Origin of the sequence: Pseudoalteromonas sp. APC 3250 (assembly GCF_030407915.1) — a bacterium.
GTDB classification, from domain to species: domain Bacteria; phylum Pseudomonadota; class Gammaproteobacteria; order Enterobacterales; family Alteromonadaceae; genus Pseudoalteromonas; species Pseudoalteromonas tetraodonis.
Map to the genome: position 1 here is coordinate 346,029 of NZ_JASDCM010000001.1, position 115,343 is coordinate 461,371.

At 40.2% G+C, this 115,343-nt stretch carries 96 protein-coding genes and 1 riboswitch (2 of these 97 cut by a window edge); of the genes, 43 read left to right on the plus strand and 53 right to left on the minus strand.

The features are described 5' to 3' along the window. Nucleotides 1–959, minus strand: partial view of an AI-2E family transporter gene (locus QL986_RS01605; protein ID WP_013465095.1) — the 5' portion only. Its footprint begins 85 nt before the window's first position; the window shows 959 of its 1,044 coding nt (coding positions 1–959); it begins with the start codon at nucleotides 957–959; its stop codon lies beyond the left edge, outside the window. Between the two features lie 168 nt (nucleotides 960–1,127). Here QL986_RS01605 and QL986_RS01610 point away from each other — a divergent pair, with 168 nt between their 5' ends. Together QL986_RS01610 and QL986_RS01615 are read left to right on the plus strand one after the other, a co-directional pair. Continuing rightward, nucleotides 1,128–2,018 carry a TIGR01777 family oxidoreductase gene (locus QL986_RS01610; RefSeq protein WP_036954506.1) on the plus strand — a complete coding sequence of 297 codons (891 nt, stop codon included), beginning with the start codon at nucleotides 1,128–1,130 and terminating at the stop codon, nucleotides 2,016–2,018. Nucleotides 2,019–2,153: 135 nt separating this feature from the next. After that, on the plus strand, nucleotides 2,154–3,332 hold the full coding sequence (locus tag QL986_RS01615; RefSeq protein ID WP_290191051.1) for a GGDEF domain-containing protein: 1,179 nt from the start codon (nucleotides 2,154–2,156) through the stop codon (nucleotides 3,330–3,332). A gap of 63 nt (nucleotides 3,333–3,395) precedes the next feature. Here QL986_RS01615 and QL986_RS01620 read toward each other — a convergent pair whose 3' ends face one another. After that, nucleotides 3,396–4,064, minus strand: coding sequence for a DUF2987 domain-containing protein (locus tag QL986_RS01620; protein ID WP_016900395.1), 669 nt, complete (start codon nucleotides 4,062–4,064; stop codon nucleotides 3,396–3,398). After that, the gene (locus tag QL986_RS01625; RefSeq protein ID WP_013465099.1) at nucleotides 4,057–4,866 is read right to left on the minus strand and encodes a glucosaminidase domain-containing protein; all 810 of its coding nucleotides are present in this window, start codon (nucleotides 4,864–4,866) and stop codon (nucleotides 4,057–4,059) included. Before QL986_RS01625 ends, QL986_RS01620 begins: the two co-directional genes overlap by 8 nt. A gap of 181 nt (nucleotides 4,867–5,047) precedes the next feature. Between QL986_RS01625 and QL986_RS01630 the strand changes: the two genes are divergently transcribed. Further along, the gene (locus tag QL986_RS01630; protein ID WP_290191052.1) at nucleotides 5,048–6,340 is read left to right on the plus strand and encodes an anti-phage deoxyguanosine triphosphatase; all 1,293 of its coding nucleotides are present in this window, start codon (nucleotides 5,048–5,050) and stop codon (nucleotides 6,338–6,340) included. A 68-nt stretch (nucleotides 6,341–6,408) separates the two neighbouring features. On the opposite strand, the gene QL986_RS01635 is transcribed toward QL986_RS01630, so the two are convergent. Then, a complete protein-coding gene (locus tag QL986_RS01635; protein ID WP_290191053.1) occupies nucleotides 6,409–8,565 on the minus strand; it encodes a prolyl oligopeptidase family serine peptidase in 2,157 nt (718 codons plus the stop codon). 157 nt (nucleotides 8,566–8,722) lie between these two features. Between QL986_RS01635 and QL986_RS01640 the strand changes: the two genes are divergently transcribed. Next, on the plus strand, nucleotides 8,723–9,034 hold the full coding sequence (locus QL986_RS01640) for a DUF962 domain-containing protein (RefSeq protein WP_013465102.1): 312 nt from the start codon (nucleotides 8,723–8,725) through the stop codon (nucleotides 9,032–9,034). 177 nt (nucleotides 9,035–9,211) lie between these two features. Then, on the plus strand, nucleotides 9,212–11,767 hold the full coding sequence (locus QL986_RS01645; RefSeq protein ID WP_290191054.1) for a TonB-dependent receptor: 2,556 nt from the start codon (nucleotides 9,212–9,214) through the stop codon (nucleotides 11,765–11,767). 62 nt (nucleotides 11,768–11,829) lie between these two features. Here the strand turns inward: QL986_RS01645 and QL986_RS01650 are convergent, their stop codons facing one another. The 3 genes from QL986_RS01650 to QL986_RS01660 form a co-directional block, all read right to left on the minus strand. Further along, nucleotides 11,830–12,831, minus strand: a complete 1,002-nt coding sequence (locus QL986_RS01650) for a branched-chain amino acid aminotransferase (protein WP_288369064.1) — start codon at nucleotides 12,829–12,831, stop codon at nucleotides 11,830–11,832. Nucleotides 12,832–13,056: 225 nt separating this feature from the next. Continuing rightward, on the minus strand, nucleotides 13,057–14,109 hold the full coding sequence (locus QL986_RS01655; protein WP_036954487.1) for an acyl-CoA desaturase: 1,053 nt from the start codon (nucleotides 14,107–14,109) through the stop codon (nucleotides 13,057–13,059). Continuing rightward, nucleotides 14,106–15,149 carry an FAD-binding oxidoreductase gene (locus QL986_RS01660; RefSeq protein WP_290191055.1) on the minus strand — a complete coding sequence of 348 codons (1,044 nt, stop codon included), beginning with the start codon at nucleotides 15,147–15,149 and terminating at the stop codon, nucleotides 14,106–14,108. The genes QL986_RS01655 and QL986_RS01660 overlap by 4 nt, the downstream gene beginning before the upstream one ends. A gap of 366 nt (nucleotides 15,150–15,515) precedes the next feature. On the opposite strand from QL986_RS01660, the gene QL986_RS01665 reads away from it, so the two are divergent. The 3 genes from QL986_RS01665 (at nucleotide 15,516) to QL986_RS01675 (ending at nucleotide 17,791) form a co-directional block, all read left to right on the plus strand. Beyond that, nucleotides 15,516–16,676 (plus strand): PQQ-dependent sugar dehydrogenase, encoded by a 1,161-nt coding sequence (locus QL986_RS01665; RefSeq protein WP_290191056.1) that lies wholly within the window; start codon nucleotides 15,516–15,518, stop codon nucleotides 16,674–16,676. A gap of 92 nt (nucleotides 16,677–16,768) precedes the next feature. Next, a complete protein-coding gene (locus QL986_RS01670; protein ID WP_024603117.1) occupies nucleotides 16,769–16,948 on the plus strand; it encodes a DUF6435 family protein in 180 nt (59 codons plus the stop codon). Between the two features lie 228 nt (nucleotides 16,949–17,176). After that, nucleotides 17,177–17,791 (plus strand): hypothetical protein, encoded by a 615-nt coding sequence (locus QL986_RS01675; RefSeq protein WP_290191057.1) that lies wholly within the window; start codon nucleotides 17,177–17,179, stop codon nucleotides 17,789–17,791. A 155-nt stretch (nucleotides 17,792–17,946) separates the two neighbouring features. On the opposite strand, the gene QL986_RS01680 is transcribed toward QL986_RS01675, so the two are convergent. Both QL986_RS01680 and QL986_RS01685 read right to left on the minus strand, forming a co-directional pair. Further along, nucleotides 17,947–18,738 carry an SDR family oxidoreductase gene (locus QL986_RS01680; protein WP_290191058.1) on the minus strand — a complete coding sequence of 264 codons (792 nt, stop codon included), beginning with the start codon at nucleotides 18,736–18,738 and terminating at the stop codon, nucleotides 17,947–17,949. A gap of 25 nt (nucleotides 18,739–18,763) precedes the next feature. Continuing rightward, nucleotides 18,764–19,267 (minus strand): Mpo1-like protein, encoded by a 504-nt coding sequence (locus QL986_RS01685; protein ID WP_290191059.1) that lies wholly within the window; start codon nucleotides 19,265–19,267, stop codon nucleotides 18,764–18,766. Between the two features lie 181 nt (nucleotides 19,268–19,448). On the opposite strand from QL986_RS01685, the gene QL986_RS01690 reads away from it, so the two are divergent. Further along, the gene (locus tag QL986_RS01690) at nucleotides 19,449–19,847 is read left to right on the plus strand and encodes a hypothetical protein (RefSeq protein ID WP_013465114.1); all 399 of its coding nucleotides are present in this window, start codon (nucleotides 19,449–19,451) and stop codon (nucleotides 19,845–19,847) included. A gap of 338 nt (nucleotides 19,848–20,185) precedes the next feature. Here QL986_RS01690 and QL986_RS01695 read toward each other — a convergent pair whose 3' ends face one another. Both QL986_RS01695 and QL986_RS01700 read right to left on the minus strand, forming a co-directional pair. Continuing rightward, entirely contained in the window at nucleotides 20,186–20,602 is a 417-nt protein-coding gene (locus tag QL986_RS01695) for a hypothetical protein (RefSeq protein ID WP_290191060.1), read from the minus strand. Between the two features lie 125 nt (nucleotides 20,603–20,727). Continuing rightward, a complete protein-coding gene (locus QL986_RS01700; RefSeq protein WP_290191061.1) occupies nucleotides 20,728–21,672 on the minus strand; it encodes a LysR family transcriptional regulator in 945 nt (314 codons plus the stop codon). A gap of 124 nt (nucleotides 21,673–21,796) precedes the next feature. Here QL986_RS01700 and QL986_RS01705 point away from each other — a divergent pair, with 124 nt between their 5' ends. Both QL986_RS01705 and QL986_RS01710 read left to right on the plus strand, forming a co-directional pair. Further along, nucleotides 21,797–22,744: a sodium-dependent bicarbonate transport family permease gene (locus QL986_RS01705; RefSeq protein WP_024603122.1), complete on the plus strand. Its 948-nt coding sequence runs from the start codon at nucleotides 21,797–21,799 to the stop codon at nucleotides 22,742–22,744. A 317-nt stretch (nucleotides 22,745–23,061) separates the two neighbouring features. Further along, nucleotides 23,062–24,231 carry an MFS transporter gene (locus tag QL986_RS01710; protein WP_128583790.1) on the plus strand — a complete coding sequence of 390 codons (1,170 nt, stop codon included), beginning with the start codon at nucleotides 23,062–23,064 and terminating at the stop codon, nucleotides 24,229–24,231. A gap of 46 nt (nucleotides 24,232–24,277) precedes the next feature. Here QL986_RS01710 and helD read toward each other — a convergent pair whose 3' ends face one another. Next, a complete protein-coding gene (helD, locus tag QL986_RS01715; RefSeq protein WP_290190518.1) occupies nucleotides 24,278–26,401 on the minus strand; it encodes a DNA helicase IV in 2,124 nt (707 codons plus the stop codon). A 205-nt stretch (nucleotides 26,402–26,606) separates the two neighbouring features. On the opposite strand from helD, the gene QL986_RS01720 reads away from it, so the two are divergent. Then, a complete protein-coding gene (locus QL986_RS01720; protein ID WP_096038502.1) occupies nucleotides 26,607–28,649 on the plus strand; it encodes a methyl-accepting chemotaxis protein in 2,043 nt (680 codons plus the stop codon). 72 nt (nucleotides 28,650–28,721) lie between these two features. Here the strand turns inward: QL986_RS01720 and QL986_RS01725 are convergent, their stop codons facing one another. The 3 genes from QL986_RS01725 to QL986_RS01735 all read right to left on the minus strand — a co-directional run bounded on the left by QL986_RS01725 (nucleotide 28,722) and on the right by QL986_RS01735 (nucleotide 30,940). Further along, nucleotides 28,722–29,429 carry a pirin-like bicupin family protein gene (locus QL986_RS01725; RefSeq protein WP_290191062.1) on the minus strand — a complete coding sequence of 236 codons (708 nt, stop codon included), beginning with the start codon at nucleotides 29,427–29,429 and terminating at the stop codon, nucleotides 28,722–28,724. 29 nt (nucleotides 29,430–29,458) lie between these two features. Then, nucleotides 29,459–30,409: a glutathione S-transferase family protein gene (locus QL986_RS01730; protein ID WP_024601612.1), complete on the minus strand. Its 951-nt coding sequence runs from the start codon at nucleotides 30,407–30,409 to the stop codon at nucleotides 29,459–29,461. A gap of 78 nt (nucleotides 30,410–30,487) precedes the next feature. Further along, the gene (locus tag QL986_RS01735) at nucleotides 30,488–30,940 is read right to left on the minus strand and encodes a DoxX family protein (protein WP_058154782.1); all 453 of its coding nucleotides are present in this window, start codon (nucleotides 30,938–30,940) and stop codon (nucleotides 30,488–30,490) included. 124 nt (nucleotides 30,941–31,064) lie between these two features. Here QL986_RS01735 and QL986_RS01740 point away from each other — a divergent pair, with 124 nt between their 5' ends. Continuing rightward, nucleotides 31,065–31,964 carry a LysR substrate-binding domain-containing protein gene (locus QL986_RS01740; RefSeq protein ID WP_024601610.1) on the plus strand — a complete coding sequence of 300 codons (900 nt, stop codon included), beginning with the start codon at nucleotides 31,065–31,067 and terminating at the stop codon, nucleotides 31,962–31,964. 74 nt (nucleotides 31,965–32,038) lie between these two features. Here the strand turns inward: QL986_RS01740 and QL986_RS01745 are convergent, their stop codons facing one another. The 3 genes from QL986_RS01745 to QL986_RS01755 all read right to left on the minus strand — a co-directional run bounded on the left by QL986_RS01745 (nucleotide 32,039) and on the right by QL986_RS01755 (nucleotide 34,983). Then, a complete protein-coding gene (locus QL986_RS01745; protein ID WP_013465125.1) occupies nucleotides 32,039–32,449 on the minus strand; it encodes a hypothetical protein in 411 nt (136 codons plus the stop codon). Between the two features lie 207 nt (nucleotides 32,450–32,656). After that, complete coding sequence (locus QL986_RS01750; RefSeq protein ID WP_290191063.1) at nucleotides 32,657–33,502, minus strand: HDOD domain-containing protein; 846 nt, start codon at nucleotides 33,500–33,502, stop codon at nucleotides 32,657–32,659. 182 nt (nucleotides 33,503–33,684) lie between these two features. Continuing rightward, on the minus strand, nucleotides 33,685–34,983 hold the full coding sequence (locus QL986_RS01755; protein ID WP_290191064.1) for a porin: 1,299 nt from the start codon (nucleotides 34,981–34,983) through the stop codon (nucleotides 33,685–33,687). Between the two features lie 346 nt (nucleotides 34,984–35,329). Between QL986_RS01755 and QL986_RS01760 the strand changes: the two genes are divergently transcribed. Further along, a complete protein-coding gene (locus tag QL986_RS01760) occupies nucleotides 35,330–35,575 on the plus strand; it encodes a hypothetical protein (protein ID WP_013465128.1) in 246 nt (81 codons plus the stop codon). Between the two features lie 76 nt (nucleotides 35,576–35,651). Here the strand turns inward: QL986_RS01760 and QL986_RS01765 are convergent, their stop codons facing one another. Next, complete coding sequence (locus tag QL986_RS01765) at nucleotides 35,652–36,995, minus strand: SPFH domain-containing protein (RefSeq protein ID WP_013465129.1); 1,344 nt, start codon at nucleotides 36,993–36,995, stop codon at nucleotides 35,652–35,654. Then, the gene (locus QL986_RS01770) at nucleotides 36,988–37,326 is read right to left on the minus strand and encodes a hypothetical protein (RefSeq protein ID WP_028835109.1); all 339 of its coding nucleotides are present in this window, start codon (nucleotides 37,324–37,326) and stop codon (nucleotides 36,988–36,990) included. The genes QL986_RS01765 and QL986_RS01770 overlap by 8 nt, the downstream gene beginning before the upstream one ends. Nucleotides 37,327–37,838: 512 nt before the next feature. On the opposite strand from QL986_RS01770, the gene QL986_RS01775 reads away from it, so the two are divergent. Continuing rightward, the gene (locus tag QL986_RS01775) at nucleotides 37,839–39,968 is read left to right on the plus strand and encodes a pre-peptidase C-terminal domain-containing protein (RefSeq protein ID WP_290191065.1); all 2,130 of its coding nucleotides are present in this window, start codon (nucleotides 37,839–37,841) and stop codon (nucleotides 39,966–39,968) included. A 284-nt stretch (nucleotides 39,969–40,252) separates the two neighbouring features. On the opposite strand, the gene QL986_RS01780 is transcribed toward QL986_RS01775, so the two are convergent. Together QL986_RS01780 and QL986_RS01785 are read right to left on the minus strand one after the other, a co-directional pair. Continuing rightward, nucleotides 40,253–40,774 carry a cytochrome b/b6 domain-containing protein gene (locus QL986_RS01780; protein ID WP_033103318.1) on the minus strand — a complete coding sequence of 174 codons (522 nt, stop codon included), beginning with the start codon at nucleotides 40,772–40,774 and terminating at the stop codon, nucleotides 40,253–40,255. Between the two features lies 1 nt (nucleotide 40,775). Further along, nucleotides 40,776–41,057, minus strand: coding sequence for a PepSY domain-containing protein (locus tag QL986_RS01785; RefSeq protein ID WP_028835106.1), 282 nt, complete (start codon nucleotides 41,055–41,057; stop codon nucleotides 40,776–40,778). 417 nt (nucleotides 41,058–41,474) lie between these two features. Here QL986_RS01785 and sbcB point away from each other — a divergent pair, with 417 nt between their 5' ends. Then, the gene (sbcB, locus tag QL986_RS01790; RefSeq protein ID WP_290191066.1) at nucleotides 41,475–42,920 is read left to right on the plus strand and encodes an exodeoxyribonuclease I; all 1,446 of its coding nucleotides are present in this window, start codon (nucleotides 41,475–41,477) and stop codon (nucleotides 42,918–42,920) included. Nucleotides 42,921–43,131: 211 nt separating this feature from the next. Here the strand turns inward: sbcB and QL986_RS01795 are convergent, their stop codons facing one another. After that, nucleotides 43,132–44,013 (minus strand): NAD(P)-dependent oxidoreductase, encoded by an 882-nt coding sequence (locus QL986_RS01795; protein WP_028835102.1) that lies wholly within the window; start codon nucleotides 44,011–44,013, stop codon nucleotides 43,132–43,134. A gap of 120 nt (nucleotides 44,014–44,133) precedes the next feature. Between QL986_RS01795 and QL986_RS01800 the strand changes: the two genes are divergently transcribed. Both QL986_RS01800 and QL986_RS01805 read left to right on the plus strand, forming a co-directional pair. Continuing rightward, complete coding sequence (locus tag QL986_RS01800) at nucleotides 44,134–44,676, plus strand: glutathione peroxidase (protein ID WP_036954398.1); 543 nt, start codon at nucleotides 44,134–44,136, stop codon at nucleotides 44,674–44,676. Nucleotides 44,677–44,764: 88 nt separating this feature from the next. Next, nucleotides 44,765–45,745, plus strand: a complete 981-nt coding sequence (locus QL986_RS01805) for a 2-hydroxyacid dehydrogenase (RefSeq protein WP_036954395.1) — start codon at nucleotides 44,765–44,767, stop codon at nucleotides 45,743–45,745. An 84-nt stretch (nucleotides 45,746–45,829) separates the two neighbouring features. On the opposite strand, the gene QL986_RS01810 is transcribed toward QL986_RS01805, so the two are convergent. After that, a complete protein-coding gene (locus tag QL986_RS01810; protein ID WP_036954392.1) occupies nucleotides 45,830–47,152 on the minus strand; it encodes a sodium-dependent transporter in 1,323 nt (440 codons plus the stop codon). Nucleotides 47,153–47,318: 166 nt separating this feature from the next. Between QL986_RS01810 and QL986_RS01815 the strand changes: the two genes are divergently transcribed. Continuing rightward, nucleotides 47,319–48,077: a 4'-phosphopantetheinyl transferase superfamily protein gene (locus tag QL986_RS01815; protein WP_036954390.1), complete on the plus strand. Its 759-nt coding sequence runs from the start codon at nucleotides 47,319–47,321 to the stop codon at nucleotides 48,075–48,077. Here the strand turns inward: QL986_RS01815 and lysC are convergent. Both lysC and nhaD read right to left on the minus strand, forming a co-directional pair. Continuing rightward, nucleotides 48,054–49,445: a lysine-sensitive aspartokinase 3 gene (gene lysC, locus QL986_RS01820; RefSeq protein ID WP_171040135.1), complete on the minus strand. Its 1,392-nt coding sequence runs from the start codon at nucleotides 49,443–49,445 to the stop codon at nucleotides 48,054–48,056. The genes QL986_RS01815 and lysC overlap by 24 nt on opposite strands. 75 nt (nucleotides 49,446–49,520) lie before the next feature. Further along, a riboswitch (Lysine riboswitch) is annotated at nucleotides 49,521–49,693 on the minus strand. A 98-nt stretch (nucleotides 49,694–49,791) separates the two neighbouring features. Continuing rightward, nucleotides 49,792–51,039, minus strand: coding sequence for a sodium:proton antiporter NhaD (gene nhaD / locus QL986_RS01825; RefSeq protein WP_013465139.1), 1,248 nt, complete (start codon nucleotides 51,037–51,039; stop codon nucleotides 49,792–49,794). A gap of 196 nt (nucleotides 51,040–51,235) precedes the next feature. Between nhaD and QL986_RS01830 the strand changes: the two genes are divergently transcribed. The 5 genes from QL986_RS01830 to QL986_RS01850 all read left to right on the plus strand — a co-directional run bounded on the left by QL986_RS01830 (nucleotide 51,236) and on the right by QL986_RS01850 (nucleotide 57,006). Further along, nucleotides 51,236–52,507, plus strand: a complete 1,272-nt coding sequence (locus QL986_RS01830) for a hypothetical protein (protein ID WP_013465140.1) — start codon at nucleotides 51,236–51,238, stop codon at nucleotides 52,505–52,507. A 5-nt stretch (nucleotides 52,508–52,512) separates the two neighbouring features. Further along, nucleotides 52,513–53,061: a hypothetical protein gene (locus QL986_RS01835; protein ID WP_013465141.1), complete on the plus strand. Its 549-nt coding sequence runs from the start codon at nucleotides 52,513–52,515 to the stop codon at nucleotides 53,059–53,061. After that, nucleotides 53,058–55,850, plus strand: a complete 2,793-nt coding sequence (locus QL986_RS01840; RefSeq protein WP_024602960.1) for a hypothetical protein — start codon at nucleotides 53,058–53,060, stop codon at nucleotides 55,848–55,850. The genes QL986_RS01835 and QL986_RS01840 overlap by 4 nt, the downstream gene beginning before the upstream one ends. A 104-nt stretch (nucleotides 55,851–55,954) precedes the next feature. Beyond that, nucleotides 55,955–56,506, plus strand: a complete 552-nt coding sequence (locus QL986_RS01845) for a DUF4136 domain-containing protein (RefSeq protein WP_013465143.1) — start codon at nucleotides 55,955–55,957, stop codon at nucleotides 56,504–56,506. 200 nt (nucleotides 56,507–56,706) lie between these two features. Beyond that, nucleotides 56,707–57,006 (plus strand): hypothetical protein, encoded by a 300-nt coding sequence (locus QL986_RS01850; RefSeq protein WP_029750492.1) that lies wholly within the window; start codon nucleotides 56,707–56,709, stop codon nucleotides 57,004–57,006. 395 nt (nucleotides 57,007–57,401) lie between these two features. Here QL986_RS01850 and QL986_RS01855 read toward each other — a convergent pair whose 3' ends face one another. Beyond that, nucleotides 57,402–57,905, minus strand: coding sequence for a peptide-methionine (S)-S-oxide reductase (locus QL986_RS01855; RefSeq protein ID WP_024602958.1), 504 nt, complete (start codon nucleotides 57,903–57,905; stop codon nucleotides 57,402–57,404). A 202-nt stretch (nucleotides 57,906–58,107) separates the two neighbouring features. Between QL986_RS01855 and QL986_RS01860 the strand changes: the two genes are divergently transcribed. Next, nucleotides 58,108–59,961 carry a TonB-dependent receptor gene (locus QL986_RS01860; RefSeq protein WP_024602957.1) on the plus strand — a complete coding sequence of 618 codons (1,854 nt, stop codon included), beginning with the start codon at nucleotides 58,108–58,110 and terminating at the stop codon, nucleotides 59,959–59,961. 371 nt (nucleotides 59,962–60,332) lie between these two features. On the opposite strand, the gene QL986_RS01865 is transcribed toward QL986_RS01860, so the two are convergent. Continuing rightward, nucleotides 60,333–60,596 carry a YkgJ family cysteine cluster protein gene (locus QL986_RS01865; RefSeq protein WP_290191067.1) on the minus strand — a complete coding sequence of 88 codons (264 nt, stop codon included), beginning with the start codon at nucleotides 60,594–60,596 and terminating at the stop codon, nucleotides 60,333–60,335. Nucleotides 60,597–60,767: 171 nt separating this feature from the next. Here QL986_RS01865 and QL986_RS01870 point away from each other — a divergent pair, with 171 nt between their 5' ends. From QL986_RS01870 to QL986_RS01880, 3 genes are all read left to right on the plus strand, one after another. Beyond that, entirely contained in the window at nucleotides 60,768–61,943 is a 1,176-nt protein-coding gene (locus QL986_RS01870; protein WP_024602956.1) for an efflux RND transporter periplasmic adaptor subunit, read from the plus strand. A gap of 3 nt (nucleotides 61,944–61,946) precedes the next feature. Continuing rightward, nucleotides 61,947–65,120 carry an efflux RND transporter permease subunit gene (locus QL986_RS01875; protein ID WP_024602955.1) on the plus strand — a complete coding sequence of 1,058 codons (3,174 nt, stop codon included), beginning with the start codon at nucleotides 61,947–61,949 and terminating at the stop codon, nucleotides 65,118–65,120. 173 nt (nucleotides 65,121–65,293) lie between these two features. Beyond that, on the plus strand, nucleotides 65,294–66,748 hold the full coding sequence (locus QL986_RS01880; RefSeq protein WP_024602954.1) for a serine hydrolase: 1,455 nt from the start codon (nucleotides 65,294–65,296) through the stop codon (nucleotides 66,746–66,748). A gap of 27 nt (nucleotides 66,749–66,775) precedes the next feature. Here the strand turns inward: QL986_RS01880 and QL986_RS01885 are convergent, their stop codons facing one another. Continuing rightward, nucleotides 66,776–67,711: a LysR family transcriptional regulator gene (locus tag QL986_RS01885; RefSeq protein ID WP_024602953.1), complete on the minus strand. Its 936-nt coding sequence runs from the start codon at nucleotides 67,709–67,711 to the stop codon at nucleotides 66,776–66,778. Between the two features lie 127 nt (nucleotides 67,712–67,838). On the opposite strand from QL986_RS01885, the gene QL986_RS01890 reads away from it, so the two are divergent. Then, nucleotides 67,839–68,495 (plus strand): nitroreductase family protein, encoded by a 657-nt coding sequence (locus QL986_RS01890; RefSeq protein WP_008109298.1) that lies wholly within the window; start codon nucleotides 67,839–67,841, stop codon nucleotides 68,493–68,495. Between the two features lie 44 nt (nucleotides 68,496–68,539). Here the strand turns inward: QL986_RS01890 and QL986_RS01895 are convergent, their stop codons facing one another. From QL986_RS01895 to dapB, 5 genes are all read right to left on the minus strand, one after another. Beyond that, entirely contained in the window at nucleotides 68,540–69,598 is a 1,059-nt protein-coding gene (locus QL986_RS01895) for a S66 peptidase family protein (RefSeq protein ID WP_013465157.1), read from the minus strand. Between the two features lie 170 nt (nucleotides 69,599–69,768). Further along, a complete protein-coding gene (greA, locus tag QL986_RS01900; protein ID WP_010388635.1) occupies nucleotides 69,769–70,245 on the minus strand; it encodes a transcription elongation factor GreA in 477 nt (158 codons plus the stop codon). Between the two features lie 50 nt (nucleotides 70,246–70,295). Further along, nucleotides 70,296–73,514: a carbamoyl-phosphate synthase large subunit gene (gene carB, locus QL986_RS01905; protein WP_016900400.1), complete on the minus strand. Its 3,219-nt coding sequence runs from the start codon at nucleotides 73,512–73,514 to the stop codon at nucleotides 70,296–70,298. A 16-nt stretch (nucleotides 73,515–73,530) separates the two neighbouring features. Further along, nucleotides 73,531–74,667, minus strand: a complete 1,137-nt coding sequence (gene carA, locus QL986_RS01910; protein WP_016900401.1) for a glutamine-hydrolyzing carbamoyl-phosphate synthase small subunit — start codon at nucleotides 74,665–74,667, stop codon at nucleotides 73,531–73,533. Between the two features lie 362 nt (nucleotides 74,668–75,029). Next, complete coding sequence (gene dapB, locus QL986_RS01915; RefSeq protein ID WP_008463955.1) at nucleotides 75,030–75,827, minus strand: 4-hydroxy-tetrahydrodipicolinate reductase; 798 nt, start codon at nucleotides 75,825–75,827, stop codon at nucleotides 75,030–75,032. Nucleotides 75,828–76,398: 571 nt separating this feature from the next. Here dapB and QL986_RS01920 point away from each other — a divergent pair. Next, on the plus strand, nucleotides 76,399–77,712 hold the full coding sequence (locus QL986_RS01920) for a Na+/H+ antiporter NhaC family protein (protein ID WP_013465160.1): 1,314 nt from the start codon (nucleotides 76,399–76,401) through the stop codon (nucleotides 77,710–77,712). Nucleotides 77,713–77,830: 118 nt separating this feature from the next. Continuing rightward, nucleotides 77,831–78,619: a nucleoside-binding outer membrane protein gene (locus QL986_RS01925; RefSeq protein ID WP_024602952.1), complete on the plus strand. Its 789-nt coding sequence runs from the start codon at nucleotides 77,831–77,833 to the stop codon at nucleotides 78,617–78,619. Between the two features lie 66 nt (nucleotides 78,620–78,685). Here the strand turns inward: QL986_RS01925 and QL986_RS01930 are convergent, their stop codons facing one another. Next, nucleotides 78,686–79,483, minus strand: coding sequence for a M48 family metallopeptidase (locus QL986_RS01930; RefSeq protein ID WP_013465162.1), 798 nt, complete (start codon nucleotides 79,481–79,483; stop codon nucleotides 78,686–78,688). Between the two features lie 170 nt (nucleotides 79,484–79,653). Between QL986_RS01930 and QL986_RS01935 the strand changes: the two genes are divergently transcribed. After that, entirely contained in the window at nucleotides 79,654–80,853 is a 1,200-nt protein-coding gene (locus QL986_RS01935; protein WP_013465163.1) for a Bcr/CflA family efflux MFS transporter, read from the plus strand. Nucleotides 80,854–80,880: 27 nt separating this feature from the next. Here the strand turns inward: QL986_RS01935 and grpE are convergent, their stop codons facing one another. Both grpE and QL986_RS01945 read right to left on the minus strand, forming a co-directional pair. Then, nucleotides 80,881–81,492, minus strand: coding sequence for a nucleotide exchange factor GrpE (gene grpE / locus QL986_RS01940; RefSeq protein ID WP_013465165.1), 612 nt, complete (start codon nucleotides 81,490–81,492; stop codon nucleotides 80,881–80,883). Nucleotides 81,493–81,550: 58 nt separating this feature from the next. Then, nucleotides 81,551–82,516: an HrcA family transcriptional regulator gene (locus tag QL986_RS01945; protein ID WP_016900402.1), complete on the minus strand. Its 966-nt coding sequence runs from the start codon at nucleotides 82,514–82,516 to the stop codon at nucleotides 81,551–81,553. 338 nt (nucleotides 82,517–82,854) lie between these two features. Here QL986_RS01945 and nadK point away from each other — a divergent pair, with 338 nt between their 5' ends. The 4 genes from nadK (at nucleotide 82,855) to QL986_RS01965 (ending at nucleotide 86,687) form a co-directional block, all read left to right on the plus strand. Next, entirely contained in the window at nucleotides 82,855–83,739 is an 885-nt protein-coding gene (nadK, locus tag QL986_RS01950; RefSeq protein WP_024602951.1) for an NAD(+) kinase, read from the plus strand. A 275-nt stretch (nucleotides 83,740–84,014) separates the two neighbouring features. Next, complete coding sequence (locus QL986_RS01955) at nucleotides 84,015–84,572, plus strand: hypothetical protein (protein WP_013465168.1); 558 nt, start codon at nucleotides 84,015–84,017, stop codon at nucleotides 84,570–84,572. A 75-nt stretch (nucleotides 84,573–84,647) separates the two neighbouring features. After that, nucleotides 84,648–86,321, plus strand: a complete 1,674-nt coding sequence (recN, locus tag QL986_RS01960; RefSeq protein ID WP_013465169.1) for a DNA repair protein RecN — start codon at nucleotides 84,648–84,650, stop codon at nucleotides 86,319–86,321. A 48-nt stretch (nucleotides 86,322–86,369) separates the two neighbouring features. Beyond that, nucleotides 86,370–86,687 carry a hypothetical protein gene (locus tag QL986_RS01965; protein WP_024602950.1) on the plus strand — a complete coding sequence of 106 codons (318 nt, stop codon included), beginning with the start codon at nucleotides 86,370–86,372 and terminating at the stop codon, nucleotides 86,685–86,687. 222 nt (nucleotides 86,688–86,909) lie between these two features. Here QL986_RS01965 and QL986_RS01970 read toward each other — a convergent pair whose 3' ends face one another. From QL986_RS01970 to QL986_RS01980, 3 genes are all read right to left on the minus strand, one after another. Then, the gene (locus QL986_RS01970; RefSeq protein ID WP_013465171.1) at nucleotides 86,910–88,325 is read right to left on the minus strand and encodes an FAD-dependent oxidoreductase; all 1,416 of its coding nucleotides are present in this window, start codon (nucleotides 88,323–88,325) and stop codon (nucleotides 86,910–86,912) included. A 9-nt stretch (nucleotides 88,326–88,334) separates the two neighbouring features. Further along, nucleotides 88,335–92,792: a glutamate synthase large subunit gene (gltB, locus tag QL986_RS01975; RefSeq protein WP_024602949.1), complete on the minus strand. Its 4,458-nt coding sequence runs from the start codon at nucleotides 92,790–92,792 to the stop codon at nucleotides 88,335–88,337. A 1,236-nt stretch (nucleotides 92,793–94,028) separates the two neighbouring features. Beyond that, on the minus strand, nucleotides 94,029–94,367 hold the full coding sequence (locus tag QL986_RS01980; protein WP_024602947.1) for a Grx4 family monothiol glutaredoxin: 339 nt from the start codon (nucleotides 94,365–94,367) through the stop codon (nucleotides 94,029–94,031). Nucleotides 94,368–94,631: 264 nt separating this feature from the next. Here QL986_RS01980 and QL986_RS01985 point away from each other — a divergent pair, with 264 nt between their 5' ends. From QL986_RS01985 to QL986_RS02005, 5 genes are all read left to right on the plus strand, one after another. Next, entirely contained in the window at nucleotides 94,632–95,213 is a 582-nt protein-coding gene (locus QL986_RS01985; RefSeq protein WP_010388603.1) for a Fe-Mn family superoxide dismutase, read from the plus strand. Between the two features lie 209 nt (nucleotides 95,214–95,422). Beyond that, complete coding sequence (locus tag QL986_RS01990; RefSeq protein WP_036954370.1) at nucleotides 95,423–97,345, plus strand: PrkA family serine protein kinase; 1,923 nt, start codon at nucleotides 95,423–95,425, stop codon at nucleotides 97,343–97,345. 31 nt (nucleotides 97,346–97,376) lie between these two features. Beyond that, a complete protein-coding gene (locus QL986_RS01995; protein WP_036954367.1) occupies nucleotides 97,377–98,660 on the plus strand; it encodes a YeaH/YhbH family protein in 1,284 nt (427 codons plus the stop codon). Between the two features lie 18 nt (nucleotides 98,661–98,678). Beyond that, nucleotides 98,679–100,193: a SpoVR family protein gene (locus QL986_RS02000; RefSeq protein WP_036954365.1), complete on the plus strand. Its 1,515-nt coding sequence runs from the start codon at nucleotides 98,679–98,681 to the stop codon at nucleotides 100,191–100,193. Between the two features lie 5 nt (nucleotides 100,194–100,198). Beyond that, entirely contained in the window at nucleotides 100,199–101,080 is an 882-nt protein-coding gene (locus tag QL986_RS02005) for a universal stress protein (RefSeq protein ID WP_013465183.1), read from the plus strand. A 10-nt stretch (nucleotides 101,081–101,090) separates the two neighbouring features. Here QL986_RS02005 and QL986_RS02010 read toward each other — a convergent pair whose 3' ends face one another. Then, complete coding sequence (locus QL986_RS02010) at nucleotides 101,091–102,062, minus strand: diguanylate cyclase (protein ID WP_013465184.1); 972 nt, start codon at nucleotides 102,060–102,062, stop codon at nucleotides 101,091–101,093. A gap of 6 nt (nucleotides 102,063–102,068) precedes the next feature. Continuing rightward, on the minus strand, nucleotides 102,069–103,073 hold the full coding sequence (locus QL986_RS02015) for a response regulator (protein WP_013465185.1): 1,005 nt from the start codon (nucleotides 103,071–103,073) through the stop codon (nucleotides 102,069–102,071). A gap of 221 nt (nucleotides 103,074–103,294) precedes the next feature. On the opposite strand from QL986_RS02015, the gene tpx reads away from it, so the two are divergent. Continuing rightward, a complete protein-coding gene (tpx, locus tag QL986_RS02020; protein ID WP_036954362.1) occupies nucleotides 103,295–103,876 on the plus strand; it encodes a thiol peroxidase in 582 nt (193 codons plus the stop codon). Between the two features lie 75 nt (nucleotides 103,877–103,951). Here tpx and adk read toward each other — a convergent pair whose 3' ends face one another. The 11 genes from adk to QL986_RS02075 form a co-directional block, all read right to left on the minus strand. After that, the gene (gene adk / locus QL986_RS02025) at nucleotides 103,952–104,596 is read right to left on the minus strand and encodes an adenylate kinase (protein ID WP_013465187.1); all 645 of its coding nucleotides are present in this window, start codon (nucleotides 104,594–104,596) and stop codon (nucleotides 103,952–103,954) included. 362 nt (nucleotides 104,597–104,958) lie between these two features. Beyond that, nucleotides 104,959–106,872 carry a molecular chaperone HtpG gene (gene htpG, locus QL986_RS02030; protein WP_036954359.1) on the minus strand — a complete coding sequence of 638 codons (1,914 nt, stop codon included), beginning with the start codon at nucleotides 106,870–106,872 and terminating at the stop codon, nucleotides 104,959–104,961. A 129-nt stretch (nucleotides 106,873–107,001) separates the two neighbouring features. Further along, the gene (locus tag QL986_RS02035; protein ID WP_036954357.1) at nucleotides 107,002–107,715 is read right to left on the minus strand and encodes an RluA family pseudouridine synthase; all 714 of its coding nucleotides are present in this window, start codon (nucleotides 107,713–107,715) and stop codon (nucleotides 107,002–107,004) included. A 105-nt stretch (nucleotides 107,716–107,820) separates the two neighbouring features. Beyond that, nucleotides 107,821–108,429 carry a recombination mediator RecR gene (gene recR, locus QL986_RS02040; protein ID WP_024602877.1) on the minus strand — a complete coding sequence of 203 codons (609 nt, stop codon included), beginning with the start codon at nucleotides 108,427–108,429 and terminating at the stop codon, nucleotides 107,821–107,823. 6 nt (nucleotides 108,430–108,435) lie between these two features. Beyond that, entirely contained in the window at nucleotides 108,436–108,762 is a 327-nt protein-coding gene (locus QL986_RS02045) for a YbaB/EbfC family nucleoid-associated protein (protein WP_013465191.1), read from the minus strand. 60 nt (nucleotides 108,763–108,822) lie between these two features. Next, nucleotides 108,823–111,156, minus strand: a complete 2,334-nt coding sequence (gene dnaX, locus QL986_RS02050) for a DNA polymerase III subunit gamma/tau (RefSeq protein ID WP_036954352.1) — start codon at nucleotides 111,154–111,156, stop codon at nucleotides 108,823–108,825. Between the two features lie 3 nt (nucleotides 111,157–111,159). Then, the gene (gene apt, locus QL986_RS02055; RefSeq protein ID WP_013465193.1) at nucleotides 111,160–111,705 is read right to left on the minus strand and encodes an adenine phosphoribosyltransferase; all 546 of its coding nucleotides are present in this window, start codon (nucleotides 111,703–111,705) and stop codon (nucleotides 111,160–111,162) included. Nucleotides 111,706–111,866: 161 nt separating this feature from the next. Continuing rightward, nucleotides 111,867–111,989, minus strand: coding sequence for a hypothetical protein (locus QL986_RS02060; protein WP_255314607.1), 123 nt, complete (start codon nucleotides 111,987–111,989; stop codon nucleotides 111,867–111,869). Nucleotides 111,990–112,061: 72 nt separating this feature from the next. Beyond that, the gene (locus tag QL986_RS02065; protein WP_036954349.1) at nucleotides 112,062–112,814 is read right to left on the minus strand and encodes a putative DNA-binding domain-containing protein; all 753 of its coding nucleotides are present in this window, start codon (nucleotides 112,812–112,814) and stop codon (nucleotides 112,062–112,064) included. 54 nt (nucleotides 112,815–112,868) lie between these two features. Next, nucleotides 112,869–113,726 carry a DUF692 domain-containing protein gene (locus QL986_RS02070; protein ID WP_290191068.1) on the minus strand — a complete coding sequence of 286 codons (858 nt, stop codon included), beginning with the start codon at nucleotides 113,724–113,726 and terminating at the stop codon, nucleotides 112,869–112,871. Nucleotides 113,727–113,790: 64 nt separating this feature from the next. Next, nucleotides 113,791–114,213 (minus strand): hypothetical protein, encoded by a 423-nt coding sequence (locus tag QL986_RS02075; RefSeq protein ID WP_290191069.1) that lies wholly within the window; start codon nucleotides 114,211–114,213, stop codon nucleotides 113,791–113,793. 188 nt (nucleotides 114,214–114,401) lie between these two features. Between QL986_RS02075 and QL986_RS02080 the strand changes: the two genes are divergently transcribed. Further along, nucleotides 114,402–115,343: the 5' portion of a tRNA-dihydrouridine synthase gene (locus tag QL986_RS02080; protein ID WP_028835056.1), read on the plus strand. Its footprint extends 39 nt past the window's final position; the window shows 942 of its 981 coding nt (coding positions 1–942); its start codon is at nucleotides 114,402–114,404; the stop codon falls past the right edge of the window.

Consider the following 115,343-nt stretch of genomic DNA (forward strand, 5'->3'; position numbering starts at 1 on the left):
ATTTTTACAATCATAGTTAACGGCACCGATAACAACATTCCCACAGAGCCTAATAGCCAACCCCAAAATATTAACGATAAAAATACCACTAACGTAGAGAGCCCTAACCCTTTACCCATGTATTTAGGCTCTACAATATTACCCATTACGGTATTTATAGTTAAATAACCCGCACCAACGAGGCCTGCCACTAAAGGACCTTGAGTAATAAGCGCCAGTAACAGTGCTGGCACAGCCGCTATGATTGAACCAATGTTAGGAATGTAATTAAGCATAAATGCCAGTACGCCCCAAAGTACAAAGTAATCAACATCGAGTATCCATAAGTAAAAACCAGCAATTACACCGGTGGCTAAACTTACTAGGGTTTTAATAGCCAAATAAGAGTTGATAGAGTCTAAAAAGCGGTCAATTTGCTTAATTTTACTATCGGGGTCGTCTAGTGCTAAATGTATTTTTTTACCAAGTATGGGCCCTTCAAACAGCATAAAAACAACCGTTAAAATAATTAAAAACATATTGGCCATTACGCTACCTAAGCCGGTTAACATATTGGTGGCAACATCAACCATTTTACCGGGGTCGAACATAGACAAAATTTGTTCTTTATTAATTAATATATTGTATTGCGAGGCCATATCAACCAGCCATACAAATTCTTCTTTTAACTGTGCTTTGTATTCAGGTAACTGCTTTGAAAAGTCATTAACCGACTGCCCCACTAAACCGCCTAAGCTAACACCTAAGCCCATAATAATAAGCACCACAAGCACCACCGCTATGCCTTTTGGAATACGGTAGCGAGCAAAAAAATTAATGAGTGGGCTACAAATAATGGCGATGAATGCTGCCAAAATAAACGGAATAACAATAGCACTTGCGGCTTTAATGCCCGCCAATACAATGACCAACGCTGCAAAAATAATTAAGCTTTTATTTACCCCAGTTAAACTTGCCAATACTCTTATCCTATTGCTGTTATTTGGCTTCAGTGTAAGGCAAAACCCAATAGAATGAAATATTTATGGGTGATCATAATAATGATTAGTACGTATAAATTTGCAAATCGTTGAGCTGGGGAGTATAAATTTTAAACATCCCGCTTTATTTATAATTTTGGAGTTGCAATGCATATATTTTTTACAGGCGCCACGGGCTTAATTGGTAGGCACCTTTGCCCTTTCTTGTTGCACCACCACGACATTACGGTACTAAGTAGAAACCCAACCAAAGCTAAAGTTTTGTTAGGCCACAGAGTAAATGCTGTTAGCAGCTTAGACGATGTCGATTTTAATACGGTCGATATTGTCATTAATTTAGCCGGCGAACCTATCGTTAATAAACGCTGGAGTGATAAACAAAAAGCAAAAATACGCGATAGCCGAATTATTATTACCCAAGCCATAAGCGATGCAATTAATCAGTGTCATACACCGCCACATACGTTTATTTCAGGCAGTGCAATAGGCTATTATGGTCGCCAAGGTAAAACCCAAGTTGATGAAAACAACACAGAACCACACGATGAATTTAGTCACCAACTTTGCAGGGATTGGGAACTCGCTGCATTAAAAGCTGAGTCTGACGATACTCGTGTTTGCTTACTTCGCACAGGCATTGTACTGGCTAAAAAAGGCGGCGCACTTGGAAAAATGTTGCCTGCATTTAAGCTTTGTTTAGGCGGGCCAATTGGCAATGGCGAGCAAGGTATGTCGTGGATCCACATTGATGACATGGTGCAGCTCATTTTATTTTTGATTCGTAATCAAGATATCTCTGGTGCTGTAAATGCCACTGCCCCGCATCCGGTAAGCAATAAACAATTTAGCCAATCATTGGGTAAAGCATTGTCACGCCCTGCCTTTATGCCCATGCCTGCAGCTGTGCTCAATGTTTTAATGGGAGAAATGGCAGATCTACTCACAACCGGCCAATTTGTGGTGCCTAAAAAAGCATTAGAAAATAATTACCGTTTTCACTTTTCTGAAATCGATGCCGCATTAAAAAGTTTAGTTTAACGACTGACCTGAAAGGGTTAAGTTTGTAGCAAGGGAGTATAAAGTTAATACTTTTTACTCCCTTGCTATTTTAGTGTTACTACCTAATAATGAGTTAAGCGTTATTTCTTATTCAGCTAAAAGAGCAACTAAAACATGCTTCATTTACCCACATTAATTAGCCTCTGTTTTATTCTTAACTTGTTTATTGCAGTGTTCTTTTTTTCAGTGTATTCATATAAAAAACAACCTAGCTTTTTATTTTTTGCTACTGCCTGCTGCTCGTTTATAACCGCTATTGCCCTGATTGGTTTGAGAGGAGTGATTGACTATCCACTTTTAACTTACTTTTTTGCTTACCTATTTATTATTTTAACCCCACTCCTGCTTATTTTAGGGTTAATACCACAAAGTACGGTGCCTGCAGTGAAGCTAACGCCTTTATATTATGCTTGTGCTATATGTTGCACATTGCTACTTGCTGTGTATCTCATTGATGCGGGACAAATTATTACCAGTATCATTACTGCCGTACTATTTAGCTACGCGGCCTATTTAATGATCAAAACCCCCAGTGTTGCTAAAGTACAGCAACGACTACTAATTGCCTGCTTTTCACTACACAGTGTAGTAATGCTGTTGCAAGTTGTACTCCTTGTTTTACCCTACTTTAGCCAAATTAGTCAGGCGAACTTAGCCGCAGGGTTACAACTATTATTGGTCTCGCATTTATTTTTAACCACAGCCAGTGCGTTAATTCTGCCGTTTATTGCTTTTGCCAATGAAGAATCAAAACTAATAAACTTAGCTAATCACGATCCGCTCACACAATTATTAAACAGGCGAGGCTTTTTCCGCCTGTGTAAAAAAATAACCCACACTGCACCACTTAACAGCAGAGTGTCGTTAATTATGCTCGATATCGATCTTTTTAAACAAGTGAACGACCGATATGGTCATGAAACTGGCGACGAAGCAATAAAGTGGATTGCACAACATATTAACGAATTGTTTTTTGAAGCAGGCATTACCGCTCGAATTGGCGGAGAAGAGTTTGCTATTTTCCTTAATCAAAAAAATCTTACTCAAGCAAGGCAGTTAGCCCAAAAGCTATGCAGAAGTATTGATCAATATCCCTTTTATTTTAACGGTAATAGTATTGCACTGTCTGTTAGTGCTGGAGTAAGTAGCGCACTTATTCGCGATTTAAATATGCAAGAGCTGCTATTGCAAGCTGATAAACGCCTTTACCTTGCTAAAGAAACGGGCCGAAATAAAGTTGTTACTCATGATGAAAAAAGCGCGCTCATGAATAGCCACTCTGCCATTATTTAATTTAGCAATAAAAAAAGCGGGGTCAAACCTGACCCCGCTTTATAATCAAACCAATTAATTTTATTACTTACTGATCCAAGGCGTTACTTTAACTACCTCGTTTATATCAGCCAATACTTTTGTGTCGTTTTGCCAGCTGTCTGTTACTTCAAAATAACATACTGATTCTTCGCATGTTATGCGCTCATCATCAAATTGTTTAGGCGCATTAAAAGTAACAACCACCCCTTTTTGCTCAGGCAGTAAAAACCACATTAGTTTGCTAACAAAAAAGCCCGACAAGTCTGTTAAAAGCGCTTCAAGCTCATTATTAATGGTTAATAATGATTGCTTTGAAAAGGTTAGCCCTTCTAGCTCGTTGGCCTCTATTTGGAGCTTTAACTGACAATCATGAATCGGATTTTTAGGCTGAACCACAATCACCGCTTTGTCAGTATCGAGCTGCTTATCATACGGTAATAACAGTTGCGCTTTGTCAGTGTAATTAAGCGGGTACTCATTTTTTTCAGTTAAAATAGTCCCGCTTTTGATACTACATACTTCGTTAGTACCAATATCGCTAATATAAAAGTTTACGCGGGCGTACTGAAAATCGCCTTTGTTTACTACTTTTAAACGGTCGTAAAAACCGTCATACGACATAACAAACTCTTTAGCATAGGTGTTATTTGCCGCTATTGCTAAAAAGCAGGTCGCTATAGTCGTAACTAATTTTAATACTGGTTTATTCATCAAAGTACGCTCGGTTTTGATTGATCATCGTATTTAGCTCTTCAATATACGCTTCACCACGCTCTGAGTAGGACATCAGCCCAAGGGTTAGCTTAGTCGCCTTAATTGGCTTTTGCTGTGCGCGTAAATCTTCACGTATACTGCGTAATTGTTTATAGGCATTATGCGTATTAATATTTCTAAAATATGACGTTACAGCAGCGCGAACCGATTTAAATGCAGCCACTTCATGCTCGGCTTCATTATTACGTCTTCTTGGCACCATGCCACAGCCTTTTTTGTAGCACCATTGGCCAAAAAAGTTTAAGCCTATTCGGGCAAAGCGTGAGGTACCCCATGCCGACTCATTAGCAGCTTGCATTAGGGCAAGTTCTTTAGGAATAATATCTACACGGCGCAGCGCTTGAGTTAGTGTAAGCGTGTCTAAGGTTTCAGGTAAGCGGTATAATTTAAGTATTTTTTTAATATCGCTCGCTTGTTTTTTACTTAACGGCTCGTCGTGTTCTAGCATCATGCGCGCAATTTCAATGTTTGCACGTTGCTGTAAAATCTTTTTGTTTTCGGCTTCTACATGGGGCTTAATGAAGTTAAAAAACGCATGCTTTTTCTCTTTTACATCGGTGTATTCTGAGAATTTTGGCAACTTAACATTGTGCAATGGTTTTTCTTTCTTCTTTTCTTTTTTAATGTCGTCAGCACGTGTTTGTTCATCTGAAACAAACTCATCAGTTTGTATAAATGGATGAGTAAGTGCCCAAATAACAAGGGCGGCTAACAACAACTGAAAAATAGTTTTTAACATGTATTATCTCAATTAAACTCTAAGTTATGTATGGTGTAGTCACATACATACGAACACTCATTATACCTAAGCCACTTTATAAACGCGAATACCGAACAACTGAATAAAATTCATACGCCTATTGTGAGTTATTTATAATATACTAAGCGTTAAAGTCGTAGATATAGAGATAGGTTGTGACATGGATAAACAGTGGCAAAATAGAATAATTGAACAATATAAGCACCGCCCAAACGATAACCGCTCTCCTTGGCAAATAGACCGCTCTCGAATTATTCATGCTGCAGCATTTAGACGCCTTCAAGCCAAAACTCAAATAATGGGTATTGGTTTAAATGACTTTTATCGCACACGTCTTACCCATTCTTTAGAAGTATCGCAAATAGGCACGGGCATATTACGTCACTTAAAAGCCCAGCACCCTCGTTTTGAACATTTTCCATCAACCGGATTACTCGAAACCTTATGTTTAGCGCACGACATCGGCCATCCCCCCTTTGGGCACGGCGGAGAAATTGCACTTAACTACATGATGCGTGATCATGGCGGGTTTGAAGGTAACGCACAAACGCTACGAATAGTCGCCAAACTAGAGCCTTATAGTAATGGCTATGGCATGAACTTAACAAGGCGCACATTATTAGGGTTTATAAAGTACCCTGGTTTTATCGATCAGTTGTGGTACAACATTCCCAAAGTAGATAAACAACGCGCGTTTATAAAAGCCGACGACTGGCGACCTGCTAAAGGTATTTACAATGACGATGCACCTATATTTAATTGGATCATTGAACCACTGAGTCAAAACGATAAAGCATTATTAACCAGCCAAAATATTGTAGATTCATACCGAGCTAAAACACGCTATAAATCTCTCGATAGTGCCATTATGGAACTGGCTGATGACATTGCCTATGCCGTACACGACCTTGAAGATGCCATAGCCACCGATGTGTTAAGCCTAGACGATTGGTTAGCCCATGCATTGCCGCACTTACAAGCACTCAACTATGATTGGTTAAATACGCTACTTAAATCACTTACAGAGCGATTATTTTCAAAGCACGAACATGAACGCAAAGATGCCATTGGTGAATTAGTAAATACCTTTATTATTCATATTCATTTAGACATACAAAACGATGCCTTTGAATGCCCTATTTTAAAGCACACCGCTAAATTAGATCAGCAATACGAAAACGTATTACAAATACTTAAACATTTTGTATTTCAACGCTTGATACGCGATCCACAAATGCAACAAATAGAATTTAAAGGGCAGAACCTGCTTATTGAACTGTTTACCGCATTTGCCAGCGATCCAATGCGGTTATTACCCGAAACCACGCAAGCACTTTACCTAGAAGCCGAAAAACACCATCAAGGCATGCGAATTATTTGTGACTACTTAAGCGGTATGAGTGACGAATACGCTTATAAAACTTATCAACGGTTGTTCTCTCCCATACAATAAAGTAGTGAGCATAAAAAAAAGCCGAGTCATTTAAGTAACTCGGCTTTTCGTTAGCTTATAAAGTCACATTAAAGTGATTTAATGCCCATGTTGTAAAGCGTAAAACCGTACATGTCGGCATAAAGGTCAATAATTTTACTTGTTGGCGTACCCGCACCGTGGCCTGCATTGGTTTCAATACGAATAAGCGTTGGATTAGTGCCCGCTTGGTTCGCTTGAAGCTCTGCTGCAAATTTAAATGAATGCGACGGTACAACGCGGTCATCATGATCGCCTGTAGTGATCATAGTCGCCGGATATTCAACCCCTGCTTTTACATTATGAATTGGCGAGTAGCCTTTTAAGTAATCAAACATTTCTTTACTTTGGTCGCTAGTACCGTAATCGTATGCCCAGCCAGCGCCCGCTGTAAAAGTATGATAACGCAGCATATCCAGTACACCTACCGCAGGTAGCGCCACTTGAAATAAGTCAGGTCGCTGGGTCATTACGGCACCGACTAATAACCCGCCGTTTGAACCACCTCGCAGTGCTAGGCGCTTTTTAGAGGTGTATTTTTTATCTTGTAAGTATTGTGCGGCGGCAATAAAGTCGTCAAATACGTTTTGCTTTTGCAATTGCGTACCCGCTTTATGCCACTCTTTACCATACTCACCGCCACCACGAATGTTTGCCACTGCGTATACGCCGCCTTGCTCAAGCCAAGCCGCTGTTGTAGAGCTAAAGCGAGGTGTTAAGCTTATATTAAAGCCACCATAGCCATATAAAATAGTTGGGTTGCTACCGTCTAATTTAATATCACTTTTGTAAGTAATAATCATCGGTACTTTAGTGCCATCTTTAGAGGTATAAAATACTTGCTCAGAGGTGTAGTTGTCGCTATTAAAATCAATCCCTGACTTACGATATACTTTAGACTCACCACTTTGTACGTCAAAACTGTAAGTCGTGCCAGGTGTTTTGTAGTTAGTAAATGAGTAATAAAGCGTAGTTTGCTCTTTTTTACCGCCAAAGCCACTCGCTGTACCAACACCTGGTAAGCTAATTTCGCGGATCAATTCGCCTTTTTTGTTGTACTGTTTCACTTTAGAAATAGCATCAACCATGTAGTTGGCAAAAAACGTATTTCCGCCAAGCGTTACATTAAGTACGTTTTCGGTTTCTGGAATAAAGTCTTGCCAGTTTTCAGGTTGCGGGTTGCTTGCATCAACCGTCACTACTTTTTTATTCGGAGCATTTAAGTTAGTAACCAAAAATAGCTTGCTGCCTTCGTTATCAATCACACTGGTATCAGAGTCCGTATTACCCACTACGGTAACAAACTCGCTATCTGGCTTAGTTAAATCTTTAATAAATAACTTATTGCCTGAGGTCGATACGCTAGCACTAATAAACAAATAACGGCCATCTTTGGTCGCGTTGGCGCCTACATAACGGTGTTTTTGCTCAGCGGTATCGCCAAATACTAGCGTATCCTCGCTTTGGGCTTGGCCTAATTTATGGTAGTACACTTTATGTTGATCAGTTTTTGCAGAAAGCTCACTGCCCTCTGGCTTATCGTAGCTTGAATAATAAAAACCATCATTTGCCAACCAACTTACGCCACTAAATTTAACATCAACCAGTGCTTGCTCTACTTGCTCTTTGGTTTCGGTGTCTATAACAATGATTTTACGCCAATCACTGCCACCTTCCGATATTTGGTATGCTAACAATGAGCCATCTTCTGAAAATGATAAGCCCGACATTGAAGTGGTACCATCTTCACTAAAGGTATTAGGATCTAAGAAAATCTCAGCCTCGCCGCCGTCTTTACTGCGGTATAAAACGTACTGATTTTGCAGGCCATCATTTTTGTAAAAATAGGTGTAATCACCTTCGGTGAACGGCGCGCTGATTTTTTCGTAGTTCATTAACTTTTCAAGGCGCTGCTTTAACGTATCTCTGTACGGTATTTGCTCTAAATATGAAAAGGTTAGGTTATTTTGTGTTTTAACCCATTGAGCCGTTTCATCACTCATATCATCTTCTAACCAACGATACGGATCAGCCACATTTTCACCAAAGTAAGTGTCAACCACTGTGCCTTTTTTAGTTTCAGGGTAATCTAGAGAGTTAACTGCTTTCATTGCTGTTTTTACTTCATTTTGAGAGGTGTTTTCTGCAGGTTGTGAACAACCCGCAAGTGCGATTACAACCGCACAGGTAAGTGTTTTTTTTAGCATTGTTATTTTATTTCCTTGTTGATAATCACTCTAAGTTATTAACTTTTCCTGCTTTTGTCTATTAAGATGCGGTAAACGTCATTTATCGCTGTTAACCTGCGCTTAGTTACGCTTAAATACATTAATGAACAACGTTTAAACACCAATAGGCTAAGTAATGACAGAAACCCAATCCTTTAAAAGCTTTAAACGCTTTTACCCTTATTACTTAAAAGAGCATCGTAATCAAACCTGCCGTAGATTGCATTTTATAGGCAGTAGTTTAGTACTGTTACTGGCAGGTTATGCGTTTTTTAGCTCACAACTTATGTTGTTATGGTTATTACCAGTGATTGGTTATGGCTTTGCGTGGGTTGGGCATTTCTTTTTTGAAAAAAACCGCCCTGCTACATTTAAGCACCCGTTATATAGTTTATGGGGCGATTGGGTAATGTTTAAAGATATGCTCACAGGTAAAATTAAATGGTAAATGGCGACTTACGCTACAGGCTACTCAAATAGTCCACCTGCCGCTGTAAATAAATTGTAGATTGAATGTAATTAAATTGACCTTGGTTGTAAAAATGGTCTACCTTGACAACAGAAATTTCAATTAGTTCATTAACAATTGAATTACCTGTAGAGCATTGAATGAGGGAAACTAATCATGCAACTAAAACAGCTATTTACAGCAAAAAAAACCATTACACTCAGTGTTGCCGCTGCACTACTTGGCTCGTGGTCGGTAAATGCCGCACAGCAAGAAACACAAGCAGAAGAAAATATTGAAAAAATTAGTGTAATTGGCTCTCGCCGACTCGGCCGCACAGTTGAAGACAGCCCAGTTCCGATTGATATCATTAGCGGTGATGCCCTAAAAAGTTCAGGGCAAACTGAAACCAATGCACTACTGAGCACTTTATTACCAAGCTTTAATTTCCCTCAGCCATCAATCACCGATGGCAGCGACCATGTGCGCCCCGCTCAACTGCGTGGCTTAGCACCTGATCACACCTTAGTGCTTGTAAATGGTAAACGTCGCCATAGTAATGCACTGCTTAATTTAAATGGTTCAACCGGTCGTGGGTCATCATCGGTTGATTTAAACGCTATTCCAGCCAATGCCATTGAGCGAATAGAAGTATTGCGCGATGGTGCCGCTGCGCAATATGGCTCAGACGCCATTGCCGGTGTGATTAATATTGTCCTTAAAAGTAATAGCAGTGGCGGCAGCCTAGGTGCTGTATATGGAGCAAACATCACCGAAATGCAGGGTGTGCCTCAACTAGAATCCGTTTCTGAAGATGCCAATGGCAACTTAGCCTTTAATGAAGGCAGCGACCGTTCGCTTACCGACGGCCACACCTTAACCCTGCAAGGTAATATGGGGTTTGAATTGGGCGATAACGGCTTTTTAAGTATTTCTACTGAATATCGCGACCGTAGCTCAACGAATCGCTCTGATTATGACCAGCGCGAAAATTACGCCCGCCTACCTGATGGCTCTCTTGATCCGCGTGAGTTCACATGGGATCGTTACAATCATAACTTTGGTAATGGCACCGTTGAAGACTTCGCGCTGTTTTATAATGCCGGTTATCAATTAACTAACGATGCCGAGCTTTACTCGTTTGGCTCTTACAGCAAGCGTGAAGGCGAAGGCGGTGGTTTTTATCGTCGCGCACAAGACAGCCGTAACGTAACAGATATTTATCCTGATGGCTTTTTACCGGTGATCACCTCAGATATTGACGATTTTTCATTAGCACTTGGCGTAAAAGGTTTTGCTAATGAATGGAATTACGACGCTTCTGCTGTATACGGCCAAGATGCCTTTAACTTTGGTGTTATTGATAGCTTAAACACCTCATATGGACCTAGCAGTCAAACCAGTTTTGATGCCGGTACACTTACCTACGATCAGCTGACTATTAATCTTGATTTTAGCCGCGAGATTGATGCAGACTTTTTAGCTAGCGGAATTAACGTCGCAGTGGGCGCTGAGTATCGTCGTGAAGGCTACGAAATTCAGGCAGGCGAAGAAGCCTCATACGCACAAGGCACTTTTGGCCCTGGTGGCGCAGTAACCGACCCAGTTAATGGCCCATTTGGCTCTGCAGGTTCGCAAGTATTCCCAGGTTTCACACCTGAGTCTGCGGGTGATAACAGCCGCCATAATGTTAGCCTTTACATTGATTTAGAAGCCTTTATTACAGATAACTGGAACGTTGCCGTCGCTGCGCGTTACGAAGACTACTCTGATTTTGGCGATACGCTTAATGGTAAAATTGCCACCCGTTATACGCTAACAGAAGATTTAGCATTACGCGGCTCTGTATCAACCGGCTTTAGAGCGCCCTCTCTGCAACAGCAATATTTTACTTCAGTGGCCACCGTGTTTGTTGATGGTATTCCAACACAAACAGGGACGTTTGCCCCAAGTAGTGATGTAGCCGTTGCATTGGGATCACCGGGCTTAGATGCAGAAGAAGCCACCAACTACGGGGTAGGTTTTACCTGGTCAACCGACTTTAATTTCAGCTTATCTGTGGATTATTACCAAATATTAATTGATGACCGTATTGTGTTATCAAATAACCTGTCGGGTGCAGGTGTAGCAAGCTTACTTGAGGGCACTGGAGCTAACCAAGGGCGGTTTTTCTTAAACGCGATTGATAGCAAAACCCGTGGCGTTGATGTGGTTGCCTCTTACAACCTAATGACCGATAACTACGGTGATGTAGCATTTAATTTAGGCTATAACTACGGCAAAAACGAAGTGACTAATATTATTGCCCCACCCGCTGAGCTACAAAGCGTAGGTGTTGAACAAGATAATTTGTTCTCGGGTAATGAACTGCGTCGTTTTGAAGTAAGTACCCCGCGTAACAAATACAACCTAAGCGCTACATGGACACTAAACGAATGGCGTACCACACTTCGCAGCACTCGCTATGGTGAAACACAAGACCCATCAGAAATTCCAGAGCGTAACGAAGTGCTCAAGCCAAAGTGGATCACCGACTTAGATGTTGCTTATGCACTTAATAACAACATTACTCTGAGCTTAGGCGCGAATAATGTGTTTGATGTATACCCAGATCCAACTCGGGATTTAGTGAGCGATGTAACCACTTTCTCTCGTTTGTTCTCTTACTCGGGCTTTTCGCCATTTGGTTTTAATGGCCGCTATGTTTACGGCAAAGTTGAAATGAAATTTTAAGCTGCAGCTAAAAACAAAAAGCCACACTATTTAGTGTGGCTTTTTAATGAATTTGAACCCGATTAGATTTTAGTTAACCAACCGTGTGTATCTTCACTTTTACCCCATTGAATATCGTTCAATGCTTGGCGTAAACGTGCTGTTGTTGGTCCTGGTTCACCATTACCCACTTTGTATTCTTTATCGTTATGGATAAACGTACCTACTGGTGTTAATACTGCTGCAGTGCCTGAAAGTGCTGCTTCAGTGCCTGGTTTTGCTGCACGCTCTAAAAGCTCAGTTACGGTAAAGTTACGCTCGCTTACCGTCATTCCTAAATCTTTCGCAATGGTTAAAATACTATTACGAGTAACACCATGTAAAAAGGTGCTGTCGAGTGCTTTAGTAATGATTTCGTTGCCATCAATTAATATGAAGTTGGCCGCGCCGGTTTCTTGCACATCGCCACCTGGGCAAAATAAAATTTGGTCGGCTTTATATTTAGTGCGCGCTGCTGATATTGGGCCAAGCGCGCTAGCATAGTTACCACCGCTTTTAATCATACCCATATGCGGGGCACAGCGCATGCCGTCTTCTTCTAATAAAACACGTAACGCGGTAGCACCACCTGAAAAGTAGTCACCCACTGGCGATAATAACGTATAAAGCAATGAGCTCATTGAAGGCGCAGCCGCTTTGCCAATGGCAGCTTCAGTACCAATGTGGGTTGGGCGAATATACATAGAACCAGGAGGAAGCGGCGTTTCATCGGCGTATTCACGAACAATATCGATGATCATTGTTTTTAGCATCTCGCCATCAACCGCTGGTAAACTTAATAATTCAGAACTTTGCTGCATACGCGCAATATTTGCATCCATTCTAAAAATATTTACCGAACCATCTTCATGGCGAAAGGCTTTTAAACCTTCAAAACATGTACTTGAATAATGAAGAACGTGTGCACCTGCATGCAACTCAAGCTTATCGCAAGGAACAATTGAGCTTTCGCCCCACTGATTGTCAGAAAACTTAGCTTGAATCATCTGCGGCATAAACACAGTACCAAATGCGGCCATTTTTATTCTCTCTTGTGTGGTCTATTTTTCTCCATTGTATGACAACCCGCTACTATTTAACCATAGCAAAACAGGCTGTTTTTAAATTAATTAGACGAATTTTTTGCATGTACTGATGATTATTTAATCAAAAAAGCACTTGCTAACTCTTTAATGCAATAATCAGCTAACAATTTAAGGCTAGCTGATTATTTAATGCATACATTATAGTAGCGGCTATTTTATTAACCTCTATTTAAATGAATAACGAAATATACGTTTTAACACCGAGGTATATTGGTGAAAAAAACCGCCGGTGTTGTATGCAATGCCCTGCTTTTGTAAAGCAGCTTGCACTTGTGGTGCTATTTCTTGGTAGCGTGACGATGGCATATCAGGAAATAAGTGGTGTTCAATTTGAAAACTTAAATGCCCCGTTAAAATATGAAACCAACGCGCCCCTTTAATGTTTGACGACCCAAGCGCTTGGCGATAATACCACTGACCCTGGCTTTCGTTTTCACAATCTTGCTCGTAAAAGGTATGCGTTTGCTCGGTAAAATGGCCACAAAAAATAATGGTTGATGTCCATAAATTACGAATTAGGTTCGCCAATAAGTTACCGCTTAGCACCCATAAAAACAGAGGCCCCGCTAAAAGTGGAAACAGCACATAGTCTTTAATTAATTGGCGCGCCCCTTTACTAAAAAAGCGTTTTTTTAACGTACTATGCGCTACAGCCCCTTTGCGGTTTGGCTTCTTTTTACCTATAAACACACGCTCACCCGCCAGCTCATGGTACGACACGCCCCACTGAAATAGCACACTTAAATTTAAATAGGTAATAAACTGCCAAGTATTTTTTAAACGCCATTTAAAGTCATTACTTAATCTTAATAAGCCATAACCAAAATCGCGGTCTTTGCCAATAATATTAGTGTAAGTATGGTGCTCAAAATTGTGTACTCGGTTCCAACTTTGGCCGTCGCAGGCTATATCCCACTCGTATGTTTTTGAATTAAGCTGTTTGTCGTTCATCCAATCGTATTGACCATGCATTACATTGTGGCCAATTTCCATGTTGTCGAGAATTTTAGCCAAAGCCAGTAACAACACACCCGCCACCCACAATAAAGGCTGTACAAAACCAAGCATTAATAAAATGCGCCCACCTATTTCGCACAGTCGCTGCTTGCGGACAATAGAGCGTATATAATTAGCATCCTTTTGCCCTACTTTGGCAAACGTCGACATTTTTATGCCATCTAAATCTTCGGCTAATTGTTGATAATTTATGGTTGTCATAGCTGTAACTCCAAATCACTGACCGCTTGGCTAACACACAGTTGAATTAACTGCTCGCCGTTATCTGATAACTCACCGGTTTTTAAATTGCGCACCACGCCCGTTTTTTTAATGCACTGGCATTGATGACAAATACCAATCCCACACCCTCGCTGCACAGGTAGTTTTTTTGCCTCAAACTGAGTTAACAACACCTCATTCGCTGCTACGTCGTGGTGATCATTATTAATTTTTACAGTAAATTGACTGTCATCATTTAAGCTTGGCAATGCAAGGCTAAAGGCTTCTTGGTAATAGGTTAAATGATGCTGGTTTGCAAAATGTGCAATTTTTTGCATAAACGCTGCTGGCCCACAGCAGTAAATATCAGGATTGTCATCGATGTTTATATGCGTAGTTAATTGCGGGCTCATATCGCGAGTGAGTAACAAGTAAGAAAAATGCGCATAACGCTCTGCTAATGCGGCAAGTTCTTCAACGCATTGGTGCTCATTAGCTTTTGCAAAATACAGTAATTTGATGGTGTGCTGAGTATTTGCTAATTGCTGGCTAAGCATTGCCAGCATAGGTGTAATACCTGAGCCACCAGCAACAAAGGTGCTGGCTTTATGCCAGCTTTTAAATACAAAGTCGCCACTTGGCGCAGAAATATTACACCACGACGGCGCCTTTAATGTGCTTTGCAACTGAGCTGTAAAACGTCCTTGCTCATTGGTTTTAATTAAAACTCGCAGCAATCCGGTTGCTTTGTATTGCGCGGGGCTGCAAGCAAGCGTAAATAAACGGGTAAGCAAACGCCCGTTGAGCTCAAGCGTTAAACTAATATGCTGGCCCGCAATGTGGGCGCGCCACTGTTTATTGGGTTTAAGCGTTACACTTAAAAACTGACCACTCAACGCGTGTACATCAACAATTTGCGCACGAAAAAAGCCGGCTCGCCATGCAGGTTTAACGACCTGTATTAAAGGCTCTATGTAAGCGGCAAAGCTTTGATGGTGTAAAAACCATTTTGAAAATTGGTCTAATACCGAAGTTAACATGGTGATTAATTCTCTACTTAAATCGACTACCCATCACTTTGTGTTAAGCGAATTCAAGCAAACACATGTGCTGGGCTTTAAATATTTGAGCCTACACGTGTAAGCTCAACTTTCAGCGCACAAGTGTACGCTCGAATTTTTAAATTTCAACCCTAATAGGGTAATTATTCAATTTTTTTAAAGCGGTCTTTAATTCCTATACCCGTAAAGTTAGTTAAACACCTGAGGGACATAAACAAGCTCATTAAGCTAAAAACCAACATTAAAGCGGTTAAATAGTGTGCAATTTCATTCATCCCAAATACTTAACACTGTGATCAATAGCGTGCTAAGGTAGTTAAAATTTAGTTAATTTTGGAAGCCATTATGAACAAAGTAACAACGCGTAAAAAATTTTCTACACTCGCCACAGCCAGTTGTGCATTGGCATTTTCGGCGCTTACCAGCCTTAGTGCTCATGCAGTTGATTTTAAAGAACTGGATAAATTAGCGCTTAATGTAAAACCGGTCACTGTTGCCCAAGGGATTTCTATTCCCTGGGCTATTGAGGCTCTACCAAACGGTGATTTATTAATAACCGAGCGCAGTGGCACCTTATATTTATTGCGTAAAAATACCACCAGCTTAACTAAAATTTCTGGGCTACCTAAAATTGATGCCAACGGCCAAGGCGGCCTACTTGATTTAGAGCTGCATCCTGATTTTGCTAATAATCAATGGCTGTATATCACTTACTCAAGCAGTGAAGGTGACGGTGCTGGCAGTAACACCGCACTTATGCGCGCAAAATTAAGTAACGATCACAGCCAATTAAGCGAGCCACAACAATTATACAAAGGCGAGCATAATTCTAAAAAAGGCCAGCACTACGGCAGCCGTATTGTGTTTGATAACCAAAATTATGTGTATTTTTCGATTGGCGATCGCGGCTCGCGAGATATTAACCCACAAGATTTAAGCCGCGATGGCGGTAAAATTTATCGTTTACACGACGATGGTAAAATTCCAACCGACAACCCATTTGTAAAACAAAAAGACGCAAAATCAGCGATTTGGTCTTACGGGCATCGTAACCCACAAGGCATGTGGTTCGATGGTGAAAATAATGTATTTTGGGCACACGAACACGGCCCCCGTGGCGGCGATGAGCTTAATATGATTAAGCCTAAAACTAACTACGGCTGGCCAGTGGTAAGCTATGGTATTAACTACAGTGGCACCTCGTTTACCGATTTAACCGAAAAATCAGGCATGCAAGCGCCCACATTACAATGGACACCCTCTATTGCTCCTTCAGACATGCTGCTCGTAAAAGGTGACAAGTATCCTGAGCTTAAAGGAAAATTTTTACTCGCTTCAATGAAATACGCGTTTATTAGCGTACTTGAAATAGCAGATGGCAATGTCGTTAAACAAAGTAAATTACTGGAAGGCATTGGTCGTATTCGCAGTCTAGCACAAAGTGATGATGGCACTATTTACTTAGGATTGGACGGCCAAGGCATTATGCGCCTTGACCCACAATAATCTTTTAATAAGCTAATTACAGTAACAGCAAACTTTTTGCGTCTTCACTGCGTATTGTTTCTGTAATTAGCTAATAAACAACGAGGGTGTTGATGTTTTCATTTTTAAAGCCAGATCCAATCAAAAAATTACGTAAAGAATACGACGCAAAATTAGAACAAGGCATGCAAGCGCAAAGAAAAGGCGATATAAAAAGCTACGCTATGTTAACCGACGAGGCTGAAAAAATTTGGAATGAAATAGAAGCGCTCGAAGCCAAAAAAGCCCAGTAAACATTTAACCAAATGAGTTTAAACCTATACCCCGCATTAACAGTGCGGGGTTTGTATTTCCCAGACTAAATAACTTCGATAAACATTTATCCAACTAAGTAAAATTAGATACACTTCTTATAAGTTCACTTTGCATTTCCCCCATCACGTTATTACAGCCCTATTGGTGCGACACTCAAAAGCCATTTTATTTCTCGCATAATCAGTTGTTTACATTAAAGTTAATTAGTGGAATTATTAACCAATAATTACTTTCCTCTGTTTGAGGGATATCCACTTTTAGGTCACGGGGTATTTATGGAATTTAAGCAAGCACAAAAAGACATGGATCTCGCCTATTTTGGTGGCGCAACAGGTGTTGTTATTTCTGGGTTAGTTTGGTGTTTTGCTGGTTTAATTGCAGTACTGTATTCAACTAAAGCGAGTATGCTTACCCTGTTTATTGGTGGTATGTTTATACACCCGCTGGCTATGTTGCTATCAAAAGTACTTAAGCGCCCTGGACAACATGACTCCACAAACCCATTAGGCAAACTTGCTTTAGAAAGTACCGTTATTTTATTTGTTGGTTTTTTCCTCGCCTTCTATGTTTCTAAGCTGCATCTGCAATGGTTTTATCCAATAATGCTGTTGGCAATGGGTGTGCGTTATTTAATTTTTAATACTTTATATGGTGCAAAAGTTTATTGGCTTTTAGGTGCTGTGCTTATGCTAGCGGGAGTAGTTTGTATATTATTAAATGCTAACTTCGTCATTGGTGCTTTTGTTGGTGGCATAACAGAAGTTATATTTTCTATTGTGATCTTCAATAAATCAAAAGAGTCAGCAGTAAAAGCCTCGTAGCGAATTGTTATCTAAAAGGAAAGTTACAGATAAAGATACTCTTAGCTTAACACTATGCATCATTAACTTTAACGTCTCCATTATTTAAAAAATAGAAGTACACTGTCAGCACAAATGTAACTTAAATTTTTGCTAACAGTCCACTAATTCTCAGGCTATTTATATTCTACCTTGGCGGTTAAGCGATTAAATAAACTAGGGAAAAACCGTTTTATAAACGGTGCCCAACCACTCAACCCTTGGCCTATTACAACTTCGTCTTTTTTATTATAGATTGCGGTGAGCATTTTCGATGCGGCTACATTTACATTCATACCATTTTCTATTGAAGGCTCAGGTTTGTTTTGTGCCTCTCCTTGCTCGTTCAATGAATTATGGGCAATTGCTGTTTTAATTGAGCCAGGGCAAATAGTTAAGCAATGTATATTGTGCTGCGCGACTTCGGCGCGTAAGCAATCCATAAAGCCTACTACAGCGTATTTACTGCCTGAATAACCCGTTCTAAATTTAGAGCCCACTTTGCCTGCCACGCTACTAATAGCCACTACAGAACCACTTTTTCGCGCCACCATTGAGGGTAGCACTGCTTTAGTGAGTGCAATTAAACCAAAGTAATTTACTTCCATGAGTTGGCGGTACACTTTAAAGTCGTTTTCTAAAAATAAACTACGCTGCGAAATTCCGCCGTTATTAATTAAAATATCAATCGGGCCTAAGCTATCTATTTGCGCTGATACATCCTGCAGTACGATTTCGGGCTTTGATAAATCAAGCGGTATTACCCGATGCCCTTGCCCTTTTAACTGTTCTTTTATCTCGTTGAGTTTATCAACGTTACGCGCTGATAAAATAACCTTCGCACCTTGCTCTGCAAATTGTTTTGCAAGCTCTTCACCAATACCTGATGATGCACCGGTGATCCATACTGTTTTATTGTTATAATCCATGGTTTACCTTATAGTCTTTGACTGATTATGCTTTAGTTGGGCCCGCTATTTCATTAACTTGCTGTTCTAAATTTTTATAAAAGCCCATTAAAAATAACAGCTCTGCGGTGACATACAAAGGGCCAATAATTAAACCCACTAAATCATCAACAAAGGCGGGCTTTTTGCCTTCAAAATAATGACCAATAAACTGTAACACCCAGCCAAATACAAACACACCCACACCAATCGTCAGCCATGATGTAAAGGGCATTGCGGCGATAGGCTGCGCTGCCACTAACAATACAGTAAAAATAATGCCCATGATTAAACCTAGCGAAAAGCTCAGCATAAAATAGTAAACCACACTGGCAAGGACAAAAAGCTGCGCCCCATCGACATTAAAACTCCCTATGGGAATTTCAACACGCGCGAGTAAGCACAATGCCGCAAATACAATCAGTGGAATACCAAAAAAGTGAGTTAATACGTTACGCTTTGAACGATGATACAAGCCATACTGGCCAAGTTGTTGTTGTAGAGTTTTCATCGGTTGATCCCGTTGTTATTTTTATAAGCAAAGTTCACCTTATAAAAAAGTGCGCACAATAACAACAAATACCGATGGTTATAAATTAAAAGGCTAACTAATGGCTCTCTAATTGGGTATTGATGTAAGCTATTTAAAATAAATGTTTAACTGTTGGCCCTTGTAATATAAGGAAATCATCATGTTATTAAAAGCTCTAGCCATAGGCTTATTACTTGCTTTAGGCGAGATAATTAATGGCAACATTCGGGTGCGAGTTCTGCATCGATTATATGGGCAACGACGCGCTAAAACGCTTAGTTTACTCTCAGGCATCGCCATTATTTTTGCTATAGCTTGGTTAGCCCTGCCATGGGTTGCCCCTACAAACTACCTAGATTGTTTTAAATTAGGCTTAATGTGGCTAATAATAATGCTTAGTTTAGATATTTTTGTGGGTAGGTATTTATTTAAATATAAGTGGCAGAGAATTTTTGATGACTTTAATCTCTTTAAAGGCAACTTGCTTAGTGTTGGCATGTTGATACTTTTTATATGCCCAAGCTTGGTTTTTTGGTTGCAGATGAAAGTTATGGTTTAGATCACTGCTCTATAAGCGCAGCGTCTCTTCGCTCTCTTTGTGTATTAATCACTTAAAAATAATTTAAACTGATAGAAATGAATGAGGAATAAATGAGTAGAAAAATTTATTTATTTCAGCTACTTACTTTAAAAGCACAGCGTCTCTTCGCCCTCTTTGTAAATTGATCATAAAAAACAGTATGAACTGAGAGAATTGAATGAGGAGAAAATGAGAAGCCATAAAAAGTATGCTTTAGATCACTGCTCTAAAAGCGCAGCGTCTCTTTGCCCTCTTTGTGCATAATTCTTAAAATCTATTTAAAATCAGAAGTAAATGAGCTTGCAACGTGTCGTTATCTAAACTAATGCGGTTACAAACTTGCCTTTTTCATGCGTAGGTTGCATGGCCATTCGATCAGTGCCTTTTTCGTATTCTTGCTCCAGCATTTTTTGTAACTCTGCAAGCTGCTCTTTAATGGTGTCTATATCAGCACCTTGCTCTTGAAGTTTTTCTGCCAATGCTTCGATTGCTGCTTTTAACTCAGCAATTTTTTCTTTATCAACTCCTAATCGTTGATAGATAAGCGCCTCTTGCGCATTTTCTAAAAAGCTTTTGTCTTGTGGCTTAGCGCTTGCGATTTGCGTTTGTTCGCTATCGCTGGTTTTAGCTGTTGCCGCAGGGCCAGAAGTTGCCGCTACTTCGTCAGCTTTTGCCGGTTTATTTATTGTACTAACATAAGTATTGTATTGATTTTTAAAGGTTATTGATGTCATCAGCTCAAATCCATTTTTGCGTTAAAATATCTATCTTTAACTATTTTCATTTAGATACTTGTATGTGAATAACTACAGCAACTTTAATACCAACTTATATTTGTTATTCGCTTCGCTTTAACTCTTTATTTTAAATTAAGCCCATTTAGCTCATTACGCACCCATTGCTTATCGAGATATTGCTCTAAATTCAGCTGGGCAAATTTTAAAAAGCTGCGCGCAGCATGAGAAATATGCCTGTCTGTGCGCACTACAAAATACCAATGGCTGGCTAAGCAGGTGTCGGTTACATTGAGCACTTTAAAACTGTTATCGCCTTTAGGTAATACATGATGAGAAAGCACCGCAATCCCCATTCCCGAGGAAACAGCAACCCGTATGGCTTCGTTACTGGCCATTTGCACACTATCACTAAGGACTAAACCACGGCTTTGTAATTCGCTTTCAAAAAGCATACGCGTAGCAGAGCCTGGCTCTCTTAATAAAAATCGATATGGCATTAAATCAGCTAATGTTAATGCTTTTACATCGGCAAGCGGATGATCAAGCGGCACAATAAAGACCAAGGGGTTATGTAAAAAACGCGCGGCTTGGGCATGTTCAAGTGATGGTGGGTGGCTAAACACATAAATGTCGTCTTCTCCACGCTCAAAACGCGCTAACACTGCAGAGCGGTTGCCAATTTCCAATGGCAGCTCTACATAGGGATGGGCATTACTGTAAGGCCCGAGTAACTTAGGCAAAATATATTGTGCAGTGTTTACCATGGCAATTTTACAGCGCCCGCGCTCCCCGCCTTTAACCTCGGCTAAATAGTCTTGGTAATCATCAAAGTGCCCAAACACTTGCTCACAAGTTCTAAATAATTGTAAGCCAGCCTCGGTAACCTGTAATTTTTGCTGTTGCATAACAATTAAAGGCTCATTAACGGTTTCTTGTAAGCGCTTAATTTGCAAAGAAACGGTAGGCTGGGTTAAATGCAATTGCCGAGCTGTTTCGCTAATGGAGCCGGTTTTAACTACACTCATAAAGACTTCGAGTAGCCTAAATGATAGTTGCCTTATGTTCATTACTCACCTCATAGATTTTTATCTATAAGATACTATCATTCATTTTATTATTTGCTATACAAAGATAGGCTTACAATAGCGCCGCTTAACAAATTGAGTAACTAATAACAAAAAGGAGAACAGTGTGCCTGATATCGTCGTAATGTTTTTTATTTTAGGATTAGTGGCGGGGATTTTACGTTCTGATTTAGCGATACCTAAAGCCACTTATGACACGCTAAGTCTATTGTTAATGCTCACCATAGGGTTAAAAGGTGGCATGGTGCTGCATGGAAATTTAAGCTGGCAGCTTCTTCCTGAAATGGCCTCGGTTATGTTACTCGGTGGCCTTATTCCCCTCACTCTTTACCCTATTTTAAAATATGTTGTTAGACTCAGTGTGGCTAATAGCGCCAGTATTGCCGCGCATTATGGCTCGGTAAGCGCAGGTACCTTTGCAGTTGCATTGGCTTATGCAGAGTCAGCTAAATTAGAGGTAGGTGCTGAGGTTACACTGTATTTAGTGATGCTCGAATTACCTGCCATTATTGTCGGTTTAATGCTTTATCGTAAACTCGATAAACAACATAGCCAAAGTAATACACTGTCACTCAAAGCGCTTTGGCACGAAACACTTACTAACAAAAGCGTGATTTTGTTAGTTGGCGGTGTGATCATCGGAATGATGTATGGCACACAGCAAGGCAGTCAAGTAACCAGTCTTTTAACCAGTAGTTTTAAAGTAGTACTGGCATTGTTTTTACTTGAAATGGGTTTAGTGGCTGCGCAAACTCTGCGCCCATTTCCTTGGCAGCATTGGAGACTCGCTGCATTTGCTATTATCACTCCGCTATTTTTAGGTACTATCGGCGTGGCTGTAGGCACACTATTAAAATTAGAATTAGGCTCGGTGGTGATACTCGGTAGTTTAGTGGCTAGTGCGTCTTATATTGCAGCCCCTGCGGCAATTAAAGCAGCCGTTCCCAAGGCTGATATTGGCCTAGCTATGCTCAGCTCTTTAGGGGTAACGTTTCCGTTTAATGTGATTGTTGGTATTGGTTTGTACCATAAGCTTGCGCTTGCCATGCACTAAAATAAACACCAATAAAAGCCCAACATGGGCTTTTATTTTTTAACTATGCCCCGCCATTACTACGTTATCACCCTCTTTAAAAAATCAACAAATATAAAACAAAAACGCTAACTTATTTCTACAATCAGATTGCAATTAAGCGATTAGTTTACGTAAAAAAACATTTTAAAAATTATTTTGATTGAGCAATTAAAAAACACTTTACTTGGTATAAAAAGCAGCATAAATTCGCAGCCAAATTAACCTGCTTCAAATAATCGCGCCACTATCACACCTAAATCAGCAATTATTTAAACCCTTTTTATCGGAATAATCTAATGGTGGAACTTGCCGCTAATAGTAAATCAAATAATCCTTTAGCCCCTGTTATTGGTTTATCTTTTTTTGCTATTGCTTCGGGCTTTTTAATGAGCCTGATCCCGTTATCACTGAGTGCTTTTAAGTTAAGTATTGATCTTGCGCCTTGGCTTGCCAGCGTCTTTTATTTTGGTTTACTTATTGGCGCGCTGTGTATTGAGCGTGTGGTAGTAAAAATTGGCCACCGTATGGCATTTATCGCATTTTTAATGTTGCTGATCATCAGTGTTATTGCGCAGATCATTTCCCCTACAGCCACAATGTGGTTAATTGCTCGCTTTGTTGCTGGTATTGCTGTTGCGGGAGTATTTGTAGTGGTTGAGTCGTGGTTGTTAATGGCGAATACACCTAAGGCGCGAGCTAAACGCTTAGGTTTATATATGACCTCTTTATATGGTGGCAGCGCTGTGGGGCAATTAGCAATCACACCGCTTGGCACTGAAGGTGCCGTACCGTATTTATTTGTCGTGGCCCTTTTGGCGTTGGCTATTTTAGCTCCATTATTAATTACCACAGGCCAACCTAATGCTCAGCAATTACAAAAGCTGCCACTTAAAGAGTTAAAAACTCTCAGCCGCCCTGCTATTTTAGGCTGTTTAGTATCAGGATTATTACTAGGCCCCATTTACGGGTTATTACCTATTTATATAGCCGCGCAAACTGATCAAGCCCAATATACCGGCTTACTTATGGCGGTGATTATTTTAGGTGGCATGCTGGTGCAACCTTTAGTGAGTTATTTATCAACCCGTATTATAAAAAGCTTACTTATGGCTATTTTTTGTTTTGTTGGTGCTGCCAGCGTAATGGGAATATTAAACGCGCATAGCTTTGGCGGATTAGTTGTAAGTTACTTTGTATTAGGTGCGTGTAGTTTTGCACTTTATCCGATTGCAATTACTTTAGCGTGCGACTCGTTACCTATGGCAAAGATAGTGTCAGCCACTGAAATAATGCTGCTCAGCTACAGTGTTGGCTCTGTATTAGGCCCGTTGTTGGCAACGCATTTTTCTGATGCAAGCCATGGTGTGCTTATTTATTTAGGTGGTTGTTTAATTACCACCTGTATTTATATGCTCATAAAAAGTATGAAAAAAATACCCACAGGTAACACCCCTGTTGCAGGTTAACTAACGCAATAGACCGCTTAAGCTTATTCGTTTGCCACTAAGCGGTTTATACCTGCGCTACCACTTTACTAGCTATGTTTTTTAACTCTTTTAGCTCAATTTGATACTCGTTTATGAGCTCGTCAACAAAACAGCTGCGGTTGTTGTCATCACTTATGATAAACACCTTGTGTTTAGCACGAGTGAGCGCCACATAAAATAAGCGTCGCTCTTCGCTATGGGCATACAAATCTTTAGCGGGTAACAGAGCTTCTAACATTGCCGGCGATGGCTTAGTGCTCGGAAATCCAAATTGCCCGCCATGCATACCTAATATAACTACATAATCGGCTTCTTTACCCTTTGAACCATGAAAGGTATCACACTCAATTTGTAATGAAGAAAAGGTGTGCTCCAAGGCGTTAATGTCAGCTTTAGTAGGTAACTGATAGCGATAGCGTGCCAGTAAATACACAACAGCGGGCTTATTTTTATTGATAGTGTCGAGTAAATGGGCAAGTGCCCCATTATTTAGCTCAGCTATTTTTGTATTTTTGCTTGAGATAACATTCGCTGTTTTTAATACGCTAATAGCGGGCTTTATCACTTGTGATAACGAGTTAATTTGCTTAGCTAACTGGGCAGGGTTTTTCATGATAAAACATGAAGCAACCTCACTAATTTTATTATTAAAACGAAACGTAACATCCAGTATGGTTTGTGTAGTAAAACCAAAATGTGCGGCAAACTCTGTGGTCAGGCGCATATCAGCACCACTAAAACGGTAAATAGCTTGCCAGTCATCGCCTACTACAAACAATGAGCTCCTGGGCTTACTATCGCGCAGCGCTTTAACCAATGCCGCACGCGTGGGCGATATATCTTGAAATTCATCGACCATGATATAACGCCAAGGTGAAGCAAATTTCCCTGCAGTGACGTAATCAAGAGCTTTGAGGATCATATCGTCAAAGTCTATTTCACCTTTAGTATGTAAATAATGGTTATAGTTGGCTAATAATGGCTTTAATAGTTTCCAAGTCTGCTGTAACTGCTTTGAGTCGCTTTCAAAGGTTTTGTTTGCTGTTTTATACACGCTAATTAATTGACTAAATAAAGTTGCTAATTTGGTTAAATGACCGCCAGTTTTTATCTCTTTTAGAAGCGCTATATGGTTAGGCTTTGCAGCACTAAATTCAAACCCACTTTTAACGTCATTAAAATTGTTATTTATATAGTTTACCAATGCTTTAGCATACTGTGGCTTAGCATTAGCAAGCGATTCAAAACACCCTTCAACCCATTTTATTTTAGCTTTTTCGTTTTCAGCAAGTTTAGATATTTTAGGCGTTTTTCTCTCAACCTCACTAATAATTGTTAAACCTAAGCTGTGAAAAGTAGCGGTTTTTATAGCCTGTGTATTCAGCTTAGCTTTAATACGTTCGTCCATTTCACTGGCAGCTTGCTTACCATAGGCGAGTAATAAAATATCATCGTAATTAGCTTGCTCACTGTTAACTAAATAGCCCGCTCGCGCCACCATTACACTGGTTTTACCTGTGCCGGCTCCGGCTAATACGAGGTTATTATCGTCATCGATGATGCATGCCCGTCTTTGCTTTTCAGTAAGTGGGTTTGCTTCAACGTTATCGAAAAAACCAGCATAACGCTGCAACTGTGTCTGTGTGTATTTATGCTGTAAAAAGCGAGTTAATGAATCGCTCCACTGACTATATTGTTCGAGCAGTTTTATTTGTGTGCTAACAACTGCCAATGCCTCACTCTTTTTTATCCAAGGTAACCAGCGGTTGTATTGTTGTTTAACGCGCTGTTTTATATCTGCCACATAGGATTGACGCAAAAATTGATGATGTGCAAATTGGTTAATATTTTCTAGCAGCTCATTTAATGGTTCAATATTATTATTGACCCATAGCTGATCCGTCTTGGCTTTAAGTATTCGGTGACTGCCATAAGCCCTCATCCACACTCGATACTGCCTAGACTGTGTTGAAAAACGTAGTGTTTGTCCAAAAACCCCATATTCATAACAAATAGGCGAGGTTAAATCGCACCAATTCAGTGTATCTGTGTGCTTTTTGTTGTTAATGACTAAACCTTGTTGATTAATATCAACAGCGAGGTGTGGGGTAAACAGGCGGCCAAATACGCTGGGGAAAATAGAATTCATTAACAGCAGAATTCCTTTATAAAAATGAACCAATTAACGCTATTTTAAGGTAATACGCGCTGTAAGGATAATAAATCTGGCGGTAAAATTTCAACGCGTTAAAGTAGAACAAAAAACAACCAATCAATTTATCCATTTCCTTGGCATAACTCCCTATTGTGACTAATATTTACTCTACATACAGTGATTTAACAAGGATTGAAACATGCGAATTAACTCAATTAGAACCAAAGTTATTTTACCTATTGCTTTTTTAGCACTGATCCTTGCAGGTTTACTTGTTTCAATTGCATCAATTACTTACATACAAGACAACGCGATGAAAAGGCAAACCGAAACCTTTTTTGAAGCCGTTACCGTTATTTTAAATGCTGACAGAGACATATACCAAGCACGTATTGCACTGGAAAATCTACTCAGTGCCACAGGCGATAATGAGACCAATAAAGCAGAGTTTTTAGAAAACGCTGAACAAGTCAAAGACCGCTTCAACAAATACTTAACGTACTTAAAAGATGAACGAGCACTATTGTCAAAACATGACTCTTTTTCTCGTTTTGCGCCTTTATACAATCAATGGCTAGACCACAGTAAAACGTTAATGGATTCCAGTCACTCACAAAGTAAAATGCAAAGTGATTTGAATCAAACTGAATCTGAATTTTTACAAATACGAGAAATGATGGATCAAGCAGGTGAAGAGCTTCGCATCCATACCAATAAACAGCAGCAAGATAAAGTCGGCTCAGAGTTATTAAGTCGCTATGTAGAAGCAATGGCCGAGGTGCTCAATGCAGATAGAGATATATACCAAGCTCGACTAGCAAAACAAAAAATTGTAAACCAACATGGCGAATTGGCACAAAACCAAAAACTATTTGAAGAAAATGCAGCTCAGGTTATTCGTCGTTTTAATAGTTACCGCAGCTACTTAATTGATGAGCCACAACTGACACAAAAATACGCTAATTTTGATCAACTTTATCAACAGTGGTACGAGAAAGGAAAAGCGTTAGTTTACTCAAGTTCGGCTAATCAAATAGCCTTAATTGATGATAATTTAGCGCAAGCAGATAAAAGCTTTAATGAATTGAGAGAAATACTTGATATAGCGGGCGAAGAAGCGCGAACCTATGCCCGAAAAGTAAAACATGAAGTGCAAGCTAGCATTCAACTTTTTGAAAAAATTGTGTTTGTTATCATTATTATTGCCTTTATTGTTGCTTTAGCTGTGGGTTATTACATCCCTAAAAAACTCACCGACAATATAAATAATATTACTCTACGAATCCAAGAAATTGCCGCTGGTGATGGTGATTTAACGCAAAGAATTAATACTACATCACATGACGAGCTCGGTGAGCTGAGTAATGAGTTTGATAACTTTTTAGCACACCTGCAGCAAATAATAAAAAACATTCAGCAGCAATCCATTCAACTAGGTACTGTGACCGGCGATCTTAATAATGTCTCTGATACCGCGATGGACGTGACCCAGCAACTTGCTAATGCGTCTGACTCTATTGTAAGCGCTGGTCATGAAATGGATATGGCAAACCAGCAAATGGCTGAGCTGGCTAAAAATACCGCCCACGAAGCTGATATTTCTAGCGAGCAGGTACAGCAAGGAGTTCAAGCCATTGATGTATCAAGTAAAGCAATTGAAGATTTAATCAATGATATTCAATCGGCTTTATCTAATTCTATTGAATTAGAAAGTAGCTCAACCGATATTACGTCTGTACTTGAGGTCATTAGAAATATTGCCGAACAAACTAACTTATTAGCGTTAAATGCCGCGATTGAGGCTGCCAGAGCTGGCGAGCAAGGCCGAGGGTTTGCCGTTGTCGCTGATGAGGTTAGAACGTTGGCTACTCGCACACAACAAAGCACCGATGAAATAGATACGATGATCCAACGCTTAAATAACAATGTAAAAGCGTCATCAGATTCTATTAAAAACAGTCAAACAAATGCTAATGCCACACTCAGTAATTTTGATGCCGTTATTAGTATTTTTAGCAACCTAACTCACGCCTTTGAAAAAGTGCAGCAAATGTCGGCCGAAACCGCACAAGCAACACAAGAACAATCTCATGTAGCAAACGAGATTAATAGAAATTTGGTATCGTTAAAAGAACAGTCAGCACAAATGAAACAAATCTCTGAGCAAACAACATTGCAGTCAAAAAATGTATCAGCGCTTTACAAGCAAATGAAATCGCAAGTAGATAGCTTTAAAGTATAGTGCTGTAAGTTTTTAAAACAATGGCGCAGTGTTTACTGCGCCATTAAGATAAACCCAACTAAGCCGAATAGCCTAGGCTAATGTATCAATAATAATTATTTCACACTCTATTGTTGCAGTTAGCGTGATAAAATCAGCATGAGTGACCTCAGCACCATCCCCTTTGTTCATGGTAATTACACTGTTTTTGTCATCTACAGTAAATACACCATCAGATGCAAGTACATAAGCTTGATGATCAATACGCTGAGTGATGGTGGTACCTTTTCCAAGCTTTCCACCATAAATACGTGCTTGTTGATTGATAAATAAGGTGTTACCCGCATCTTCTGCATAACCCGACACTAAAAGCGTAAGCTCGTTAGCTACGTCGGTCGGAAATTTTTTACTTTCCCAACGCGGCGGCACATCTTGTTTATTACTTTGAATCCAAATTTGATAAAAAGTAAGTGGCTCATTGGTACGATTATACTCAGAATGCACAATACCTGTGCCTGCACTCATTACCTGCACTTCACCTTGCTCGGTTATGCCTTTATTACCCATACTATCTTGATGAGTAATGGCACCACTGCGTATGAAACTAATAATTTCCATATTTTTGTGTGGATGCGCTCCAAATCCCATTTCAGGTGCAACCCAATCATCATTAACAACGCGTAATGTACCAAAGCCCATACGTGCCGGATTATAGTAATGTGCAAAACTAAAATGATGTTTAGATTTAAGCCAACCGTGATCGGCACTGCCTAAACTATTCTTTGGATAATGATTGATCATGGTCTTTCCTCAAAAAGAATAAACATTAATTAATATGGACGTTCACGGTCGTGTGGAGCATCAAAATGATGCTTTGCACCCAGCGGTACTATTTGTGTTGGATTAATCGTTAAGTGGCTTACATAGTAATGCACCTTTGTGTACTCTAAATCGACTGTTTCTTTAACACCCGGTACTTGGTACAGCTCGTTAACGTAATTGCTAATATGGTGAAACTCGCTTAATTTTTGACGGTTACACTTAAAATGCCCGTGATACACCGCATCAAAGCGAATAAGGGTTGTAAATAAACGCCAATCAGCTTCTGTAATAACATCACCAACGAGATAGCGCTGCTTAGCTAAACGCGCTTCTAGCCAGTCTAAACTATCAAATAGTGCGGTGTAAGCCTCATTGTAAGCTTCTTGTGTAGTAGCAAAACCGGCTTTATATACGCCGTTATTAATGGTGTTATAGACACGGTTATTCACGGCTTCGATTTCTTCACGAAGTGGCTCTGGATAATAATCATCAGTATTGCCAGTGAGCTCATTAAACGCACTATTAAGCATACGAATGATCTCTATTGATTCATTATTTACAATAGTTTGCGTTTTTTTATCCCATAAAATCGGCACAGTAACCCGCCCTTCATAACTAGGATCGGCTTTTAAATATAATTGATAGGCGTAATCTAAGTTATAAAGTGGATCGCCCTGCTCGCCAAATTCCCAGCCGTTTTCCATCATGGGAGCTTCAACAATACTCATAGAAATAATATCTTCGAGCTGCTTTAATTTACGAAAAATAATCGTTCTGTGCGCCCAAGGGCACGCTAGCGATACATATAAATGATAACGCCCCGCCTCAGGGGTAAATTTGCTTTGTGGCGCTGATGAAATAGTATCCCTAAAACGGCTGTCTTGACGTACAAATTTACCGTCGCTTTTTTCGGTGTCGTACCATTTATCGACCCATTCACCGTTAACAAGTAATCCCATGTCCGTCTCCTAAGTATGTAGAATGTGCCAACCTTACGCAGATTGGCAGCTTAAAGTTCAATCAGTTATATGATCAGCTTATTGGTTTAATTTGTTATGAATTTTTCCATCAAGGGATAGCTTTCCAGCTCCTTGAATAAATAAGGCCAAGGTAATTGCCAACAACGATAAACCAAACTCGTAACCGTTGTTGCTCATAAATAAGCCGTTATCTATATGTACGGTAAAAATAGCAACCACCATAGTGATAGCCAGTACAAAACTCGCAGGACGCACCAGCAAACCAACGATGAGTAGTAATCCACCAAAAAATTCAGCGCCACCCGCCATTAATGCCATTAAATAGCCCGGTGCTAAGCCAATCGACTCCATCCATTGCCCTGTGCCTTCCAAGCCATAGCCACCAAACCACGCAAACAGTTTTTGTGCCCCATGAGCACTAAACACTAATCCTGCAATAAGCCTTAATGGTAGTGTTGCAAAAGACTGTTCAGTTTTTGTGATGGCAGCTGTGATATTTTTAATCGTCATAATGTTTACCTGTATTGTTTCTGTTGATTATGCAGCTATTGTATAAGTTGAATTAAAATTAAATAACTCCTATTATTTGCTTTATATGTTCAAATATTTTGAACAGTTAATATTTGGTATGATGATGAATACACCCCCTATTAGCATAGAAGCTTTACTGGTATTAGACGCCATTGAGCATCGTGGCAGTTATGCAGCCGCTGCAGAACAACTTAATAAAGTGCCATCAGCCCTGTCGTATATTGTTAATAAACTTGAAGAGCAATTAAATGTAACTTTATTTCAGCGCCAAGGTCGGCGAGCAGTTTTAACCCCCGCAGGTAAACATTTACTGAGCGAGGGGCGTAAAGTGCTCAATGCTATAAATAATTTATCGGAGCAAACACAAACCATAGCTAATGGCTGGGAGCCTAGAATACGGATTGCTTGTGACTCAATTATTGACGTAACTAATGTTTTTGCTGCTTTACAACAATTTTTAATTGAACATAAAAGCATTGAAATTGATGTAAAAGAAGAGGTCATGAGCGGTACATGGGAGGCGTTAATAGAAGACAATGTTGACTTAGTGATTGGTGCACCCGCCCCCGTGCCTGCTCAAAAAGGGATCAGAGCAGTGAAAATAACGGATATTCAAAATGTACTTGTGGTTCACCCAACCCACCCTTTAGCAAAAGAGCAAAAACCCATCAAGCCTAGTGAGCTTGGTCAATACACCACAGTGATAGTTCATGACTCTGCAAAACAAAGTATTCCGTGGTCAGCTAATTTAATCGAAGGTAGTCAACGTTTTTATGTAAGCTCCGTAAAACAAAAAATTACCGCTATTTTATCGGGAATCGGGATTGGTTATTTACCAGTAAACCTTATTGCTGAACATATTAAAGCTAAAAAACTTCATGTTGTGGAGCTCATTGAACCACGTCCTATTCAAGACTTATACCTTGCATGGAAAATAACCAACAAAGGTAAAGGATTAAAAAAATTGACTCAACTTTTAATCGACAATAATTTACAGACATGAAATAAGCCAACTACATAAATGCAAAAGCCCATGCTAACTAAATTAGCATGGGCTTTTTTAATCACTAATAGATTTTATAGAGCAAGATCTTGCTTAGCACGTGTTAAATTGTGCGACACTAACTCGTTACCTGATATTTGCTGTGCTTCGTAAAAGTCAGATAACGCTGCGGTTTCGTTTTTAGCCATTAAACGGCCAACACCGCGGTTACTTAAAGCAAATGAGGTCAGCTCACGTACTTTAAAACGTGGGCCTGTACTTTGCTGTAATAATGTAATTGCTTTTGAGCAAATTTCTTCAGCTTGGCTGTAGTTTTTTGATTTTACATTTAATGCGCAACTGTTAAATGCAACTTCGAATTCTTGTGGGGCTGTTGCAGCCTCTTCAATAACCATTAACTTGTAGTCACTTTGATCAGCCATTACAGCAGCTGAGCAAGTTAATAAAGAGCCAAGAGCGATGGTTTTGATAAGTGAGCGTTTCATGATTAGTTTCCTATTTGGTTAGTCGTGCTTGTTGCCGACAACTAAACTTTAGAGTGTTTACTTAATCTCGACAAACGATTAAAAACAAACCAATAAGTGAAAAAAACTAACCTATAGACTTTAGTCTAATTAAACTGAGCATATTCGTTTTAATAAAAGCGACAAATAACCGCTCGTTTAACTAGGCTGCAAACCCGGCATGATTATTTACTGATTTAAGTAATCAATAACTTCTTCTTGTAAATCAATATATTCATCTTCAGACATATTTAACTTTTTAAGTATAAACGGTTCAAGGCGCTCCCAATCTTTAATTTTTTCATCACGTAAAATACTATTTACTATGCTTTCAGAGAGCTTTAACACACAAAAACAGAGCTGTTGATTAGGATCGGATGTGTCCTCAAGTAAACTTAAATCATGATGGCGTAGAATAAGCTGGCAAATATCTCTTGGTAAATGCCAACTCGATGCTAAGTAATAGCCGATAATGGCATGATTAGCGCCATAAACACGATCTTCAATATCAACTAAACTTTCTTTACTGCTTCTATTTGAACCATGCAGCACATTGACGTAGTCGTCATATTTAATCGCCATCGGAACTATGCCGCAATCATGAAATAAACCGAGAGTGTATAAGTATTCAACTGGAATTTTATTTTTTACTCGCTGCCCAACAATCATGTTTACATTAGCAATTTCAGACGCGTTATCCCAAAAACGCTCTAAACTAATACAACATGTTTTTTGTAAAAACATTTGCTTTAATTTAAGCGCAGGAATAAGTGCTTCTATGCCATTCCAACCTAAAAACATGATGGCTTGTTTTATGTCAGCAATGCTTCGCACTAAGCCGTAAGCGGGTGAATTAACAATTTTTAAAATAGCAGACGATATGGCCACATCTTTAGCAACTATATCTGCAGCAGCTATTAAAGACGGCTCATTTTGATGTGCCAATTTATCAAGATCATCTAAAATTTGCGGTTTTGGGGGAATAATAAAGTTTTTGTTTACATCAGATAATACCTGCTCATTAACGACAAACATCGATGTCTAGCCTCCAGCTAAGCTATATGGATTATTTAATTAATTCCATTTGAACTTTTATACTAGAAGTTGATTAGAGATTTATCAATTTGTAGGTGCTGAAATTGGTAGGGTAAAAATAATTTTTAAAACCAAAGCAGCACACGCCCGGTATATAGACGTGTGCTTTGAATACTAGCTTATTAGAAGTAATAGCCAATATTAATGTTGAAGCGGCGTTCAGTTTCGCTGCTATCGCCCGCTAATGAACCACCAACAAACGGCATGTTTTTACCATGAACTAAGTCAAAGTATGTAAATAAACCACCTGCAGCGACCGAGAAACCGGTTACGTTCATCCAGGTATCTTTGCTGTTGTCTGATTTGTCGTAAATAGCGCTGTAGTCATTATAAAACTGTAAGTTTGTTACTGCGCCCCATTGCACCGGCACACTGTATGCTACGTTTGCACTCGACATAGTTGCTTCCGCTGCCATGCTATCGTAAAACGAGTAAGCGCCTACAGCAATACGGTTTACGTTATCAATATCGTAGTTGTATTCGCCATGTTGTAATTGCAAGTTCCAAGGGCCCATATTACTGTTTAAGTGAAGCGCCCATGCGTTATAGTCACCTGCGCGGTCAACACCATCATGCAAGCCACCAGAAAGCGCTGACACACCAATTTCAGTTTTACCACCCTCATGCTCTATGTGGTAGCCGTAACGACCTGAGAACGTATTATATTCGCCAATTGGATTGGTCGGCTCAGCGTAAACACCATCACCAGCTTCTCTAAAACCAACAATATCGTATGAGTAGCGATCGCTGCGGTTATCTACATAACCATCAACACCACCTAATTCATCATTTTTGAAAAAGCCTAAATCAAGCTGCCAGTTATCGGCAATTTTACGCTTAAATAACACCCCTAAATCGTGGTCGTCTTCAAGGCCTACGTAATAGTTAGTGCTGAAAAAGTAGTTATGTGAATTGTAAGGCCAGTTACCAAAAGGAACCTGAGTAATACCTGCTTGAACTTGCCAATCATCAGCAAAATCGTAAGCAGCATAGGCGTATTTAACAGCTGTCATGTAATCAAAAAAACGAATTTCAGCGTTTAGTTTTACATCACCCACATCGCCTGAGAAATTTAAGCGAAAAATATCAAAGTCAAAATCGCCGCCGCGATTTTTATTGTCGTCATCATACGAGGTGTGGCTATAGTTGGTTCGAACAGCACCGCCAATTTTAATTCCCTGAGGCTTGTGTTCATGTTTAGCTACTTTAACTTCAGCTATATCTTCTTTCTGTTCAATGGTGCGCTCGATTGTCTTTTCACTTTTTTGCTCTGCTTTTGCAAGTTGCTTTTGCAGCATTTCCACTTGTTTTTGTAAGCTGCTTAATTGCTGCTTTACTTTATCAAGATCTGTATCTGCATGTGCCGGATGTGAAAAAACAACCATAGCCACTGCCAGTGCTAAAGGTTTCATAGGTGTCATAATTTGTCCTTGCTTGCCTTGTTGATGTTATTAACTCGAACTTGGTCAGCGTGAGCTAAGTACCTGCTTGATTTTACATATTGTTTTACAATGATAACGTATTTTTACAACTCTTCAATTACACTTTATGATTTTGCGCAACACACCAGCAACACACACTACTTTTTAGCAGGGTAAGCATAACAATTAATCATCATTTTAATAAATGAAAGCAGCAGCTTGCAAAATTAAAGCTTAAAAAAATAGTAGGATGATCATGTACCTATTTTTAATGTGTTATTATTTAAAAATCATATTTAAAACAGCCAGTTTGTTGCTACATATATAAATTAAGGACTCTCCAAAAATGAAAAATAACGATACCTTTAACACAATTGCTACGTTAATTTTTAAGCATCTTTATAATAACTTTCCAAGCCCAAGCCAGTTAGATCCTGAACAATTAATTAGCGATGCCTCAGATCATCAAGGTGAGCAAATAAAAGGAACAATTGCGTTTCTTCTTCATGAGGAATATATATTTTCGACGCCCAGCGCCACTTTTTTGCTAACCGAAAAAGGCTTTAGCCACGCTTTGTGTCCTAAGTTTTAAACTCACCACTTACAAAGCGATACCACAAAAAAAGCCCTAGCAATTAAAGCTAGGGCTTTATAATGATTTTTAACGTTTATTTTTTCTCTTTTTCTAAACGCTTCTTAAGGCTCAATGCCGCGTCGGCCGCCAGTAAGCGCATAAATTCAGAACCATTATTTTGCTCACCCTGCCCTGCACCTATAACAATTTCAGGCACTAAGCGACTGTTACCTAAGCTATTAAATAAAGCCGTTTGAATTTTAACTTCTGCTTTAAGTGTTTCATCAAACACATATTTAGGATCAAGTGCTGCTGACTTTGCACGTAAACGTGCTTCAGCTAATACATCCATGCCTAACGCTTCTAAGCGTTGCTGTTTTAAGATTTCTTCTTGCTCTTTTGCAAGCTCAGCCTTTACTGCAACACGCTGTTGTGCAGAAATAATCGCATTGGCTTTTATTCGCTCTGCATCAATTTGCTCTTTAATTTTTAGCTTTTCAGACTCAGCTCTTTGCTTTGCAATCGCTTGTTCGCCTAATGCCACTTCAGTACGTGCTTGTTGCTCTGCTTTTTTAAGGTTTTGTCTTGCCAGCGCTTCATCAGCAGCCGCTTGTTTTTGCGCCTCTAAACGTGCATTTACTTTATTTTCGTAATCAATATCAATAATACTCGCATCAACGACTGTGATCCCATAAGAGCCTAAAATAGGCGCATTACGTAGCGGATTACCTTCAGCATCCTTCTTTATATTAATGGTAACGCGTTGTTGCTTACTTAAATTACTTAAATCATCTGACTTATCACGCTCACCGGTACTAATAATTTGCTCAGTAACAAAAATACCATTCGTAAGTTGATCAGAAAAATCTTGGCTTAATTGACCATTACCACCTGAATAATGTTGCTCCACCGACATCATACGAGCCGACGCTTTTACATTTTCTGTTGTTGCACGCATTAAAAGGTTAGAAATTAGGGTTTCTTGGGAGCCAAATTCTTCATGAATTTTTAATAAACCACGCAAAGCACCCGATTCACTAGCGGGTACGTTGCCAGGTAATCTAAAGCGGGAAACACCGCGTGCCCCACCGGTCGTGGTATCTAAGAATCGAATAGGAATGAGTGGTACAATGGCACTGGCTGTTGCGCTGCTATCGCCGGTAAAGTTAATTGAAATAACTTTTTTATAGGCTGATGTCGTACCAAATGCTTTTAAGTAAGGGCCCGCTTGATTTATTACCGTTAAATTACCGGTAAAAGCTGACTGATGAACTAGCCGTTCATCGGCTTCATTCCATGAAATAACCTGCGACGTTAATGTTGCAATCACGGCTAACACCACGACAACGGATGTTAGTAAAATCACATTACGACGACCAAAACGTGCCATAAATGAGGTGTTTTTTGCCTCAGCGACTGCTTGTTGTTCGCTATCCATTTTTAGTACTCTCCATATTTAGTTTCTTTTTAACAAAATACGTAATTTCTTGTTCGCTTAAATGCGCACAAAAACTACCCGATCGATGCAAATCTATAAAAGTTGCAAGGATCTCTTGTTTGCCTTTAATTGTTTTTTCCTGGTTTTCTTGGGTTTGGTTTTTCTCGCTAAGTTGAGCAATGAGTTCATCAATAATGGTGTCTTTATCAAATAACACATTATATTCTTTTGACTTTCTTACTCGGCTCTTACGTATATTGCTGTAAATCACATAAAGCGCCACACACAAAATAATAACAAGCGTACTTAACCCAATAATATAAAAAATCATAACGTCTGCTTATATTAATTGAATAATTAACCCCAACGACAAATGTAACGACTAGGTCACAAATGTTAAGCCGATAATTTTACAGAATAACGACCCAAATAACAGAATTAAAACTTGGCTTGTGTATATTTTTGTAAAAATTAAATTAGATAAAAGTTCAATATCAGAAGTCTCAATATCTACAATATTACTTTTAGTGAGTGTTAGTAAAAGTTATTACCTGTATTGGTAACAGCCTATTAGACTCAACAGTGAACATCTTCTGTTCAAACTTTCATATTGAATACTAAGCCATTTATTCTTTTTAAAATGAGCTGATCTCAAAGTGAAAATTGCAATAATTTCCGAGTAAAGTTAAAAAAATTTAAATTTTTTACTGGCGAAGATTAAAATGCGACCTACCCTTAGTATGTAAATTAGGTACTGATTATTTGCTCAAAGTTAAATCATATGGGCATGCAGTTGATCGTTTACGTTACATCAAACCACTTATTAGTGAAAAGGATATAAAGATGAATAAATGTAAATATGCAACATTAATTGCCATTGCCATTTATGGACAACACAGTATTGCTGCTGTGGATGAGCTCACTATTTTACAACACACTCAAGAAGCAAAGAAAACCACAATCGCCAAACACGCTTCTACCCATGTAAAACTTTCTAAGCAATTTGCTATCGAAACTGCGCAAGGACACGTAATTACTCAAACTGTATCGCACCCTAATGCTGATTACATAAAGCTACATTTTAGCCAAGTAGATCTAAATGGTGACGCAAAGTTAGTCGTTAGAAGCGAAGACAACTCAGAGCTATATGAATATAGTAGTAATAATATGGACGCAGCAACAATCGATAGCTTAAACGGGGATGATGGTGTGCATTCATTTTCTTCTATGTCGGTATCAAATGACAGCGTTATCATTGAGTATTACCCTGATCCAAAAAGTAATAAGCAGCAACACCAGTTTGGTGTTATTGATAGCTATTATTACGGAACTGAAAGCGCCAATATAAATATCAATGAACAAAATAAACCAGCCCCTTTGTCTACCTGTGGTATTAATGAGCGCAAAGATGTGCAGTGTTGGGCTAATTCCAACCCAACAGAGTTTGACCGCAGCCGCCCGGTAGCACGCTTAGTAATTGGTGGCCGCAGCTTATGTACCGGTTGGCGCGTTGGCAGCGATAATAAGTTATTTACCAATAACCACTGTATAGAGACTGCATCTGAGCTTGCCTCTACTGAAGTGTGGTTTAACTACCAAAATAAAAGTTGTAATGGAACAACTAAAGAAACCATTGTAAAAGTGACAGGCAAGGAGTTTTTTAAAACTGACTACACGTTAGATTACACCCTATTTAGTGTTAATAACTTTGCCAATATTGAACAGTTTGGCTACTTAGGGCTTGATGTGCGAAACGCAGAGCAAAGTGAACGTATTTATATTCCGCAACATGGTTCAGGTAATCCTAAGGAGCTGTCGATTGAATCGGATCAAGACACCAATGGTTTGTGCCAAGTTAATGCCCCCTCAACGAATGGGCGTGGAAGTAATACTGATATTGGATACTATTGTGACACTATAGGTGGCTCTTCCGGTTCTCCTGTTGTTGCAGCATCAAGTAATCGTGTTATTGCACTTCATCACTTAGGCGGATGCTACAATAAAGGCGCCAAAATAAGTAAGATTTGGCCCCAAGTCGCAACTTACTTTAATAACACAGTGCCTGTTGGCGATAACGACGGTAATACACCACTGCCACCTACCGCGCGTTTTGAATACAGCTGTGAACAATTACAGTGTAATTTTGATGCAACAGGTTCTAGTTCAGCAGGTACAATCAATAACTACAGTTGGAACTTTGGCGATAATCAAACCGATACAGGTGCAACCGTAGTGCATAATTTTATATCTGAAGGTGATTACGACGTCTCTGTTACTGTGCAAGATAGTAACAATAATACAAATACACTAACCCAAACTATTATTGTCTCCGATGGTTCACCAACAGAAATTGAATTAACTAAAGGGCAAGCATTAACAGGCCAAAGTGCAGCATTAAATCAAGAGACTATTTACTATATTGATGTACCTGCAAATAGCACTAACATTTCAATCGGCATAACAGGTGGTTCGGGTGATGCAGACCTCTACGTTAAGAAAAATACAATACCTACCACAAACGATTACGACTGCCGACCATTTAGAAATGGTAACACTGAAAGCTGTAATATAAGTCAAGGAGAAGGTCGCTATTACGTTATGCTTAAAGCCTATAGCAGCTACAGTAATGTCACTATTATGGCTGATTATGAAAACAGCACACCACCGACGGGAGATAGCACCATTATTGCTTCTCGCGCCTATGGATTTCCTGGTTTTTGGCAACGATATAGCTATGTGGTTCCTTCAGGAAAAACATCTGTAACAATAAACACAACAGGTAGCCAAGGAGATATCAGCCTGTACGTAAAAGCAGATGGTGCTGTCACGCAAACACAATATGATTGCCTATCAAAAAACACCGGCAACAACGAAAGCTGCACTCTAGCCGTTAGTGCTGGTCAATCATTACAAATCGGCTTACTAGGTATGCTCAGTTATGACTGGGTTAAGCTTGTCGCTACTGCAAAATAGATAATATCATTACCCTAAACAAAGCACCCCAGTATACCTGCAGTGCTTTTCACTTTTAGCTAGTTTCATTTTACAGCAATCTTTGTTGGTTTTTATTTATTCTTCTGGCTTAACTTAAACGTACCTAAGGAAAGCTATGTGGGCAGCGTATGCCTAGTAAATAAGGTTTCATCATCTATTAACGAGTTATACCCACACATCAAATACTATTTAGCACCTTCAAACCAAACACACTGCCAAAAATTAAAGTTTAAAAAAAGTACACAGATGCTCCAGCTTTGGTACTAGGGTTTTCGCTTGCCGGTAATCATAGGAGTTATCAAAGAAACTCTCCCCCACCAACCAACCAATACAATTGCGGCAATATGTACTATTACAATTGAATACAAACTGTTCGCGAGTATTGAATGAATATTTTCAACAAGTGAACTACCAAAAAAGTAATCTGTCTCTTCTAGTAAAAAACCCGTTGTGGCAAGTGCAATAAATAATAACCATGTTGCCAACACCATTAACCAGCCTAACGGATTATGGCCAGAGTTTTCCGGCACATTTCTGTTTTTTAAGTGTTTAAAGTGCAATTTAAAATCACTAGGTCGCAATTTAATCTGTTTAATACTAGCAAAACCAGAACGAAAAAAAGCCCAAACAAGGCGAATTAGTACGGCCACAAAGGCAACATAACCCACAATTTGATGCTCGTCGCTGCCCGATTCAAGTAAAAAATAATTCAAGCAAAAAGCAATCACTAAAAGCCAATGGATCCCCCTAACAAGGGGATCCCAAATTACTAATGTAGATCGCAAATTAATGGTTTTCCTGTTTAACTACGCTACCATCAACGGGGTTAAAGTAAATTTCTACTTTGCTTCCTTTAACATCGCTACCGTATAGCTCGTAACAATTGCCTTCGGTAACTTTAAACTCTTTAATTTTATAACCTTGCGCGGTTAAGCTATTTTTAAATTCCTGTTGCTCCATCCAATTTTCGTTTGGCTCACTCGTACATTGAGTGGTTTCGTTGGCAACACCGCAACCTGCAAGTAAAAATACACTTACTACTGATGTGATTAAAAGTTTAGCTTTCATTAAAATATCCTTGTTAAAAATGTATTGTCGGTTAATCATACTACGTGCCTTAAATAACAGGATCAATCGCTTTATCGGTACTTAACTTATTCGTCCCCCTTTATTTATGGCAAAGGAATTAACTTATCCCCATTAATAAGTTTAAATTTATTTAACGTGATAGGTTTTTTAAGTATTACTCTTCATACAAAACAATACTTCAAAGCAAGCTTGGCCCATATCATCAAAAAGTAACTTTCTGGCATAAGGCTACCCTTTTATATGTAATGTTAAGTTTTTAGCCACCCATACTCTTAATACCAAAATTTAGTATAAACCTATAAACTCCTGTCACCCTATGCCATAATCTAAATAATTCATAAATTTAGTAACTTGGCGGTATATAAACCGTTTCAAGCTAACTTATAGGGTTTTTTAATGGCTTATCAAGAGCAAAACCAAGCAACAATCTATTGGCACGACTACGAGACCTGGGGGGCAAGCCCACAGAAAGATAAGCCGAGCCAATTTGCCGGTGTACGCACCGATCTTGATTTAAATATTATTGGCGAGCCGCTTATTGAGTACTGTAAGCCGCAAGCGGATTATTTACCCCATCCTGAAGCGTGTTTAATTACTGGTATTACCCCACAAGTGGCGATGCAAAAAGGCTTAGTTGAGGCTGAGTTTATAGCTAAAATTCATGCAGAATTTAGCGTACCCAATACCTGTGTAGCTGGTTATAACAGTATTCGCTTTGATGATGAAGTAAGCCGATATAGCTTTTATCGTAACTTTTACGACCCGTACGAACGTGAATATAAAAACAATAACAGTCGTTGGGATATTATAGATTTAGTGCGTGCCTGCTATGCACTGCGCCCAGAGGGCATTGAGTGGCCATTAAAAGAAGATGGCAGTCCAAGCTTTAAGCTTGAGCATTTAACTGTTGCTAATGGTATTGAACATGCCGCTGCGCACGACGCACTAAGTGATGTAACGGCTACCATTGCCTTGGCTAAATTAATAAAAGAAAAGCAGCCTAAGCTGTATCAGTTCTTTTTTAGTTTGCGTAATAAGAAAGCCCTTGCTGAATTGGTGGACGTGTTTAACATGACCCCATTAGTGCATACCTCGTCGCGTATTCCAGCAACCCAGGGTTGTACCACGTGGGTGGCACCTATGAGCTTTCATCCTGTTAATAAAAACGCGGTTATTTGTTTTGATTTAACCCAAAACCCGCAGGTGTTACTTGATTTAAATGTAGAGCAATTACGCAAGCGTTTATACACCAAACGTATAGATTTAGCAGAGGGTGATTTACCGGTAGGTTTAAAGCTGGTGCATTTAAACAAGTGCCCTATTTTAGCACCGGCTAAAACGCTACTGCCTGAAAACGCTGCTCGCTTGGGTATTGACCGCGAGCAATGCTTGGCTAATTTAGCCATTTTAAAAGCCAATACTGAGCTTCGCGATAAAGTCACTGAAGTATTTAATGAGCAAGGCGATTACAGCGCCACCACGAACGTGGATTACTTATTATATGATGGGTTTACTAGCCATGCTGATAAAGCTAAATTTGCGATTATTCGTGATGCAAAACCAGATGACTTGGCAAGTTTAAAGCTTGAATTTGAAGATCCTAAATTTAATACTTTGTTGTTTAGATACCGCGCCCGTAACTGGCCACAAACGCTAAACCAACAAGAGCTTGATCAATGGCGTCAATATTGTCAAAGCAAGTTAATGCATGGCGAAGATCAGCCATCAATCAGCGCACAAGATTTTATGATCACCCTTGAAAACCTAGCGCACGAGCATGACGACAGTGAAAAAAATCTTACAATTTTAAAAGCACTGTATAACTACGCGCAAAGCATGTAATTTGCTTTAGTGTATATAAACCATGAAAAACGCGACCCTTTAGCAAAAAGTGTCGCGTTTTTTGTTACTAGGTAAAAAACCAAAAAACTATCTCAACAAGAGAGGTAAATGAGAAAACATAAAACCTACAATTATTTTTATGTATATCACTTCCTCTAAAAGCGCAGCACCTCTTACCCTTTTTGTGAAAAGTTTACTTTTACCAATTACATTACTTTTTATGCAGTGCTTCAATACGCGCTAGTAAACTTGATGTGTCGTACCTGCCGCCGCCAAGAGCCTGTACATCGGCGTAGTATTGATCGACCGTTGCAGTCATTGGCAGCGTTGCACCATTATTTTTAGCTTCATCAAGGGCAATGCCTAAATCTTTACGCATCCAATCTACAGCAAAACCAAACTCGTACTCGCCTGCCCACATTGTTTTGTAGCGGTTTTCCATTTGCCACGAACCAGCTGCGCCTTTAGAAATGGTTTCTATTACTTTTTCGCCATCAAGCCCTGCTTGTTTAGCAAAATGTAAGCCCTCAGCTAAGCCTTGTACCACACCAGCAATACAAATTTGATTAACCATTTTACATAATTGCCCTGAGCCCACTTCGCCTAAAAGCTGACTAAAACGGCTAAATGCCGCCATGATAGGTTGTGCTTTAGCAAATACCGCTTCGTTGCCACCGGCCATTACGGTTAATACCCCGTTTTCAGCACCTGCTTGACCGCCCGATACTGGCGCATCAATAAAGTCGATATGCTGTAAAGCCGCTTTTGCCGCAACTTCACGCGCTACCTCAGCAGAAGTAGTTGTGTGATCGATTAAAATCGTGTTTTTGTCCATACCAGCTAAAACGCCATCATCGCCGTATACCACTGACCGTAAGTCGTCGTCATTGCCAACACACATAAATACCATATCGGCACCACTTGCAGCTTCACGCGGGGTAGGTGCAAAACTGCCGTTAAAATCTTCAACCCATTTTTGTGCTTTAGCTGCTGTGCGGTTATAAACACATACGCTGTGCCCCGCTTTTGCTAGATGCCCTGCCATTGGGTAACCCATTACGCCTAAACCTATAAATGCAATTTTTACTGACATAAAAATGACCTATTTAACTGATAACTTAGAAACATAAGCTCGATTATGTCAATCGGCCGCTAAAAAAGCGAATGAAAGTCTTTTAAAATTTCCCTCATACGGAAATTAGGTAGGTAATCTATGGATAGTATTTATCAATTTAACGCACCACTTTGTAATAACGATGATTTTTCTTTGAGTCAGCTAAAAGGAAAAACGGTTCTTATTGTTAATACCGCCAGTAAATGTCATTTTTCTGCGCAATTATGCGCGCTAGAAAAGCTATATCAACAATACAAAAACGATGGGTTTACTATTTTAGCCTTTCCGTGTAATCAATTTGATAAAAATGAGCCATTAGAGGGAATGGCCATTAAAGACTATTATCAAAAACATTTTTCAATTAATTTTGAGGTGTTTAATAAGGTCATGGTAAATGGCCCAGATACGCATCCACTGTTTAGTTATTTAAAGTCTCATACACGAGGTATTGCACAAAACCGAGCAATAAAATGGAACTTCACTAAGTTTTTAGTTAATGCACAAGGGCAGCTGGTTGCTCGCTATGCACCGCGAACTAAACCGGAGTCATTACATAATGTAATAACAAGCTGCTTAGAATCAGTGCCCGTTATAAAACCGACGACCGCTCGTTTAGGAGTCCGTTCGGCTGCATTAAAATAATCCTGTCGTAATTAAAACAACAAGAGTGAAGCATCTATAGTAAGAATAGTTTATGGTAATAAAATAATTGATTACTTGGAGCTAGTTAATGGATATTGCTTTTTTTAGTGCTCAGAAATATGAGCGCCCTTTTTTTGAGCAAAGTTTAAATGGCTTTTCTAACATCACTATTACTTACTTTGAGCAAAGTTTATCGGCGCAGACGGCAATATTAGCTAAAAACTTTAACGCTGTGTGCGTATTTGTAAACGATACAGTAGATAAAGCAGTGATTGAGCAACTTGCCACATTGGGTGTTAGCGCTATTTTATTACGCTGTGCGGGGTTTAATAACGTTGACTTGCCTGTTGCCAAACAGCATAACCTCAGCGTATTACGCGTACCCGCTTACAGCCCTGAGGCAGTAGCTGAACATTGTGTTGCCCTTATGCTCACCCTCAGCCGTAAAACACACAAAGCTTATAACCGCGTGCGCGAAGACAACTTTGATTTAAATGGCTTACTCGGGTTTAACTTACATAACAAGACCATAGGGATTATAGGCTGCGGAAAAATAGGCTTGGCACTGTGTAACATTTTAAATGGTTTTGGCGCTAACGTTTTAGTGTGCGACCCTTTTGCAAAACCAGGCAATTACACTATTACCGATTTAAATACCCTACTTGCCCAAAGCGATATAATTTCACTGCACTGCCCGCTGAGCGAAGATACGCATCATTTAATCGATGACGCTGCATTTAATAAAATGAAAACCGGCGTCATGCTCATTAATACTTCTCGCGGTGCGCTGGTAAACAGCCAAGCGTGTATTAAAGCACTTAAATCACAAAAACTGGGGTACTTAGGACTTGATGTGTACGAACAAGAATCAGAACTGTTTTTTAAAAACCACAGTGACGAAATAAATCAAGACGATATATTCTCTCGTTTAGTGAGTTTTAGAAACGTGTTAATAACAGGGCATCAAGGCTTTTTTACTCAAGAAGCTCTAACCGAAATCGCTAATATAACATTACAAAATGCATTTGAGGTTACTCAAGGAAATAGCTTAACAAACGAAGTGCTATAGCGCGGCTAAACAAAAAGCAAAAAAGCGAACAAAATATAGTGTTCGCTTTTTTGTTATCAATAACACATGAGTTATTAACGCGTTCTAGCCAAACGCAACGTTTGCAAATACTAAGGTCATTAGCACTGGGCAGACAAAACGAATGTACTGAGCAAACCAATAATGTGCACCAGAACTTGCTTGATGAAGCTTATTACCACGTTGCCATAGCCAGCCTACCGTTATAAAGTAAAACAGCCCCATTAACGGCAATTGGTATTGAGTAAATACCATAATCACTAAACCAAATAACCAATCAAAGTTTAAAATAATGGTACTGGCACAAACAAATACAATTGCACTGACTGCCCATGTTGCTTTGGTTCTATCTACACTGTGGTTTTCAACCAAAAATGCCACAGGGATCTCAGTTGATGAAATAGTTGAGGTAACTGAAGCTATCGACATCAATACAAAAAATAATAAGCCAACCAATAAACCAATTTCACCCATAGTGCCAAATAGCTCAGGTAATATGGCAAAAATAAGTTGTCCCTCACCAATTAATTTACCGTTATTAAATACTTCAACGCCATTGTACTGGGCAACATAAATAGCCGGAATTATTAATAAGCCCGCCAAAAACGCCACGCTGGTATCAAGTAGCGCAACACTTGCGGTTAATTTTGGTAAGTTAGCTCCGGGTTTTAAATATGAGCCGTAAATCATCATACAGCCTACCCCAAGCGACAACGAAAAGAACGCTTGCCCCATTGCGGCAATAATTAAATCAGGGTCGAGTATTTTACTAAAGTCAGGCACTAAATAAGCAGCAAACCCTTCGCTTGCGCCATCTAACGTTGCAATATAAATAATAAGCCCAATAAGGAGAACAAGTAAAAGCGGCATTAAACGGCGTGACCAGGTTTCTATTCCCGACTTCACCCCTTTTAAAATAATACTGGCGGTTAAAATAAGCATAAGCGGCGTAAAAATAAAATTACGTAACATAGAGTCGCTATGTAAAAACTCACTCAAGCTATGCAAGCCAAAAAAGCTACTTATAGGCTCTATAGCGTAGGAAAGCATCCAACCGGCCACAATAGAGTAAAAACTTAACATAACGATGGCACCGGCAAGGCCAATATAGCCTGCTGCGGCTCCCACTTTAGGGGCGTGATCTTGCCATGCTTGGCTTAGCGCTTTAACAGGGTTAGCTTGGGCTTTGTAACCTAAATACAGCTCGGTGTATAAAGCAGGTAACGCCAGCAAAAAAATAACGATAAAGTAAACCAGTAAAAATGCGCCGCCACCATGATTAGCAGCCTGCGTAGGAAAACCCCATATATTACCTAAACCTACGGCTGCACCGGCTGCTGCCAATACAAAACCTAGTCGACTTTGAAAACCATCACGCACTTGTGCCATACACCTACAAATCTGTTATTATTTTAACGAATGCGAATTAAACCATATTTAAGAGCCACTGAGTAATAAAAATGTACTTAGCGCTCACAACAACTAACAACCGCTCACAAACTATCCAGCTTTGGGTAATAAATATGTAATCGGTCGTCATTTATAACGAGCAATGATGAGTGTAACTTACTTTGAAAACCAGCTAGAAATCACGCCCGCTTTAGCAAATAACAGCCATTGCATTGCGTTGCTTAACGCGACCACCCTCAATGTGGGTGAATTTGATTTACCCCACTATTTAAGCCCTTTTGAGCTCAATGTTATTAATCGGCGTAAAAATCCACAGGCTAAACAAGAATATTTAGCCACACGTTTAGTGCTTAAATACCTAGTAAAATCCGCTTGTTCTTCTTATGCATCATTAAAGCTGTGTGATATTAGTTCTGAATTTAACCCCGATAACAGTAAATTAGAATTACATATTAAAAATACAACAGGCGTGATCAGTTGCTGTATTTCTCATTCTCATGGTTTTGTAGGTGCAGCGTTAAATGTAGCATCAACTCAATTTGGCTTTGATATTGAAAAAATTAGTTTAAAGCGCCCTTTTAATAAACTCGCTAAACACTTTTACCACCCAGCCGAAGTGAGCTTAATAACCGATACAGATAACATAACAACTCAAGCACATCATTTCTTTAGGATTTGGACATTAAAAGAAGCGCTGGCTAAAGCCACCACCCGCCCTATTGCTCAGCTATTAAGCCCTAATGTGTTTAACGAACTTAATAACGCCCAGCTTACAGCCTGCAGCAATACCGTGGTTGGAGCACATAACGACATGTTTGATATTAGCGTTGTGGCAAAAAAAAGCACCGACTGGCGGTGCTCAATAATGACTATTAACGATTTACGCAGCGCAATCACTTTCTAGTAATCGACTATGAATCGCTTGAACCACTGCATCAGACTCGCTTTGCTCAACTAAAAAGCACAGGTTGTGTTTACTCGCACCATGGCAAATGAGTCTAATATTAAAGTCACTTAATACTTTCATTAAATTCATTTCATGTTGGCGCAAAACAATTTCAGAGCCAATTAACGCTACCAGCGTTAAATTGTTTTCAACCGATACATGGCAAAATTCAGCGAGTTTATCTAAGCACTCTTGATCTAGCTCTGGGCGTGATGCATTAGGCGCATTATCAAGGGTAATTGCTACACTAATTTCAGAGGTGGTAACCAAATCTACCGAAATATTACACTCACTTAAAATAGTAAATATACGCGCTAAAAAGCCACTGGCTAACAGCATTTCTGGGCTTTTAAGGGTTAATAATATTTGATTTTTACGTTGTGTTACCGCACGAATACCAGGTAGCTGCGATTTTTCACGTTCAATCCACGTACCGCCAAGTTCTGGCTCTGTGCTTGAGCCAACAAACACATTAATATGGCTGCGACTGGCAGGTAAAATAGTTGCCGGGTGCAATACTTTAGCGCCAAAGGTCGCCATTTCTGCTGCTTCATCAAAACTTAAACGCGCAATAGGAGTGGCTTTTACACACAAACGAGGATCGGTGCTAAAAATACCCACTACGTCAGTCCAAATATGCACACTTTTAGCGTTAATAGCCTCAGCAAGCAGTGCAGCGCTATAATCTGAGCCGCCTCGACCGAGCGTGGTCGTTAAATTGTTTGCATCGCTACCAATAAACCCTTGGGTCACAATAACGCTATCATCAAGCAGCGGAATTAAATGTGTTTGAGCGGCTTGCGCTGTGGCGGCCACATTTGGTGTTGCTTTACCAAATTGGCTATCGGTTTTAAGCACCTGGCGCACATCAAAACGAGTGGCATTTAAACCCTTTAACCTTAGTACTTGGGTAAATAAGTACGACGATAAACGCTCGCCAAAGCTAAGTAGCTCATCGAACTGCTGCTCAGTATTGAGTGTTTGTGCCGCCAACGTTTGAAATGCATCAAGCGTTTGATTAAACCCAAGGGCTAAATCCTCATCTAACGACAGGTCATTTAAAATAGCCTGCTGAATCGCAAGGACACCATCAATATGCTGTTGGCGTTTAGTGGCTTCAATACCCGCTTTGCAAAGCTCCACTAAATGATTGGTCACTCCGGCACTGGCGCTTACTGCAACAATACGTACATTTTTATCGTTTACGATAATTTCGCTACAACGGCTCATCGCCTCAAAGTTAGCAACGCTGGTGCCACCAAATTTGGCAACAATGTAATCTGATTTTGTGCACTGTGAACTTTGTGGCACTGGTTGGGTAGTCATTTCGTCTCCTTTCGCGGCATCCAAACCGCAATAAAACAAGAAGAACTTGGCAGGAAATAAAGATAAGAAAAATCTACTGCCAGAAGCTCTCCACCTAAATTGGTGACAGTTTTGAGGATTCAGCCCCATAAACCGAAAAACAATGGTAACGACCCATTATTTTCCTCGGCGAGTACTTCCCTCCTTAATGATCGCAGGCTGTCGTTGCCTCACATTAAGTACCTAAGTATCGCACCTCTTCTGAATGTATTATTAACCTGTGGCTAATAAAACAAAACCGCACTAATAGTGCGGCTTTGAAAGTTATCGTTTAGACGTCTAGCTGTCAAGTCGTTTTACTATAAAATCAAATAAAACTACCCATTAAGTAAGAGCCCGCATAACCAAAGGTGTAACACAGTAATAAATACAGCGATAAGCGAAGGTAACTTGCAAACGTCAGCTCTTTTACCTTACTCATGGCTATAATACCGGCCGCCGAGCCAATGATTAGCATAGAGCCACCTACACCGGTTGCATACGTAAACGACAACCAATGCTGTTGACTCATTACAATGTCGGCTTTTAATAACGCTGCCGTTAGTGGCACGTTATCAACACCTGCAGATAAAATACCCATTAAGTAGTTTGCGTACTCTGGCGCCATTACCGTATACAAATTAGTAAATTGGCTCAGTACCCCAACTTCTTTTAACGCACCAACAAGCAGTAACACACCCACGAAAAACAATAAGGTGTCGTACTCTATGTCGCGTATAAAATCGATCATATCTTTGTTGATGTCTTTTTTGCGCATTAAAAATTGCGCGACTAAAAACATAATAGATAAACCCAATAAAAAAGTAAGCAGAGGCGGTACACTGTATAAAACACTCAATGTAAGCGTAGCAATAACCGTAGTGAAGAAAATAACCGCAATGGTTATGTCGGTTTTTTCAATACGTTTAAATTTAGTTTTTTTAAACTCGAGTTGCTTATTCATGCCAATTGATAACAAAGTAGCCAGTAATAATACACTTAGTAACGCAGGCACAATTAACAGTAATAAATTGCTAATTGTTACTTTACCATCAAGGAAAATCATAAGTGTGGTTACATCACCCGTGATAAGTGATACACCACCGGAGTTTACAGCAAATACAATAAGCGTGGCGTACTTAACTAACTTTTTGGCTTCAAGTTTTAATGACATAATCACTGCCAGTGATATTAGCGTGGCCGTAACGTTGTCTGAAATAGATGAAAATAAAAACGCAAAACACCCCACCAAAAACATCAGCTTTCGCTCACTAATGCTGGTTGGCATAATCCGATTCACAACATTTTCGATAAGTCCTTTAGAGTTTAAATAGGCGACAAAGGTCATTGCGGCCATTAAAAACAGCCATAAAGAAGCAATTTCTAAAATATTGTGGTCTAGGAGGGTTTGAATCGTTTCGGGGCTTTGCCCATTAAGAGGAAAAATAAAGGAGATAATCCAGCAAAGTGTACCAAAAAATAACGTCGTTTTGGCTTTGTTAACGTGGATCACATCCTCAATAACGATAAGCAAGAATGCAATCGCTATCAGCGTCAGGATAATCGAGGAAACCATGATATTAAACAACCTTCGGGGTTAAGTAAAAATTGAAACCATGTAAAAAATATACCCACAAACTCTATGTGCCTATATTCGGCGCGGATACTATCACTAAGCGGGTGTAAAAACTATTATTAAATCGTCGCAAAAACGAATACCATATAAGTTCGAGAAATATAAAATAACGAATACTAGGAAGTTGCAACGCCTTATGATCCCAGCTAAAAAGCTACTTAATACCCTAAATGAACACTGGGGTGTATTAGAGCTATTATTTAAGCGCTTTAAAATGGCCGACTTTAGTATTAAAGATCTTCAAAATGCCATTAAGCAAAAGCAACCCACGTGGAATAATGAGCGTATTTATAAAGAAACCAACCGGTTATTAAATCAAGAAATTATTATTCCGCTGGCTAAATCGTCACAACTGGAAATTAACCGCGCCATTGCCGATTTTGCCACCTTTTTACTGCAAGAAGAACATTTAGGCTTAGCACAAGAAATAAGTGTATTGGTTGATGATTTGGCCCGTTTAGGTAATCGGCTATCTAATGCCGGTGAAATGGAAGATTTTGATGATTTACGCCGCTTTAGCCGTATTATGGATGATCGGGTGCGTAAAATAATCAAACTGTTTTTACACAACGAAAACGCCATTTTAAATATTGTTGAGCAAGCCAAATCTAATAATGCAGTGCAGTCGCTACAAAAACGCTATAAAGCCGTGATAGAAGCGTTTGATGAGTATATAGAACCCATGCTGGAAATGGTGGATATTAGAGGCGACTTTCATGCCTGTTTTACTTTAATTGAGCAACAAATTAGCACCCAAATAGAACATATTGAACGTTCAGGCAAAGCGTACAACGATAAACGCATGCTTGAGCAATTGCGTACCCGAATTCTAGAAATGCACTTAGTTGGCCGGATAAGCTTACGTAAAAGTGCCGATATGCTTATGCCACTGCGTGAAGAGTTGCGCCGTAATAACCTTGTTACCCGCCAAGTAGCAAAAGTATTAGGGCTAATACGTAAAAATGGGGTAGATAATATGCTCAGCGCCGTGCAGCCACATTTTGTAAGCGATGCGCAAAAGTATTCATTGGGTCAACAGCGCCATATAGTAGCCTACATGGCAAGCCTGGCTGAATTTGAGCATCATGAATATCAGCTACCAGAGCAAAACGATGTGCCTGCGTTTGTCACGCCAAACATTCCTGACTATCACGATGTAAAAGCGCAGTTTGCAAAACGCTTCAAAAAGCAGCGTAAAAAACCACAGCCTCTGCTGCAATTTTTAGACGAAAGCTACCCAGAGCTTGAAGCCGATGAAATGCTGTTTTTATATCAAAAGCTAGTGAGCGATACCACCCTACACATTAGCCAAAGCGATAAAAAAGCCCGCGTTAACATTGCAGGCCAGCACTTTTCTTTGTACCCCTTTAATTCAGAGCCTCAGGCTGATAAAGCCGAGCACGAGTAATGACCATGACACAGATAAACTTAAATGAGCTTTCTCACTTACAAGCCATTAATAAAAAATTAGTCGCGGGTTACCACATTTGCGAACAAGACACGGTAATGTGGCAAGAGCTTGACCAACAAATTGAAGCCTACAGCGCCTTATTCACAGCATTAGGCCATGATTTAAAGCACGACAGTCGTGGCTTTTATTATTTTGCTAGCGATGAAAGCACCCCCAATATGGGCAAAATATCGCGCGCGATAGCGCTCACTATTTATATTTTAATCGAACACTTTGCCAACACAGGTAAAGACCCAATGCGTGCATTATTTGATGAGCCAAACGATTTAGAGCTAATGCAAACCTTGGTACAACTTAATAAACATTTATTTGATCAGCTTGAAATATTCTCGGGTTCTGATTTACGCAAAGATGTGTATTTACGCATGGTACGTTTAGGCCTTGCCCGCGAAGTGGAAGGCGGCTTTATGCTACAGGCGCCAATTCATCGCTATATTGATGCCTTAATGGAAGTAAATGAAGAAACCTTTTTAGGAGAGGACGAGGAATGAAAAACTTATACGGACTGAGTAAACTCGCCCTACTTAATACTGCAGGCTATGCAAAGTGTGTGATCCCACTTGATAAAAGTAGCTCGATTTGTGCGCCTAACAACACAGGTAAAAGCTCAGTTATTAATGCACTGCAATTTCCGCTAATTAACGATTTACGCCTTACCGAGTGGGATGGCCACGATTTAGATGAAACCCGTAAGTTTTATTTTTCATCAGATCAATCGTACATTTTATTGCAAGCCGATTTACCCCATGGCTCAGTTGTCATTGGCGTAGCAGGCTTAGGTAAAATTGCCGGTTATGCACACCAATACTTTTGCTATCAAGGCAAACTTGATTTAGCCCAGTACACCCAAGGCAATACCATTATTAAGTTTACCAAGCTGTTTAATCACTTAAAGCAGCAAGGTTACAACCCGATAGAGCTTAAAGCGCAAGAGTTAAACGCCCTACTTACTGGCGGTGCAACGCAATTTGATGGTGAGATCAATTTAAAAATGATCCCCCTTAACAACGTTCAAGACTCTGCAATATACAAAGAAATCTTTCGTCGTATTCTTAATTTACATAAATTAGGCGCAAACGACGTTAAGCGCTTTATGTTACGTGTGTTTGAACGCCACATGTCAAATTCAAAGGTCGACTTTTACGAAGTATGGCGCCGGTCGTTTGATAAAGTAAACCGCGCAAAACGTGAATTAAAAGCCCTTGAGTCAATGCAAGAGCCCATAGCCGCCCTCGAATCTATGCTTGAAAACCAAACCGTTCTTAAAGGTAAACTGGCCGCTTATGCACCAAAAATTGACCAAGCACTGATTGATTTTGATACGTATCAGGAAGAGCAACTAAGCGAGCTCAACATCGCTCTTGAAGATATTGAGCACGAAAAACACGAGTTTGAACAAAAACAAAGCCTATACGTTCAACAATCGCGCGATATAGAGCGCAAACAAACCCAAATTGAACAGTGGTTTTTAGATTACAACGCTCTTAAAAGTGAGTTTGAGCTGGTTAATAAAGCCACGCTCAAAACCAGCTTAACGCAGTTAAAAAATGACTACGAGTCGTTGTCACACTCAATAACGAGTGCACAAGGTCAAAGCCTGCACACCCTTGATTACCGCATTGGCGAAACACAAAAACAAATTAAAAGCTTAAAGTTACAACTTAAAAACTTAGAATTTAATTTATTCACTCGTATGCGTGAAGACTTATCACTGAAAGAAGTTGAAGAAATATCGCGACTATTAAACCCCGATCTTCTCTCCTTTGCTACCACCAGCAATGGCGATATCACTATTGATGATGACGATGCTTTCGGCGAATTTTTAGCGCAGCTTAGTGAAAACGTAAAAGGCGGTGTACTCACCCTGCCCGGTGCCAGTATTAAGCTTAAAAAACTCTCGCCTGTGCAAATGCAAAGCGGCGAAAACAAAGAGCAACTGAGTGCTCAATTAACCGCACTTGAGCAATCATTAAAAGAGTTTAAACAACAGCGCGAAGTGGCCGCCAATGTTGCAGATAAGCAAAAAGAAAAAGACGCGCTATACGATGAGCTTATGAGTGCTGAAAGTGCACTTAAACGCTTAGAGCAATTTGAAGTGATGCAACAATCGGTTGACGCCCAAGCAATGCTAAAAGAGCAGCTTTTAGCCGAACGCGAACAAGTTGACGACTACCTACAAGATATTCAAAAAAACAGTGGCTCAATTGCTGATAGACGCTCGTTAATTAAATCAAAACAAGCGCAAATTAATCGTCAAACAGAGCGCCTGCGCCAAGTTAAAACCGAGCGTATTGACCACACGTTAGATTTATACAGTGGTAAAGTGACACCTTACATGATTGATATAAAAATCGATTTTGATAATTTAAGCGATTTAATTCACCACTTTAACAAAGACTGCCAAGAGCTACGTAATTTCGATATAAATGTACGTAATACTTATATGCATATTTACAATGCAGGTATTACCAAATTCGATAACGAAAACGATGAGTTTAGTAAATACCAAAAACTTATTAGCGCGTTTCATAACATTGATAACGAGCGCGATGCCGTTGAGCGCCAAGGTCGCGTTGCCCTCACCGAAGTGGCCGCCACGATTAAAGGCTTACGTGAAGATTTAGACCGCCTACGCCGTGAAATGAATAGCTTTAATAAAGGCATAAGCCAGCACCGCATTTCAAACCTGCAAGCGTTTAAAATTAATATTATCCCGCGAAAAATGTTGGTAGATAGCATTGATACCATTATCAGTACATCTAACCAAATTGAACAAGGCGATACCCTGGATTTACTCAGCCAAGAGCCGTACAGCGAAAGTGCGGTAAACGACGCAAAAGATCATTTAATTAAACTCGCCTCAGACAAAGCAGGCCTGACCCTTACCGATTTATTTGATATTCGTTTTGAAGTGGTTAACCGCGCGGGCGAAACCGAGCACTTTGAAAAAATAGATTCGGCTGGTTCAAATGGTACGCGTATCACCATTAAGCTATTATGTGGCATGTTGTTTATTCGTTACTTATTAAGCGATCAGGAACAAAACTTATACCGTATACCTATTTACATAGATGAAGCGGCTGATATCGATCCGCAAAACCAAAAAGCAATTATAGAAACCGCCCTGAGCTTTGGCTTTGTGCCAATATTTGCTTCGGTTAAACCGCAAATAAGTTGTGATTATATTGTGCCAATTCGTTCAGTAAAAGACGGCGCACAAAACTGGGTAGATGAAAAAGATTGGATTGAGGTTGAACATAAAGCCTCTCTACTGGACTAAGAGTTAATTGGCTATTCATCTTAGCCAGTTACACTTATTTTTAGATTTTAAATTACCCTCGCCCATGGTAGTTTAAACAAACGCACTTTATTGGAGCAAACGGTATGAAACATATATTTATTGTCGCAGCACTGGCGCTACTTACCGCCTGTACACAAACGCCCGATTGGGATTACGATAAATCAGCAAACTTTAGTAACTACAAAACGTTTGCTTGGGTAGAAAACGCGAGCCTAACTAAAGACACGAATAACTACCAAATCAGTGGCCTTATGGAAAAACGCGTTCGCAATGCGGTAAACAACCAACTAAGCCAACAGTTAGGTATGCAATTGGTTGACGTAGCGCAAGCTGATGTACTTGTTAATTACCATGCAAGTGTTGATAAAGAGCTAGAAGTAGATACCTTTAATGTAGGCTACGGTGCACGTTGGGGTTACTGGGGCACAGGCTTTAACCACGATGTAAGCGCACGTGAGTATGAAGTAGGCACGTTAGTTATCGATATTATTGATCGTGAGTCAAACCAATTAATTTGGCGTGGTGCTAAAGATGGTCGTTTAAAGAAAAAACAAACACCATCACAACGTGAAGCCGCTATTAAAGAAACGGTTGCCAATATTTTAAGCAACTTCCCGCCTAAAGCGCAGCAATAAATTTTAATTAATATTTAAAAGCCCGTATGTTCGCGGGCTTTTTTATGGCTTAAAAACTGTTTGCCTATAATGTAATAAGTTGCGCATTAACAAGGTGATAGCTCAATGCTATAGTTACCATGTTACAGGGATAAAGCTTAATCAATAAGATGTTTAGTAAACCTAGTGTTTAAAGTTGTGAGGTAAATTAAAGGATTAAAATGAAAGAAACATGCCCAAATTGTAAAAGTAATTTTGCAGCTAAAGATATAAAAAATATTAACAAAAATAGTATTTTTATTGAAAAACAATGCCCTTCTTGTCAAACATGGTTTTGTTTGAATAAAACACTAACGATTATAAAAATTATTGGTATTTTTTTATTGTTAATAACCAGCCTATTAAATATCTTCAATATTAAGAGTGAATACAGTCTGGTTTTTTCAAGCATTGGCTTAGTAGGCATACTAATGGCAATCATTATTACTTTTTTTGGCCAAAATGAAGCAATCAAAAAATAAAAAGAAACCAAAAGTAAAATATGTAGATATAAGTAATACGAGAATGCTATTGAATCAAATCGCATTCTCTTTAGTCTTTTGGGCTTTAGGCCTTTTATCTATTTTATTTGCGATAAAGTTTATACATGATGGCTATATTCTGACCCCAACAGATTACCGGGTCGAATCTGACGTTTATTTCTTTTCAGCGTCGCCGTTTACTTATCTATTTTACCTTTTTCTTTATTTAGGAACTGGGATCTACTTTTTAGCTGTGCCCTACCTTTTTAGAGATATGTTCCCTCGAAAAAAGAAAAAGCCTAATAAATCTAAAAAAAAGCATAAACGAGGTAACAGCTAATTTTAGCTTTATTAGTTACCAGCCTTTTTTATTTAAATACGCATCAATGAAGTTGTTATTTATACTTGTGTAATAAATCAAGTGGGATATGGCAATAATCATCAGGGTGATTGGTTAAACGCTCTTGATGCTCGGGATCGCTAGGGACATAATTAGTCAATGGCGCTACTTGTACCGCTATTTTTTCAGCATCATCACGCTGGCTAATATAGTCTCTGGCGATGTTTAAATGATTACTGTCTTGGCTAAAAATGGCGGTGCGGTATTTTTCGCCTACATCGTTACCTTGTTTATTGATACTGTATGGGTCAATAATCTCAAAAAAATAGCCGATTAATTCATTTAAGGTCACTCCTTGAATATCAAAGGTTACTTTCACGCATTCGGCATAGCCATCGTATTCACCTTGTGTTGTGTTACTAGTGCCATTGGCACGCCCCGCCTCAGTAGTCACTACTCCAGGTAAATACTTCATAAATTCTTGCACGCCCCATAAGCAACCACCAGCAAAATAAAGTGTGTGCTGATTTAATGAATGGCTCGGTTGTTGTGTTTGCATAATAAAGTGACCAATGTAAATAATTTATAGGATGCAGAGTTACTATTTTGTAACGCTAGGTTTGATTATCAAATGCAGTTTTTTATCATTAATGTACAATAGCGCCCAAAATCACCCTAGCTTAGTGAGCTTACCTTATCATGTGATAAAAAGTGATAGGTATTTAATTGTTAGCGCCATTGCATAAAATGAGAATAATGATATGAATCGTGCCCCGCACCTTATTATACCGGCTGTACTAGCCAGTATTTCGACTGTTGCTTATGCAGAACAGAGTAAAGAAACAGCAACCATAGAACAAATAACAATTGAAGCGTCTCCCACTGCCAATACCTTACCCGTTGGTACATTTGATTCACCTATTTCAAATTTAGAGTACGACCCGCGTGTTGACTTGCAATCACGCAATATGGCTGAAGCACAAGCTGATGTAACGATACGCGGGGGTATTTTTGAAAATACCGGCTTTAGAGTCGGCAGTACAACTCTACTCGACCCGCAGTCTGGTCACTACTTTGCAGAAATTCCTATTGCACCACAAATGCTAACGGGTGCCAGCGTATTAACCGGAGCCGATAACGCACTTTATGGCATGAATAGCTCGGTAGGTACTGTGTCGTTTGCTTGGAAACCAATAACAACCGGTGGCAGTGTCTCTTTGGGCGCAGGCTCAAATGACTTTAACCTACAAACAATTCATGCAGGTGTGAGTACTCCAATTGAAGCAAACGCTAATTGGCGTATTGGTTTTGAAGGTGAATATTCGCACTCACAAAGTGATGGTTCAATTGATTTTGGCGATCATGACTTTACTCGTACCTCAGGTAGAGTGCAGTTAACTGGGAGCGATTCACAAACTGATTTATTTTACGGCTTACAAGAAAAGTTTTTTGGTTGGCCAAACCTTTATACCCCCTTTGGTGTAAATGAAACCGAAGACTTAGAAACCCAATTATGGATGCTCAACCATAAGCAAGCCTATGCTACCAACAGTGAATTTGAAGTATCGGCTTATTACCGCAAGCATAACGACCATTATGTTTATTCAAGAGAAAACCCAAGCGCGTTCCAAGCATTTCATGAAACACAAGTAAAATCATTGGCTATTTCAGGTCGTCATGCGCAAACAAAGTCAGTTGCGGTTAATTACTCGGCGCAATATATAGAAGACAGTATTGACTCCACCACCCTTGAAAATAACTTTACTTCACGTAACTACTTTAAGCTTAGTGTATTACCAGAATACACAACAGCACTAGCAAGCAACCAGCAACTAACGGTGCGTTTAGGGGCTGCATTTGATAACACCAGTCGTGATGACTCTGAGCTATCATTGATTGGTGATGTTAGTTTAAATACCCATAATAACGATGGCACTGAGCGTACATTGTATTTGTCGTATGCTGAGGCAAGCCAAGTAGCAGGCTACACCGCCATTGGTGGCAGCGAGACTGGTGGGTTGTTCAGAAGTAACGCTAATCTTGAGCGCGAAACCACTAAAAATTTAGAGCTGGGCTTATTGCTTGAGCAACAAAGCTGGCAGCTTAATTCCGCACTTTTTTATCGTAAAGATAACAACCTAACCGATTGGACATTTAGCTTTGATTCAAGCTCAGCGCGATTTGCACAGCCGGTTGATATTGACACCACAGGCCTTGAGTTTTTAGCCACTAAACAATTTAATAATACAGAAATTGTTGCCAGCTATACCTACTTACATAAAACAGAAACCTATGGCGCTGAAAATGTTGATGCTAGCTTTTATGCCTTAAATTTTCCTGATCATCGTGTAACGCTCGGTGCAATTTGGAACCCGACGGATAAGTTAGAGTTTCGAGTAGATAATGAATGGCGTAAACAGCATAAAAATGCCCTTCGCCGTTCAGATGACGAGGCACTATTTACTCAGCTGACGTTAAAAATAACCCCAGCTACACTGCAAAATTTCTTTATTACTTTAGCAGCGGATAATTTGTGGGATGAATCGTTTGAAGAAATCCCAGGCACGCCGGGTCGCGGTGAGCAATATACGCTGAGCGCCACGTATAGCTGGTAACAATTTAGCTCAGCGAGGGTGTATCCCACGCTGAGCGTGTTTTTTAAATTGAAATAATAAACAGACTAGCAACAAGCTGACTTAAAAATTTCATACCGCAGCTCGCCCTACTTTACGTACTCTAAAAGCCCAGCGCCTCTTCGCCCTCTTTGTACATTTATCATTAAAACCGTATGAACAAAGAGAATTGAATGAGAAGAAAATGAGAAAAACACGACTCACTAAACCAAGTGACTTTGTGTCTAAGTCACTTACTCTTAAAGCGCAGTGTCTCTTTGCACTCTCTCAGTACTACTTTTAGAAAGACAAAGTAAGTGACTACACTTTTCAAGCGTATAAATTGTAAATATATGTGTATTTAATACAATAAATTAGGTTAATTGCTCTAATTCTGTAATTAACGTTAATGCGTGTTCATTGGTTGTCCCGCATACATCTAAAGTGGCGCTAAAATCACTACACACATTAGGGCGCGACTCATCACCAAATAGCTTACATAAATTACGCTCATCCAGCTGAATACAACGTTCTCCGGCCTTTTTACCATTTGGCATACCCGGTATTGGCGAGCTAATACTTGGTGCAATACAACATGCTCCACAGCCTAAACGGCACGCCATTGATTGTGTTTTCATTATAACCTCAGTAATAAATTTTAATTATATTGTTGCTGCTTTGCATACAAACAGAGCGATTTGTTCTATTTGTAACCGCATTATGCAATGACTTGTTACATCTTCAAACACACTGTAAACACTTTATTGCGTATCATTAGTTCATCAGCACAATTTATGAAGGAATGCCCTGTGGCGACTAAAAAACAAATAATACTCCCTATCGCGGTCCTTGTTGGTGGCATCGCCCTTGCAGCGGGCTTTTCAGCAATGAAAAAACCACCAGAAGAAAAACCAGAACAAGATACTCGCCCATTGGTTGCAGCACAACCTATTCACCTTGATGCAATCACTCTCGATGTTAAATCGTACGGTATTGTGCAACCTAAAGACCGCACTGAGCTGATTGCTCAGGTAAGTGGCCAAGTTATTTCTGTTGCAGGGCAATTTGTTGAAGGTGCCTTCGTAAAGCAAGGAGATATTTTAGCACGAATTGACCCAAATGATTACGAAGCTGATTTAATTGAAGCTGAGGCTGGGCTCGCCCAAGCAAGTTCAGCGCTTGAGATAGAACGTGCTCAAGCGCATGTTGCTAAAGCTGAATGGGAACGCATTAAAGCAGACTCAAGTGATATCACCGCCTCTGCGCTTTATTTACGTAAACCGCAATTAGCAGAGAAAATGGCGCGTTATCGCTCAGCACAAGCAAGTGTAAAACGTGCTAAACGTAATTTAGAACGCACTTATATTAAAGCCCCCTACGATGCAATTATAAACGCGCGTAGCATTAGTTTGGGTTCTGTTGTAAATCCAGGTAATAGCTTTGGCTCACTCAGCGCCACTTCGGTCGCTGAAGTACGTTTACCGGTTGCCGATAAAGAGCTTCAATACTTAAATAATGGCGGTATTGGTGCAACAGTGTTATTTAGTGCGCAGTTCGCGGGCAAAGAAACCACATGGCAGGCTAAAGTGGTACGCAGTGAAGGGGTGATAGATCAAAAAAGCCGTATGAGCTACTTAGTGGCACAATTACCAACCCCATATGCTAACAAAACTCAACCATTGCGTTTTGGCTCCTATGTTAACGCTAGCATAGAAGGTCGTGCAGTTAATAACGCCATTGTTGTGCCACATCATTTAGTCAAAGAAAATAAAATTGCGATATTAAATGACGATTTAACCCTGTCGTTTAAAACTCTCAATATTATACGTGAACAAAATGGCATGGTGATCGCAGACCAAGGGCTTAATGAAGGTGAACAGCTAATTACTTCTGCCCTTGAATACCCTACCGAGGGAATGGCGGTAAAAATTGAAGACGTTGTAACAACCCCAGACGTTACTCAACTTGCATTGAAACAGGAGTAACTTATGTCTACACGTGAAAAAGGCCTAATTGCATGGTTTGCGCGCAACCCTGTTGCAGCAAATCTATTGATGATATTTATACTTATTGGTGGCATTTTAACGGCGTTTACTATTCGCAAACAAATGTTTCCACAATTTGAAAGTAACTGGATCAGTGTCTCCGCGGTATACCCTGGCGCAGCCCCGCAAGAGGTTGAGGAGGGCATTACCATAAAAGTCGAGGAGAACCTTGAGGGTATAGAGGGAATAAAGCGCCTTATCACCTACTCCAATAGAGGCTCTTCACAAGCGTGGATTGAAATAGAAGAGCAGTTTGACCCGCAAGAAGTACTCGATGAAATTAAAGTACAAGTAGATTCAATTAATACGTTTCCTGCGGGTATGGAGCGCCCTATTGTTCGTCGCGATAAATACGAACAAGAAGTAATGATACTTGCGCTTTACGGTGACATGAGTAACTACCAACTTAAAGAGCTCGGAAACGATATAAAAGACGAGCTTCAGGCACTGCCTAATATTAATTTAGTTAACTTTAATGGTGGCCTTAATTACGAAATTGGTATTGAAGTAAGCCCAGACAAACTGCGTGCTTATGGATTAACGTTTAGAGATATTGCCAGTGCAGTGCAAAGCTTTTCTGCCAATATGTCAGCTGGGCAAATTCGCTCTGAAAATGGCTATATTTCAATGCGCGTTGAAAAACAAGCCTACCGTGGTAGCGAGTTTGCAAAACTACCACTGATCACCCTTGCCGATGGCGCGCAAGTTTATTTAGGTGACGTTGCCACCATAAATGATGGCTTTGAAGAAGGCCTGCAATACTCAAAATACAATGGTAAAAACTCATTGTCGTTTGAAGTAAACGCCTCTAAAGATCAAGATATTACCGATGTTGCTAAAGTACTTAAAACCTATATGGCTGAAAAAGAATCGCAACTGCCTGCAGGTGTTAAGCTCTCTCCTATTGTTGATTTAACTTACTACCTCGAAGGTCGCCTCGATATGATGGTCGACAATATGATTTGGGGTGGCTTATTAGTTATGTTGGTATTAGCGCTGTTTTTACCATTACGTTTAGCTTTTTGGGTAATGATGGGTTTACCTGTGTCATTTTTAGGTGCCTTTTTGTTTATGCCAATTGGCTTTTTAGATGTCACCATTAATTTAGCCTCGTTATTTGCCTTTATACTGGTGCTTGGGATAGTGGTTGATGACGCCATTGTTGTGGGCGAATCTGCTAGTGCTGAAATAGAAAAACACGGCCATACACTCGATAACGTAGTACGCGGCGTAAAGCGCGTGGCAATGCCAGCCACATTTGGCGTACTTACCACTATTGCGGCATTTTTACCGCAAACTCTTGCCACAGGCCCTGGTGCGGCTTTTTCTAAAGCCATTGGTGGGGTGATTATTTTATGTTTAATTTTCTCACTGATTGAATCAAAACTTATTTTACCAGCACATATTGCAGCAATGAAAGACCGTAAACCAAATCCAAAAAACCCGCTTCACCGTGCACGTAAAGTAATGGATAACGGCCTAAAAAGTTTTGTTGATAACTACTACACCCCGTTTGTTGGTCGCTGCATTCATTATCGCTATACCGTAATTGTCGGTTTTATGTGTTTACTGATTGTCAGTGCGGGAATGTTTGCCGGTGGTTTAGTTAAATTTGTGCCTAATCCTAAAATACCGCACGATTTTCCTCGCATTGATATAGAAATGAACTTAGCGTCTTCTGAGCAAGCAACGCTTGAGACAGCTAAAAAAGTAGAGCAGCTAATACTGAGCGTTGATAACCAGCTCAAAGAGCAATACGGTAAACCGATGATCCGCGATTTATCAGTTAGCTTACGTGGGCGAACGCAAGCAAACATTATGGCTATTTTAGTTGAACCCGACCTGCGCCCTATTGATACCTTTGCACTGAGTGCCTTATGGCGCGAACAAATGCCTAACTTACCGGGTGTTAAAACCCTAACCATTCAAGACAGTATTATGAACGGGGGTCGAGACGATGGCGATGTAAGCTTTAAACTCGAAGGTAAAAATGCACAAGTACTTAAAGAAGTTGCTGGTAAGCTTAAAACCAAGTTGCAAAGTATGGAAGGCGTAGGCGATGTTAATGACTCAATGCAAAGCGCTACCGATGAAGTACAGCTAGATTTAAAACCACTTGCTTACAGTATGGGCTTAACCCTTGCTGATGTGGCCTCTCAAGTAAGCTTTAGCTATTACGGTCTTGAAGCACAACGTATTCTTCGCGAAGGTGAAGAAATTAAAGTGATGATCCGCTACCCAGAAGATGAGCGTAACTCAATCAGTGATATCGACAGCGTACGTATTATCACCCCAACAGGCGCTGAAGTACCATTAAGTGAAGTTGCTAATATTTCATTAGTTGATGGGGTTAATCGTATTCGCCGTGAAAATTCAAAACGTACAGTAAACGTGTGGGCTGCGGTAAATACTGACCAAGTAGAACCCTTTGCCATTGCACAACAAATTCGTGATGAGTACTTACCTTCATTACTTAAAAACTACCCAGGGGTACAAAGTAATGTGGCTGGTCGTATTCAAGAGGAAATGGATAGCGCTGATGAGCAATTACGTGACTTTGCGCTATCGATGATCATAATTTTTGCATTATTGGCTATTCCTCTGCGCTCTTACTCGCAACCATTAATTATTATGTCGGTCATTCCATTTGGTGTGGTTGGCGCCATGTTTGGCCACATGGTACTAGGTATGACCATGAGCAGCTTATCGATGTTTGGCATTATTGCGGTAGCCGGTGTGGTGGTTAATGATTCACTTGTTATGGTGGATTTTGTAAACAAAGCCCGTGCAGAAGGTGTGGCAATAAAAGAAGCGGTAATGCAAGCCGGAGCGCGTCGCTTTAGAGCGATATTACTAACCTCTGTTACTACTTTTATTGGCGTAATGCCCATTATTATGGAAACCAGTTTACAAGCAAAAATTGTAATACCTATGGCCGTATCACTCGCCTTTGGTGTGCTGTTTGCCACAGTAATTACGCTTATTCTTATACCGTGTCAGTACGTTGCGCTTGAAGATTTGAAACGAGTGATACGTAAATTTCGAGGTAAAGAGTCGACTTCGGATACGAAACTGAGTAATACCATAATGGTAGATAAAACCACCCCTTCTCACTAATAAATTTGTTATCCCAACCAACAAGCCCGAGCTATTTACAACTCGGGCTTTTTATTGCAAAAAATAAAAAAAAACAAGCTGAACACAAAATTGCAACACGAAATAAGTTTACTTTTCATACTAACCACGCTAAAAATTCATTTTAAAACAAACAATAATAATTAAGGAAAATTATGAGTCACAAGACTAGAGTTTGGCTAACTCAATTATTAGCTATGAGTGTACTTTTTATATCTACAATAAGCTTAGCCGCTAATAAAGCCACAGAAATTGATTCTTTCATACAAGGCTTTCATGAGTTAAAACAATTTAATGGTAACGTGTTAGTTGCCAAACACGGCGAAGTTATTTTTGAAAAAAGCTATGGTTACGCAAACTTTGAATGGGATATTAAAAACACATCACAGACCAAGTTTCGAATAGGCTCTATTACAAAGCAATTTACAGCCCTACTCATTCTACAATTGGTTCAACAAAACAAAATACAGCTCGATGCCCCCTTAAGCACTTACCTACCCGGCTATCGTAAAGATATTGGCGATAAAATTACCATTCGCCAAATCCTTAACCATACTTCAGGCCTAAGTAATTATACTCATGCAAAAGCATTTAGAGATGATTACAGCCGCAACCCTTACAGCGTTGATGAGTTTATAACGCTGTTATGTAGTGATGATTTATTATTTGAGCCCGGTACACAATTTCGCTACAGCAATTCAGGCTACTTTATTTTAGGTGCCGTGATTGAAAAGGTCACTCAACAAACATACCAAGACGTACTGCAGCAGAACATTTTTACCCCGCTGAATATGCACAACAGCGGTTATGACTCTCATGAAAAGCTGCTCAAGCAACGTGCATCTGGTTATAACAATAACTTAGACGGTTACACTAATGCCGATTATCTAGATATGTCTATTCCCTATGCCGCGGGGTCTCTCTATTCAACCGCCCGCGATCTCGTAAAATGGGACCAAGCACTTTATACAAATAAGCTAATAAATGAAGAGCTAAAAAAGCAAATGTATACCGTATCGCAGCAGCGTAATTACGCATTTGGCTGGGAAGTTAATCAATTAAGTGCTTATAAATATGGCAAACCACTAACACAAGTACAACATGGTGGAGGTATAGATGGATTTAATGCATTTATTAGTCGTATATTGGAAGATCAGCTACTTATCGTGATTTTAAATAACACTGGCGGAGCTCCGCTCACGCCTATGACGAAAGGCTTAACCAATATTGTTTATGGTAAATCTTACGAGGTAGCAACCGAAAATGTTGATAGCATGCTGTTTCAGGCAATAAAAAGTGGTGGCATTAGTGAGTTAAATAAGAAATACGCAGAATTGGTCTCTAGTGGCGATACTCCTCGCGAGCGCTCAATTAATTATTTTGGCTATGAACTACTCGAAATGAAGATGATAAAAGAAGCCATTGCTGTATTTAAACTCAATGTGCAAACAAATCCAGACTCTGCGAATGCCCACGACAGTTTAGCGGAAGCATATTTAGCTGATGGTAACATTGCAAAGTCACTTGAGTTTTATCAACAAACTTTAGAGCTCGACCCTACGAGTGAAAATGCATCCCAGGCAATTAAAACACTCAGCAGCAAACTTTAAATCAACATGCACTTGGCTGGAAAAACATCATTCAAGTGCACTTTTTGCTAAAACACCTTTATCAACTAACTGTTGTAACAAACGAGTAGCTTTTTCTCTGCACACATCTCTTAGCAATCTCACTGCTGGCGTAATGGATTGGCGGCTTGGGCATATTAACCAAAGTTCGCCACAGGTGTGTTGATAACCAGGCATCAGCGTGATCACGCGATCATTTAGCAAATCATCTGCAATATCTAACGCTGATTTAACCGCTAAACCTTTACCTGCCACACACCAGCGCCTTACTAAATCGCCATCGTTTGAGGCACGTCTGCCCTGCATTTTTACTTTGTATTTTTTTTGGCCATCGGTAAACTCCCATACATTATTGATAATATCTTGCAGCTGATAAAATAACCCTTGATGCTGCGCTAAATCATCAGGGTGCTCTGGCTCACCATATTTAGCTAAATAGGTAGGTGTAGCACAGAGTAGTCGCGGTACGTTGCAAATTTTAAATCCATAAACACTGCTATCACTTGGGGAGCCATAACGCAGTGCAATATCAACCGAATCACGAAAAAAATCGATATTGCTATCGCTAATGTGCGTACGCAAGCTCACACTTGGGTACCTATCCATAATGTCATCAATCCAGGGGATCACTAGGTTGCGCCCTAAATCAGATGAAGTAGCCACCCGCAATTCTCCCTCAATAGCATCATGTTCTCCTTTGAGGTTTTGCCTTGCCGTTTCAAGTACAGCCAGCGCTTGTTCGCATTGGGGTATGTACCGCTCCCCTGCACTGGATAAACGCAAATGGCGAGTTGTTCTAATAAATAATTCGCAGCCAAGGGCTGATTCTACGCGCTTAATAGCCGCACTGGCGGTTGCTGTGCGCATATCTAACTTAGCAGCAGCTAAAGTAATACTTCGACACTCTGCTACTTTTAAAATCAGTTTTAAGTCATCAATCTGCATATTATCTATTTTTATTTGATAATGATTCAATAATTATGCTGTTTATTTTAAATAAAGCAAATTGTATTATGTTGCTCATACACTCAGTGAACACTGTTTATTAGCCCTTTTTTATTATGGAGAGACTATGACTCACCCTATTATTCGCGACCTTGAAAGCCGCCATACTGCTAAACGTTACGACGCGACAAAGCGCATTTCTCAAGACGATTTAACGGTATTGTATGATGCTATGCGTCTTTCTCCTTCGTCAATTAATTCGCAGCCTTGGAAATTTGTAGTGATTGAATCAGACGCTGCAAAAGAGCGTATGCACACTACCTTTGCTAATAAGTTTCAATTTAATCAGCCACACATTAAAGCGGCGTCGCACATTATTTTATTTGCTCATAATCCGCAATATACTCGTGAAGATTACGGACACGTAATTGATGCTGATATAAAAAATGGCCGAACTCAAAAAGAAAACCGCGAGCAAGCTTTTGGCGCCTTTGCGTTTGTTGATTTAAATACCGATGAGCAAGGTAATAATGCCGCGTGGACCAAAGCACAAACCTACATTGCTTTAGGCAATACTATGCATGCAGCAGCACGCTTAGGGATTGATACCACGCCGATGGAAGGCGTTGATGCACAGCTGATTGGTGAAGAGTTTGCAAGCGAATTAGACGGCTACATCTGTGATGTGGCACTTGCGCTGGGTTACCATGATGCAGAAGAAGACTACAATGCTAAGCTGCCAAAATCACGTTTAAGCAAAGAACAAGTAATTCAGGTTTTATAAGTCAAAGCTGCTCACTTTAAATTGTTAGTGAGCAGCTCACTTTATTAGGCTAGTTTTGTGACCACAGACGCACTAATAACTTTGCCTTGATCAACATCTGCGGTAACAGTGCATAAAGCTCCATTGATTAAATTTAAATTAGGAGGGATGTGACCAATATCGGCATCAATGATCACCGGAAATAAACACCCGCCAAAAGCGGCATTTAAGCCTTGGCGATAATCAAACCCCGGATCTTGCCCCTGTAAGGTTACATGGCGGCCAATAATCACCCCGTTTATATCATCAAACATACCGGCTAATTTGAGTGACAATAAAAACCGTGCAACCGTCGCAGGCGTGAGCTCTGCGCTTTCTAAATAAAGCACAATACCTTGCGAGGCATTATGCTTTTTAAACTCATGCAGTGCTAAAAAAGGCGAATCAAGCAACAGCCCAACCGTATCAAGACACCCACCAAACAATCGCCCTGACATTTCGATACTGCGTTTATCGGTGTAATTTAAACATTGCCACTGGGTTGGCGCGCTGTGATCAAATAATACGTTTGGGTTTTGTGCATAATCAGGCTTGCTATGTTGATGGTAAGTCGAGGGGGCTTGCTCAAACTCACTATTAGCCTCATAGCTTAGACTTTCAAAAATTTGTAAACAATACGGATCTTTTTCATCGGGGTGTAACTGAATTAAATTGGCGCTATGCAGTGTTGCCCAATTACATTTTGCTGTCAGTGCACAAGCAATCGTGCTGACATCTGAATAACCCACCAACCATTTAGGTTTGGCATTTTTAATTGCGCCAAAATCAAGTAACGGCAATATTTCCATTGCCAGCTCTCCGCCCATTGGCGGCATAATCGCATCTATTTTATCATCCAATAAAAAGTCCATTAATTGCTTGGCATGCTGCTTAGCAGTAAGTTGAGTTCGCGGCTCGTTTTGACGTAAAAACTCCCCTTCAACAACCTCATAACCTCGATGTTTTAAGCCATTAATGACGATGTCTAACCGTGGGTGATATTTTGATTTGATCCCCGCTGATAAAGAACACACGGCGATTTTAGATCCCACTTTTAAAGGTGCTGGATACAGTATATTTGCCATATTATTTCCTTATTGAAGAATAGGTTACTACCATAACAACATAGTCTACATTTACAAACAATGAATAATAATTGACCGGTATCTAAACCAAATATAAAAACCAAGCATAAAAAAACCAGTGCTTATTGCTAAGCACTGGTTTTTATAAAACGTTAAAGTGAGTTAACTAATTAAATATACTCAACCTCAATGATTTCGTACTCTACATCACCTTTTGGCGTTTTGATAATCACAGCGTCATCCGCTTGTTTACCAATTAAGCCGCGAGCAATTGGTGAATTGACAGAGATTAAATTACTTTTAATATCTGCTTCATCATCGCCAACAATCTGATATTTAACTTCAGCGTCGGTTTCAACATTAACGATGGTTACTGTAGTACCAAAAATCACTTTACCTGTATTAGGCATCTTTGTTACGTCAATCATCTGCATGTTTGAAAGTTTTGCTTCAATTTCTTGAATACGGCCTTCACAAAAACCCTGTTGCTCACGCGCAGCGTGATACTCAGCATTTTCTTTTAAGTCACCGTGTTCACGTGCATCAGCAATATCAGATACAATTTTTGGACGGGTAACAGTTTTTAATTCGTTAAGTTCATCGCGCAATAATTTTGCGCCACGAACTGTCATTGGAATTGATTGCATACTTTTCTCACTTAATCCCAAGGCCGTGGTTACGGCCTTGGCACATTTCCTTAGTTCAATCGCAGGTGTAGTTCTTGAACAGACGTCACTTTACTGCGGTCATCTGCTTGGTTAGCAGTACAGTTAGCAAATGCCGCATTCAATGTCGTAGTATAATTGGTTTTGTGCTGCAATGCACCACGACGTAACACCTTCGAATCTTCAATCGCTTGGCGACCTTCGGTGGTATTAACGATATAGCTATACTCGCCATTTTTGATTCTATCAAGAATGTGCGGACGACCTTCATATACTTTATTTACACGGCGAACCGTAATTCCAGCATCTTCAAGTGCAGCAGCTGTTCCACCTGTTGCATCTAGCTCAAAACCAAGGTCTGTCATGGTTTTAGCTAGTTCTACAATACGTGGCTTATCGCTATTACGTACAGATAGTAACGCGCGACCACCACGTGGTAAAGTGTTGCTTGCACCTAATTGTGCTTTTGCGAACGCTTCGGCGAAAGTATCACCAACACCCATTACTTCACCCGTAGAGCGCATTTCTGGGCCACGGATAGGATCCACACCTTGGAACTTAGCAAATGGCAATACCACTTCTTTTACGCTGTAGTACGGTGGAATCACTTCTTTAGTAATGCCTTGGCTTGCTAAAGATTGACCTGCCATACAACGTGCCGCAACTTTTGCAAGTGCTACACCCGTTGCTTTAGATACAAATGGAACTGTACGTGCTGCACGTGGGTTTACTTCGATTAAATACACTTTGCCATCTTTAACCGCAAACTGTGTATTCATCAAACCAACTACGCCAAGCTCAAGGGCCATATCAGTTACTTGCTTACGCATTACATCTTGTACTTCTTGCGTTAGCGAGTGAGCTGGTAATGAACACGCTGAGTCACCAGAGTGAACGCCCGCTTGTTCAATATGCTCCATGATGCCGCCAATAATCACTTGCTCGCCATCACAGATAGCATCAACGTCAACTTCGATTGCGTTATCTAAGAAACGGTCAAGTAACACGGGTGCTTCGTTTGATGCAGATACGGCCTCGGTCATGTAACGACGTAAGTCTTGCTCATCGTATACAATTTCCATCGCACGACCACCTAATACGTACGAAGGACGTACTACCAGTGGGAAACCAATTTCAACTGATTTTAAAATAGCTTCTTCAGTTGAGGTTACGGTGGCATTTTCTGGCTGCAGTAAATCCAAACGCTCAACAAGTTGTTGGAAGCGTTCACGATCTTCTGCACGGTCAATCGCATCTGGCGAAGTACCAATTACTGGCACACCGTTCGCTTCAAGCTCACGCGCTAGTTTAAGTGGTGTTTGACCACCGTACTGCACGATAACGCCTTTTGGCTTTTCAACACGTACAATTTCTAGTACGTCTTCAAGCGTAATTGGCTCAAAGTATAAACGATCAGACGTATCGTAATCGGTAGATACCGTTTCAGGGTTACAGTTAACCATAATAGTTTCGTAACCGTCTTCACGAAGCGCAAGCGCTGCGTGTACACAACAGTAATCAAATTCAATACCTTGGCCGATACGGTTAGGACCACCACCAATCACCATGATTTTATCACGGTCAGATGCGTTCGCTTCACACTCTTCATCGTAAGATGAGTACATGTAAGCTGTATCTGAGCTAAATTCGGCAGCGCACGTATCAACGCGTTTGTACACAGGCACAATATTGAGTTGATGACGCTTTTTACGGATTTCAGCTTCTGACACACCGGCAATTTCTGCAATACGCGGATCTGCAAACCCTTTGCGTTTAAGTTTACGCAAGAAGTCTGCATTTAAGCCGGCCATACCGACTTCTGAAATTTTAGCTTCGTCTTTTAAGATATCTTCAATTTGTACTAAGTACCAAGGGTCAATCTTAGTTAATTCAAATACATCTTCAACGCTCATACCATGGCGCATTGCATCGGCAATGTACCAAATACGCTCTGCACCTGGCTCACGTAATTCACGAATGATTTTTTCTTTTGCTTTAGGGTCATCAAGTGCCACAATTGGGTTAAAGCCTGTTGCGCCTACTTCTAAACCACGTAATGCTTTTTGTAATGACTCTTGTTGGTTACGACCAATCGCCATTACTTCGCCCACTGATTTCATTTGCGTCGTTAAACGGTCGTTTGCACCGGCAAATTTTTCAAAGTTAAAGCGAGGAATTTTTGTTACAACGTAATCGATTGACGGTTCAAACGACGCTGGGGTTTTACCGCCAGTGATATCGTTTTGAAGCTCATCTAACGTGTAGCCTACCGCTAACTTAGCGGCGATTTTAGCAATAGGGAAACCGGTTGCTTTAGAGGCCAGTGCCGATGAACGTGATACACGTGGGTTCATTTCAATGATAACCATACGGCCATCAACGGGATTTACACCAAATTGTACGTTTGAACCGCCGGTTTCAACACCAATTTCACGCAATACGGCCATAGAGGCATTACGCATGATTTGGTATTCTTTGTCGGTTAATGTTTGTGCTGGAGCCACAGTGATTGAGTCACCTGTGTGCACACCCATTGGGTCAAAGTTTTCAATAGAACAGACGATAATACAGTTGTCTTTTTTGTCACGAACAACTTCCATTTCGTATTCTTTCCAACCAATTAACGACTCATCTATTAATAACTCGCTGGTTGGTGAAAGGTCTAAACCGCGCTCACAGATTTCTTCAAACTCTTCCATGTTGTAAGCCACACCGCCGCCGGTGCCGCCCATTGTGAAAGAAGGACGAATAATACACGGTAAGCCGATACGGGTCATGGTATCGCGCGCTTCATCCATTGAATGGGCAATTTCAGCACGTGGACATTCTAGGCCGATGTTACGCATAGCAACATCAAAGCGCTCACGGTTTTCTGCTTTATCGATTGCATCGGCTGTTGCGCCAATAAGCTCAACGCCATGCTTAGCCAATACACCATGCTTGTCTAAATCAAGCGCACAGTTTAATGCTGTTTGGCCACCCATTGTAGGCAGGACAGCATCTGGCTTTTCTTTTTCAATGATTTTTTCTACCACTTCCCAGTGAATTGGTTCGATGTATGTTGCATCGGCCATTTCTGGGTCAGTCATGATAGTTGCTGGGTTTGAGTTAACTAATATAACTCGATAGCCTTCTTCTCTTAGTGCTTTACACGCTTGAGCACCAGAGTAGTCAAATTCACAAGCTTGACCAATTACAATTGGGCCTGCGCCTAAGATAAGAATGCTTTTTATGTCGGTACGTTTTGGCATTATTACTCCGGTTAAATTAGTGGTTACGCGCTTGCATCAAATCGATGAAGTGGTCAAATAATGGGGCTGCATCGTGCGGACCAGGACTCGCTTCTGGGTGACCTTGGAAGCTAAATGCTGGTTTATCTGTACGGTGAATACCTTGCAATGTGCCGTCAAATAACGATTTATGCGTTGCACGTAGGTTATCTGGTAATGTGGCTTCATCTGCAGCAAAACCATGGTTTTGTGCGGTGATCATTACGACATCGCGCTCAAGATCTTTAACTGGGTGGTTACCACCATGGTGGCCAAACTTCATTTTTACTGTTTTAGCACCTGAGGCAAGCGCTAATAGTTGATGCCCTAAACAAATACCAAAAATTGGCGTATCGGTTTCTAAAAAGGTTTTAATTGCATCAATGGCATAAGTACATGGCTCAGGATCGCCAGGGCCATTTGATAAGAAAATACCATCAGGGTTTAATGCTAGTACGTCAGCGGCAGAGGTTTGTGCGGGTACAACCGTTAGTTTACAACCACGATCTACAAGCATACGTAAAATATTACGTTTAACACCGAAGTCGTAGGCAACAACATGAAACTTTTCATCATCAGCGTGTAAGGTTTTAAACCCTTCGCCTAATGTCCAGCTTGATTCGCGCCACTCAAAATTTTCCTTGGTTGAGACAACTTTTGCTAAATCCATGCCTTTTAAGCCTGGGAAGGCTTGCGCAGCTTCAAGCGCTTTTTTCTCGTCTAGTTCGTCACCGGCAACGATACAGCCATTTTGTGCGCCTTTATCACGCAAAATACGGGTTAGTTTTCTGGTGTCGATGTCCGCAATACCTAAAATATTACGTTCTTTTAAGTAATCATCTAACGATTGCTCGTTACGAAAATTACTCGCTAGCAGTGGCAAATCACGGATCACTAGGCCTTTAGCCCAAATGTGACTCGCTTCTTCGTCTTCGCTGTTGGTACCCGTATTACCGATATGTGGGTACGTCAAAGTTACGATTTGTTCCGCGTACGATGGATCAGTCAAAATTTCTTGATAACCAGTCATAGACGTATTGAATACTACTTCACCGACTGACATGCCGTCAGCGCCGATTGCAGTACCGCGAAACACTGTGCCGTCTTCTAGGACTAACAGAGCGGATTTAGTCAAGTTAAACCTCCTAACAGTAAAAAACGGGAGTAAGCAAATTGCTTAACACCCCGCCAATACTCAGATAATTGGTCAAAACCTGATTTCTGTGAGCTTAAATTGTTTTACGCAGTCTTAAATGATGCCGATGTAAACCACTAAACCTTCATTCATTTTTCTTGCCTAAAACTCTTTTCATTCCCACACAAACCCCGGTTTTGCTAACCATATGAGTATAATTGGAAACACGCATTTAGTAATTTTTGGCAAATTGGCTGCATTCTACATGAAGTTGGCTTTTAGGTCTAACGCTAATTAGTAAATTGCAATAAATAAGTGGTTATAGCAAAAAACCACCCCAAAGCGTTAAAAAAGGAACTTAACTACTTTAAATCTAGCACATCTTGCATGTCATAAAGTCCTGCAGGTTTATTTTTCAACCACTGCGCAGCTCTTATAGCACCTAGCGCGAAGGTCATTCGCGAACTTGCTTTATGGGTTAATTCAAGTCTTTCGCCCATTGTAGCGAAGTAGGCCGTGTGTTCACCTACTATATCACCGCCCCTTAGCACCGAATAACCAATTTCATTTTGTGATTTGGCCTGCTCTATGTTGTTGCGATCATAAACGGCAACCTCATCATGATCCCACCCTTTTGCCTGAGCAATCGACTCGCCAATGGCAAGTGCAGTGCCCGATGGCGCATCAATTTTATGACGATGATGTGCTTCAAAAATTTCTATATCTAAATCATCGCCTAGTTTTGTTGCTGCCGTTTGCACTAAGTTAAGCAGTAAATTTACGCCCACGCTATAATTACGCGCAAATACAATCGGAATATGTTTAGCTGCATCCGTTAATAGCGCCATATCGTCATGAGTTAAGCCGGTGGTGCCAATTACCATAGGTGTTTTTTGCTCAACGGCTGTTTTTAAATGATTTCTCATGCCTTCAGGCAAAGTAAAGTCTATAAGCACATCTACATTTTCAACCTGCTGTTCACTGCTAAACTTAATCTCTTTTGCCGCTGCGCTATTAAGCTGATTAACGGGCAGGTCTAATAACGGTGACTGACTGCGCACATAGGCCGCCGCTAATTGTGAATTTTTATTGATTGTTGCTGCTTCTACAAGTGCCAGTCCCATACGGCCATTCGCACCAAACACACCTACTCGATTCATCTTTTTACAACCTATGTATTTTTTAGTTAGCTAGATTTTATCTAAAACTCATGTAATAGTCAGGAAAGCTTATAAAAAAGCTTCGATTATTTTAGGGTCTGTTGACCTTTGCGGATTAAAATTTGTTCAAACTAGGAGCGGTTTAATCGTGGCGCGAGGTTTGTAACCTAGTGGGCTAAGTAAAAACCGAGCAACAAAGAGTAAATCGCCCCTAGGCAGAACCCTTCGGGCAGCGCCTGTTTGGCATTGATGCTGCGTTACCGCCTATTTATGGGGAACAACTACACCACATAGGCTCTGCCTTGCCTAAATACCAAACAGACTGCTGCAAATTTAACCTTGAAAGATCAACAGACCCTCATAATAATAACAGATAGTCTTTGCATTTAGCCATCTATACATTTAAACTTCTTTTTTTGCGCCGATTTGGTCTTTGGCTTGCGGGCGCTGTTGGGTTACTTATCTGGTTAGATAGTAAAACAAACAACTAAATTCAGCTAAAAGAGGGATGCTTTGGCTGTTTAATATATCAATCGACTTCGATTGCTATGAATAATTAACGAGGATTATGATGCAGCCATCATTTGATAAAAATAAAGCAAGATTTTCTTTGCTTCCCCTACTCACCTTTGTTGCTATTTTTTTAGGCTCAGGCTTATATTTACAATCTCAAGGGGTTGATTACGCGTTTTATCAACTCCCAGCACCAGTCGCTATTTTACCCGCGATTGTTTTAGCCTTTATTTTAAATAAAACCAGCATCAACCAAAGCGTAGAAACCTTTATAAAGGGCGTAGGTAATAACAATATTATTACCATGTGTCTTATTTACTTACTAGCGGGTGCTTTTTCGGCGGTTGCTGGTGCTACCGGCGGTGTGGATGCGGTTGTTAATGCCGGACTTTCACTTATTCCCCCTTCGTTACTACTACCTGGTTTATTTTTAATAGCGGCGGTTATTTCTACTGCTATGGGCACTTCAATGGGAACTATTGGTGCTATTGGCCCAATTGCCTATGCAGTATCTATTAAAACAGGAATTGATCCTGCTTTAATGGCCGGTACCATTGTATCTGGTGCTATGTTTGGTGATAACTTATCAATAATTTCTGACACCACGATTGCTGCTACCCGCACGCAAGGCTGTGAAATGAAAGATAAGTTTAAAGAAAACCTTAAAATTGCTGTTCCGGCCGCCATACTCACTATTGCATTGCTATTATTTTTAACGCCTGCAGCACAAGTAGTTGATACCAAAGACTACGATATTTTATTAGTACTTCCGTATGCCTTTATTTTAGTCCTGGCGGTAATGGGCTTTAATGTGTTTGTAGTGCTGTTAAGCGGTATTGTGTTTGCCGCATTAATGGGCTTTACCGGCAGCTATGAAGGTGCAAGCTTTGTAAAAGATATTTACAAAGGCTTTAGTGAAATGCAGGAAATATTTTTACTGTCTATGTTTATTGGTGGCCTCTCTGAGTTTATTCGTATTAATGGCGGCCTCGACTATATCGCTCAAAAAATTCAAGCTATTACTAAAGTCATTGCCAAATGGCACCGTAAAGTAGCCGATCAGTTAGGGATCGCGGCATTAGTTGTCACCAGTAATATGTGTATTGCCAATAATACCGTGTCTATTATTGTGACAGGCCCTATTGCTAAAAAACTGGCTGATGATGGCGAAATTAGTGGTAAACGCTCTGCCAGTTTATTAGATATTTTTGCCTGTGTAACCCAAGGGTCTTTGCCTTATGGCGCGCAAGCATTATTACTCGGTGCTACATTTAAAATTAGCCCGTGGGATGTTTCAACCTCATCTTACTACTGCTTTATTTTAGCCTTTACTGCTATTGCTGTTATTTGTTTGCGCCGCAATAAAGCATAATCTCCCTTTTTACAGTGTATTAGCTGCGTGCTAATGCACTGTTTATCACAATAAATAATTAACAAATTAACCGTGTTTGCTATAATGTGATATTCAGCGTGTCACATAAAATATGGTTATGAAAATTAAAAACTTACTTCCTCTCGTTGCACTAAGTGCGTGTGCCTTAAGTTCAACAGCTACCGCTGCTAATTGGAGCAATACGGCGCTTCATATTAATAACGGCAACCACAAAAACCCATTTACTGAACAAAAATCTAATACCACGGTGTACTCAATTGAGCATGCTTCTGGGCATGATTATGGCGATAACTTTTTCTTTATTGATTACAGTACCGACAGCAACGATGATGGCTTTCAAGATCAAGACTTTTACTTTGAAGGTTACTCTACCCTTAGTTTATCTGCAGTAATGGACGAAAAAGTAGCGTCAGGGGCGCTTGTTGATGTTGGCCTAACCATGGGTATTAATGCTGCAGGCGATGCCAAAGTAGTTAAATATTTACCAGGCGTAAAATTAAGCTGGGATGTGCCTGGTTTTAATTTCTTTTCAACCCTTATCAGTGCATACATTGATGATAGCGAAGGCGTTGCAAAAGGCGGTGCACCCATTGAAACTAACAGCTGGATGTTTGATGTAGCCTTTGATTACCCGTTCATGATTGGCTCGCAAAAGTTTAACGTAAAAGGACATGCAGAGTACATTGCTGAACGAAAAGATGAGTTTGGTAACGATGTGCGTGCTTGGTTTTTAGCCCAACCTATTATTGTATGGGATATGGGACATGCGCTAGAAATGAAAGAAAATACCTTACTGTTAGGTATGGAATGGCAATACTGGCACAATAAATTTGGTACTGATGTTAGTGAATCAGTACCGCAAGTTCATTTAGAGTGGACTTTCTAATATATAATTGAATGTTTTAATTATAAAAAATAAAACCTGTCATTAGACAGGTTTTTTTATGGCTGATCACAACTTACACTGCGGATTTTTACCTTGTGCTTTAGCTGTTTTTTGCTCGCTAAGCGCTTTACTCATTTGCGATTGTAAATTTGCAATACGGCTCGTTGGTGCTGGGTGAGTTGATAAAAACTCTGGCGTAGCCCCACTGCCCGCTTGGCTCATATTTTGCCAAAGTGTTACAGACTCTTTGGGATTAAACCCTGCTTGCGCCATAAGATCTAAACCAATTGTATCTGCCTCTGACTCATGTGAGCGACTAAAGGGTAAAACCACACCATATTGAGCGCCTAAACCAAGGCCTTGCATAATTTCATTACGGTATTGCACGTTACCCATTTCAAGCGCCGCATTGCCCAGCTGCATACCCGTTTGTAAAATAGAACTTTGTGAGACCCGTTCATTTGAATGCTCAGCAATCACGTGTCCAACTTCATGACCTAAAACAGTGGCAACCTGATCTTGATTTGTGGCTATTTTTAAGAGCCCCGTATGTACACCAATATAACCGCCAGGCAATGCAAAGGCGTTTGCAGATTCATCTTCAAATACCACCACTTCCCAATTTTGAGATGCATATTCTGTAGGAAGCACGGCCACTACTTTTTCAGCAATGCAATTGACGTAACTGTTTACTTTTGGATCTTTATTTATCGGCTGCGTTTTTTTCATCTCTGCAAAACTGGCAGTACCCATTTGAGTCATTTGTTGATCTGAGTAAAGCGCAATTTGCGTTCGCCCAGTTGGTGATGTTTTACAACCTGCTAATACTGCACTGGCTAGAACTACCAAAACCAATTTTTTCATTGTGTTACCCTAAAAAAGTTTGTTACTAAGTATAGAATAGCAAACGCGGTGTTAGTTTAAAATCTTTGCTTTTTGCAATTAAACAATTAAGTTAGCAGGCAAACTAAGTTTATCCAAGGCTATTGCCCTGCTATAATGCTGGGCCTATATTCGTTGTTTTGAGTTTTTAAATGAGCGCTTCGGCTTCTTCTTTTAATACCCGTATTTTATTGCCTTTATTAGCCAGTATTGTCGCGATCACGCCTTTAGCCATTGATATGTATTTACCGGCGATGCTGGTGATTGCCAATGATCTCAATACCAGCATGCCAAATGTTCAAATATCGTTGAGTATATACTTAGCGGGTTATGCATTGGGCATGTTATTTTTTGGCCCCATAGCCGATCAAATTGGCAGGCGTAAACTGGCACGGATAGGTCTCAGTTTATTTGGCTTAAGTTCACTGGCGTTAGCATTTACCACTGAAGTGCATACTTTTTGGCTGTTAAGAGCTGTACAGGCATTTACAGGCGCGGCCGCTACGGTTGTCGTCCCTGGGATCATTAGGCATATATATCAAAAAAATACTGCTAAAGGTATGTCTTACGTGTCTATGATTATGATGATAGCACCGTTACTTGCCCCCTCTATCGGCTCGGTCATTTTAGGCTTTTCGGTATGGTCGACTATTTTTATTGTTTTAGCGACCTATAGCTTTGTTATTTTACTTTTTGTGCAACGTTACTTAATCGATATTCCAATATTTAAAAATGAGCGAAAAGGATTAGCATTATTCTTCTCAAGTTATAAAGTGGTATTAAGTAATACGCACGCCCGCGCCGATATTTTAAGCTCGATGTTTGTGTCGTTTGGCTTTTTTTGCTTTTTAACGTCCGTCCCTTATATTTACCTCGACCTATTTAAAGTATCAGAACAATTGTTTGGCCTGTTATTCGCTTTTAATGTAATGGCGTTGATGTTTGGTAATTTTTTAAATACTCGCGTAGTGCCACGTATTGGCTCACGCAAAATGCTTTATTATGGCTTAATGTGTGGCTTTATCTCTGGCGCAGCATTACTTAGCTTTAGCGTATTAAACTTGTCACTTTACTTTATTGTTGCGGCTATTGCTCCGTTGATGATGAGCCTAGGTATAATAGCAAGTAACGCAGATTCATTGATTTTGATGAAATTTGAGCAAAATACAGGGACTGCAACGGCGGTTATTGGCACCTTACGTTTTGGTAGTGGCGCATTAGTAGGCCCTATATTAGCGGTAATGCATGCACAAAGTGCAGTTCCATTTTCAAGTTTAATGTTCAGCGCAGTTGTACTCACTATCCTAGTGCAGTTAGTTCATTATTTTAAAGACAAAAAAAATGCCTCATAATGAGGCATTTTTTAATTGTATACTTAATTAAGCATCAGCTGCTTTAGATACCATAACCATTGCAGGACGTAATAAACGACCGTTTAATGTGTAACCTTTTTGCATTACTGCTAACACAGTATTAGGCGTCACATCATTACTTGGCTGAATCGACATTGCTTGATGAAAATCTGGGTTAAACTGCTCACCTTGTGGGTTTACAATTTCAACGCCAAATTTAGCCACTGCATCGTTAAAGCTTTTTACTGTCATATCAATACCTTCTAACAAAGGCTTAAGCGTTTCATTTTCTTTATCAGAGAACTCAATAGCACGCTCTAAGTTATCTATAACAGGAAGTAATTCGTTAGCAAATTTTTCAAGTGCAAATTTGTGCGCTTTCTCAACATCTTGTGCAGCACGACGACGCATATTGTCAACGTCAGCAGCAGCGCGAACGACGCTATCTTTCTGATCTGCAATAGTTTGTTTTGCCGCTTCTAACTCAGCATATAACATTGCAATTTCTGCTTCAGGGCTTTGCTCTTGCTCGGCGTGTTGTTCTGCTGCTTCTACTGCAGCCTCAACGTCGGCTTCCATTTGCGCCACTTCTTCGTTCAATTCTACTTCTTGCTCTGGGTTTTGTGTCTGCTCAGACATAAAATATACGCTCCAATTCTTTACAACTGCGGTAATTATGGGGATTGAATAAAAAGATTCAAGAGCCCGATGGCTCTAATAATTTAAATTCTTGGATTATTTTCTCTAATTGCGCTGATTTCGGACAAATAACACAAAAACGACTTTGATATTCCTGATTTTGAAAGTACGGCACAGTGATCACAATGAGATCATCACAAGTACTAAAAGGTAAATTTTCAGCACTGAGTATAGAGACCCCGTTTTTAAATGCGAGCTTATCTTCCACAAAATTTAAAAATGAAACACCAATATTAAGACTTTGCTCACAATCTATTTTTTTATAAAGGTAGTTTTCGCCCACCACAATACTGTTATCTGAGCCTAATTTTTGGCTTAACTCACGCGTCCATTGAGTTAAAGAGTCATGACAATTACGCGGTGCCGTATTTGCCATGGCCTGCATTCTGTATAGCCCTTCAATGAGCGTTTGCTGGCTAAATACAGTGTTAAGCCAAGTAGCAAACTCGTAGCGTTGGCCGTCACTGGGATCATCAGGCTTGTTAATGCAAATATTATGGCTTTGCCCTGCTCTGTCTAAAAGTAAGATAAGCCAATTATTAGCGTCAAAGTCGAGTACTTCTACTCTAAATACCTGCTGAGTTCTAACTTGTGGTAGCCCCACACAACAGCATACTTGATAACGTTGACTCAAGCCATGTGCCAATTCGACTAGCTCAGCCTGCTCAGGCTGCCAATAATTAGCAATAGCACCCAAAGTAAAAAACTCATCAAACCAATAGTCAAAGCCATCATTGGTGGGGACTCGTCCTGCAGATGTATGTGGTGAATACAATAAGCCTATTTTTTCAAGGCGTGCCATCGCGTTGCGAACAGTGGCAGAACACACCGCCATACCTTTTTGTTTTGCAATTTTTGTTGAAGGCACAGGTAAGCCATCACCATTACAGTACAGGCTCATAACAGCGGCAAAAATTTGCTGGTCTCGAGGATTTAATTTCATGTTATCTACATCTTTACGCATGACTGTTATATCGGGGCTAGGTATTATTATTTCAAGTATAAGAAATTTAATAAATCTAAATTTTACAGTGAATTAATTAAATCAATTAGTCACTATTAAGCTCTGTTATTTTTGCGGATTAAAATTTGTTCAAACTAGGGGCGATTTAATCGCGATACGAGCTTTGTAACCTAGTGGCCTAAGTGAAAACCGAAAACAAAAAGTTAATCGCCTCTAGTCAAAACCCTTCGGTCAGTGTCTGTTTCGCATTGAAAGGACAACAGACCCTAAGATCTGTGTTTTCAAACACTTCTGTTTTAGGTTACTCTACCAATACCGAAACTTTCAGTGTATTTATTATGGACTCTCCCTTTAACACTATTGGCTTGATTGGTAAGCCAAATCATCCTAATGCAGCCGCTACGTTACAACGATTACATACGTTTTTATTAGCTTTAGGCTTTGAGGTGATTGTTGAAAAACGCACGGGAGGTCAACTTAGTGATGTACCTGAGGACAAGCTCGTAAAACTCGTTGATTTGGGAGCGCGCGCCGATTTAGCCATTGTGGTTGGTGGTGATGGCAATATGCTTGGCGCTGCAAGAGTACTCGCTCGTTTTGATATTGCGGTAATCGGTGTAAACAGAGGCAATTTAGGCTTTTTAACCGATTTAAATCCAGAAGGATTTGAAGGCAGTTTAGAACAAGTACTCAGTGGCGATTACATTGAAGAAAAACGTTTTTTATTAGAAGTAGAAGTGTACCGTCATAACGAACTTAAAAGCGCTAATTCGGCAGTAAACGAAGCGGTGCTTCATGCTGATAAAGTAGCACACATGATTGAGTTTGAAGCATTTATTAACGATGATTTTGTATTCTCACAACGCTCTGATGGATTAATTGTATCGACTCCAACAGGTTCAACAGCCTACTCTTTATCGGGCGGCGGCCCTATTTTAACCCCAGAACTCAACGCCATGTCATTGGTTCCTATGTTCCCGCATACTTTATCAAGCCGCCCTTTAGTGGTAGATGCCGATAACGAAGTACGTTTAAAGCTTAGTTTAGAAAATACCGATAGCTTACAGGTAAGTTGCGACAGCCATGTTGTACTTGCCGTATTACCCGGTGATGAGGTCGTTATTCGCAAAGCAGATAGAAAATTACGGTTAATTCACCCAAAAAATTACTCTTATTATAATGTGCTTCGTAAGAAGTTAAACTGGGGTAGCCGTTTATACTAAAAACGGTTGAGCTTTTAGGACTGAGAGTTGTTTAATTGAGAGGCGATGTAATCGCAGCAAGAGATAGTTAATCGAGTGGACAAAGTAAAAAGCGATTAAAACTACTGCGCATGCTCATATCCCTTGCCTCTAAACAGGTAGGCAAGGCTGAGTCTCTTTGAGTGTGCATGTTTCACCCCAAAAGATAAACAATCTCTCAGTTATTGCCAAACATGCAACTTTAGAGCAAAATATCGGGCTAGATTATTAATCATCACCATCAGGAAATTGTAGCAATGACTTATGTAGTATTTCTTGCTTTATTATTGTTAATTACTTTACTTGGCAGTTACTTACTCATTGAAAGTAATCGTAAAAAGACTATTGAAGCAAAGAAAAAGCTGTTTAACGAGCGCGTTGCAAGTACTCAATCACGTTTAAAAATAAAACTTAACGAGTTACTTGATGCAAAAGTCATTAGTGCTAAACACCTTCCTCGAATTCAAGCCGTTGTCAGTAATTTTTTTGTGGTACAGCCACACACTGATGAAAATTTAAATAAGCTAGAATCGCTATGCGATTTACTTATTAATATACTTAACGAAGAACTAATAAAAACCTATAAAAATAATAACAGCCAAGCTTTTTCCGATACCACTCAATATTTCATAGCAGAGTTACCAGCTCAAGGTATTTTATATAATAAAAACTTTTATCAAGAAGTCCTTCCTACGCTAATTTTAAAGTTAAAAACTGAAGACATAGCGCAACCAGTTGATAGTATTGACCTTAACGATGAAAACCTCCCTATTGATGAAGAAAAAAAAACATTAATTGAGTCCAGCCTTGCTTAAAATATAGAAATTTAATTTGCAAAAAACCAAAACACTGTATAAATTAACAGTTAATTCACTGGATGGATGAACAGTATGTTAATTGGTTTAGAAATTAAAAATTTTGCAATCGTAAGTAATTTAAGCACAGAATGGCATTCGGGTATGACCGCTATCACCGGTGAAACGGGAGCAGGTAAATCAATCGCCATTGATGCATTATCATTGTGTCTTGGAGAGCGAGCAGAAGCGTCTGCTGTGCGCCCAGGTACTGATAAAGCAGAGGTAAGTGCACAATTTGATTTAAGCAATTTACCACTCGCTCATGCTTTTTTAGAAGAGAACATGCTTAATAACGACGACAACGAATGTTTACTTCGTCGAGTTGTTTGTAAAAATGGTCGCAGTAAAAGCTACATTAATGGCAGCCCAGTTACCGCTGCACAACTAAAAGAGCTAGGCCAATATTTAATTTCTATTCATGGTCAACATGCGCACCAGCACCTATTAAAGGCAGAGCATCAGCTACAATTACTCGATGCATATGCAGGCCATCATAATCTTGTTAATGCTGTAAGCCAGCGTTATAAACAATTTGCTGACTTACAAAAAGAATTTAAACAGCTAGAACAACAGCAGCAGCAACAAGCCGCACAAAAGCAACTATTGGAGTATCAAGTCGCAGAGCTTGATGAATTTGCATTGCAGGCAGATGAATTTGAGCAAATAGAAGCCGAACATTATAAACTCAGCAATAGCCAAACTATATTGCAAGTCTGCCAGCGCGAGTTGCAGCATTTATATGAAAATGATGAACAAAATGCGTGTTCCATTATACAGCACAGCGCCCAACAATTTACTGAACTTGCACAGTATGATGAAAGCTTAGCCAGTGTGGCAACATTATTATCAGAAGCCGCTGTTCAAGTTGAAGAAGCAAGCCGAGAAGTTCGTAATTACACTGAACAAGCCGACTTGGATCCTCAGCGATTAACTGAAGTAGAAAATAGACTCAGTGGTGCAATGGACTTAGCCAGAAAACACCATATAAAACCCCAAGAGCTCGTTGGATTTCATCAAACTATTGCACAAGAGCTTGAGTCGATAAGTAATAACAGCTCACGTCTTGAGCAACTTGAAGGTGAAATTGAACATGCCCTTGAGGATTATCAAAACGCCAGTGAACAATTAAGTGCAAGTCGCCACCAGTATGCGAATACATTAAATGGATTGATCAGCGAAAGCATGGCTAATCTATCTATGGAAAATGGCGTATTTGAAATAGCATTGACTGCACAAAACGATCGCGCTCCAAATAGCTTAGGCTTTGATAATGTTTCGTTTTTAGTATCAACAAACCCAGGGCAACCATTGCAACCTTTAGCAAAAGTAGCCTCGGGTGGTGAGCTATCACGCATTAGTTTGGCTATTCAGGTTATTATTGCGCAAAAAGTCACGACCCCTACGCTTATATTTGATGAAGTGGATGTTGGTATTTCTGGCCCAACAGCTGCTGCTGTTGGTAAACTACTGCGCCAACTAGGTAAGTCTACGCAAGTAATTTGTGTAACCCATTTACCGCAAGTGGCCAGTAGCGCTCATCAGCAGTTTTTTGTTGCCAAAGAAATTGCAGACGGTGAAACATTTACGCATATGCTGGCATTGAATAAAGATGGTCGAGTAAATGAGATTGCTCGATTACTGGGTGGTGATAACATTAGCAAAACAGCTAAAGCAAATGCAAAAGAGCTTATAAAAGCGCACGGATAAAGTGAATCGCTTTATAGTGCGTTACCTTGATACGATGAGGATACATTAATGCAAACGACGGTCATTTATTTTGGCTTAGCAATTAACTGGCTGCTACTGATTGTCAGTATACTTTTGGCTGTTTTTAGTAAGTTTAAACATACACAATTTAAGCAGAGCTTATATCGCTTTTTAAATGTGGCATTAATTGTACATATTGTTATTGCTGTTATGTTAGTTTTTAGCCGCACAGCTATTAGTGGCTTAATAACACTAAGTTGGTTAGTTATTGGCCTACAGCTTGTTTGTAACGTTATTTGCTATAAAAGTGTGAAACGCCGACAAGCCAGAGTGAAACCGAGCCTAGATCACTTCTCGATGGATTAACTAACAGCGCGTTTAAAAAAGCCCACAATCTATGTATTGCGGGCTTTTTTATTTGTAAAATCTTATAATTGTAAATAGCTAGGTCAAAACCTACGTCCCTTTTTGTAGACCTTAAACACCGACTATGGAACCATAAATATTTACCTTTGTTTGTAAAACTGAGGAAATAAAAAAAGCAAACCCGAAGGTTTGCTTTTGACTCCATTCTAACAAAAGCATTATTTACACTTTTAAATAATCCATAATGCCTTCTGCAGCGTTACGCCCCTCAAATATAGCGGTGACCACTAAGTCTGAACCACGAACAATATCGCCACCAGCAAATATTTTAGGATTAGTGGTTTGATGTGTAAATTCACCTTGCTCGGGTGCATTAATACCACCCCAGTGGTTAATTTCTACGTCGTACTGCTCTAGCCAATCCATTTTATGTGGCTTAAAACCAAATGCCATAATCACTTGTGTGGCTTCAATAATATGCTCTGAACCCGGTACTTCCTCAGCGCGACGGCGGCCGTTTTCATCTGCCTCGCCAAGCTGAGTTTTTACCATTTTAACACCGGCTACAGCACCTTTGTCATCAAGCACAATCCCTTTAGGCTGAACGTTATAAGTAAAAATGACGCCCTCTTCTTTGGCATTTTTTACTTCGCGTTTTGAACCAGGCATGTTCTCTTCATCACGACGATAAGCACACGTTACTTTTAACGCGTTATGACGAATAGAGGTACGCACACAGTCCATTGCTGTATCACCACCACCTAGTACCACTACTTTTTGGTTTGCCATATCAATGCAAGCTTGTTTAGACTCATCGTAACCCATAACACGATTAGTGTTACCAATTAAAAATGGCAGGGCATCATGTACTCCCGGTGCATCTTCGTTCTCAAGCCCCGCTCGCATACTCTGATAAGTCCCCACGCCCAAAAATACAGCGTCATACTCATTAAGTATTTCATCCATGCTAATGTCTTTACCTACTTCGACATTAAGCTTGAATTCAACACCCATTTCGGTAAATATTTCGCGACGTTTTTGCATGACTTCTTTTTCTAATTTAAAAGAAGGAATACCAAAGGTTAACAGCCCACCAATTTCAGGGTGACGGTCAAATACCACAGGCTTTACGCCATTACGCACTAAGATATCTGCACAGCCTAGGCCCGCAGGCCCTGCGCCAATAATGGCAACTTTTTTATCAGTCCATGTCACATAGGACATGTCTGGTTTCCAGCCCATTTTAAACGCGGTGTCGGTGATGTATTTTTCAATATTACCGATTGTTACTGCACCAAACTCTTCATCTAATGTACATGAGCCTTCGCATAAGCGGTCTTGCGGGCATACTCGTCCACACACTTCTGGCAAACTGTTAGTACGGTGCGATAGCTCAGCGGCCTCTAAAATACGCCCTGTACGGATCAGTTTTAACCATTGTGGAATATAATTATGTACTGGACATTTCCACTCACAATAAGGGTTACCACAATCAAGGCAACGATCCGCTTGTGAATTAACCTGATTTTCTGAAAAGGGTTCATAAATTTCTACGAACGATTTTTTACGCGACGAGATTGGTTTTTTGCGTGGGTCTACACGCTGCACGTCTATAAATTGATATACATTTTCGCTCATACTGCCCCCTTATTGCGCCTGAACACGTAGTTCGGCGCTACTGCGAGCGCGGTGCCCGAGTAAACTTTTTACGTCACTTGATTTAGGTTTTACTAATTTGAACATCGGTAAATAAAGTTCAAAGTTAGCTAAAATAGTTTCTGCTCTGCATGAGCCTGTTAGCTCTAAATGATCAGCAATTAAGCCGCGTAAATGCTCTTGATGTGAACTTAAGTCATCTAAAGTAACCACTTCAACCAACTCTGGGTTAATGCGTTTCTCAAAATCACCTCGTTCATCTAAAATGTAAGCGAAACCACCGGTCATACCTGCACCAAAGTTCACTCCTACATTACCAAGTACACACACAACGCCACCGGTCATGTATTCACAACCGTTATCACCTACGCCCTCAACAACAGCTTGCACGCCTGAGTTACGTACAGCAAAACGCTCGCCTGCACATCCTGCTGCAAACAATTTACCGCCGGTTGCACCATATAAACAGGTATTGCCAATAATTGTTGCTTTATGACTTTCAAATGACGAACCCAATGGTGGGCGAATAACTAGCTTACCGCCAGCCATGCCTTTACCAACGTAATCGTTAGCATCGCCAACCAAAGTCATTTCAAGGCCACCGGCATTCCATACACCGAATGACTGACCAGCTGTACCATGTAATTCAATAACTACCGGATCTGCGGCCATGCCTTGATTACCGTGTTTATCAGCAATATACCCAGAAAGCATGGCACCTACTGATCTGTCGGTATTACAAATACGACTTACTAATGAAATGCCGCTTGAGTTATCTATTGCCTCTTGTGCCTTACCAAGTAAGTTCTCATTTAACTCACCTAAATAATGCGAGCTATTTGGTGCACTGCAAAACAAAGTTTCACCCGTTGGATTATTTGGCTGAGCGATAACCGCTGATAAATCTATTTTTTGCTGCTTCGCTGTTTTGCCTTCAATGGCTTCGAGTAAGTCTAAGCGACCAATTAAATCGGTTAGGTTTGCAACCCCTAAACTTGCCATAATTTCGCGCGCTTCTTGAGCAATGAACTTAAAGTAATTCATCGCCATTTCTGGCAGACCATGATAATGCTTTTGACGTAATGTTTCGTCTTGTGTTGCCACACCTGTCGCACAGTTATTTAAGTGACAGATTCGTAAGTATTTACAGCCTAATGCAACCATAGGCCCTGTGCCAAAGCCAAAACTTTCGGCGCCTAAAATGGCCGCTTTGATGATATCAAGGCCGGTTTTTAAACCGCCATCTGTTTGCAGGCGAATACGATGGCGAAGGCCATTTTCTACCAATGCTTGTTGTGTTTCAGCAAGTCCCAACTCCCATGGGCTGCCAGCGTATTTAACTGAGGTTAATGGACTTGCACCTGTGCCACCATCATAGCCTGAAATAGTAATTAAGTCGGCATACGCTTTTGCTACACCGGTTGCAATTGTGCCAACACCCGGTTCAGATACCAGTTTTACTGAAATCAATGCATTCGGGTTTACTTGTTTTAAGTCAAAAATCAGCTGGGCTAAATCTTCGATAGAATAAATATCGTGATGCGGCGGAGGTGAAATAAGAGTCACACCCGGTACCGAGTAACGAAGCTTGGCAATATAGGGAGTGACTTTTTCACCCGGTAATTGTCCGCCTTCCCCAGGTTTAGCGCCTTGTGCCACTTTTATTTGAATAACATCAGCGCTACGTAAGTAATGTGGGGTGACACCAAATCGACCCGAAGCTACTTGTTTAATACGTGAATTTTTTTCTGTACCGTAACGAAGTTTGTCTTCGCCACCTTCACCAGAGTTTGAGCAGCCACCTAAACGATTCATGGCAATTGCAAGTGCTTCATGCGCCTCTGGTGATAATGCACCAATACTCATGGCGGCTGAGTCAAACCGTTTATAAAGCTCAGTGGCAGGCTCTACCTCATCAATGCTTATACCCTTTTCTGGCAGTTTTAAAGCCAACATATCGCGCAGAGTCGCGACTGGACGGTGATTAACTAGCTTTGCGTATTCGCTGTAATCACTGTACTCGCCGCTACGTACTGCTTTTTGTAACGTTTGAATCACATCAGGGTTGTAAGCATGGTACTCGCCGCCGTGTACGTACTTAAATAAACCACCATGGCTTAATAATTTACGTTTACTAAACGCCAGTTTATGCAAGCTTTGCTGATCGTCATCAAAGTCGCTAAAACACGCCCCTTTAATACGACTCGCCACGCCTTTAAAACACATCTCAACAATAGCGTCCGATAGACCAACGGCTTCAAACAGCATTGAACAACGATATGAAGCCACGGTACTAATGCCCATTTTAGACATGATTTTGTACAAGCCTTTATTAATTGCTTGACGATAAGCCAGTGTAACTTCACAGTATGACTTATTAATTACCTTGGTATCGCTCATAGCCACAAGTGACTCGTACGCTAAATACGGGTAAATTGCGGTTGCACCAAATCCAAGTAGTACCGCAAATTGATGCGCATCGCGAACGCTGCCAGTTTCAATAATAATATTTGACTCACAGCGTAAGTTATTATCTACCAAGCGTTTTTGTACCGCACCCACCGCCATAGCAGCAGGGATAGGTAATTGATTGTCATCAAAGTTACGATCCGTTAATACCAGCATAATGCAGCCAGATGCGGCTTTTGCTTGTGCTTCATCACAGATGCGCTTAACCGCATTCTCAAGGCCTTCTTCTACGGTGTAAGTAATATCAATCTTACAATAGCTGTAGTGCGCTTCATCGGCGTTAAGTAGCTGCTGCATATCAGCGTACATTAAAATAGGCGTATCAAATTGCAGGCGTTTAGCGTGCCCTGTTGTTTCATTAAATACGTTTTGCTCACTGCCAATACACGTTGCAAGCGACATTACATGGTTTTCACGTAACGGATCAATTGGCGGATTAGTAACCTGAGCAAACTTTTGACGGAAATAATCATAAAGTGAACGGTGCCCTTCACTCAGTACGGCAAACGGCGTATCGTCACCCATTGAGCCAGTGGCTTCTTGCCCATTTTCACCCATGACACGAATGACGCTGTCTAGCTCTTCGTTAGTATAGCCAAACATCTTTTGGTATTTGACAAGGGTTTCATCATCAAATGAGCGATTGCCCGCATCTTGCTCGGTAAGTGCTTCAAAAGGCGTTAATCGTTTAACGTTTTCTTCTAACCACGACTTATAAGGGTGGCGTGATTTTAAATCTTGGTCAATTTCATCTGAATGCCAAATTTTACCCAATTTAGTATCAATAACGAGGAGTTCGCCCGGGCCAACACGTCCTTTTTCGACCACTTCGTCAGCGGTGTAATCCCATATACCCACTTCAGAGGCTAAAGTAATAAAGCCATCTTGAGTAATAATATAACGCGCTGGACGTAAACCATTTCGGTCTAGGTTACAGGCTGCAAAACGCCCATCCGACATAACGATGCCTGCAGGGCCATCCCACGGTTCCATATGCATCGAATTAAAATCATAGAATGCACGTAAGTCGTCATCCATAGCACGGTTTTTTTGCCATGCTGGCGGCACTAGCATGCGCATTGCACGGAATAAATCCATACCACCAGCTAAAAACAGCTCTAGCATATTATCGAGGCTAGATGAGTCAGACCCTGTTTCATTAACAAACGGCGCTGCGCTTTGTAAATCAGGAATAAGCGGCGAAGCAAATTTATAAGAGCGTGCACGGGCCCACTGGCGGTTACCTTCAATAGTATTAATTTCACCATTGTGCGCTAAATAACGAAATGGTTGCGCTAAAGGCCAGCGAGGCTGTGTGTTTGTAGAGAAGCGTTGATGAAAAACACAAATAGCACTGGTCATGCGAATATCAGCAAGATCGAGATAAAAATTTGGCAAGTCAGCAGGCATCATTAAGCCTTTATAGATGGTGACTAGCCCAGATAAGCTCGCAATATAAAATGATTCATCATCCATCAAGCGCTTTTCTGCACGACGACGTGCAACATATAAACGTCGCTCTAAATCTTTAGAACGCCACCCTTCTGGCGCACTAATAAAAATTTGTTCAAACCCAGGCAATTGCTTTAGGGCTATAGGTCCTAACATTGATGGATCGGTAGGGACAACACGCCAACCTAAAATATTAAGCGTTTCTTTTTCTAGTTCTTCGCTTAAAACATCTTTAGCTGCTTGTGCTAATACCGGATCAGCATTGAGGAAAATCATCCCAACGGCGTAATTTTTACCTAAATGCCAATTATTTTCAGCAGCAATAGCACGAAAGAAGCTGTCTGGTTTTTGAAGTAACAAGCCACAACCATCACCCGTTTTACCATCAGCAGATATACCGCCGCGGTGCTGCATGCGATCTAAACCGGTGATCGCCGTACGGATGAGTCGGTGACTCGCTTGGTTATTAACTTGGGCTATTAAGCCAAAGCCACAATTATCTTTTTCTAGTTTTGAGTCATATAACATGGACCCCTCCCCTTGCTGCACTGTTAACGTGGATGAACGGCTCGACGATTTGCTAACAGACGATCAAAATTAGCGTTATTCCTAACCTGAGTCAATATCTTTCTGAATACATATTCATTATATTGAATATATTTCAACTTCATTAAAAATCATAAAATAATGCTAAATATTAACATTTGAGTAGATATTGGATCGAAAACTTTAATGACACCGGTGTTATTTTTAAGAACTTGTAAATAACCCCCCCCTCAATAGTCAGTTTACGTAAACGTAAACCATGCAAATAATGAATAATTATTCATAGCCGTATTTTATTCTTTATTAACTTGCTGATATTTACCTTTTACAAGCAAATTAATTAATAGTTTTTTACAGTGGTTTAAATTAATGCATATATTATTTAATAGTTACCAGTATTTGCTTTCATATTATGCATCTACTGACGTTTTATCTACCTTACCTATAGGTAAACTTTGTTTGGCCACCTAAGCAAAAACAGTGACTGCTATGAACACAGTCATTAAATATAAAGCACTTTAAAATCAACATACTAAAAGTTAACATCTCACTTGACTGCGTAAAAATAGGCTCACTTTTGAGTAAGCTAGCACTGTTTACGAGTGAATTATTTTTAATTTTATCAACTATGGCCTGCGCATATGGCTTACTTTGAATAAGTATTAACGCCAAGGAACGGTGATGAAAAAAGATGCCTGTGCACAAAATAATTAAGTTAATTAAGCAAAAACGATAAGAAAAGCTTAGGGTCTGTTGACCTTTGCGGATTACAATTTGTTCAAACTAGGGGCGGTTTAATCTCGGCGCGAGGTTTGTAACCTAGTGGACTAAGTAAAAACCGAGCAACAAAGAGTAAATCGTCCCTAGGCAGAACCCGAAGTTCAGCGCCTGTTTGTTATTGATGCTGCGTTATCGCCTATTTATGAGGAATACCACACCACATAGGCTCTGCCTTGCCTAAATACCAAACAGACTGCTGCAAATTTAACCTTGAAAGGTCAACAGACCCTAATACTGTTCGTTACTTTTACAGCTTTTAATGGCAGCAAATTGTTTGAGGTGGGTATTATATCGACAGGTTATTGGATCGGCTGAGAATTAAATCCCCATCATAGGAAAATCAGCCTATACCATTGTGAAATCGGCAGGTTCAGTGCTATTTAAGCTTACGCTAGACATAAAAAAAGCTGCAAATTGCAGCTTTTTTTACCTAAACGCTTATTCAGCGTCTGCAGGTTTATGCTTTGCAGCTGTTTCAGCAATCAGTGGTTGTAATTCACCACGTTGAAACATTTCAATGATAATGTCACAGCCACCAATTAACTCGCCTTCAACCCAAAGTTGCGGGAAGGTAGGCCAGTTAGCGTAAGCAGGAAGCTCTGCACGAATGTCTGGATTAAGTAAAATATCCACATATGCAAACGGTTCACCGCACGACATTAATGCTTGTGATGCTTGTGAAGAAAAACCACAATTAGGCAGTTTTGGTGATCCTTTCATGTATAAGATGATTGGGTTTTCAGCAATTTGCTGTTTAATTTTATCGATGGTTTCCATTTACAACCTCAAAATGACGATAGCGAACACATTAGGCCTTGAAAAAGTTTCACTGTGGCCTCAGATATATAGATTAACATAGGCAATTAAAGCCTCAATCTTAAATAGCTTTAGCAAGAGCATTGCTGTTTGCTAAAACTTGAGTAAAATACTCAACAATTATAGTAACACTATATTCCTGTTTGGTATAGATAAGTGCCCTGTTTGCGCAGGCATTACGTATTACTAAATAGACTATCAACCAAAAGAAGATGGAGATAAAAAATGGCATTTGAACTACCGTCACTACCGTATGCAATTGATGCACTTGAGCCACATATTTCGCAAGAAACGTTAGAGTTTCACCATGGTAAACACCACAATACTTATGTGACTAAACTTAACGGTTTAATCCCAGGCACTGAGTTTGAAGGTAAATCACTTGAAGAAATCGTATGTTCTTCAGAAGGCGGTGTATTTAACAACGCTGCTCAAATCTGGAACCACACTTTCTACTGGAACAGCCTATCTCCAAATGGCGGTGGCGCTCCAACAGGTGCAATTGCTGATGCAATTAACGCTAAATGGGGCTCATTTGACGCATTTAAAGACGCGTTAAACGACAAAGCAGTAAATAACTTTGGTTCAAGCTGGACTTGGTTAGTTAAACTAGCTGATGGTTCACTAGACATCGTTAATACATCTAACGCTGCAACACCATTAACAGATGCAGGTGTTACACCAATCCTAACCGTGGATTTATGGGAACACGCATACTACATTGATTACCGTAACGTGCGTCCAGATTACCTTAAAGGTTTCTGGTCACTCGTTAACTGGGAATTCGCGAACGCTAACTTCGCATAATTAGTTTTAAACTAATCTTTAAAAAGACGCTTAGGCGTCTTTTTTTATGTCCGCTACTTTATTTGATTAGGGTTATACGTAGGTTGTTTTCTAAAAGTGCATCATGATCATTTTTCATATAAATTTTTAATTTTATTGCACAAAAATTTAAATTCGTGACTAGACTTTAAATAGTGAGTACATTTTCCAAGTAGGTTTCGGAGGTCATTATGACTATTTTTGATCACTACCAAGCACGTTATGAATCAACACAAGAAGAAGAGTACAGTGTTGCTGAGTTTCTAGAAATTTGTAAAACCGATAAGTCTGCTTATGCCAGTGCTCCTGAAAGATTACTGATGGCCATTGGCGAGCCTAAAATGGTAGATACCGCTACCGATACTCGTTTAAGTCGCTTATTTTCGAACCGTGTTGTTGCACGTTACCCTGCATTTGCCGATTTTTATGGTATGGAAGACGCCATTGAGCAAATTGTTTCTTATCTAAAACACGCCGCGCAAGGATTAGAAGAGTGTAAACAAGTGCTTTACTTGCTTGGTCCGGTGGGTGGCGGTAAGTCATCGATTGCTGAAAAGCTAAAGTATTTAATGCAACAAGTGCCTATTTATGCAATTAAGGGCTCCCCGGTTAATGACCATCCGCTGGCATTATTTGATCCCGTTGAAGATGCCAGCCTACTCGAAAAAGAATATGGAATTAAGTCTCGTTACCTCAAAACGGTAATGTCGCCATGGGCCGCAAAACGTTTACAAGAATTTAATGGTGATATTAGTCAATTTAGAGTGGTTAAACGCTTCCCATCAATTTTAAATCAAGTTGCGATTGCTAAAACAGAGCCCGGAGATGAAAACAATCAAGATATTTCTGCTCTTGTTGGTAAGGTAGATATTCGCCAACTTGAACACTTTGCACAAAATGATCCTGATGCTTATGCCTATTCAGGCGCATTATGTTTAGCCAACCAAGGCTTAATGGAATTTGTGGAAATGTTTAAAGCCCCCATAAAAGTGTTACATCCGCTTTTAACAGCGACCCAAGAAGGTAACTATAACGGCACAGAAGGCATAAGCGCCCTGCCATTTAACGGCATGATACTCGCCCACTCTAATGAATCAGAATGGCAAACCTTTAAAAACAATAAAAACAACGAAGCCTTTTTAGACCGTGTTTATATTGTTAAGGTCCCTTATTGCTTACGAGTGACCGAAGAAATTAAAATTTACGATAAGCTTATTGAACACAGTGAGCTTTACAACGCCCCCTGTGCGCCAGGTACACTTAAAATTTTAGCCCAATTTACCACTCTTTCGCGCTTAAAAGAGCCGGAAAACTCAAGCATTTACTCTAAGATGCGAGTTTACGATGGTGAAACCCTTAAAGACACCGACCCAAAAGCGAAGTCGTATCAAGAGTATCGTGATTATGCTGGTGTTGATGAGGGCATGACCGGTCTTTCAACCCGTTTTGCGTTTAAGATTTTATCGCGAGTATTCAACTTTGACACTACCGAAGTGGCCGCCAACCCTGTGCATTTGTTTTATGTGCTTGAGCAACAAATTGAGCGTGAACAATTTAGTGCCGAGGTTGAAGAACGTTATTTAAGCTTTTTAAAAGGCTATTTAATTCCACAATATGTTGAGTTTATAGGTAAAGAGCTACAAACCGCGTACTTAGAGTCATATTCAGAATATGGCCAAAATATTTTTGACCGCTACGTTATTTATGCTGATTTTTGGATTCAAGATCAAGAATACCGCGACCCTGATACAGGGCAATTATTTGACCGTGATGCACTCAACGCTGAGCTTGAAAAAATAGAAAAGCCTGCAGGTATTTCAAACCCTAAAGATTTTAGAAATGAAATTGTTAACTTTGTACTGCGTGCTCGCGCTCATAACAATGGCAAAAATCCGCTGTGGACAAGTTATGAAAAACTACGCACGGTTATTGAGAAAAAAATGTTCTCAAACACGGAAGACTTACTCCCTGTTATTTCATTTAATGCAAAAACATCAGCTGAAGATCAGCAAAAGCATGAGGACTTTGTTAATCGTATGGTTGAAAAAGGCTACACGCAAAAACAAGTGCGCTTGCTATCTGAGTGGTATTTACGGGTTAGAAAATCGCAATAACCTTCATAATTGCAGTTTTTAGGAGGTCATTATGGCGCATTTTATCGACAGGCGTTTAAATGGCAAAAACAAAAGCACAGTTAACCGCCAGCGTTTTATTAGGCGTTATAAAAAGCAGATCAAAGAAGCGGTGTCTGATGCGATCAATAAACGCAGTGTCACTGATTCAAGCTCTGGAGAGAGTATCTCTATTCCGCAGCGCGATATTAGTGAACCTACTTTTCATCAAGGTAGAGGCGGTAATAGAGAGCAAATACACCCTGGGAACGATCAGTTCTCTACTGGCGACAAAATAGAACGCCCTAAAGGAGGCAAAGGCGGTGGCGCAGGCGAAGGTGAAGCAAGTGACTCTGGCGAAGGCCAAGATGAATTTGTTTTTTCTATCTCTAAAGATGAATACCTTGATTTGTTATTTGAGGATTTAGAACTCCCTAACTTGCAAGAAAATCAGCTTGATAAGCTCGTACAAATGAAAACCCATCGCGCTGGGTTTTGCAGCGATGGTATGCCCAGTAATATTGATGTAGTGCGCTCATTACAAGGTTCTCTAGCTCGTCGTATTGCAATGACCGCAGGTAAAAAACGCCGCCTTAGTGAGCTTGAGGGACAACTAGCACTGCTGCTTGAACAACCACACTGTGATAAAGCCGCTGTGGCCTTATTACAAAAAGAAATCGACACACTCAAACAGCAAATAAAAACCGTGCCCTTTATCGATAATTACGACTTACGTTTTCGTAACTACGACAAGCAACCACACCCAACCAGTAAAGCGGTGATGTTTTGTATTATGGATGTGTCAGGTTCGATGGACCAAGCAACAAAAGACATGGCAAAACGCTTTTACATTTTGCTTTATCAGTTTTTAACTCGCAGCTACAAAGACATCGACGTTGTGTATATTCGCCATCATACCCAGGCTAAAGAAGTTGATGAGCAAGAATTTTTTTATTCACAAGAAACAGGCGGTACCATTGTTTCAAGTGCACTAAAACTGATGAATGAAATAATAGCTGAGCGCTATAATTCTGATGAATGGAATATATACGCAGCACAAGCTTCTGATGGCGATAATTGGGCCGATGACACGCCCCAATGTGGGCACATTTTACGTAATAAAATACTTAAAGCTGTTCGCTATTTTGCCTATATAGAAATTACCACACGTGCTCATCAAAGTTTATGGCGCGAGTATCAAAACATTAGTCAAACGAACAGTAATTTTGCCATCCAGCATATCCAAGGTGTTGAAGATATTTACCCTATATTTAGGGAGCTATTTAAAAAAGGTCGTCAACAGCAAGGGGCTGCATAGCCAAAGCGAGGTAGCATTATGAAAGATAATCGAATAAGTGATGGGCCCGATTGGACCTTTGAACTATTGCAACAATACCAAGACGAAATAGCGCGTGTGGCTGAGCACTATAAGCTAGACACCTATCCTAACCAAATTGAAGTGATCACCGCAGAACAAATGATGGATGCCTACTCAAGTGTAGGCATGCCCATTGGCTACACTCACTGGTCGTATGGTAAAAAATTTATTCAAACGGAGCAAAATTATAAACGCGGTCAAATGGGACTTGCGTATGAAATTGTGATTAATTCGAACCCCTGTATTGCTTACCTAATGGAAGAAAACACCCTTCCGATGCAGGCACTGGTTATGGCACATGCTTGCTATGGGCATAACTCATTTTTTAAAGGGAATTATTTATTTAAAACATGGACTGATGCAGGCTCAATTATTGATTATTTATTGTTTGCTAAAAACTATATTAGCCGCTGTGAAGAAAAGTACGGTATTTCCGAAGTAGAAAGCATACTCGACTCATGTCATGCATTAATGAGTTACGGTGTTGATAGGTACAAACGTCCACAACGAATTTCGTTATTTGAAGAGCAAAAACGCCAGCAAGAACGGGCTGAGTATTTGCAATCACAAGTTAACGAATTATGGCGTACCATTCCTTCTCAACAGCAAGAGTCAAAAAAACACGAACGCCACTTCCCGCAAGAGCCACAGGAAAATATTCTGTACTTTATTGAAAAAAATGCCCCTTTACTCGAGTCATGGCAGCGAGAAATCGTCAGGATAGTGCGAAAAATATCACAATACTTTTATCCGCAAAAACAAACCCAAGTAATGAATGAAGGTTGGGCCACTTTTTGGCACTATACTATTTTGAACCATTTATATGATGAGGGAAAACTAACCGACTCATTTATGTTGGAGTTTTTACAAAGCCATACTAATGTTGTGTACCAACCTCCATACAATAGCGATTATTACTCAGGTATTAACCCCTATGCACTGGGCTTTAATATGATGGTTGATATACGTCGTATTTGTGAAAACCCAACAGAAGAAGATAAACGCTGGTTTCCTGAGCATGCGGGCAGTGACTGGCTCGAGACACTGCACTTTGCAATGCAAAATTTCAAAGATGAGAGTTTTATTAGCCAATTTTTATCCCCTAAGCTGATTCGGGATTTTAAATTATTCACCATAGTCGACCATGCTAGTAACCCACATTTAGAAATAGGCGCTATTCACGACGATAATGGCTACAAAGCGGTTAGAGAAGCACTTTCTACACAATATAACCTTAGTAATCATGAGCCTAACATACAAGTTTACGATGTTGACTTACGCGGCGACCGCTCTTTAACCCTACGATATATCCCTCACAACGCCGTTCCACTGGCTAACTCCCATAGGGAGGTATTAAAACACCTTTACAGACTATGGGGCTTTAAGGTAAAACTGGAACAGGAGTCAAATTCTGGTGAGATTTCAACCATTGGTCAATGTCCAATTGATGATTCACGCCATACAACAGAGTAAAAATAATGGACAAAAAAAAGCTTCTTGTACTGATTGATTCGGTTGAATTTGCAAAAACGTCATTGCAGCATGCTAAACAAAAAGCGCTGCAAGGCAATAAACATATTGATATTGTTGCATTTAGCTTTGAAGAAACCGGCAATATTTTATTTTCTCTGTCGCCAGAACAATTGCTTTCACTCCAAGATAAATGCCTTTCATCATTAAGGGCACAGTTGGAGCCACTGATTAGCGCAGAACTGGAGGGTTGCAGTTATACCTTTCAAACCGCATGGCATGAAGCCCCCGAGCAGTGGCTTAACGAAGATATTAATACTGATGATTACGAAATGGTGATAAAAACACGCCATATCGACAGCGACAGCCAATTTAGTGAACTTGATTGGCAACTTATCCGCTTTACGCCCATCGCTTTGTATTTAGCGGCAGATAACAAATGGCGCAAGCATACCAACATACTCGCCGCACTTGATTTAGCCAGCGAAAAAACCGCAAAACATAAGCTTAATCAGTCAATTATTAAATATGGCCTAGCATACGCACAGCGAACAGACTGTGAATTTTATGCCGGCTACACAGTGTATATTTCTCCAATATTAAGAGATTTAGGCTTAGTATTTTCAGAAGAGCAACTAGTCAATGCCTTTGAGAAATTACCTCAATCACAGCAACAACTCATTATTGATAATAACTTACGCGACAAACTTTATATTAAAGCGGGTTTACCTGAGCAGGTGATCCCAAGCTTAGCGGCCAAGCTCAATGCTGATTTAGTGATTATAGGATCTGTTGGGAATGTAGGAATTAAAGCAAAACTCATTGGTAATACTGCAGAAAAAATAATGCGCTTACTTAAAACTGACTTGCTTATTTTACCCCCCAATTAAAAAATGATGCCTAAGCATCATTTTTTATATCAGCGTATACCGACACTTTATTTCGACCTGTTTCTTTTGAATGATAAAGCGCTTTATCGGCAGCTTCAATCCATCGTTCGTGATCTTTAAACTGATCATCAAAACACGCAATACCCACACTAATGGCCATATGCACCGTGTGCTCATTGTATTTCGCCGGAGAGGTTTCAATTAATTGGCGTAAACGTTCAGCAAATACAATCGCCCCTTGTTTATCGGTATCTAATAAAGTAACAACAAACTCTTCACCGCCGTATCGCCCAGCAATGTCTGTTTCACGCAATGCAGTTTTCAGTAAACTCGCTATATGACGAAGTGCTTCATCTCCAGCACTGTGTCCAAAATCATCATTTACCTTTTTAAAGTGGTCAATATCAAAAATTAATAACGAGCAACAACCTTCGTTTCGCTTCGTTCGTAAAAATTCTTGGTGCAGTAAGTGCTCCCAATGCCCTCTATTGGCAAGCTGGGTTAAACTATCTGTTTGGCTTACTTGTTCTAGTTTTTTATTTAACTCTTCTAGTTCTTTTTTGTTAACCGCAATATCTGTCACATCGTAAATAATAATACAAATATGCTCGACTTCGCCTCGCACATTGGTAAGTGGAATAAACGTGGCATTTTGATACATATAGTCCGCTTTACCGGTAATTGGTCGGTAGTTTTTAAAACGAAAAATATACGGCTGCTGCTCCCAAATAGTAAATGAACGATTCTTTAATACAAACACTGACTCAGATTTACTTCTAAACCATTTTTCATCAATGGCCGGAAATAAATCAAATAAGTCTTTGTCTTTTACAGCGCTCGGTAACAAACCAGAATGATTTTCCATAAAACCATTCCATACATGCACTTTGTATTCTCGATCGAGTACAACAAGACCGACATCAACCGTATTAAACATATCCATTAACCAATGGATTTCATTCAAATCTAAATCAGCTGGCATAAATATTTAATCTTCTAGTAGATAAGCAACTTTGTATTTCAAAGTTTTTAGTGAATCTTCAGTAAAGAGCAACATTAAATCACAACTAATATCATGATTTTCAATACCGTAACTTATTTCTATGGCTAGAGTCCGTTGCCAGCGCGACTTATTCGACTGAACAAGTTCAGAAACGTCCCGATGCTGCCCCAAAACTATTGGATGCCCTTGGCTAAAGGTCATGTCGAGCTGTTTTGACAAGCCGGTTAAAATAGCGCCTATTAAAATGTTACTTACATCCATTAGCAACTCTAACTCAACCTTGTCGTTTAGTTCACCTTCGTAATTCATCAGTGAGGCTATTTCTTTAAAACTAGAGTCATTTAAAAGTAATAATGCCTCGCCAGATACCCCGCCACCTATAAAGCCTTGGCAAATACCCGATGTAGTATCATTGGTATCAACAGAGCTTAACGCCATGTTGAGCTCACTGACTTCTAAAACATTAACATTAGGAATGGGTAACTTAACAAATACATTAAGCAGTCTTGCAAGTAAATCTCCCGCTTGACCCATGGCAACATTAGTCAGCTCTTGATATATATCACGAACATCAGGGTCAACTTGTTCACCTAACGAGTGAGACATGCGTTCACGCAGTGCTCTATCTCTAATACCATGATGTTCAATAATGGCAGCAAGCTTTTCGGGGGAACACGGTTTTTGAATAAAATCTATGGCGCCAAGCTCAAGCACACGTTGATGCGCACTCGGTTGAATATCGCCTGATACCACAACAGTGAGAACGTCGAGTCCTTGCTCTTTCATTGCAGCAAGCACGCCATAGCCGTCCATTTCTGGCATATTTAAATCAAGGAAAAGAATTTCAGGCTGGGCTTTAGTTATTTGTTTTATGCAGTCTACACCGTCACATGCAAATTCAACTTTAATATCCCAATCATCGGGTAAAGAGCGAGCTAATTGACGTCTAGCTAGTTTTGAATCATCACAAATTAAAACCGATGTTGACATATTATCTCTCTATTTTAAAACTTGTTGTACGCTGACACCGCAAAAAATAAAGGCACGGATATTATTAATTAATACCTATTTCTTATATATACATAGTAATCAAAGTATTGCTTATTTACAATTTTAGGGAAAAATAAACGCGTCAATTATTCTGCTTGGTAACTCCATCACAGTATAATACACTCACCACTATTACGTTAATTCTTAAAAGGAAAAAATCCATGCGTCGTTCATTAGCCTTTGCATTGAGCCTATTTTGTTGCACTAGTTTTGCATCAGAGTTACCTGAAAACACCTTAGATGCAGGAAAAGTAACAGCGCAAGGTAAACCTGTTACGTTACTAGGCCAAGGCCTCAAAGTCGGTGCTGATGCGCCAAATTTTAAAGTGGTCGACGACAGCTTTACTGCCATTACATTAGAAAATTACCAAGGGCAAGCTGTATTAATCAGCGTAGTACCAAGCTTAGATACTGGCATTTGTAGCCTACAAACAAAGCATTTTAATGAAAAAGTAGCGCAACAGTTTCCTGGCGTGGCCATGTTGACGATTAGTGCCGACCTACCTTTTGCACAAAAACGTTTTTGCAAAGCAGAAAATATCGATAAAGTTACGACACTGTCTGATTCTGTATGGCGTGATTTTGGCCAAAAGTATGGGTTAATAATTAAAGATATGGGGTTACTTACTCGCGCTGTTTTTATTCTCGATAAAAGCCATAAAGTTATATATAAACAATTAGTTACTAGCTTATCAACCGAGCCTGAATACGATAGCGTTATTGAAAAGCTTAAAACGCTTTAAAGGTCGAATTTCAGATAATAAAAAACCGCTATGAAGCGGTTTTTTTTTAATTATGCTTTTAATTTTAGATAAAAATTAACCCAAAAGCTCAGCTAGTTGCTTGCTTACTGCTTCAACCGCTTGAGTACCGTCTAATTTATGGTACTGCGTATTACCCGCTTGCGCTTCTGCTTGGTAGTAGTCAACCAATGGCATTGTTTGCTCATGGTAAATGCCTAAGCGTTTACGAACTGTCTCTTCTGTGTCATCCGCACGGATAATAAGCTCTTCGCCTGTTTCGTTGTCTTTACCTTCCTCTTTTGGTGGATTGTAAACAACATGATAAACACGACCAGAACCAGGATGAACACGACGGCCACCCATACGCTCAACAATCACTTCATCAGCAACATCAAATTCAATAACGTGATCAACGACAACGCCATTATCTTTCATTGCATCAGCTTGTGGAATGGTACGTGGGAAGCCATCAAGTAAAAAGCCTTTCTCACAATCAGGTTTTGCAATGCGCTCTTTAACAAGGCCAATGATGATGTCATCAGAAATTAACTGACCTGCGTCCATTACTTTTTTTGCTTCAAGGCCAAGTGGTGTGCCCTCTTTAATTGCAGCTCGTAGCATATCACCGGTAGAAATTTGTGGAATACCGTATCTATCCATTAAAAACTGAGCTTGAGTACCTTTACCTGCACCCGGCGCGCCCAAAAGAATAATGCGCATATCATTGTCCCCTAATATGAGAGTTTATTTTAAAGTCTGAATTCTTCCACAAGCGCCGCAGATACTCAAGTAACTTATACTAATTGTCTAGAGTCTGTTGGCCTTTGCGGATTAATATTTGTGCAAACTAGGGGCACTTTAATCGCGGCGCAATGTTTGCTACTTAGTAGGCTGAGTAAAAATCGAGCAAAGCTTCTGCGTCCTGCTCACGCCATTTGCCACCATCCATGTAGGCAGACAGACCCTTTCGGGCAGCGTCTATGCAGCAAATTTAACCTTTAAAAATCAATAAACTCTATGCTCCAGCGCATAAAAAAAGGGAACAAACGTTCCCTTTTTACTCAATCATTGATTTTTAATACTTATTTGCTTAAATCAAGCATAAGTTTATTTAAGCGAGTGACAAATCCAGTTGGATCTTTAAGCGTACCGCGCTCAGCTAGTAATGCTTGATCTAGCAATACATGTGACCACTGCGCAAATTTATCTTCGTCTTGCTCATCATTTAAATGCTTAACAATCTGATGCTCAGGGTTTAGCTCAAACACAGGTTTAGCTTCTGGCACTGCTTGACCTACTGACTCCATCAGCTTTTGCATTTGCGAGCTCATGTCGTTGTCGTCGCTCACCACACAGGCTGGCGAATCGGTTAAACGATGTGTAAAGCGTACTTCTTTAACATCATCACCTAATGCGGTCTTAATACGCTCAATAAGGCCTGCAACTTCTTTTTCAGACTCTTCTTGTGCTTTTTTAGTTTCTTCGTCGTCTAAGTCGCCTAAATCTAAATCACCGCGAGTAATTGATTGAAATTGCTTGTCTGCAAATTCAGTTAAGTGGCTCATCATCCACTCATCAACACGGTCACTTAGTAGTAAAACTTCAATGCCTTTTTTGCGGAAGATCTCTAAATGCGGTGAGTTTTTAGCTGCAATAAATGAGTCAGCAACAACATAGTAAATTTTATCTTGGCTGTCTTTCATACGCTCAATGTATTGTTCAAGCGAGACATCTTGAGTGTCTGAATCGGTATGCGTTGAAGCAAAACGTAATAGCTTAGCAATGCTCTCTTTGTTAGCCGCATCTTCAGCTGGGCCTTCTTTCATTACTTGACCAAATTCATTCCAAAACGTTTGGTAATCATCGGCTTTGTTTTTCGCCATACGCTCAAGCATTTTAATAATACGCGACGTACACCCCTTACGGATAGCTTGGGTCACTTTGTTATCTTGAAGTATTTCACGCGATACGTTCAGTGGTAAATCATTTGAATCTAATAGACCTTTAACGAAACGCAGGTAGCTTGGCATAAACTGCTCAGCATCATCCATAATGAATACACGTTGCACGTATAATTTTAAGCCACTTTGGCGCTCGCGGTTCCATAAATCAAACGGCGCTTTTTTCGGAATGTATAACAAACTGGTGTATTCAGTTTTACCTTCAACTTTGTTATGTCCCCAACTAAGTGGATCTTCCCAGTCATGGCTTACATGCTTGTAAAATTCTTTGTATTCATCTTCAGAGATTTCAGACTTATCACGCGTCCATAATGCCGTAGCACGGTTAATGCTTTCCCACTCACCAGGAACTGCTGGAATTTTCTCACCGTCTTCGCCTTCAGACTCTGGTACTTCTGCTTTGTACATTTGTACTGGTGTAGAAATATGATCAGAGTATTTAGTCACGATACTACGAAGGCGCCATTCGTCTGCGTACTCTTTTTCTTCTTCACGTAGGTGTAGAATAATGTCTGTACCGCGGCCTTCTTTTTCAATTTCTTGCAGCGTGTATTCACCTTCACCTTTTGATTGCCACTCTACAGCCGTTGTCTCGCCTGCTTTACGGGTACGCACTGTCACTTCATCAGCAACAATAAACGCTGAGTAAAAGCCCACACCAAATTGACCAATAAGTTGTGAATCTTTGCTTTGGTCGCCCGTTAAGTTTTTGAAAAACTCTGCGGTACCCGACTTTGCAATTGTACCTAAAGAGCTGATCACTTCATCACGTGTCATACCAATACCATTATCAGAAATGGTTACCGTATTGGCTTCTTTATCAGCACTAATACGTACACGTAAATCAGCATCACCTTGATATAAGTCGCCGTTTGATAACGCTAAAAAGCGTAATTTATCGGCTGCATCAGATGCGTTTGATACAAGCTCACGTAAAAATATTTCTTTATTAGAATAAAGCGAGTGAATCATTAAGTTTAGTAATTGTTTTACTTCTGTTTGAAAGCCTAATGTTTCTTTTTGTGCTGCAGTCATTTATGTATCTCCAATTTGCAAAGTGTCTGCGTTATGCACTTAATATGGGGGGAGGTGTCAGAACTTCAAGGGAAAAAAGTAAAAAAAGCTGCCAGCAAAAAACAACAATATTATAAAAACAATATCTGTTCAAAATGGGCTGGCACAGTGTAAATGCATCGGCTTTTGAGTGCTTGGGTGATGAAAATATATATCGCTGGCATGTAGCTGCAAACGCGACGCCATCTGCTCACTCTGTTCACTTTTATACAAATCGCAACCTAAAATAGGATGCCCAATTGCATGACTATGAATACGTAATTGATGCGTTCGACCAGTAACGGGGGTAAATTGCACTAACGTCTTTATTGGTTGAATAAAACGCTTAAGTACTGTGTAGTGTGTTAAGGCCGCTTTGCCTGTGGTGTTACATAACTTAACACGAGGAAAATAGAGTTTGTCTTTAGCAATCGGGTAATTTATTTGTCCGTGGTTATCGCACACTTTTCCTTGTAACATAGCGACATAGCGTTTGCTTATGGTGTGACTTTGAAATTGTTGATTGAGGTTTTTTGCCGACTCACTATTGAGTGCCACCAGCATGATCCCTGAGGTACCAAAATCTAATCGATGAGGTAACTTTGCTTCTGCAAAGGCGGCTGTTTTACCCTGTTGACCATTGACTAAGCGATAATGAACGGAATCCCAATTTAGTGAGTTTTTACCCGACAAACTCAATAAACCACTGGGCTTATTGATCACTAAAAGCGCCTCATCTTGATAAATAATTTTTATGTGTTCATGGCAAACAGGTGCGATAAAGTCATCAACAATCACATTAGCACTTTGGGTTATTGCAGCCATATCATCCTTAAACTTTTGTTTGTATTGCAATTAAAGCCAACAAAAAAGCCTACAGCATGTATGTAGGCTTTTAAAGTAAGTTCAAATAGTTAAGCTTAAAATAAACTATTCATGGCTGACTAATCGCCTACCGCTAAATGCATGCATAAGCGTCATTCCATCGACTAAATCAAGCTCACCACCAACAGGAATACCATGAGCAATACGCGATGCACCCACATTGTTTTTGTGGCAAAGCTGAGCAATATAATGCGCCGTTGTTTCGCCTTCAACCGAAGGATTTGTGGCTAAAATGACTTCATTAATACCGCCTTGCGCAAGCTTTTGCTCGAGTACATCAAGGCCAATTTCTTTAGGCCCTATGCCATCAATCGGTGATAAATGCCCCATTAATACAAAGTAAAGCCCTTTGTATTGACCTGTTTGCTCAATGGCGAGTACATCCGTTGGCGATTCAACAACACATAAAATACCACTGTCTTGGCGTTTAGTGCTTAAGCAAATATCACACTGCGCCTGCTCGGTAAATGTGCGGCACGATTGGCAATGACCTACAGCGCTCATTGCTTTAGTCAAGGCATTACCAAGTTGAGCACCGCCTTTACGGTCGCGCTCTAACAAATGAAACGCAATACGCTGGGCAGACTTCGGACCGATGCCGGGCTGACAACGCAGTGCCTCTATCAGCGATGTTAAACTATCTGAAAGTTGCATAGTTGCTTAGAACGGCATTTTCATACCAGGTGGTAACTGCATACCGCCTGTCACTTTACCCATGCGTTCTTGCGTTTCATCGGCAACACGGCGCACAGCATCGTTACATGCTGCAGCTAATAAATCTTCAATCATGTCTTTGTCGTCTTCCATTAAGCTTTCATCAAGCTCAACACGGCGCACGTTGTGGTTACCAAGCATGGTTACTTTAACTAAACCGGCACCAGCTTCACCAACGACTTCCATTGTTGCGATTTCTTCTTGGGCTTTTTGCATGCGCTCTTGCATTTGCTGCGCTTGCTTCATCATGTTACCCATTCCACCTTTAAACATAATCGTCTCTCTTTCTTTTAATACATTAACTGAAGTATAAATAAGGGCACTGATAGTTAATTACAATGCCTGAATACTGTTTTCGTCAATTTCAGCGCTAAATAGCTGTTGAAATTGTACTATATTTTCATCGCTTGTGATCACATCAATCGCTTGCTGGTGACGACCTGCATCAATTTTTTGTTGAATTAGATAAGGCGAGTCAATCACCCCACTGGCAAAGTCGATATTTAGCTCAACGTTATGTCCATAAATAGTCGATAACGCCACATTTAACTTTTGGCGCAGCATAGGCGTATCTAAATGCTTTTGCGATTCATCCACTTCAATATGAAAATGATTGTCTTGCTTGGTAAAAATTGAATGCAAGGCAAACTGGCGCATGCGCCCGCCAAGCCCCATTCGCTTAATTAAATAAGCCCATTCATCTTGTTGATGGGCAAATCTAATTTCACTGATGGGGCTTTGAAAATCATCCGGCACCGGAATACTTGGTGCTTGTTCAACAACAGGAGCCGGTTTTTGCGGATTAATTTGCTCTAATAGCTCAGGCGCAAGATTTTCGGTAATTGTTTGATGCTTTGCTTTAAAGTCGACTTTATTTGCAGGTTTAGTGCTTACCTGTGGCTTGCTCCCTGACATGGGGAGCGCTGGCTTTTTTGGTAACTCATCACCCGTCTCACTATCCCATGGAGGCGGCTCCTGCGCTACAGCTTGAGGTGTATTGCTAATAGGTTTATCGACGGGCCTAGCAGGGGTCGATTTTGGCACAACAGGTTTTTCGGTTGCTGCGCTTGACAGTTTACCCGCACCGGAAATATTTCTGTCACGTAAAATACGCGCTATTGCAGACTGTGCACGTGCTTCTTGCTCGCCCATTGTTGGCGCTGAATGCTCAGTGCTACTAGGTACGTTTGATAGCTCAGGATTAAATCCTTGGTCAACCGCGCTACTCATTACATCATCGTATTGCGCTGCAATGGTTTGTTCTACATCGCTGTGCTGCATGTAGGCATCATCTTCGCTTTGACGCTGCGCTTGTTCATCGCTCATTGGCGTTGTATCAGACATGTTTGGCTGACTTTGTGTTGACTCTTGCTCAATGTGAGTCGGGCTATTATCAGAGCGCGAAACCTCAGGCTCAGGAGCCTCTATTGGCTGTGGATTATGTATTGATGGCTGACTTTCAGTGCTATTGCTCTGCGCTGGTTTATTTTTATTTAAAATATCACGCAATGCATTGGTACGCCCTGTGGCATTTTGCTCTGGCGCGGGTTGCGAGCTAGGTGCTGAATGCGTCGTTTGTGAGTGCTCAGGTTGAAATGCTAACAATCGTAGCATAATCATCTCAAACCCTAAGCGTGGCTCAGGCGCCCACTGTAAATCTTTTTTGCCATTCAGTAATAACTGATAATACACTTGAATTTGCTGAGCATGAGTGTGCGCTGCAACATGCTTAATGTAGTCAGCATTATTGCTATCAAGTGCTGCCGCTTCAGGCACTAATTGGCTTAATTGAATAATATGCGTAAGTGCAATTAAGTCATCAAGTAGTGCAATGTAATTAGGATTTCTGCTCGCGACTTGGGCAACTTCAGCCATTAAGGCTGCGCCATCCTGCGCGAGTAATGCAGCGAGTAAACTCTGACTATAATGGGTATCCATTAAACCAAGCATGGCTTGAACAGCTTGATTATTAATATCGCCATTTGTTTGGGCAATAGCCTGATCGGTCAGGCTCAGCGCATCTCGCATACTGCCATCAGCTGCTTTAGCAATAATACTTAGGGCATCATTATCAAAATTGAGCTGCTCTTGCGTAAGAACATGCTCAAGCTGTTGCTTAATTTCAGCTTGCGACAAGGCATTTAAATTAAACTGTAAGCAGCGCGATAAAATAGTTACCGGTAATTTTTGTGGATCGGTGGTCGCCAGTAAAAACTTTACATGCTCAGGTGGCTCTTCGAGCGTTTTTAATAAGGCATTAAAGCTGTGCTTTGACAACATGTGTACTTCATCAATTAAGTACACTTTATAGCGTCCGCGGGTTGGCGCATATTGAACGTTATCGAGTATTTCGCGAGTATCTTCAACTTTTGTGCGTGAGGCCGCATCTATTTCGAGTAAATCAATGTAGCGCCCTGCTTCTATATCAACACAGCTACTACATTGACCACATGGTGTGGCAGAAATGCCCTCATCACAATTTAAGCTTTTAGCAAAAATACGCGCAATGGTCGTTTTACCAACACCACGGGTTCCAGTGAATAAATAAGCGTGATGCAGTCTATTTTGACTCAGCGCATTAACCAGCGCTTGTTTAACATGAGACTGCCCAACCAATTCATGAAAGGTTTGAGGACGCCATTTTCTCGCTAGAACCTGATAACTCATCGATTATTCGCCTTCGAATTCAACCAATTTTAGGATTTTAATACCCATTTTTTCAACACGCTGCTCCCCACCTAGTTCAGGTAACGATACGACGAATGCTGCATCTGTGGCGTTGCCGCCTAATTTTGCAACCAACTTGGCTGTTGCTTCAATTGTACCACCGGTCGCCAACAAGTCGTCAACTAGCAATACTTTATCACCGGCTACAATCGCATCAGTATGAAGCTCTAATGTATCTTCACCATATTCGAGTTGGTAATCTTGGCGAATAACTTCGCGCGGTAATTTACCAGGTTTGCGAACAGGGATAAAAGGAATTCCCAAGGCATAAGATAGCGGTGCACCAAAAATAAAGCCACGCGATTCTGTGCCAATAATTTTAGTAAAACCTTGATCTTTATAGGCGTTAATAAATGCATCTATGGTTGCTTTAAACGCTTCAGGGTTTGCCATTAGGGTTGTTACATCGCGAAACATAATGCCCGCTTTAGGGTAATCAGCAATTGTAGTAATGCTGTTTTTGATAATTGCTGGTGTTACTTGAGTCATAATTTTAACTGCTCAATGGTTCATATTACAAAGCAGGTGATTATAACCTTAAGTGAGCGTAAATTGCGAGTTTGCGGTAGTTATAAAAATTCAGGAAGGGTAAACAAGATAAAAAAATATAAGGCTGATGAAAACAACAGCCCTATGAAATAAAGCAAAAATTACGTCAAGCTGGTGATCCAACCTAAAATAGCATTTAAACACCCTATTCCAGCAAACACGGCTAAAAATGCAAAAAAGTAAGCCGCATTAAACGGGTCTTTAAACTCTTTATCATCTGACATCGGTACAACCTTTTATTAAGCACAACAAATAAAGGCGTTATAATAGACGATGTGAAATAATCTATAAAGAGCTTAATCTTGATTTTTTGTCACTATAATTTGACGCTGTGCCATAGCCGTTAGGGTACTTAATGCGCCTTGAGTTATTTGCTCAAGGCTAAATTGAGGTGCATTTTCACTGACTTGCTGGCAAACATGCGCAAATGTGCTTCCTGCGTTATTGTCAATAATAGACAAAAGCATGGCGGTCATCGCATTAGTTGCTAAAAATTGTACTTCATCGTCTTTATCTCTGTACACCACAAAATAATGTGGCTGCTCAGAGGGCTGTTGCGGTTGAAACGCTTCGCTAATATGTTGTACGGGGAATTCATAGCTTAAGTTACGTGCCGTTTTAGATAAATATAAAGGGCTTTGAGTTAATTGATTCGTTACCAGTTCGCTCTCATCCAAGTCAGCCTGAGTTACCGATACATCAAGCTCAATCCATTCATAATGCGCCAGCGCTAGCATAAACACAGGGTCGCACTCTTTGGGCACATAACTTGTCATTAAATACGTTATAAACTCTTCAGCAATATCTAAAAAGTAAGGAGACTGGCAATCATGTTCACTAAAAAATTGACGAACCAGTAATAGCCACTGTTGCTCACTATAGAGTGTTTTTAAAACTGGAAATGCAGATGAAACAAAGCCATTAATATTATTAAAAAAAAGCTCCCGATAAATAGCCATACGTCTGTCTTCAACATCTGCTGGGCAAGGGTTCGTGTTGGGCTGGCGAATATGAGCCATAAACTCATTTTGAATATCGATAAAACTCATAGTTAATACTCTTTTAAAACCATGCTGTTGTTATTACTAGCTGCATAGGACTGTTTAAGCACTTTGCTCAGTGGATAACAGCTGCAGGTGCTTTGCTTGTAATTGATGAATTATATCCAGCTCTTTGGTTAACACGTTAATAGGTGGAATATTAAAGTCCCGCTCTAACAGCGTCGGAAATACACCATGTGTTTCATAAGCGCTATCAAGCAACTGCCATACGGGATCAATAACATCGGCGCCATGAGTATCTATAATCAAGTCCTCGGCTTCATTGTAGTGGCCTGCAACATGACAATAGGCAATTTTATTAGTTGGTAGCCCACTTAAAAACGCTTGTGCATCATAACCATGATTAATCGAGTTCACATAAATATTATTAACGTCTAATAGCAACTGGCAGTCTGCGTCTTCTAAAATAGCATTGGTAAATTCAAGCTCTGATAGCTGCTGACCAGGGGCACCATAATAAGACACATTTTCCAGCGCTAGCGGGCGTTCTAAAATATCTTGTACCTGTTTAACCCGAGAAACAACATGGTTAACCGCCTCCTCAGTAAAAGGGATCGGCATTAAGTCATACATGTGTCCTTTTCCTGAACAATAACTTAAATGCTCGCTGTATACTTTAATATTATGAGTATCAAAAAACGGTTTTAACGACTTTACAAATTCAAGGTCTAGTGGCTCAGGTGAGCCAATAGAAAGAGATAAACCATGGCAAACAAAATAATTAGTATTGGTTAACTGCTTAAATTGCTTTTCAAAGCGCCCACCTAGCTTTAACCAGTTCTCTGGGGCCACTTCCATAAACTCAATTTGTTTTGGTATGGCATGCTCAAGCTCATCTAGCATTTCTCTTCGCAAGCCTAAACCGACCATGCCAAAGTTAGGCGTTTGATTTTGAGCCATAATAAAACCTCATATTAAATAAAAAGGGCCTAATGGCCCTCTCACTTATCTGAAAAAGAAAAGTTTAGTGGCTACCACCACATTTACCTTCGCCGCACTTGCCTTCTTTTTTAGCCTTAGCTTCGCCGCATTTACCTTCGCCGCACTTGCCTTCTTTTTTGGCCTTAGCTTCGCCGCATTTACCTTCGCCGCATTTGCCTTCTTTTTTGGCTTTAGCTTCACCGCATTTGCCTTCGCCGCACCTACCTTCTTTTTTGGCCTTCGCTTCGCCGCATTTACCTTCGCCGCACTTTCCTTCTTTTTTGGTTTTAGCTTCACCGCATTTACCTTCGCCGCACTTGCCTTCACCTGCGTCTAACTGGTAACCAGCAACCATTTGCTGAAATTCAAATGGGTTAGCTTGTACATCTGCACTGGCCATACTTGCACTGCCAACAACCACTGCGCCGAGTGTTAATGCAATTGAATTTTTCTTTATTGTATTCATTTTTTATTACCTTCTAAACTTGTCAGATATCATTATACAAGTAGACCTGCATAAAACTAAAAACTTTCACATTATCTATTTTTTCAAAAATAACTTAGTAAACTAACTATAAACCCTAATAAGCGTTTTATCAATTTATGATTTACAGGTAAACTGGCGCTCTTTTTCAGTAATAAATTAATCACACTATGAAACTTGTTTTAGCACCGATGGAAGGTGTCGTTGACTTTAAAATGCGCCAACTACTCACCGACATAGGTGGCTTCGATCTTTGTGTGACCGAATTTATCCGTGTTGTAGATACTTGCCTTCCAGATAAAGTATTTCACCGTTATTGCCCTGAACTTAAAAATGCGGGGCTAACTCGATGTGGCACGCCGGTTCGAATTCAGTTATTGGGCCAAGTGGCTGACGTCCTAGCTGAAAATGCAGTAAAAGCAGTTGGCTTAGGCTCCCATGGTGTTGACTTAAACTTTGGCTGCCCGGCAAAAACGGTGAATAAAAGCAAAGGGGGCGCTGTTTTACTCAAAGACCCTGAACATATGTATTCAATAATTAAAACTGTAAGGGATGCCGTAGACGCTGAACACGAGGTAAGTGCAAAAATTCGCTTAGGTTTTGATGATGATAGTAATAGCCAAGAGATTGTCGATGCCGTTGTCAGTGCAGGTGCGAGCAGTATTGCCATTCATGCGCGAACTAAACGCGATGGCTATAACCCGCCTGCCTATTGGGAAAAAATCCCTCCTTTAGTTAAAGATAAACAAATTGCGGTGGTCGCCAATGGGGAGATTTGGCAGGTAGAAGATGCCCTTTTATGCCAAAAGCGCAGCGGTTGCACTGACTTAATGATTGGCCGTGGCGCCCTTTCACATCCTGATTTAGCTCGTAAAATTAAAGCTCATATTAATAATGAAGATTATAGTGAGTTAACGTGGGAAAATATTTTACACCATATTATTTACTCATCCATGCACCAAACCGCCAGTAAAGATACCAAGTACTTTGCCTCACGCACAAAACAATGGCTTGGTTATTTAAAACGTCAGTACCCACAAGCAGGACTATTATTTGACGAAATACGTCGTTTAAAAGCCAAAGATGAAGTGGCAGAGGTATTAAAAAAATAT

Coding starts and splice junctions, on each gene's coding strand:
- QL986_RS01740 (WP_024601610.1), top strand. CDS start 31,065: ATGAATACACCCCCTATTAGCATAGAAGCTTTACTGGTATTAGACGCC.
- dnaX (WP_036954352.1), bottom strand. CDS start 111,156: ATGAGTTATCAGGTTCTAGCGAGAAAATGGCGTCCTCAAACCTTTCAT.
- QL986_RS01700 (WP_290191061.1), bottom strand. CDS start 21,672: ATGAACATAAGGCAACTATCATTTAGGCTACTCGAAGTCTTTATGAGT.
- QL986_RS01680 (WP_290191058.1), bottom strand. CDS start 18,738: ATGGATTATAACAATAAAACAGTATGGATCACCGGTGCATCATCAGGT.
- QL986_RS01875 (WP_024602955.1), top strand. CDS start 61,947: ATGTCTACACGTGAAAAAGGCCTAATTGCATGGTTTGCGCGCAACCCT.
- QL986_RS01735 (WP_058154782.1), bottom strand. CDS start 30,940: ATGACGATTAAAAATATCACAGCTGCCATCACAAAAACTGAACAGTCT.
- tpx (WP_036954362.1), top strand. CDS start 103,295: ATGCGTCGTTCATTAGCCTTTGCATTGAGCCTATTTTGTTGCACTAGT.
- QL986_RS01710 (WP_128583790.1), top strand. CDS start 23,062: ATGGTGGAACTTGCCGCTAATAGTAAATCAAATAATCCTTTAGCCCCT.
- QL986_RS01720 (WP_096038502.1), top strand. CDS start 26,607: ATGCGAATTAACTCAATTAGAACCAAAGTTATTTTACCTATTGCTTTT.
- QL986_RS01810 (WP_036954392.1), bottom strand. CDS start 47,152: ATGGCACAAGTGCGTGATGGTTTTCAAAGTCGACTAGGTTTTGTATTG.
- QL986_RS01835 (WP_013465141.1), top strand. CDS start 52,513: ATGACACAGATAAACTTAAATGAGCTTTCTCACTTACAAGCCATTAAT.
- apt (WP_013465193.1), bottom strand. CDS start 111,705: ATGACTCAAGTAACACCAGCAATTATCAAAAACAGCATTACTACAATT.
- QL986_RS01990 (WP_036954370.1), top strand. CDS start 95,423: ATGACTATTTTTGATCACTACCAAGCACGTTATGAATCAACACAAGAA.
- QL986_RS01770 (WP_028835109.1), bottom strand. CDS start 37,326: ATGATTTTTTATATTATTGGGTTAAGTACGCTTGTTATTATTTTGTGT.
- QL986_RS01685 (WP_290191059.1), bottom strand. CDS start 19,267: ATGAAAACTCTACAACAACAACTTGGCCAGTATGGCTTGTATCATCGT.
- QL986_RS01805 (WP_036954395.1), top strand. CDS start 44,765: ATGGATATTGCTTTTTTTAGTGCTCAGAAATATGAGCGCCCTTTTTTT.
- sbcB (WP_290191066.1), top strand. CDS start 41,475: ATGGCTTATCAAGAGCAAAACCAAGCAACAATCTATTGGCACGACTAC.
- QL986_RS02005 (WP_013465183.1), top strand. CDS start 100,199: ATGGACAAAAAAAAGCTTCTTGTACTGATTGATTCGGTTGAATTTGCA.
- QL986_RS01840 (WP_024602960.1), top strand. CDS start 53,058: ATGAAAAACTTATACGGACTGAGTAAACTCGCCCTACTTAATACTGCA.
- QL986_RS01985 (WP_010388603.1), top strand. CDS start 94,632: ATGGCATTTGAACTACCGTCACTACCGTATGCAATTGATGCACTTGAG.
- QL986_RS01765 (WP_013465129.1), bottom strand. CDS start 36,995: ATGGATAGCGAACAACAAGCAGTCGCTGAGGCAAAAAACACCTCATTT.
- recR (WP_024602877.1), bottom strand. CDS start 108,429: ATGCAACTTTCAGATAGTTTAACATCGCTGATAGAGGCACTGCGTTGT.
- QL986_RS01620 (WP_016900395.1), bottom strand. CDS start 4,064: ATGAATAAACCAGTATTAAAATTAGTTACGACTATAGCGACCTGCTTT.
- QL986_RS02060 (WP_255314607.1), bottom strand. CDS start 111,989: ATGTCAGATGATAAAGAGTTTAAAGACCCGTTTAATGCGGCTTACTTT.
- QL986_RS01655 (WP_036954487.1), bottom strand. CDS start 14,109: ATGACAACCATAAATTATCAACAATTAGCCGAAGATTTAGATGGCATA.
- QL986_RS01645 (WP_290191054.1), top strand. CDS start 9,212: ATGCAACTAAAACAGCTATTTACAGCAAAAAAAACCATTACACTCAGT.
- carB (WP_016900400.1), bottom strand. CDS start 73,514: ATGCCAAAACGTACCGACATAAAAAGCATTCTTATCTTAGGCGCAGGC.
- QL986_RS01690 (WP_013465114.1), top strand. CDS start 19,449: ATGTTATTAAAAGCTCTAGCCATAGGCTTATTACTTGCTTTAGGCGAG.
- htpG (WP_036954359.1), bottom strand. CDS start 106,872: ATGACTGCAGCACAAAAAGAAACATTAGGCTTTCAAACAGAAGTAAAA.
- dapB (WP_008463955.1), bottom strand. CDS start 75,827: ATGAATCGAGTAGGTGTGTTTGGTGCGAATGGCCGTATGGGACTGGCA.
- QL986_RS01830 (WP_013465140.1), top strand. CDS start 51,236: ATGATCCCAGCTAAAAAGCTACTTAATACCCTAAATGAACACTGGGGT.
- QL986_RS01850 (WP_029750492.1), top strand. CDS start 56,707: ATGAAAGAAACATGCCCAAATTGTAAAAGTAATTTTGCAGCTAAAGAT.
- greA (WP_010388635.1), bottom strand. CDS start 70,245: ATGCAATCAATTCCAATGACAGTTCGTGGCGCAAAATTATTGCGCGAT.
- lysC (WP_171040135.1), bottom strand. CDS start 49,445: ATGACTACCCAACCAGTGCCACAAAGTTCACAGTGCACAAAATCAGAT.
- recN (WP_013465169.1), top strand. CDS start 84,648: ATGTTAATTGGTTTAGAAATTAAAAATTTTGCAATCGTAAGTAATTTA.
- nhaD (WP_013465139.1), bottom strand. CDS start 51,039: ATGGTTTCCTCGATTATCCTGACGCTGATAGCGATTGCATTCTTGCTT.
- QL986_RS01895 (WP_013465157.1), bottom strand. CDS start 69,598: ATGGCAAATATACTGTATCCAGCACCTTTAAAAGTGGGATCTAAAATC.
- QL986_RS01800 (WP_036954398.1), top strand. CDS start 44,134: ATGGATAGTATTTATCAATTTAACGCACCACTTTGTAATAACGATGAT.
- QL986_RS01855 (WP_024602958.1), bottom strand. CDS start 57,905: ATGCAAACACAACAACCGAGCCATTCATTAAATCAGCACACACTTTAT.
- QL986_RS01755 (WP_290191064.1), bottom strand. CDS start 34,983: ATGACACCTATGAAACCTTTAGCACTGGCAGTGGCTATGGTTGTTTTT.
- helD (WP_290190518.1), bottom strand. CDS start 26,401: ATGAATTCTATTTTCCCCAGCGTATTTGGCCGCCTGTTTACCCCACAC.
- QL986_RS02070 (WP_290191068.1), bottom strand. CDS start 113,726: ATGGCTCAAAATCAAACGCCTAACTTTGGCATGGTCGGTTTAGGCTTG.
- QL986_RS01750 (WP_290191063.1), bottom strand. CDS start 33,502: ATGTTTGTCGTTAATGAGCAGGTATTATCTGATGTAAACAAAAACTTT.
- QL986_RS01995 (WP_036954367.1), top strand. CDS start 97,377: ATGGCGCATTTTATCGACAGGCGTTTAAATGGCAAAAACAAAAGCACA.
- QL986_RS01795 (WP_028835102.1), bottom strand. CDS start 44,013: ATGTCAGTAAAAATTGCATTTATAGGTTTAGGCGTAATGGGTTACCCA.
- QL986_RS01845 (WP_013465143.1), top strand. CDS start 55,955: ATGAAACATATATTTATTGTCGCAGCACTGGCGCTACTTACCGCCTGT.
- QL986_RS01610 (WP_036954506.1), top strand. CDS start 1,128: ATGCATATATTTTTTACAGGCGCCACGGGCTTAATTGGTAGGCACCTT.
- QL986_RS01880 (WP_024602954.1), top strand. CDS start 65,294: ATGAGTCACAAGACTAGAGTTTGGCTAACTCAATTATTAGCTATGAGT.
- QL986_RS01640 (WP_013465102.1), top strand. CDS start 8,723: ATGACAGAAACCCAATCCTTTAAAAGCTTTAAACGCTTTTACCCTTAT.
- QL986_RS01965 (WP_024602950.1), top strand. CDS start 86,370: ATGCAAACGACGGTCATTTATTTTGGCTTAGCAATTAACTGGCTGCTA.
- QL986_RS01665 (WP_290191056.1), top strand. CDS start 15,516: ATGAACAAAGTAACAACGCGTAAAAAATTTTCTACACTCGCCACAGCC.
- QL986_RS01865 (WP_290191067.1), bottom strand. CDS start 60,596: ATGAAAACACAATCAATGGCGTGCCGTTTAGGCTGTGGAGCATGTTGT.
- QL986_RS01785 (WP_028835106.1), bottom strand. CDS start 41,057: ATGAAAGCTAAACTTTTAATCACATCAGTAGTAAGTGTATTTTTACTT.
- QL986_RS01625 (WP_013465099.1), bottom strand. CDS start 4,866: ATGTTAAAAACTATTTTTCAGTTGTTGTTAGCCGCCCTTGTTATTTGG.
- QL986_RS01695 (WP_290191060.1), bottom strand. CDS start 20,602: ATGACATCAATAACCTTTAAAAATCAATACAATACTTATGTTAGTACA.
- QL986_RS01970 (WP_013465171.1), bottom strand. CDS start 88,325: ATGAGCGAAAATGTATATCAATTTATAGACGTGCAGCGTGTAGACCCA.
- QL986_RS02075 (WP_290191069.1), bottom strand. CDS start 114,213: ATGAATACAATAAAGAAAAATTCAATTGCATTAACACTCGGCGCAGTG.
- gltB (WP_024602949.1), bottom strand. CDS start 92,792: ATGTTATATGACTCAAAACTAGAAAAAGATAATTGTGGCTTTGGCTTA.
- QL986_RS02045 (WP_013465191.1), bottom strand. CDS start 108,762: ATGTTTAAAGGTGGAATGGGTAACATGATGAAGCAAGCGCAGCAAATG.
- QL986_RS01815 (WP_036954390.1), top strand. CDS start 47,319: ATGAGTGTAACTTACTTTGAAAACCAGCTAGAAATCACGCCCGCTTTA.
- QL986_RS01730 (WP_024601612.1), bottom strand. CDS start 30,409: ATGGGATTACTTGTTAACGGTGAATGGGTCGATAAATGGTACGACACC.
- grpE (WP_013465165.1), bottom strand. CDS start 81,492: ATGTCTGAGCAGACACAAAACCCAGAGCAAGAAGTAGAATTGAACGAA.
- QL986_RS01955 (WP_013465168.1), top strand. CDS start 84,015: ATGACTTATGTAGTATTTCTTGCTTTATTATTGTTAATTACTTTACTT.
- adk (WP_013465187.1), bottom strand. CDS start 104,596: ATGCGCATTATTCTTTTGGGCGCGCCGGGTGCAGGTAAAGGTACTCAA.
- QL986_RS01725 (WP_290191062.1), bottom strand. CDS start 29,429: ATGATCAATCATTATCCAAAGAATAGTTTAGGCAGTGCCGATCACGGT.
- QL986_RS01885 (WP_024602953.1), bottom strand. CDS start 67,711: ATGCAGATTGATGACTTAAAACTGATTTTAAAAGTAGCAGAGTGTCGA.
- nadK (WP_024602951.1), top strand. CDS start 82,855: ATGGACTCTCCCTTTAACACTATTGGCTTGATTGGTAAGCCAAATCAT.
- QL986_RS01930 (WP_013465162.1), bottom strand. CDS start 79,483: ATGAAAAAATTGGTTTTGGTAGTTCTAGCCAGTGCAGTATTAGCAGGT.
- QL986_RS01660 (WP_290191055.1), bottom strand. CDS start 15,149: ATGTTAACTTCGGTATTAGACCAATTTTCAAAATGGTTTTTACACCAT.
- QL986_RS01745 (WP_013465125.1), bottom strand. CDS start 32,449: ATGAAACGCTCACTTATCAAAACCATCGCTCTTGGCTCTTTATTAACT.
- QL986_RS02010 (WP_013465184.1), bottom strand. CDS start 102,062: ATGCCAGCTGATTTAGATTTGAATGAAATCCATTGGTTAATGGATATG.
- QL986_RS01920 (WP_013465160.1), top strand. CDS start 76,399: ATGCAGCCATCATTTGATAAAAATAAAGCAAGATTTTCTTTGCTTCCC.
- QL986_RS01925 (WP_024602952.1), top strand. CDS start 77,831: ATGAAAATTAAAAACTTACTTCCTCTCGTTGCACTAAGTGCGTGTGCC.
- QL986_RS02000 (WP_036954365.1), top strand. CDS start 98,679: ATGAAAGATAATCGAATAAGTGATGGGCCCGATTGGACCTTTGAACTA.
- QL986_RS01935 (WP_013465163.1), top strand. CDS start 79,654: ATGAGCGCTTCGGCTTCTTCTTTTAATACCCGTATTTTATTGCCTTTA.
- QL986_RS01980 (WP_024602947.1), bottom strand. CDS start 94,367: ATGGAAACCATCGATAAAATTAAACAGCAAATTGCTGAAAACCCAATC.
- QL986_RS01630 (WP_290191052.1), top strand. CDS start 5,048: ATGGATAAACAGTGGCAAAATAGAATAATTGAACAATATAAGCACCGC.
- QL986_RS01615 (WP_290191051.1), top strand. CDS start 2,154: ATGCTTCATTTACCCACATTAATTAGCCTCTGTTTTATTCTTAACTTG.
- QL986_RS02065 (WP_036954349.1), bottom strand. CDS start 112,814: ATGAGTTTTATCGATATTCAAAATGAGTTTATGGCTCATATTCGCCAG.
- QL986_RS01860 (WP_024602957.1), top strand. CDS start 58,108: ATGAATCGTGCCCCGCACCTTATTATACCGGCTGTACTAGCCAGTATT.
- QL986_RS01670 (WP_024603117.1), top strand. CDS start 16,769: ATGTTTTCATTTTTAAAGCCAGATCCAATCAAAAAATTACGTAAAGAA.
- QL986_RS02015 (WP_013465185.1), bottom strand. CDS start 103,073: ATGTCAACATCGGTTTTAATTTGTGATGATTCAAAACTAGCTAGACGT.
- QL986_RS01890 (WP_008109298.1), top strand. CDS start 67,839: ATGACTCACCCTATTATTCGCGACCTTGAAAGCCGCCATACTGCTAAA.
- QL986_RS01775 (WP_290191065.1), top strand. CDS start 37,839: ATGAATAAATGTAAATATGCAACATTAATTGCCATTGCCATTTATGGA.
- QL986_RS01635 (WP_290191053.1), bottom strand. CDS start 8,565: ATGCTAAAAAAAACACTTACCTGTGCGGTTGTAATCGCACTTGCGGGT.
- QL986_RS01945 (WP_016900402.1), bottom strand. CDS start 82,516: ATGCGTAAAGATGTAGATAACATGAAATTAAATCCTCGAGACCAGCAA.
- QL986_RS02035 (WP_036954357.1), bottom strand. CDS start 107,715: ATGGCTGCAATAACCCAAAGTGCTAATGTGATTGTTGATGACTTTATC.
- QL986_RS01760 (WP_013465128.1), top strand. CDS start 35,330: ATGAAAAATAACGATACCTTTAACACAATTGCTACGTTAATTTTTAAG.